96 protein-coding genes (2 of these 96 only partly in view) are annotated in these 115343 nt (G+C 66.5%); 39 read left to right on the top strand and 57 right to left on the bottom strand.

The window, feature by feature from the left end; translation table 11 throughout:
• From LGM56_RS13595 to LGM56_RS13565, 7 genes are all read right to left on the bottom strand, one after another.
• Positions 1–3561, bottom strand: partial view of a non-ribosomal peptide synthetase/type I polyketide synthase gene (locus LGM56_RS13595; protein WP_226205084.1) — the 5' portion only. It extends 9867 nt beyond the left edge of the window; the window shows 3561 of its 13428 coding nt (coding positions 1–3561); its start codon is at positions 3559–3561; the stop codon falls past the left edge of the window.
• Positions 3558–6881, bottom strand: a complete 3324-nt coding sequence (locus tag LGM56_RS13590) for a bifunctional LLM class flavin-dependent oxidoreductase/SDR family oxidoreductase (RefSeq protein WP_226205081.1) — start codon at positions 6879–6881, stop codon at positions 3558–3560. Before LGM56_RS13590 ends, LGM56_RS13595 begins: the two co-directional genes overlap by 4 nt.
• Positions 6878–11293 carry a beta-ketoacyl synthase N-terminal-like domain-containing protein gene (locus LGM56_RS13585; protein ID WP_319000757.1) on the bottom strand — a complete coding sequence of 1472 codons (4416 nt, stop codon included), beginning with the start codon at positions 11291–11293 and terminating at the stop codon, positions 6878–6880. The genes LGM56_RS13590 and LGM56_RS13585 overlap by 4 nt, the downstream gene beginning before the upstream one ends.
• A gap of 192 nt (positions 11294–11485) precedes the next feature.
• The gene (locus tag LGM56_RS13580) at positions 11486–12472 is read right to left on the bottom strand and encodes a TauD/TfdA family dioxygenase (protein WP_226205077.1); all 987 of its coding nucleotides are present in this window, start codon (positions 12470–12472) and stop codon (positions 11486–11488) included.
• Between the two features lie 76 nt (positions 12473–12548).
• Positions 12549–13859: a diaminobutyrate--2-oxoglutarate transaminase family protein gene (locus tag LGM56_RS13575; protein ID WP_226205075.1), complete on the bottom strand. Its 1311-nt coding sequence runs from the start codon at positions 13857–13859 to the stop codon at positions 12549–12551.
• Positions 13860–14066: 207 nt separating this feature from the next.
• Positions 14067–15017, bottom strand: a complete 951-nt coding sequence (locus tag LGM56_RS13570) for a UDP-glucuronic acid decarboxylase family protein (protein WP_089498882.1) — start codon at positions 15015–15017, stop codon at positions 14067–14069.
• Positions 15018–15172: 155 nt separating this feature from the next.
• On the bottom strand, positions 15173–15892 hold the full coding sequence (locus LGM56_RS13565; RefSeq protein ID WP_226205073.1) for a thioesterase II family protein: 720 nt from the start codon (positions 15890–15892) through the stop codon (positions 15173–15175).
• A 504-nt stretch (positions 15893–16396) separates the two neighbouring features.
• On the opposite strand from LGM56_RS13565, the gene LGM56_RS13560 reads away from it, so the two are divergent.
• From LGM56_RS13560 to LGM56_RS13550, 3 genes are all read left to right on the top strand, one after another.
• Complete coding sequence (locus LGM56_RS13560) at positions 16397–16807, top strand: VOC family protein (RefSeq protein ID WP_226205071.1); 411 nt, start codon at positions 16397–16399, stop codon at positions 16805–16807.
• Positions 16808–17086: 279 nt separating this feature from the next.
• Positions 17087–18652 carry a methyl-accepting chemotaxis protein gene (locus tag LGM56_RS13555; RefSeq protein WP_226205070.1) on the top strand — a complete coding sequence of 522 codons (1566 nt, stop codon included), beginning with the start codon at positions 17087–17089 and terminating at the stop codon, positions 18650–18652.
• 476 nt (positions 18653–19128) lie between these two features.
• Positions 19129–19659 carry an OsmC family protein gene (locus LGM56_RS13550; RefSeq protein ID WP_089429879.1) on the top strand — a complete coding sequence of 177 codons (531 nt, stop codon included), beginning with the start codon at positions 19129–19131 and terminating at the stop codon, positions 19657–19659.
• A gap of 196 nt (positions 19660–19855) precedes the next feature.
• On the opposite strand, the gene LGM56_RS13545 is transcribed toward LGM56_RS13550, so the two are convergent.
• Genes LGM56_RS13545 through LGM56_RS13535 form a run of 3 tightly spaced genes read right to left on the bottom strand, consistent with a single transcriptional unit; the run spans position 19856 to position 22531 of the window.
• The gene (locus tag LGM56_RS13545) at positions 19856–20677 is read right to left on the bottom strand and encodes an ABC transporter ATP-binding protein (protein WP_089459573.1); all 822 of its coding nucleotides are present in this window, start codon (positions 20675–20677) and stop codon (positions 19856–19858) included.
• A complete protein-coding gene (locus tag LGM56_RS13540) occupies positions 20674–21528 on the bottom strand; it encodes an ABC transporter permease (RefSeq protein WP_226205068.1) in 855 nt (284 codons plus the stop codon). Before LGM56_RS13540 ends, LGM56_RS13545 begins: the two co-directional genes overlap by 4 nt.
• A gap of 10 nt (positions 21529–21538) precedes the next feature.
• Positions 21539–22531 carry an aliphatic sulfonate ABC transporter substrate-binding protein gene (locus LGM56_RS13535; protein ID WP_226205066.1) on the bottom strand — a complete coding sequence of 331 codons (993 nt, stop codon included), beginning with the start codon at positions 22529–22531 and terminating at the stop codon, positions 21539–21541.
• 347 nt (positions 22532–22878) lie between these two features.
• Here LGM56_RS13535 and LGM56_RS13530 point away from each other — a divergent pair, with 347 nt between their 5' ends.
• Positions 22879–24306 carry an MFS transporter gene (locus LGM56_RS13530; RefSeq protein ID WP_226205296.1) on the top strand — a complete coding sequence of 476 codons (1428 nt, stop codon included), beginning with the start codon at positions 22879–22881 and terminating at the stop codon, positions 24304–24306.
• Positions 24307–24572: 266 nt separating this feature from the next.
• Here the strand turns inward: LGM56_RS13530 and LGM56_RS13525 are convergent, their stop codons facing one another.
• Both LGM56_RS13525 and LGM56_RS13520 read right to left on the bottom strand, forming a co-directional pair.
• The gene (locus tag LGM56_RS13525; RefSeq protein ID WP_226205064.1) at positions 24573–25967 is read right to left on the bottom strand and encodes an LLM class flavin-dependent oxidoreductase; all 1395 of its coding nucleotides are present in this window, start codon (positions 25965–25967) and stop codon (positions 24573–24575) included.
• Positions 25964–27241: an acyl-CoA dehydrogenase family protein gene (locus LGM56_RS13520; protein ID WP_226205062.1), complete on the bottom strand. Its 1278-nt coding sequence runs from the start codon at positions 27239–27241 to the stop codon at positions 25964–25966. Before LGM56_RS13520 ends, LGM56_RS13525 begins: the two co-directional genes overlap by 4 nt.
• Positions 27242–27533: 292 nt before the next feature.
• On the opposite strand from LGM56_RS13520, the gene LGM56_RS13515 reads away from it, so the two are divergent.
• The gene (locus LGM56_RS13515; RefSeq protein WP_226205060.1) at positions 27534–28772 is read left to right on the top strand and encodes an SfnB family sulfur acquisition oxidoreductase; all 1239 of its coding nucleotides are present in this window, start codon (positions 27534–27536) and stop codon (positions 28770–28772) included.
• Between the two features lie 205 nt (positions 28773–28977).
• On the opposite strand, the gene LGM56_RS13510 is transcribed toward LGM56_RS13515, so the two are convergent.
• Positions 28978–29385 carry a DUF3224 domain-containing protein gene (locus LGM56_RS13510; RefSeq protein WP_089498870.1) on the bottom strand — a complete coding sequence of 136 codons (408 nt, stop codon included), beginning with the start codon at positions 29383–29385 and terminating at the stop codon, positions 28978–28980.
• A gap of 168 nt (positions 29386–29553) precedes the next feature.
• Between LGM56_RS13510 and LGM56_RS13505 the strand changes: the two genes are divergently transcribed.
• The gene (locus LGM56_RS13505) at positions 29554–30198 is read left to right on the top strand and encodes an HD domain-containing protein (RefSeq protein WP_226205058.1); all 645 of its coding nucleotides are present in this window, start codon (positions 29554–29556) and stop codon (positions 30196–30198) included.
• 204 nt (positions 30199–30402) lie between these two features.
• Here the strand turns inward: LGM56_RS13505 and LGM56_RS13500 are convergent, their stop codons facing one another.
• The gene (locus LGM56_RS13500) at positions 30403–31383 is read right to left on the bottom strand and encodes a helix-turn-helix transcriptional regulator (RefSeq protein WP_226205056.1); all 981 of its coding nucleotides are present in this window, start codon (positions 31381–31383) and stop codon (positions 30403–30405) included.
• Between the two features lie 123 nt (positions 31384–31506).
• On the opposite strand from LGM56_RS13500, the gene LGM56_RS13495 reads away from it, so the two are divergent.
• A complete protein-coding gene (locus LGM56_RS13495) occupies positions 31507–32169 on the top strand; it encodes a glutathione S-transferase family protein (RefSeq protein WP_226205054.1) in 663 nt (220 codons plus the stop codon).
• Between the two features lie 74 nt (positions 32170–32243).
• On the opposite strand, the gene LGM56_RS13490 is transcribed toward LGM56_RS13495, so the two are convergent.
• Positions 32244–33074 (bottom strand): alpha/beta fold hydrolase, encoded by an 831-nt coding sequence (locus LGM56_RS13490; RefSeq protein ID WP_089464154.1) that lies wholly within the window; start codon positions 33072–33074, stop codon positions 32244–32246.
• Positions 33075–33244: 170 nt separating this feature from the next.
• On the opposite strand from LGM56_RS13490, the gene LGM56_RS13485 reads away from it, so the two are divergent.
• The 4 genes from LGM56_RS13485 (at position 33245) to LGM56_RS13470 (ending at position 36697) form a co-directional block, all read left to right on the top strand.
• On the top strand, positions 33245–33694 hold the full coding sequence (locus tag LGM56_RS13485; protein WP_226205052.1) for a MerR family transcriptional regulator: 450 nt from the start codon (positions 33245–33247) through the stop codon (positions 33692–33694).
• Positions 33695–33870: 176 nt separating this feature from the next.
• A complete protein-coding gene (locus tag LGM56_RS13480; RefSeq protein ID WP_226205051.1) occupies positions 33871–34788 on the top strand; it encodes an acetoacetate decarboxylase in 918 nt (305 codons plus the stop codon).
• Between the two features lie 43 nt (positions 34789–34831).
• A complete protein-coding gene (locus LGM56_RS13475; RefSeq protein WP_226205049.1) occupies positions 34832–36076 on the top strand; it encodes a saccharopine dehydrogenase family protein in 1245 nt (414 codons plus the stop codon).
• A 129-nt stretch (positions 36077–36205) separates the two neighbouring features.
• Entirely contained in the window at positions 36206–36697 is a 492-nt protein-coding gene (locus tag LGM56_RS13470) for a MerR family transcriptional regulator (RefSeq protein ID WP_226205046.1), read from the top strand.
• Positions 36698–36720: 23 nt separating this feature from the next.
• Here LGM56_RS13470 and LGM56_RS13465 read toward each other — a convergent pair whose 3' ends face one another.
• Together LGM56_RS13465 and LGM56_RS13460 are read right to left on the bottom strand one after the other, a co-directional pair.
• Positions 36721–37404 (bottom strand): type 1 glutamine amidotransferase domain-containing protein, encoded by a 684-nt coding sequence (locus LGM56_RS13465; RefSeq protein ID WP_175238977.1) that lies wholly within the window; start codon positions 37402–37404, stop codon positions 36721–36723.
• Positions 37405–37535: 131 nt separating this feature from the next.
• On the bottom strand, positions 37536–38243 hold the full coding sequence (locus LGM56_RS13460) for a TetR/AcrR family transcriptional regulator (protein ID WP_226205044.1): 708 nt from the start codon (positions 38241–38243) through the stop codon (positions 37536–37538).
• Positions 38244–38288: 45 nt separating this feature from the next.
• On the opposite strand from LGM56_RS13460, the gene LGM56_RS13455 reads away from it, so the two are divergent.
• Positions 38289–39764, top strand: a complete 1476-nt coding sequence (locus tag LGM56_RS13455) for a coniferyl aldehyde dehydrogenase (RefSeq protein WP_226205043.1) — start codon at positions 38289–38291, stop codon at positions 39762–39764.
• A gap of 119 nt (positions 39765–39883) precedes the next feature.
• Here LGM56_RS13455 and LGM56_RS13450 read toward each other — a convergent pair whose 3' ends face one another.
• On the bottom strand, positions 39884–40762 hold the full coding sequence (locus LGM56_RS13450; RefSeq protein WP_226205042.1) for a LysR substrate-binding domain-containing protein: 879 nt from the start codon (positions 40760–40762) through the stop codon (positions 39884–39886).
• 132 nt (positions 40763–40894) lie between these two features.
• On the opposite strand from LGM56_RS13450, the gene LGM56_RS13445 reads away from it, so the two are divergent.
• Complete coding sequence (locus tag LGM56_RS13445) at positions 40895–41527, top strand: FMN-dependent NADH-azoreductase (RefSeq protein WP_226205041.1); 633 nt, start codon at positions 40895–40897, stop codon at positions 41525–41527.
• 85 nt (positions 41528–41612) lie between these two features.
• On the opposite strand, the gene LGM56_RS13440 is transcribed toward LGM56_RS13445, so the two are convergent.
• Complete coding sequence (locus LGM56_RS13440; RefSeq protein WP_226205040.1) at positions 41613–42230, bottom strand: LysE family translocator; 618 nt, start codon at positions 42228–42230, stop codon at positions 41613–41615.
• A gap of 67 nt (positions 42231–42297) precedes the next feature.
• Here LGM56_RS13440 and LGM56_RS13435 point away from each other — a divergent pair, with 67 nt between their 5' ends.
• Entirely contained in the window at positions 42298–43221 is a 924-nt protein-coding gene (locus LGM56_RS13435; RefSeq protein WP_226205039.1) for a LysR family transcriptional regulator, read from the top strand.
• Positions 43222–43346: 125 nt separating this feature from the next.
• Here LGM56_RS13435 and LGM56_RS13430 read toward each other — a convergent pair whose 3' ends face one another.
• Positions 43347–44291 (bottom strand): LysR family transcriptional regulator, encoded by a 945-nt coding sequence (locus LGM56_RS13430; protein ID WP_319000756.1) that lies wholly within the window; start codon positions 44289–44291, stop codon positions 43347–43349.
• A gap of 24 nt (positions 44292–44315) precedes the next feature.
• On the opposite strand from LGM56_RS13430, the gene LGM56_RS13425 reads away from it, so the two are divergent.
• On the top strand, positions 44316–45722 hold the full coding sequence (locus tag LGM56_RS13425) for an MFS transporter (protein WP_226205038.1): 1407 nt from the start codon (positions 44316–44318) through the stop codon (positions 45720–45722).
• On the opposite strand, the gene LGM56_RS13420 is transcribed toward LGM56_RS13425, so the two are convergent.
• Positions 45716–46324 (bottom strand): short chain dehydrogenase, encoded by a 609-nt coding sequence (locus LGM56_RS13420; protein WP_226205037.1) that lies wholly within the window; start codon positions 46322–46324, stop codon positions 45716–45718. The genes LGM56_RS13425 and LGM56_RS13420 overlap by 7 nt on opposite strands.
• A gap of 106 nt (positions 46325–46430) precedes the next feature.
• Here LGM56_RS13420 and LGM56_RS13415 point away from each other — a divergent pair, with 106 nt between their 5' ends.
• Positions 46431–47324 (top strand): LysR family transcriptional regulator, encoded by an 894-nt coding sequence (locus tag LGM56_RS13415; RefSeq protein WP_226205035.1) that lies wholly within the window; start codon positions 46431–46433, stop codon positions 47322–47324.
• A gap of 444 nt (positions 47325–47768) precedes the next feature.
• Here the strand turns inward: LGM56_RS13415 and LGM56_RS13410 are convergent, their stop codons facing one another.
• From LGM56_RS13410 to LGM56_RS13400, 3 genes are all read right to left on the bottom strand, one after another.
• Positions 47769–48695 (bottom strand): HNH endonuclease, encoded by a 927-nt coding sequence (locus LGM56_RS13410; protein WP_226205034.1) that lies wholly within the window; start codon positions 48693–48695, stop codon positions 47769–47771.
• Positions 48696–48748: 53 nt separating this feature from the next.
• Positions 48749–49633 carry a DUF4365 domain-containing protein gene (locus LGM56_RS13405; RefSeq protein WP_226205032.1) on the bottom strand — a complete coding sequence of 295 codons (885 nt, stop codon included), beginning with the start codon at positions 49631–49633 and terminating at the stop codon, positions 48749–48751.
• Between the two features lie 699 nt (positions 49634–50332).
• The gene (locus tag LGM56_RS13400; RefSeq protein ID WP_226205030.1) at positions 50333–50869 is read right to left on the bottom strand and encodes a hypothetical protein; all 537 of its coding nucleotides are present in this window, start codon (positions 50867–50869) and stop codon (positions 50333–50335) included.
• Between the two features lie 115 nt (positions 50870–50984).
• Here LGM56_RS13400 and LGM56_RS13395 point away from each other — a divergent pair, with 115 nt between their 5' ends.
• Positions 50985–52151: a porin gene (locus tag LGM56_RS13395; protein WP_089498855.1), complete on the top strand. Its 1167-nt coding sequence runs from the start codon at positions 50985–50987 to the stop codon at positions 52149–52151.
• 269 nt (positions 52152–52420) lie between these two features.
• Here LGM56_RS13395 and LGM56_RS13390 read toward each other — a convergent pair whose 3' ends face one another.
• Both LGM56_RS13390 and LGM56_RS13385 read right to left on the bottom strand, forming a co-directional pair.
• Positions 52421–52960, bottom strand: a complete 540-nt coding sequence (locus LGM56_RS13390) for a cytochrome b (RefSeq protein WP_226205028.1) — start codon at positions 52958–52960, stop codon at positions 52421–52423.
• A gap of 355 nt (positions 52961–53315) precedes the next feature.
• On the bottom strand, positions 53316–54236 hold the full coding sequence (locus LGM56_RS13385; RefSeq protein WP_226205026.1) for a LysR family transcriptional regulator: 921 nt from the start codon (positions 54234–54236) through the stop codon (positions 53316–53318).
• A gap of 104 nt (positions 54237–54340) precedes the next feature.
• On the opposite strand from LGM56_RS13385, the gene LGM56_RS13380 reads away from it, so the two are divergent.
• The 6 genes from LGM56_RS13380 to LGM56_RS13355 all read left to right on the top strand — a co-directional run bounded on the left by LGM56_RS13380 (position 54341) and on the right by LGM56_RS13355 (position 58755).
• A complete protein-coding gene (locus LGM56_RS13380; protein ID WP_226205294.1) occupies positions 54341–55291 on the top strand; it encodes a ketopantoate reductase family protein in 951 nt (316 codons plus the stop codon).
• Positions 55288–55680 carry a VOC family protein gene (locus LGM56_RS13375; RefSeq protein ID WP_226205024.1) on the top strand — a complete coding sequence of 131 codons (393 nt, stop codon included), beginning with the start codon at positions 55288–55290 and terminating at the stop codon, positions 55678–55680. Before LGM56_RS13380 ends, LGM56_RS13375 begins: the two co-directional genes overlap by 4 nt.
• A gap of 1 nt (position 55681) precedes the next feature.
• Positions 55682–56143, top strand: coding sequence for a MaoC family dehydratase (locus LGM56_RS13370; RefSeq protein ID WP_226205022.1), 462 nt, complete (start codon positions 55682–55684; stop codon positions 56141–56143).
• Positions 56140–57354, top strand: coding sequence for a CaiB/BaiF CoA transferase family protein (locus LGM56_RS13365; RefSeq protein WP_226205020.1), 1215 nt, complete (start codon positions 56140–56142; stop codon positions 57352–57354). Before LGM56_RS13370 ends, LGM56_RS13365 begins: the two co-directional genes overlap by 4 nt.
• 7 nt (positions 57355–57361) lie before the next feature.
• The gene (aroE, locus tag LGM56_RS13360; RefSeq protein WP_089498848.1) at positions 57362–58201 is read left to right on the top strand and encodes a shikimate dehydrogenase; all 840 of its coding nucleotides are present in this window, start codon (positions 57362–57364) and stop codon (positions 58199–58201) included.
• A gap of 221 nt (positions 58202–58422) precedes the next feature.
• A complete protein-coding gene (locus LGM56_RS13355) occupies positions 58423–58755 on the top strand; it encodes a cupin domain-containing protein (RefSeq protein ID WP_226205018.1) in 333 nt (110 codons plus the stop codon).
• Positions 58756–58918: 163 nt separating this feature from the next.
• Here the strand turns inward: LGM56_RS13355 and LGM56_RS13350 are convergent, their stop codons facing one another.
• The gene (locus LGM56_RS13350) at positions 58919–59218 is read right to left on the bottom strand and encodes an H-NS family nucleoid-associated regulatory protein (RefSeq protein WP_011350136.1); all 300 of its coding nucleotides are present in this window, start codon (positions 59216–59218) and stop codon (positions 58919–58921) included.
• Positions 59219–59499: 281 nt separating this feature from the next.
• On the opposite strand from LGM56_RS13350, the gene LGM56_RS13345 reads away from it, so the two are divergent.
• Together LGM56_RS13345 and LGM56_RS13340 are read left to right on the top strand one after the other, a co-directional pair.
• Positions 59500–59988: a RidA family protein gene (locus tag LGM56_RS13345; RefSeq protein WP_089498846.1), complete on the top strand. Its 489-nt coding sequence runs from the start codon at positions 59500–59502 to the stop codon at positions 59986–59988.
• 505 nt (positions 59989–60493) lie between these two features.
• Positions 60494–60745 carry a hypothetical protein gene (locus LGM56_RS13340; RefSeq protein WP_226205293.1) on the top strand — a complete coding sequence of 84 codons (252 nt, stop codon included), beginning with the start codon at positions 60494–60496 and terminating at the stop codon, positions 60743–60745.
• 63 nt (positions 60746–60808) lie between these two features.
• Here LGM56_RS13340 and LGM56_RS13335 read toward each other — a convergent pair whose 3' ends face one another.
• On the bottom strand, positions 60809–62350 hold the full coding sequence (locus tag LGM56_RS13335; protein WP_226205016.1) for a histidinol-phosphate transaminase: 1542 nt from the start codon (positions 62348–62350) through the stop codon (positions 60809–60811).
• Between LGM56_RS13335 and LGM56_RS13330 the strand changes: the two genes are divergently transcribed.
• Together LGM56_RS13330 and LGM56_RS13325 are read left to right on the top strand one after the other, a co-directional pair.
• Positions 62332–63417 carry a helix-turn-helix transcriptional regulator gene (locus LGM56_RS13330; protein WP_226205014.1) on the top strand — a complete coding sequence of 362 codons (1086 nt, stop codon included), beginning with the start codon at positions 62332–62334 and terminating at the stop codon, positions 63415–63417. The genes LGM56_RS13335 and LGM56_RS13330 overlap by 19 nt on opposite strands.
• Positions 63418–63695: 278 nt before the next feature.
• Entirely contained in the window at positions 63696–64502 is an 807-nt protein-coding gene (locus LGM56_RS13325; RefSeq protein WP_226205292.1) for an alpha/beta fold hydrolase, read from the top strand.
• A gap of 131 nt (positions 64503–64633) precedes the next feature.
• Here the strand turns inward: LGM56_RS13325 and LGM56_RS13320 are convergent, their stop codons facing one another.
• Positions 64634–65212, bottom strand: a complete 579-nt coding sequence (locus LGM56_RS13320; protein ID WP_226205012.1) for a DUF4337 domain-containing protein — start codon at positions 65210–65212, stop codon at positions 64634–64636.
• Between the two features lie 346 nt (positions 65213–65558).
• Positions 65559–65945 carry a hypothetical protein gene (locus LGM56_RS13315; RefSeq protein WP_226205010.1) on the bottom strand — a complete coding sequence of 129 codons (387 nt, stop codon included), beginning with the start codon at positions 65943–65945 and terminating at the stop codon, positions 65559–65561.
• A gap of 767 nt (positions 65946–66712) precedes the next feature.
• Here LGM56_RS13315 and LGM56_RS13310 point away from each other — a divergent pair.
• Genes LGM56_RS13310 through LGM56_RS13300 form a run of 3 tightly spaced genes read left to right on the top strand, consistent with a single transcriptional unit; the run spans position 66713 to position 69625 of the window.
• Entirely contained in the window at positions 66713–67699 is a 987-nt protein-coding gene (locus tag LGM56_RS13310) for a TRAP transporter substrate-binding protein (protein WP_089429836.1), read from the top strand.
• On the top strand, positions 67696–68268 hold the full coding sequence (locus LGM56_RS13305; protein WP_226205007.1) for a TRAP transporter small permease: 573 nt from the start codon (positions 67696–67698) through the stop codon (positions 68266–68268). The genes LGM56_RS13310 and LGM56_RS13305 overlap by 4 nt, the downstream gene beginning before the upstream one ends.
• Positions 68269–68272: 4 nt before the next feature.
• Positions 68273–69625: a TRAP transporter large permease gene (locus tag LGM56_RS13300; RefSeq protein WP_089429834.1), complete on the top strand. Its 1353-nt coding sequence runs from the start codon at positions 68273–68275 to the stop codon at positions 69623–69625.
• Positions 69626–69733: 108 nt separating this feature from the next.
• On the opposite strand, the gene LGM56_RS13295 is transcribed toward LGM56_RS13300, so the two are convergent.
• From LGM56_RS13295 to LGM56_RS13185, 23 genes are read right to left on the bottom strand one after another with little or no spacing between them, the layout of a single operon-like run.
• Positions 69734–69976, bottom strand: coding sequence for a hypothetical protein (locus LGM56_RS13295; protein WP_226205005.1), 243 nt, complete (start codon positions 69974–69976; stop codon positions 69734–69736).
• A gap of 32 nt (positions 69977–70008) precedes the next feature.
• Entirely contained in the window at positions 70009–71427 is a 1419-nt protein-coding gene (locus LGM56_RS13290) for an FAD-binding oxidoreductase (RefSeq protein ID WP_226205003.1), read from the bottom strand.
• Positions 71428–71429: 2 nt separating this feature from the next.
• Positions 71430–71972, bottom strand: coding sequence for a hypothetical protein (locus tag LGM56_RS13285; protein WP_059590725.1), 543 nt, complete (start codon positions 71970–71972; stop codon positions 71430–71432).
• Positions 71973–72025: 53 nt separating this feature from the next.
• Complete coding sequence (locus LGM56_RS13280) at positions 72026–73105, bottom strand: ABC transporter permease (RefSeq protein WP_175239002.1); 1080 nt, start codon at positions 73103–73105, stop codon at positions 72026–72028.
• Positions 73098–74111, bottom strand: a complete 1014-nt coding sequence (locus LGM56_RS13275; RefSeq protein WP_226205000.1) for an ATP-binding cassette domain-containing protein — start codon at positions 74109–74111, stop codon at positions 73098–73100. Before LGM56_RS13275 ends, LGM56_RS13280 begins: the two co-directional genes overlap by 8 nt.
• Before the next feature lie 13 nt (positions 74112–74124).
• Entirely contained in the window at positions 74125–75198 is a 1074-nt protein-coding gene (locus tag LGM56_RS13270) for a TauD/TfdA family dioxygenase (protein ID WP_226204998.1), read from the bottom strand.
• Between the two features lie 3 nt (positions 75199–75201).
• Positions 75202–75864, bottom strand: a complete 663-nt coding sequence (locus LGM56_RS13265) for a class I SAM-dependent methyltransferase (protein ID WP_039347774.1) — start codon at positions 75862–75864, stop codon at positions 75202–75204.
• Positions 75865–75904: 40 nt separating this feature from the next.
• Positions 75905–77161, bottom strand: a complete 1257-nt coding sequence (locus LGM56_RS13260) for a citrate/2-methylcitrate synthase (RefSeq protein WP_226204996.1) — start codon at positions 77159–77161, stop codon at positions 75905–75907.
• A gap of 1 nt (position 77162) precedes the next feature.
• The gene (locus LGM56_RS13255) at positions 77163–79013 is read right to left on the bottom strand and encodes an acyl-CoA dehydrogenase (protein ID WP_226204994.1); all 1851 of its coding nucleotides are present in this window, start codon (positions 79011–79013) and stop codon (positions 77163–77165) included.
• On the bottom strand, positions 79013–80104 hold the full coding sequence (locus tag LGM56_RS13250) for a hypothetical protein (protein ID WP_089498832.1): 1092 nt from the start codon (positions 80102–80104) through the stop codon (positions 79013–79015). The genes LGM56_RS13255 and LGM56_RS13250 overlap by 1 nt, the downstream gene beginning before the upstream one ends.
• Positions 80101–81675: an acyl-CoA ligase (AMP-forming), exosortase A system-associated gene (locus LGM56_RS13245; protein WP_226204991.1), complete on the bottom strand. Its 1575-nt coding sequence runs from the start codon at positions 81673–81675 to the stop codon at positions 80101–80103. Before LGM56_RS13245 ends, LGM56_RS13250 begins: the two co-directional genes overlap by 4 nt.
• Before the next feature lie 24 nt (positions 81676–81699).
• Positions 81700–82875, bottom strand: a complete 1176-nt coding sequence (locus tag LGM56_RS13240) for a PLP-dependent decarboxylase (protein WP_226204989.1) — start codon at positions 82873–82875, stop codon at positions 81700–81702.
• Positions 82865–83848, bottom strand: a complete 984-nt coding sequence (locus LGM56_RS13235; protein WP_226204988.1) for a ketoacyl-ACP synthase III family protein — start codon at positions 83846–83848, stop codon at positions 82865–82867. Before LGM56_RS13235 ends, LGM56_RS13240 begins: the two co-directional genes overlap by 11 nt.
• Before the next feature lie 3 nt (positions 83849–83851).
• Positions 83852–84835, bottom strand: a complete 984-nt coding sequence (locus LGM56_RS13230) for a ferritin-like domain-containing protein (RefSeq protein WP_046547055.1) — start codon at positions 84833–84835, stop codon at positions 83852–83854.
• Between the two features lies 1 nt (position 84836).
• The gene (locus LGM56_RS13225; protein ID WP_226204986.1) at positions 84837–85460 is read right to left on the bottom strand and encodes a hypothetical protein; all 624 of its coding nucleotides are present in this window, start codon (positions 85458–85460) and stop codon (positions 84837–84839) included.
• 1 nt (position 85461) lies between these two features.
• Positions 85462–86346: a hypothetical protein gene (locus tag LGM56_RS13220; RefSeq protein WP_226204984.1), complete on the bottom strand. Its 885-nt coding sequence runs from the start codon at positions 86344–86346 to the stop codon at positions 85462–85464.
• Between the two features lie 7 nt (positions 86347–86353).
• The gene (locus LGM56_RS13215) at positions 86354–86608 is read right to left on the bottom strand and encodes an acyl carrier protein (RefSeq protein ID WP_011350104.1); all 255 of its coding nucleotides are present in this window, start codon (positions 86606–86608) and stop codon (positions 86354–86356) included.
• A gap of 58 nt (positions 86609–86666) precedes the next feature.
• Positions 86667–87776 carry a hypothetical protein gene (locus tag LGM56_RS13210; protein ID WP_226204982.1) on the bottom strand — a complete coding sequence of 370 codons (1110 nt, stop codon included), beginning with the start codon at positions 87774–87776 and terminating at the stop codon, positions 86667–86669.
• Between the two features lie 15 nt (positions 87777–87791).
• The gene (locus LGM56_RS13205; protein WP_226204980.1) at positions 87792–89111 is read right to left on the bottom strand and encodes a hypothetical protein; all 1320 of its coding nucleotides are present in this window, start codon (positions 89109–89111) and stop codon (positions 87792–87794) included.
• Positions 89101–89841: an outer membrane lipoprotein-sorting protein gene (locus tag LGM56_RS13200; RefSeq protein ID WP_226204977.1), complete on the bottom strand. Its 741-nt coding sequence runs from the start codon at positions 89839–89841 to the stop codon at positions 89101–89103. Before LGM56_RS13200 ends, LGM56_RS13205 begins: the two co-directional genes overlap by 11 nt.
• Positions 89838–91055 carry an ABC transporter permease gene (locus LGM56_RS13195; RefSeq protein WP_226204975.1) on the bottom strand — a complete coding sequence of 406 codons (1218 nt, stop codon included), beginning with the start codon at positions 91053–91055 and terminating at the stop codon, positions 89838–89840. The genes LGM56_RS13200 and LGM56_RS13195 overlap by 4 nt, the downstream gene beginning before the upstream one ends.
• Positions 91027–91737 carry an ABC transporter ATP-binding protein gene (locus LGM56_RS13190; RefSeq protein WP_226121365.1) on the bottom strand — a complete coding sequence of 237 codons (711 nt, stop codon included), beginning with the start codon at positions 91735–91737 and terminating at the stop codon, positions 91027–91029. Before LGM56_RS13190 ends, LGM56_RS13195 begins: the two co-directional genes overlap by 29 nt.
• A complete protein-coding gene (locus LGM56_RS13185) occupies positions 91734–93497 on the bottom strand; it encodes a fatty acyl-AMP ligase (protein ID WP_226204973.1) in 1764 nt (587 codons plus the stop codon). The genes LGM56_RS13190 and LGM56_RS13185 overlap by 4 nt, the downstream gene beginning before the upstream one ends.
• 418 nt (positions 93498–93915) lie before the next feature.
• Here LGM56_RS13185 and LGM56_RS13180 point away from each other — a divergent pair, with 418 nt between their 5' ends.
• The 4 genes from LGM56_RS13180 (at position 93916) to LGM56_RS13165 (ending at position 98400) form a co-directional block, all read left to right on the top strand.
• Positions 93916–94863 carry a fatty acid desaturase family protein gene (locus LGM56_RS13180; RefSeq protein WP_226204971.1) on the top strand — a complete coding sequence of 316 codons (948 nt, stop codon included), beginning with the start codon at positions 93916–93918 and terminating at the stop codon, positions 94861–94863.
• Between the two features lie 37 nt (positions 94864–94900).
• Positions 94901–95773 (top strand): ferritin-like domain-containing protein, encoded by an 873-nt coding sequence (locus LGM56_RS13175; protein ID WP_226204969.1) that lies wholly within the window; start codon positions 94901–94903, stop codon positions 95771–95773.
• Positions 95774–96387: 614 nt separating this feature from the next.
• Complete coding sequence (locus tag LGM56_RS13170) at positions 96388–97380, top strand: LysR substrate-binding domain-containing protein (protein ID WP_089498818.1); 993 nt, start codon at positions 96388–96390, stop codon at positions 97378–97380.
• 195 nt (positions 97381–97575) lie between these two features.
• Positions 97576–98400, top strand: a complete 825-nt coding sequence (locus tag LGM56_RS13165) for an alpha/beta fold hydrolase (protein ID WP_226204965.1) — start codon at positions 97576–97578, stop codon at positions 98398–98400.
• A gap of 75 nt (positions 98401–98475) precedes the next feature.
• Here LGM56_RS13165 and proP read toward each other — a convergent pair whose 3' ends face one another.
• On the bottom strand, positions 98476–99945 hold the full coding sequence (gene proP, locus LGM56_RS13160; protein WP_226204963.1) for a glycine betaine/L-proline transporter ProP: 1470 nt from the start codon (positions 99943–99945) through the stop codon (positions 98476–98478).
• A gap of 274 nt (positions 99946–100219) precedes the next feature.
• Positions 100220–101266, bottom strand: a complete 1047-nt coding sequence (locus tag LGM56_RS13155; RefSeq protein ID WP_226204961.1) for a DNA topoisomerase IB — start codon at positions 101264–101266, stop codon at positions 100220–100222.
• A gap of 654 nt (positions 101267–101920) precedes the next feature.
• On the opposite strand from LGM56_RS13155, the gene LGM56_RS13150 reads away from it, so the two are divergent.
• The 4 genes from LGM56_RS13150 (at position 101921) to yjfF (ending at position 106594) form a co-directional block, all read left to right on the top strand.
• Positions 101921–102883 carry an ABC transporter substrate-binding protein gene (locus LGM56_RS13150; RefSeq protein WP_226204958.1) on the top strand — a complete coding sequence of 321 codons (963 nt, stop codon included), beginning with the start codon at positions 101921–101923 and terminating at the stop codon, positions 102881–102883.
• Positions 102884–102957: 74 nt separating this feature from the next.
• Positions 102958–104472 carry a sugar ABC transporter ATP-binding protein gene (locus LGM56_RS13145; RefSeq protein ID WP_226204957.1) on the top strand — a complete coding sequence of 505 codons (1515 nt, stop codon included), beginning with the start codon at positions 102958–102960 and terminating at the stop codon, positions 104470–104472.
• Positions 104469–105509 (top strand): ABC transporter permease, encoded by a 1041-nt coding sequence (locus LGM56_RS13140; protein ID WP_226204956.1) that lies wholly within the window; start codon positions 104469–104471, stop codon positions 105507–105509. Before LGM56_RS13145 ends, LGM56_RS13140 begins: the two co-directional genes overlap by 4 nt.
• The gene (gene yjfF, locus LGM56_RS13135) at positions 105506–106594 is read left to right on the top strand and encodes a galactofuranose ABC transporter, permease protein YjfF (protein ID WP_089498810.1); all 1089 of its coding nucleotides are present in this window, start codon (positions 105506–105508) and stop codon (positions 106592–106594) included. Before LGM56_RS13140 ends, yjfF begins: the two co-directional genes overlap by 4 nt.
• A gap of 139 nt (positions 106595–106733) precedes the next feature.
• Here yjfF and LGM56_RS13130 read toward each other — a convergent pair whose 3' ends face one another.
• Together LGM56_RS13130 and LGM56_RS13125 are read right to left on the bottom strand one after the other, a co-directional pair.
• Positions 106734–109079, bottom strand: a complete 2346-nt coding sequence (locus LGM56_RS13130) for a sensor histidine kinase (protein WP_226204955.1) — start codon at positions 109077–109079, stop codon at positions 106734–106736.
• Positions 109072–109908 carry a response regulator gene (locus LGM56_RS13125; RefSeq protein ID WP_089476273.1) on the bottom strand — a complete coding sequence of 279 codons (837 nt, stop codon included), beginning with the start codon at positions 109906–109908 and terminating at the stop codon, positions 109072–109074. The genes LGM56_RS13130 and LGM56_RS13125 overlap by 8 nt, the downstream gene beginning before the upstream one ends.
• Positions 109909–111351: 1443 nt before the next feature.
• Between LGM56_RS13125 and LGM56_RS13120 the strand changes: the two genes are divergently transcribed.
• Positions 111352–115343, top strand: the 5' portion of a protein-coding gene (locus tag LGM56_RS13120; RefSeq protein WP_226204954.1) for a YadA-like family protein. The gene runs 736 nt beyond the window's last position; only the first 3992 of its 4728 coding nucleotides appear in the window; it begins with the start codon at positions 111352–111354; its stop codon lies off the right edge, out of view.

Genomic DNA, 115343 nt, shown 5'->3' with positions numbered 1-115343 from the left:
GAGGAAGCGGTTCGCGGCACTGTAGTGCGCCTGCTCGCGCGAACCCCACGCGGACGCGATCGACGAAAACAGGATGAAGAAATCGAGCGGGAAGTGCCCGCTATGCTGATGGAGCAGCCACGCGCCGGCGACCTTCGGTTGCAGCACCGCGTCCAGTTCGTCGCGCCCGACCTGCATGATCGGCTTGTAGCCGACGACGCCGGCCGCGTGCACGATGCCCCGCAGCGGCACGCCGTCGCGCCGGAGCGCGGCGAAGAAAGCAGCGACCGCGGCGGGGTCGGCGATATCGACGCGCTCGCAGCGCAGCGATACGTTGCGCTCACTCAGCTCGGCGATCGCCCGCCGGCTCTCGTCGCTCGCGGCCCCTTGCCGGCCGACCAGGATCAGCGTGCGTGCGCCGCGCGCCGCCAGCCACCGGGCGGTGTGCAGCCCGAGCGCACCGAACCCGCCGGTGATCAGGTAGGCCGCGTCCGGGTCGACCGGCAGCGCGGCGGTTTCGGCTGGCGCGAGCGGGCTCAGGCGCGCGGCATGGCGCGCGCCGTGCCGCAATGCCACCTGTTCCTCGCGGCTCTCGCCGAGCAGCTCGTGGAGCAGCGCCTGCGTCTCGTCTTCCGGCGCGGCCGGGTCGAGATCGATCGCGGTGCCGAACCATTCCGGATGCTCGATCATCGCCCCGCGTGCCAGGCCCGACAGCGCAGCCTGCGCGAGCCCGGATACCTGCGGCGCTGCGCCGGCTTCCACCGCGTCGCGCGTGACCACCGAGATCCTGGGCCGGGTCGATGGCGTCCACTCGCGCTCGCCGCCGACCATTGCATGCACGAGATGCAGCAGCGCCGTGGACATGCGCGTCTCGCCGACGGCTTCGTCCAGCGCCCACAGAAAGACGATGCGCTGGCCGGGGGCGGCGGTCTCGTTCAGCAGGCGGACGAAGTCGTCCGGCCGCTCGGGCGCGACCTGCCAGCCCGCTTCCACGTCGGCGACATAGTCGCGGCCGGGGTGCACCAGCGAGCAGGCTGCGCCGCGCGCGCGCAGGAGCGCCGCAAGCCGCTCGCCTGCACCGCTCGCGTCCGCGAAGATCAGCCACGGGGACGCGTCGGCGGCGACCGGTGCCGCCGGCAACGCGTCCTGCGGCTCCCACACCACGTGATAGAGCGGGCTTTCGTTCGACGCGGTGGTTTCGGCGGAGGCGAATGCCGTCCTGAGCAGGTCAGGAAACGCATTCAGCAGGTCCTCGGGGTACTTGCCGGACGACTTGAGGTGCCGCACCGCGGCGTCGATGCTGCCCGCATCCATGCCGACGACGGGCGACGGGATCTTCTCCAGGCTGAAGCGCTGCCGCTCGAACGGGTAGTTCGGCAGCGTCGTGGCGGGCTGGGCGGGCGCCGGGAACAGCGCGCGCCAGTCGAACTGCGCGCCCTGCACGTACAGCGCCGCGAGTGCGTGTTCCAGTGCATCGCCCGCGCAGGGCGGCGGCAGCCAGTCGTCGGCGAGCCCTTCCGGCGGGTGCGGCGCGTCGGCTTGATCCGATGCGCCGGCCAGTTGCAACCAGTACTGCGGGTGTGTCACCTCGTCGGTCACTTCGGCACCGAGACAGCCGGAAATCAGGCGGACCGACGGCCGTGCGAGCGAGATGTCCTGAAGCACAGTGCGCAACGCTTCGGCATCCGAACGGGCGGCCACGACGCGCAGCGCGTCGGCCACGCTCAAGACGCCCGCCACGCAGGCCGCGACATATTCGCCGATACCGTGGCCCGACACGACGGCCGGGCGGATGCCCCAGCCCTTCCACAGTTCCGCCCACGCGAACTGGATCGCGAAGCGGCCCGCGTCGGTATCGATTGCCTCCAGCGGCAGCGCGCAACGCTCGAACGCATCGCGGAACAGCGGTTCCGACGCGTGGAGCGCGCGTGCGGCGCCGGTGTCCGCCGCACCGAACCCGAAGCCCACGCGCAACGCCTTGCCCGTGCGCGGCGCTGCTGCCGACGCTACCGTCACGCCCGACACATAGGCCGCGCGAAACGGATAGTGACTCCGTCCGGTGGCGGCGGCGCGGCAGATGGCGGCCAGCTCCTGCGGCGTCGCACCGGCGATCGCGCGCTCGTAGCGTTGCGCGAGCGCCGCCAGCGCCGCTTCGGATCGGGCCGACAGCAGCAGCAGCGCGCGCTGCGCGGCGTGCGCCGGCGCGACGGGCGGTTCCTCGACGATCGCGTGGGCATTGGTGCCGCTGAATCCGAACGCGCTCACCCCGGCGATGCGCCGGCGTTCCCCGCGCTGCCACGCGACCGGATCGGCGGCGACGCGAATCGGGATCTCCTGCCACGGCGTATGCGGATTGGGTCGGGTGAAATGCAGGTGCGCCGGAATCCGGTCATGCTCGAACGACAGCAGGACCTTGATCAGGCCGGCGATGCCGGAAGCCGATTCCAGATGCCCGATATTGGTCTTGACCGAACCGATCACGAGCGGCTCGTCCGCCGTGCGTCCGGCGCCGTAGACGCCGGCCAGCGCCTCGACCTCGATCGGGTCGCCGAGGGACGTCCCGGTACCGTGGGCCTCGACATACGAGACGTCGCCGGGCGCGAGGCCAGCCTGGTTCAGTGCGCGGCGGATCACCCGTTCCTGCGAATCGCGGCTCGGCACGGTCAGCCCGCCGCCCGCGCCGCCCTGGTCGACCGCCGTGCCGCGCACGATGCCGAGCACCCGGTCGCCGTCGGCGAGCGCGTCGGCGAGGCGCTTGAGCACCACCATGCCGCACCCTTCGCCGCGCACGTAGCCGTCCGCCGCCGCGTCGAAGGTCTTGCAGCGGCCGTCCGGCGACAGCATGCGCGCCTGCGAGAAACTGACCATGACCTCCGGCGACAGCATCAGGTTGACGCCGCCCGCGAGCGCCATGCCGGTTTCGCGCGAGCGCAGGCTTTCGCAGGCCAGGTGCAGGCACACCAGCGACGACGAGCAGGCGGTATCGATCGCCATGCTCGGGCCGGTGAGGCCCAGCACGAACGACAGCCGGCCCGCGGCCATGTTCAGCGCGCTGCCCGTGCCCGCGTAGCTGCTCGACGGCATCGACGCATTGGACACCTGGATCGCGTGGTCGAAGCAGGTGATGCCGACGTACACGCCCGTGGCCGACTGGCGGAAGCGCTCGGGCGCGAGATGGGCGTTCTCGAGCGCTTCCCACGCCACTTCGAGCAGGAGCCGCTGTTGCGGATCGAGGTAGGTCGCTTCGCGCGGCGCGATCCCGAAGAACGCCGCATCGAATTGATCCACGCGTTCGAGAAAGGCGCCGTGGCGGGTCGCCATCTTGCCGGGCGCGGACGGATCGGGGTCGTAATAGCGATCGATGTCCCAGCGTTCGCCCGGCACTTCGGTGACGGCATCGCGCGCGCCGTCGAGCAGTTGCCAGAACGCGTACGGCGTATCGCTGCGGCCGGGGAAGCGGCAAGCCATGCCGATGACGGCGATCGGCTCGTTGCGGTCCGAACGCAGCGCCGCGATTTCCGCGCGCCGCAGGCGCAATTCGTCGAGCGCGGCTTTCAGTGCATGCGTGGCCTTGGCGTTCATTGGGCGCCGATCTCCTGGGCGATCAGTTCGGAAAGGTCGTCCTCGTCGAGGTCGTCGGATGCTTCGTCGACGACCGGCGCGGGGAGCGACGACGACAGTTCGTTGAGCACGTACTGGGCGAGCGCCCGCAGGTTCGGATAGGAAAAGAACAGCGTCGCGCGAAACGGCCTGCCGAACACCTTGGTGAGGCGATCGGTCAGTTCGAGCGCGACCAGCGAATCCAGGCCGAGATCGAGCAGCGATTGCTCGGGCGCGATGGCGTCGGGGCCGGACAGACGCAAGGTCTCGGCGAGCATCGCCGCGAGCGTGCCGGTGACGCGCTCGACCCGCTCGCGCGGCGCGCATGCATGCAGCTGGCGCAGCAACGCCGTGTCCTGCTGCACGGGCTGCGCGGCCGGTTGCGCCAGCTCGGAAAACAGCGCGGACCCGGCGGCCGGCGCATCGACCCGGAACAGGGTCGGCCAGTCGATTTGCGCGACCCCGGACTGGGCGACGCCGGACGCCATCAGCCGTTCCAGTGTCGCGATGGCCAGCTCGGGCGGCAGCGTGCCGACGCCGAGCGCGCCGAGTTGTTCGTGCGCGCGCCGTCCGTAGTCGGTGGCGGCGTGGCCGATCTCCGCCCACGGCCCCCAATTGACGCTGAGCCCCGGTTGCCCCTGCGCGCGCCGATGCTGTGCGAGGGCGTCGAGGAAGCTGTTCGCCGCCGCGTAGTTGCCTTGGCCCGGCATGGTGATCAGCGCGGCCATCGACGAGAACAGCACGAAATGGTCGAGCTGCAAGCCGGCCGTCAGCTCGTGCAGATACCAGGCGCCGTCGGCCTTGCCGCTGCCGGCGCGATGGAAGAGGTCGTCGTCCTGGCGTATCAGCAGCGCATCGTCGAGCGCGCCGGCGAGGTGAAAGACCCCTTTGAGCGGCGGCATCGACTGCGCGATTTCACCGAGCGCCTGCTCGACGTCCTCGCGACGCGACAGGTCGGCGCGAATGAACCGCGCGTCGAGCGTGCGCAGGATTTTCTCGTGCGCGGCGGATGGTTCGCCGCGCCCCAGCAGCGCGATTTTCCCGGCGCCGTGGTCGGCGAGCCAGGACGCGAGCCGCAGGCCGAGCCCGCCGAGCCCGCCGGTCACGAGATACGTCGCGTCATCGTGGAACCGGATCGGCCGGTGGCTGACGAATTCGCGATTGTCGCGGGCGATGCGCGCGACGTAGCGCTGGTCGCGGCGAAACGCGATCATGTCTTCCCGGCCGCCCGCCTGTACCGCTTGCACGATGTGCGCTGCCGACGGCTGCGCGGGATCGAGGTCGACGAGCCCGCCCCACAGCGCCGCATGCTCGACCGCGATCGCCCGACCCAATCCCCATAGCGGGGCCTGCGCCACCGCGATCGATTCGCCATCCAGAACATTCATCGCGCCCGACGTCACCAGCCACAGACGCGCCTGCCGGGCCGACGGCGCGCGTGACGCAAGCGCCCTGACCAGGTGCAGCACGCTCGCGCTGGCACGCCGCCTCGCCGCGATGTCGGCGGGCGCGAGATCGAGACTCCACAGGTGGATGACGCCCTTCAGCGGGCGGTCGGGCGCGGGCAGGTCCGGCGTCGCGTCGGCGAAGCGCAGCGTGCACGTATCGCCGTTGGCTTCCAGCAGCGCCGACAGCTGTGCGCCCACGCCGCCACGGTCCGCGAGAATCAGCCATTCGCCGTGCGCCGAACCGCCGGTGGCCGCGTCGACGTTCGACGGTCTCCAGACGCGTTGATAAAGCAGTGCGGCGAAGTCGTGCCGCTCGGCGGCGCGCCCGGCACGCACCTGCTGCAACCGCAGCGCATCGATCTCGATCAGCAGTCGCCCGGCGAGGTCATGGACGCGGATGTCGCCCTCCAGCGCGCCGTGCCCGACCGGCTTGCGCAGCGTGGCGTGACTCCATGCGTCGGCCGACGACGGCGGCTGATGAATCCGCACCGCACCGATCGAACTGGGCAGGTACAGGTCGCCGGCCTCCAGCGCGTCCGGGTCGATGGCGGCGGCGAGCACGCGGCTGCACGCGTCGAGAAAGGCGGGGTGGATCTGATAGGGCGACGACGCCAGCGCGTCGGCCGGCAGGCTGATTTTCCCTAGCGCCTCGCCGGTCGTGCGCCAGATCTGCCGGATCGCGTCGAACACGCCGTCGATCTGCACGCCGTGCTGCCGGATTTCGCCGTTGAAGTCCGCGCCCGACGTCGTGTCCGGGCAGCGAGCCTGCACCTGGGCGGCATCGAATCGCATCGGCGCGGCGGCTTGCCTCGGAGCGCACATCTCCCGCAGTCGGCGCAACTGCGGAAGATTGCCGAGGATCCGCTCGACCGGCGGACCGAAATCGAGCAGGCAGGCCACTTCGTCCACGCCGATCGACGCGAGATCCCGCACCAGGTCGACGCAGGTTTCCGGCGTGCCGATGAGCCCGCGCGATTGCGCGAAGCGTTCATAGAGAAACTCGACGAACTCGTCCAGTTCGCGTGCGCCCATCGCGCGCACGTCGACCGACTGGCCGCGACTCTGCGCCAGCCCGTTCAACAGCCCGATATTGCTGCGGATGTAGTTGCAGAACGGCACACGCGCCTGTTCGCGCGCCTGCGCCGCATCGTCGCCGACGAACGTGTGCAGCATCACGGACACGGTGCCGGCCGCCGGATCGAAGCCGTGCTTCGCGCGCGCGTCGCGGTAGAGGGCGATCTTGTGCGCGAGCTGGTCGCGATCCTGGTCGAGCACGTGGGTCAGCAGGTTGGCGCCGGTTTCGCCGGCGCGCACGAACGTCCGCGGATTGCTCGCGGCGGTCACCCACACGGGCAGCTCCGGCTGCACCGGCGTCGGATAGATGCGCAACTGCACCGGCTTGCCGACGCCGTTCGTCGCATCCAGCATGCCGCCGCGCCACAGATGCTGGACCGTGCGCATCGTCGCCAGCATGTCGTCCTGCCGGCTCGCATATTTGTCCGGGGCGAACACGAAGTCGTCAGGATTCCATCCGGACGCGAACGACACGCCCACGCGGCCGTTCGACAGGTTGTCCACCATCGACCATTCTTCCGCGATCCGGATCGGGTTGTGCAGCGCGGCGACCACGCTGCCCGCGACCAGCTTCACGCGTTGGGTGGCCGCCGCGAGCGCGGCGTGCAGGACGGCGGGATTCGGGTACAGCGAGCCGAATTCGGTGAAATGGCGCTCCGGCACCCAGACGCTGGAAAACCCGTTCGCATCGGCGAAACGCGCGCTTTCCATCACGAGCTGGTACTTGTTGCCGGACAACGCCTCTTCACTGCTGGCGAAGAACATCAGGCCGAATTTCATGCGTGGCTCCGATCCGATTCGTGAATTTCGGCACTCGCGCACATCTGCCATGTCGCGGCGGCGCGGGTGTCGTCGATCCGGTGATAGACGGCAAACGAAAACGGTCCCCAGGACCGGCGGCTCAGCACCGTCTGCACGGTGCGCGATGCATGCGGATACAGCGGCAACGGCGCATGCAGCGCGAGATCCTTCAACGTCGTATGGCCGGCAGCACCGATTTCCGACGTGGCCGACAGCGCCATTTCAACGAAGGCCGAATAGGGCAGGACGGGCGAGCCCTTGACGCGATGACCGTCGAGAAAGGTGGTGGCCGGCGCATCGAGACGCGATTGCCAGATCCACGTGGCCGGCGCATGCGCGTGCTGCTCCATGAGGCGCCCGAGCAACGGATGCCGGGGCGCACGTGGCGTGATCCAGAAGCCGCGACGCTCGAACGGGTAGGTCGGCAAGGCGAGCCGGCGGTGCGGTGCGCCCTGCTCCACGGCATCCCAGTTGATCGACGCGCCGCGTATGTACAGCGCGGCGAGCGTGTGCAGGATCGCGTCCCACGCGGCCGTGTGCGCGCCGATGTCGATCACGACGTGGTTTCCCGCCGCACCGCCGTCCGGCGTCTGCGGCACGTCCGCCCACGAGGCTGCGGCGCGATGCCCGTCGCCGGTGCTGCTGACGGCGTCCGGCGTGATGCCGAACGACATCCACAGTTGCGCGAGCGCGCGCTGGAACGCCGCGAACCCGGCTTCGGCGGGGGCGAGCCCGGGCGCCTCGGATTGCCGCTGCATCAGCGCGTCGAAAGCGGGGCTGGCCGAGCGCAATTGCCGAACCGCGTCGGCGCTGCCGCCGTCGTCGGCGCAAAAGTGGAATGTCACCGCAGGCGGTGTTTCCGCAGGCTCGCCGGACGAAACGGCGCCAAGTTGCGAACGCAACGAATCGAGACTCGATGCGACGATGGCCGCGCGCCGCGTGAAGTGAGTGCGCCCGGTATTGACCGTGAATGCGACATCCCGAACACGGGCCTCGGGATGGGCGTCGAGGTAGGCCGCATAGGACGCGGCCAGCGCGTGCAACGCTTCCGGCGTGCGCGCGGAGAGCGTCACGACGCGCGCCTCGGGCGTTGCCGGGTCGGCTTCGATCTCCGCGGGCCGGGGTGCTTCAGACAGGATCAGGTGCGCGTTGGTGCCGCCGAAGCCGAACGAACTGACGCCGGCCACGCGCGGCCCGTGTTCCGAATGCCACGGCGTGACCTGCTGCGGCATGCGGAAGGGCGAGCCGTCGAGCGCGATTTGCGGATTGATCGACCGGAAATGGAGGTTCGGCGGAATGGCGCGATGGTGTAGCGCAAGGGCGGTCTTGATCAGGCTGGCGATGCCCGCCGCCGATTCCAGGTGGCCGATGTTGGTCTTGACCGAGCCGATCCAGCAGTGCTCGTCCGGCTGGCGGGATTCGTTCAGGACGGCCGCCAGCGCGTTCAATTCGATCGGGTCGCCGAGCGGCGTGCCCGTCCCGTGCGCCTCGACGAAGCCGATGTCCTGCGCGCGTACGCCGGCATCGCGCAGCGCACTGTGAATCACGGCCTGCTGGGCCGGGCCGTTGGGTGCGGTCAGGCCATGGCTGCGTCCATCCTGGTTCACCGCCGAGCCGCGAATCACGGCGAACACGGTGTCGCCGTTCTCGAGCGCATCGTCGAGCCGCTTGAGCAGCACCATGCCCACGCCTTCGCCGCGCACATAGCCGTTCGCTGTCGCATCGAACGCCTTGCATCGACCATCCGGCGACAGCATGCCAGCTTGCGTGAAAGAGGCGCTCAATTGCGGCGCCAGAATCAGGTTGACCCCGCCGGCCAGCGCCGCATCGGACTCGCCGCGCTGCAGCGCGCGGCACGCCTGATGCACGGCGACGAGCGACGACGAACACGCGGTATCGACCGCCCAGCTCGGGCCACGCAAATCGAGCGCATAGGAAATGCGGTTGGCGGCGACGCTGAGCGCATTGCCCGTCGCGACATAAGGGCCGACGTCCGCGACTTCGTCCTGCGCCAGCCGGATGTAGTCCGAATTGCTGATGCCGACGATGACCGCGGTGCGCCCGCCGGCGAGACTGCCGGGTGCGATCCCCGCATGCTCGAGCGTCTCCCAGGCCACCTCCAGCAGCAGACGCTGTTGCGGATCCATCGATTCGGCTTCGCGGGCGCTGATGCCGAAGAATGCCGCATCGAACTGATCGACCTGTTCGAGCAGTCCGGCGGGCGGAAGGTCGGCGCCGCGCTGCGTCGACGCGCCGACCGCGTCCCGGCCCTCCAGCAGCAGTTGCCAGAATGCGTCGGGATTGCCGGCGCCGGGGAAACGGCATCCCATGCCGACGATCGCGATATCCGCGCGTGCTGCGGCCGGGCTGGGCGCCTGGTTCGGCATGGCGTTCCCGGTGCCGCTCAAATGGCGCGCCAGCAGTGAAATACTCGGAAAATCGTAGACGACGGTCGGGGAAACCGGCCGCCCGAGCCAGTCCTGCAACTCGCCCGAGAGCTGGATGGCGTCCTTCGAATCGAGCCCGTGGATGCTGAACGGCGCGTCGGGGTCGATCTTGCCGGCATCGATTCCCGACAGACGCGAGACACGCTCGACGCACCATTGCACCAGCGCTTGCGTGTCGCGTGGCGTGGCCGTCTGCGGGGCGGCCGGCGGCGCGGAGAACGCACGCCGCCACTCGCCCGCGATCGCGAGACCCTGTTCATCGAGGAATGCCTGCCTGATCCGGCTTCGCTGGATTTTTCCGCTGGACGTGCGCAGGATCGTGGCGGGCTTCAGCAGGACGGCCGCATACAGATCGACGTCGTGCGCTTCGGCGAGCATGCGCCGGATCTCCGCGGCGACGGCTTCCGCGTCCAGCGTATTGAGCGCTTCCCGGCGCACTTCGCAGGCGACGACGATCCGCTCCACGTTATCGACGTTGATCGAGAAAGCCGCCGATGCATTCGGCGCCAGCGCGGGGTGGCTTCCCTCCGCGGTTTGTTCGAGATCCTGCGGGTAGTGATTGCGGCCGGCGACGATGATCAGGTCTTTCAACCGGCCGGTGACGAACAGGTCCTCGCCATCGACGAAACCGAGATCGCCCGTGCGCAGGTAACGCGCGTCGTCGCCGTCCAGCTTCGCGCGGAAGGTGCGCTCCGTTTCCTCGACGCGGTTCCAGTAGCCGACGCCGACGCTCGGGCCCGTCAGCCAGATCTCGCCGATCCGGCCGGGCGCGCAGCGCTCACCGGTATCCGGATTCACGATCCGCAGGCGGTGCTCCGCCCAGGTCCGACCGCAAGAGACCAGCGCGTGGCGCTTGCCGGAGTCGCTTCTCGTCGCCACACCTCGTGCGAGGCCGTCGGCGTCGTAGTCCGCCACGCGCGGCAGCGAGCGTGCCGGCTGACCGGAGATGAACAACGTCGCCTCGGCCATCCCGTAGACCGGGCGCATGGTGTGCGCGTGGAAGCCGCATGCGGCGAAGGCGCGCGAAAAACGCGCCACCGACTCCGCGCGCACCGGTTCCGCGCCGTTGAATGCTACCCGCCAACTGCTCAGATCGAGCTGCGCGCGCGCGTCATCGGAGACTTTGCGCGCGCACAGGTCATACGCGAAATCCGGCGCGGCGCAATGCGTGCCGCGATACTTCGTGATGGCCTGCAGCCAGCGGAGGGGCTTCTGCACGAACGCCGCGGGCGCCATCAGCACCGACAGCACGCCGAGATAGATCGGCAGCAGCACCTTCCCGAAGAACCCCATGTCGTGAAACACCGGGAGCCAGCTGACGAACACCGTCGACGCATCGGCATCGCTCGCCTCGGCGATGACCGCCATGTTGCTCAGGATGTTCGCATGACTGATCATCACGCCTTTCGGCGTACCGGTGGAGCCTGACGTGTATTGCAGAAGCGCCAGCGTCTGCGGCGCGATGTCCGGTGCGCGCCAGTGTTCGGCCGGCGCGTCGAAGCGCTGGTCCGTCGCGAGGATCTTCAGTTCCAGCGTGTCGGAGTAACCGTCCGCGTGATGCGCGATGCCGTCGAGCGTGGCTGCATCGGTCAGCGCGACGACCGGCCCGGCATCGGCGACGATTGCCTTGAGACGATCGGCGGGGCGATGCCTGCGCGGTGGATACGCCGGTACGCCGATCAGGCCGGCGTACAGGCATCCCACCCATGCGCAGATGAATTCCAGCCCGGGCGGATAGACCAGCAGGACGCGATCGCCCGGTTGCGCGATGTCCTGCAGCCTGGCGGCGATGCCGCGCGCCCGCTTGTCGAGGTCGCCGAACGTGAGCCGGGTCAGTTCCGCTTCGCCGTTCTCGAGAAAAATGAATGCGGTCTTCTCCGGTTCGACCTTGCCGCGAAACAACAGAATTTCTGTAACAGTCCTGAATTTTGTATCGGGAAGCATGCTCAACCTTCGTTGTCTTCTAAACGTTGAATATCTCGGGACCGGTCGTGGCGATCCTGCCAAGCGTGCTTCATCGGACGGTATTGAAATTAGAGCATCGCTCTAATCCGACGTCTGCCCCGTAATCCAAGGACACGGCGTTTCGCGCACCGGATCAATACGGCTTGCTATTGAGGTGCGCGCTCGCGCTCGCTAACGATCGGCGCTTCCTTCGAGGTCGGGCGCGTACGGGTCCAGCAGCGACACGACGACCTTGCGCTCGCCTTCGAACGGGTTGCGGCCATGCGCGAAGCGCATGTTGTCGACCAGCAGGACGTCGCCGCGCTGCCATGGGAACGTGATCGCGCATTCGCGGAACGCGTGGCGGATCTGCTCGAGGTCGGCGAGATCGAGTGGACTCCCGTCGCCATGGCTGGCATTGCGCGGAACGCGATCCTCGCCGAACAGGCTGACGATCGAGCGGGCGAGCGAGGCGTCCAGGTTCGACAGATGGAACAGATGGGCCTGATTGAAGAACACCCGGTCGCCGGTGACCGGATGGTAGGCCACGCCCTGGTTGATCTGGGCGGTGCGCAGCGTGTCGTCGTCGAGCCATTCGTGCTCGATGCCGTTGTCCGCGCAGAAGGCGGCAACCTGGCTGCGGTCGCGGGTCTGGAACACGGTTTCCCACGGAATGTCGACGTGCCGCCGGTAGTGCCTGACATAGCGGACCTGCTTCGCTTCGAAGTGATCCAGGAGGCGCGGTCCGATCCGGCGGCTCACCTCCCGCATGTCGGCAATCGGCGTTTCGCCGCCGGTCGCGGCCGGCGTCAGGCAACAGAATGCGACTCTCAGCGGCCAGCTTCGTTGATATGCGTTTTCGCAATGAAGGGCGATCGTCTCGCTCGGCGGATACTCGGTCGCGGTGAAGATGCCGTTGCCGATCGACGTGCGCGGCGTGGAACGATAGACGTAGTCGGACTGATGGGCCGAAATCGCGTGAGCAAACGCTTCGAAGCCGCCCACGGATGAAACGTCGAAGCCGCGAAACAGCAGTGCGCCATGTTCCAGGAGCCGGGATTCGAGTGCCGCCCGGTTGGCGTTCACCGCCTGCGCGAGATCACGCCCGTTCGACACGGGTTCCAGCAGCCACGGCGAGCTACCGTCGGCAAGCAGCTTGCGTTCCGTCATGCCCAGCATCGTCAATAGTCCTTTCCTGTTCGTGGATCACGGCGCAACCGAACGGGTCGGCCTGCGTGGCCGCGCCGCGGTGCGGCTATGCACGGCAGGCCGTTTCCACGGCATGCTCGAAGCGATTGAGGATTTCGTGGATATCCGCTTCCGAAACGATCAGCGGCGGCAGGAACCGGAGCACCGCGCCGTTGCGGCCGCCGGTTTCGACGATGAGCCCGTTTCGCAGGCAGTTCCGCTTGATGGCTTTTGCCCGTTCCGTGTGGGGCGGGCCGGCTCGGCCATGGATGCCGGGCACGACGATTTCGGCGCCGATCATCAGGCCGCGGCCGCGAATCTGGCCCAGGCACGGAAAGCGTTCGGCAAGCCCCTCGAGGCCGGCAACCAGCAGTTTGCCGACCCGGTCCGCGTGTGCCGACAGATTCTCCCGTTCGACGATGCGCATGGTCGACAAGCCGGCCACCATAGCAATCTGGTTGCCTCGAAAGGTGCCGGCATGCGCGCCGGGCGGCCAGGTGTCCAGGCGCTCGTCATAGACCACCACCGATAACGGATAGCCGCCGCCGAATGCCTTCGACAGCACCAGGACGTCCGGCCGGATGCCGGAATGCTCGATCGCGAACAGCGCGCCGGTTCGGCCGAGTCCGGTCTGCACTTCATCGACGATCAACGGGATTTCATGCCGCAGCGTCAGTTCACGCAACTCTGTCAACCAGGTGTCGGGAGCGGGGATGCAGCCGCCTTCGCCTTGCACGACTTCGACGATGATCGCCGCCGGTTTGGTGATCCCGCTCTCGGGATCGGACAGGACGGTCCGGATGTAGTTGATGCTGAGTTGATCGGTCGCCGAGCCGTCGGTGCCGAACGGGCAGCGAAAGGCATAGGGATAGGGCAGGAAATGAACGTCGCGTCCATTGCCGCCGGCCGATTTCGGCGTGAGGTTTCCCGACACGGCGAGTGCGCCGGCCGTCATGCCGTGGTAGGCGCCGTGGAACGCCATGATCGTCGGGCGGCCCGTATGGTGCCGGGTCAGCTTGATCGCCGCTTCGACGCCGTCCGCACCACTGGGGCTGCAAAACTGGATCTTGCCGGATTCGGCGATCTTCCCGGGCAGGAGCGAGAAAAGCTGCTCGACGAACGCGTGCTTGGCCGGCGTCGCCAGGTCGAGTGCCTGTTGCATCTGATCGGACGACAGAAACCGCATCACGGCTTCATTGACTTCCGGGTGATTGTGTCCGAGCGCGAGCGTGCCCGCATTCGACAGGCAGTCGATGTATTCCTGCCCGTCGGCGTCGCGTACGCGTATGCCCTTCGCATGGGTAAACAGCCGCGGGAAAGAGCTTGCGTAGGTTCGCGCGTTCGATTCGACCTGCTTAAGATACTCGAGTTTTTCCATGCGCGAAGATCCGGCTTGCGAGGCGGATTGATGGACACTGGCGCACGAGAATCGCTTCATCCTGGCCAATGGTGTTAACGGTACGACCGGATTGGAGCATGGTCTCCGTATCACGTCTGTCACGTAAAAATGGGACATCGGCCAGGCGACGTCACCCCGTCATGCCATTGCCTTCCGATCGTCTAAGCGGGGCTTCCGGGCGCGACATCAGGCAGCGAGGGTCGAGCAGAAATAATCGATGGTCCGCCGCAGCCCCGTTTCGAGCCCGATCGTCGGCTCCCAGTCGAGGTGGGCGCGTGCGAGGCTGATGTCGGGGCAACGTTGGGTCGGATCATCCTTCGGCAGCGGACGGAACACGAGCCGCGACTTCGAGCCGGTCAGGCGCAGGATGATCTGCGCCAGTTCGCTGACCGCGATCTCGTGCGGATTGCCGAGGTTGATCGGGCCGGTGAGGTCCGCGGGCGTGGCCATCATCCGGATCAAACCGTCGACCATATCGTCGACATAGCAGAAGGCCCGGGTCTGGCTGCCGTCGCCATACAGCGTGATGTCGTCGCCGCGCAGCGCCTGCACGATGAAGTTGGACACCACGCGGCCGTCGTTGGGATGCATGCGCGGCCCGTACGTGTTGAAGATGCGGACCACCTTGATTCGCACGTTCTGCTGGCGGTGATAGTCGAAGAACAGCGTCTCCGCGCAACGTTTGCCTTCGTCGTAGCAGGCGCGCGGCCCGAGCGGGTTGACGTTGCCGCGGTAACTTTCCGGTTGCGGGTGCACGTCGGGGTCGCCGTACACCTCGCTCGTCGAGGTTTGCAGAACGCGCGCATGCGTGCGCTTGGCGAGCCCCAGCATGTTGATCGCGCCCATCACGCTGGTCTTGGTGGTCTGCACGGGATCGAACTGATAGTGGATCGGCGAAGCCGGGCAGGCGAGGTTGTAGATTTCGTCCACCTCCACGTACAACGGAAAGGTCACGTCGTGGCGCAGCGCCTCGAAGCTCGGGTTGCCGAGCAGCGCCGCCACGTTCTGCTTCGTGCCGGTGAAATAGTTGTCGACGCACAAGACGTCGTGACCGAGTTCGACGAGACGCTCGCAAAGATGCGAACCGAGGAAACCCGCACCACCCGTTACGAGGATTCGCTTTCGATTACGTTGCACAATGGCACTCCAGGTATCGCGCGCAGGGAAGCGACGCGGCTTCCCCGCATGCGTGGCCGGCCCGCGGCGCCGGCAGGGGAGCGGATCAGGCGCGCGGGCGTTTTCATTCGACGATCACGGCACCGGCCGGCACGCCGATCGCGAGGATCGGCCCGTCATGCCTGCAGCGCGCTCGACGCGGCGTGCTCCGCACGCCGCATGCGCGCCGCGATGATGCCGGCCATCGTCCGCATTTCGTTTCTCAGAAAGAAATGATCTCCTTCGAAGACGTGAAAATCGAAGCGCCCGGTCGTCGCGGCGCCCCAACCTTCAACGGCATCGACGGGCACCTCTTTATCGGCTCGGCCCGCGAACGCGGTGATGTCCACTGCCAGCCGGGGCCCGGGCACGGGCCGGTGGTTTTCGATCAGCGTGAAATCCGCACGCAGCGCCGGCATCAGCAGCGCCATCAGTTCGCCGTTGTCCAGCACCGCTCTCGGTGTGCCGCCCATCCCGCGCAGCGCATCGATGAAGGCGCGATCGTCCAGCGCCTGCATGCGCCGATCGTGGCGCTCCTGGCCCGGTGCGGCACGCGCGCTCACGAACAGATGCCGCAGGTTCGGTCGTGCGTGGGCGGGAAGCCGCAGCGCCAGTTCGGCCGCAATGGCCGCGCCCATGCTGTGTCCGAGCAGCGCGAAGGGACGATCGAAGCAGTCGTCCAGGTCGCGCAGCAACGTGTCGACCAGCGTCGCCATGTCGCGGACGGCAGGCTCGGACAGGCGGCCGCCTCGGCCGGCAAGTTCATGACGGCACACTTCGATGCCGGGTAACGACGCTTGCAGCGCGCGATAGACGGCGGCCGAGCCGCCCGCATAGGGAAAACAGATCAGACGCATGCGGGTGGGGACTCGAGCGGCTCGTTGGCTGCCGGCGCACAGGCGATGGCGCTATTCAAATTCACGTGTTCGGCGTTTTTCACCATTCAGGTTCCAGTCGTTGTTGGCATGGCGATGCGTCGGCACGCCTCACTTGGAGAGCAACGGGTGCGGCAGCGACGCACGTGTTGGCTTACACGTCGATAGCCGGTTCGTCGTCGCTGTGCACAAGCCGTGCGTCAAGCACGTCGGAAGTCATCGAAGCACTGATTGGCTTCATGGAAATTCAAGGTGCGCGCGCCGCCGGATTCGGAGTGCGCCCGATCCGGTTGGGCATGAGTTAAACATGAGGCCGCGCGGATGTATGTCGTAGGAAGAGGGGACGCGCGTCGTCGGACATGTCGAATCCGTCCCTATCTGAATGGATGGCGGCGTGAACACCGCGGAGCGCAGCGTCGCCCCCTTTGCCGACAGAAAGAGCGCGGCGCACAATACCCCCGGAAATCTCTTCGGAGGCTGCCCGACATGGCCAGGTTCCAGCCCGATGGATGGCACACCGTCACGCCCCGGGTCGTCGTGCCGGATCCGCAAAACCTGATCGAATTCATCCGGACGGTATTTCACGCGCGGGGCGAGTACCGCCCGGGGTTGCCTGCGGAAATCAGGATCGGCGATTCCGTCGTGATGATCAGCGGGGAAGATGGCCTGCGTGAGCCGATGCCGGCATTCCTGTATGTGTATGTCGAGGATGCCGACCTGACCTATCGGCGGGCGCTTGCAGCGGGTGCGACCGCGCTCGAAGCCCCCGCCGACATGCCGTACGGCGACAGGCGGGCGATGGTGCAGGATCGGTGGGGGAATCGGTGGCAGATCGCAACGCATCAGCGCGACCTGTCGGTGGACGAGATTCGTTCGAGGCTGACGAACGGCGGCTAGATACCCGTCGGGGTGCGTCGAAGTGATCAGGATGCCTTTCTTCACTCCCGGATGATCGTCGGCACGGCTTCGCGCCCCCGTCGCGTACCGCTTCGCCGCCGCCGCTGCCCCTGTCGCAATCGTCAAGATTCACGTCGCGTGCAGATAAAACCTCCCCGTTCCCCCCGCCGTTAACCCGTTCGCAGCCCATGCGCCCCGTGTTGCGACACGGCGCGCGTCTTTCGTGATCCGGAATCCACATCCGCTGCTGGCCGCCCCCGGCCCGCGCAAGGGAACGTCATGCGAAAACAACTCACTATCCGTGGTGGCCTCGTCGCGACCATCGCCGGCTATACCGTGCTGCTCGTGCTGGTGGTCGGCGCGAGCATCGCGGCCCTCTATATGGGCAACGGCTCGCTCGAGGCGATGTACCGCGACGACACCGCGTCGCTGCTGCACCTGAAGACCAGCTCCGAGCGGATGCTCGTGCTGCGCGAACGCATGAGCGACGTCGCGCAGATCATCAGCGCCGGCCGCACGGGCAAGGAAGAGATCGCGAAACTCCGCACGCTGCTCAAGCAGAGCAACGACGAACTGGATGCCTATGCGGGGCTGCACGCGCGCAACGCCGACGAGCAGGCGCTGTTCGACACGCTGCTGAATCGCCGTCGGGCGTTGCTCGACGGCGTGTTCCTGAAGGCGCTCTCGCAACTCGACGGCGACGACGGTTTCGGCTTCCTCGACACGCAGCGCACCGCGCCGCCCGCGCTGTTCGCCGCCTACCAGGAGGCGATCGATGCGCTCGAGGCGTTCCAGGTCGCGCGCGAAAAGGCGCGTTATGACGCGGCCGGCGTGCAGTTCCACCGGATCGTGTGGGGGATGGCGGCGGTCGCGGCCTTCGCACTCGTCGTCGGCTTCCTTGCGCAGCGCGTGCTTGCGAAAGCGATCATCGAGCCGATCAAGCTCGCGGTCGGCCAGTTCGAGAAGATCTCGACAGGCGACCTGACCGGAACGGTCGTCGTGCCCGGCGAGAACGAGATGGCCTATCTGCTGCATGCGCTGAAGCGGATGCAGGACGGCCTCGTCGTCACCGTGAACCAGGTGCGCGCGAGCACGGAGACGATCGTCGGCGACGTCCGCACGATCGCGAGCGGCAACGTCGACCTGTCGGCGCGCACCGAGCAGCAGGCCGTTTCGCTGCAACAGGCGGCGGCGAGCGTCGAGCAGCTGACGGCGGCCGTGCGCCAGAACGCGGACAACGCGCGCGATGCGCGCACCTATGTCGAAGGCGCGGCCGGGATCGCGTCGCGCGGCGGCGAGGCGATGCAGCGCGTGGTCGAGACGATGTCGGCGATTTCGCTCAGTTCCACGCGGATCTCCGGGATCGTCGGCGTGATCGAAAGCATCGCATTCCAGACCAACATCCTTGCATTGAACGCTGCCGTCGAAGCCGCGCGTGCAGGCGAGCAGGGGCGCGGCTTCGCGGTTGTCGCGACCGAGGTGCGCGGGCTCGCGCAGCGCTGCGCGTCGGCGGCGAAGGAGATCCGCGAACTGATCGGCCATTCCGCGCAGCGTGTCGAGGACGGCAGCGGCCTCGTCGCGCTGGCCGGTTCGGCGATGGCCGAGCTCGTCGCGGCGGTCGAGCGCGTCAACATGATCATGAGCGAAACCGGCCAGGCGTTCGAGGAGCAGGCGTCGGGCATCGAGCAGGTGAACGCCGCGGTCATCCAGATGGAGCAGACGATGCAACGCAATGCCGCGCTGGTCGAGGAGGCCGCGGCCGCGGCGCTGTCGCTCGACGAGCAGGGCGCGCGGCTGAGTGCGGCGGTTGCGCAATTCCGTCTGCGTGACGAAGCCCTCGCCTGATGCACCGATACGGGCGACCGGGAGCGGGATCGACGGGCCGGCTTGCCGCCAACGCGGTGCGCCGGCGTCGAAGCGGCACATTTCTGGTGCGGACTTCTTGACTGCCGGTGTCGACGCGATCCCTGCACCGGCGCGGTGAAGCACGACGATCGGCCGATCGCCGAACGCGATGCGACGCGGTCTGCGTTCAGGGGCCGCGAGGCAGCACGGCGTCGCCGCGATCCTTGCCGGTCAAGGCGGACGGGGAATTTCTTCAACGTTCTCCACAGGGTTATGCACGGAAATTGTGGATAACTCGAGGAGATGAACGACAGCCGAAAATTGCCGAGCGCGCATGCCGCAATGTGACATCACATCCGGCGAATTGCTTTGCTGGATTGATCGTTTAGTGGCGGTCGCGGAAGGGAATAGCATGAAGCTCCCTCTCGATTGGCCGCCGTATGCGCGGCCAGTCATTGCGACCGTATCGGCCCGACATGACGACACTGAACGACTATCTCGAACAAAAGCGCGACGCGTGGCTCGCGAAAAAGGAAGCCGCCCGCAGCAATCCCGAACTCAAGGCGACCCCGCTGAAAGCGACCGTGCGCGCGCTGGGCCGCAGCGGCGTGCGGGAGATCCGCATTCGCGACTTCCAGGTGATCAGCGACAGCCCGCCCGATTTCGCGGGCTACAACCTCGGGCCGGCGTCGCCGGAGTTGCAGCTCGGCGTGCTCGGCAGTTGCCTGACGCACATCACGCTGATCCAGGCCGCGGAGCGCGGCCTGAAGATCGACTCGATCGAGGTCGAGGTGACCGGCGACCAGCATCCGCTCGCGCAGCAACCGGGGTTCGAGCATGTGCCGGTGTTCCCGCACAACCTCCGCTACACGCTCGATATCGTGTCGCCCGAACCGCCGGAGACGATTCGGGCGCTGCATCAGGCGGTCGAGGCCATCTGCCCGATCTTCAACCTGCTGAGACTGCCGCAGACGATCGACGGCGAGTTGAGGCATACGCACGGTTGAAGTGCGCCGGTGGGTTGCAGCATGTCACCTCGCTGAGTGGTGAGCAGGCGCGCGATACTTCGCGCACCCTGGCGGCGCTCCGATACGGCTGCAATTCCTGCCGCACCGATATTCGATGTCGGATGCGTCGCCCCGGCGCTGAACGCGTGCCGAATCGGGGCCGGGCGACGCCGGTCGTGAATCGGCCGGCGCGAAGTCAGGCTTCGGACGACTGAAGGTCGCGCGTTCGGCGCGTCGTCTCGTCGGCACGATCCTGAAGCTGTTGGAACGCGTCCAGCAGCCGCGCGCGCAGCACGGCCAGCGTCGGGTCGCGCCGATCGCGCGGCCGGGCGACCCCGACGTGGATCTCGTCGTCGATGCGGCCCGGATTGGGCGCGAGCATCAGCACGCGATCGCCGAGATACAGCGCTTCGTCCAGATCGTGCGTGACGACGATCGCGGCCGTCCGGTGCCGCGCGACGACATCGAGCAGCAGCGTCTGCAGCCGCATCCGGGTGATCGCATCGACCGCGCTGAACGGTTCGTCGAGCAGCAGCAGGTCGGGCTCGCCGAACAGCCCGCGCGCGATCGCCGCGCGCTGCGCCATTCCCCCCGACAACGTGGCCGGCAGTTGCCGGGCGACCCCGGCCAGGCCGACTTCGTCGAGCAGCCGGGCGACGGCCGGCTCGCGCCCGCCGCGCGGGCCGGCCGCAAAGCCGACGTTGTCCGCGATCGATAGCCACGGCAGCAGCCGCGGCTCCTGGAAGATCACGCCGGCGCGCGGGGACGGGCCGTCGAGCGCGACGCCGCCCAGCTTCACGCTGCCGCGGTAATCGGTGTCGAGGCCGGCGACGATCCGCAGCAGCGTGCTCTTGCCGCAACCGCTCGGACCGACCACGCAGACGATCTCGCCGCGCGCGACCTGCAGCGGGACGTCGGCGAGGATCGTGCGATCGCCGTAAAGCTTGCGGGTGATGCGCACGTCGAGCAGCGGAGTCGCGGAGCGCGCCGCCGTGGGTACGGAAGAACGGGTGCTCATAGCGACCCCTTACGTGGCGTGGGGTCGAATGCGTCGCGCCAGCCGAGCCAGCGCGACTCGATGCGCGCCATCGCGCCGTCGGTCAGCTTGCCGAGCAGCGCCAGCAGCAGGATCGCCCCGAACACGAGATCCGGGCGGCCGGTTTCGCGGCCGTCGCTCAACAGGAAGCCGAGCCCGCGCGTGGCCGCGATCAGCTCCGCGGCGACCATGAACATCCACGCGAGGCTGAGGCCGGTGCGCAAGCCGGTGACGATCTGCGGCAGCGCGGCGGGCAGCAGGATGCGGCGGAACAGCGCGAGCGGGCCGAGCCGGTACACCGCGCCGAGTTCGACGAGCTTGCGGTCGACGTCGCGTATGCCGGCGACCACCGCGAGGTGAACCGGGAAGAACGCGCCGATGGCGATCAGCGTGATCTTCGGTGCTTCGTCGATGCCGAGCCACAGCAGCAACACCGGCACCCACGCGAGCGACGGAATCGCGCGCAGCGCCTGGAACGTCGGTTCGAACAGCGCGTCGATCCGGCGGCTCAGGCCCATCGCCGCGCCGACGACGAGGGCGAGTCCGGCGCCCGCCGCGAACCCCGCCGCGACCCGCAGCGTACTCGCGCCGACATGACGCGCCACGCGCGTGACGCCGAGGCGGGCGAGCGTGTCGAGAATCTCGCTCGGTGCGGGGACGAGATGATTCGGCAGCCAGCCCTGCCGCACGACGACCTCCAGCAACGCGAGCGCCGCGAATGGCAGCGCGAGGCCCGCGATCCGCCACCGGCGAAGCGGATCGCGCCGGCCGGCGGCCGGCGAAGCGGGGCGGCGGGGCGCGAGCGTGTCGTCGCGGGCGGCGGTGTCGGTCATGGGCGGCAGCTCAGCGCGATGCGTCGACGAGCGGGCGCGCGAACGACGGATCGATCAGCGTATCGACGATCTTCGCGGGATCGACGCCGGGCTTGGTCAGCTGTTCGGCCGTCAACACGGGGGCGGCCGCCTTCAGCGCCGCGCGCTGGGTGTCACCCGGAACGGGATCGCTGAAGTCGTTGCGCTGCAGCTGCAGTTTCGCCACCGGCAGCGACACCTTCGATTCGTCGGCGACGATCTGGGCGGTATCGGCCGGGTGCGCGACGATCCACTGTCGTGCGCGATCGTAGACTTTCAGCACGCGCGTGACCGCCTGCGGGTACTGGCTGGCGAACGCGTCGCGGACGTTCAGGAACCCATAGGTGTTGAACGTGACATTGCGATAGAGCAGGCGCGCGCCGTCGTCGAGCTGCGCCGCGGCCATGTGCGGATCGAGGCCGGCCCACGCATCGACCTGGCCGTTCGCAAGCGCGGTGCGCCCGTCCGGATGCTGCAGGTTGACGATCTCGACATCGTCGCGGGTCAGGCCGACCGTGTGCAGCGCGCGTAGCGTGAACAGGAACGGATCGGTGCCGCGCGTCGCGGCGATCTTCTTGCCCTTCAGGTCCGCGAGCGAGCGGATCGGCGAATCCTTGCGGACCACCAGCGCGGTCCACTCGGGGCGGGAGAACACGTAGACCGTATGGATCGGGTTGCCGTTCGCGCGCGCGAGCACCGACGCGAGGCCCGCGGCGGATCCGAAATCGACCGCACCGCTGTTCAGGTATTCGAGCGCACGATTGCTGCCCAGGCTCAGCACCCAGCGAATCGACGTGCGGTCGGCCTTGAATTCGTCTTCGAGCCAGCCGAAGTGGCGGATCACCAGGCTCTCCGGCGAGTAGTACGCGTAGTCGACGCGGATCTCCGCGGGCGTCGCGGCGCGTGCATGCACCGAAACGAGGCTGGCGAGCGCGGCAACGACGAGGGCCGCGGATTGCCACGCGCGGGACCAGGACAGCTTCATCGGGGATTCTCCGGAAGGGCGGCAAGGTGCCGCGAACGGGAAGGGTGACCGGACAATGTAACGAAGCAGCGGCGCGCCGTGAACGAAGCAATTCGCGATTGAACATGCACGCGGCTGCTAAGCGTGGACGGCGAGCAACTTTATGACGCGGGCCGATTAATTTATCGATTTATATCGCTTGGGATTACGGAATCGGGAGAACAGAATGCGTGCTGCCGGAACGTGATGGCGTCGCGTGTTGGGAAGCGCTCGGCTGCTTATGTTCTCTGCCGGTCGCGATTGAATCCGCCCGACTTCCGGCTCCATGCGGACATCGCCGATCATTCGGCGAAAAACTAAGGAATGCGATGAGTTCGATCGATCTGAACGCCGTGACACCGGTTTCCTCGCCCATTCGTTCGGCAAGCGACGTCGCGCGGCTGATCAACACGGTGGACAGCTCGGTCAGCCATGCCCGGATGATCGTGCTGCTGGCGCTGGGCGGCGTGTTTCTCGATGCGTACGACCTGACGACGCTGTCCTACGGGATCGACGACGTGGCGCGCGAGTTCGGCCTGACGCCGGCGCTGACCGGGCTGGTCGGGTCGGCGATCATGATCGGCACGATCTTCGGCAGCCTGATCGGCGGATGGCTGACCGACAAGATCGGCCGCTATCAGGTGTTCATGGCCGACATGCTGTTTTTCGTGGTCGCGGCGATCGCGGCCGGGCTGGCGCCGAACGTCTGGGTGCTGATCGGCGCGCGCTTCGTGATGGGGCTCGGCGTCGGCATCGACCTGCCCGTCGCGATGGCGTTTCTCGCGGAATTCTCGAAGTTCAACGGGCGCGGCAACAAGGCGTCGCGGCTCGCGGCGTGGTGCCCGATGTGGTACGTGGCGTCCTCGGCCTGCTTCCTGCTGATCTTCGGGCTGTATTTCCTGCTGCCTGCCGAGCATGCGGGATGGCTGTGGCGCGCGTCGCTGATCTTCGGCGCGGTGCCGGCGCTCGTCATCATCCTGTTCCGGAACCGGTTCATGAACGAGTCGCCGCTGTGGGCCGCGAACCAGGGCGACCTGGCCAACGCCGCGCGGATTCTGCGCGAGTCGTACGGGATTCATGCGCACGAAGCGGAAGATGCCCGACGCGCACCGAGCCAGCCGCCCGTGCGCATTCGCGTGCTGTTCCAGCGCCCGTACCTGGGGCGCACGATCGTCGCCAGCGTGATGAACCTGTGCATCCCGTTCGAATACACGGCGATCGCGTTCTTCCTGCCGTCGATCCTGTCGCAGTTTCTGGGTGCGGGCGTGTTCGAAACGATCGCGGCGTCGCTGGCGCTGAACGTGCTGTTTGCGTTTACCGGCGGCTTGCTGGGCATGCGTCTCGCCCATCGCCATGCGTCGCGCCATGTCGCGATCGCGGGCTTCGCGCTCCAGTTCGTCGCGCTCGTGGCGCTCGCGCTGGCAGGGCATCCGCATGGCGCGCTCGCGATCGGCTTCGTGCTGCTGATGCTCGGCACCTGGCTGTTTGCCGAAGGGTTCGGGCCGGGCGCGCAGATGATGATCTATCCGACGCTGTCGTATCCGACGGCGATCCGCGGCACCGGCGTCGGCTTCGGGCGTTCGCTGTGCGGCATCGGCCAGGCGCTCGCGCTGTTCGTGCTGCCGATCCTGCAGGCGCGGCTCGGCACGGACATGTTCTGGGTCGTCGCGATCAGCGCCGCCACGCCGATCGTGTTCCTGCTGATCGTGCGTTATGAGCCGACGGCGCGGGATATCGATGACGACGGCGCTGTTTGAACGCGGTCGAGGTTAGTCTTCCTCAGGGAAACGCGCGCACGGTGGGTGCGTGCGCGCGTCGTCGTGGGTTGCCGCAGCCGCACGTTTCGCCCGCTCGATGGACGAGCGCGGAAGCACAGCCCGCATCGGGTGTCGAAGGAGGAGAGAGGGGTGATCAGGTGGCGGCGTGCTGGGCTCGAGGTGGCCCGACGCACCGGTTGTTGCTCATCGTGAAGCCGGCCGGCCCGCACACAGCAGGCCGACCAGCCGCCGAATGGTCGTCACGCTCAGGCGGCTACCCGCTCGGCATCGCGCTTGACCTGCTCGATGTCGCGATACTGCGCGGCCGGATGCTCGTCCGGCAGCCGCGCCGACCCGCCGAACAGTTTCTCGCGCAGCGTGCCCGGCGCATAGCCGGTCGGATACACGCCGCGCCGCTGCAATTCGGGCACGAGATAACGCACGACATCCTCGAAGGTTTCGTGCGCCACCGCATACGCGAGGTTGAAGCCGTCCACGTCGGTGGCGGCGACCCATTCCTGCAGAATGTCCGCGACGGTTTCCGCCGACCCGACGAACACCGGCCCCAGGCCGCCGATGCCGCCCCAGGCCGCCAGTTCCTCGATCGTCCACGCGGTGTCACCGCCCGCCAGGTGCTCGACCGCCGACACGATCGCATTCGTTTCGACGCGCCGGACGGGATCGTTCGGCGCGTACTGGCCGAAGTCGATGCCGGTCCAGCCGGACATGAACACCAGCGAGCCGTCATACGACACGTACTTGCGATACTCGTCGAACTTGGCCTGCGCCTTCTCGTCGGTTTCGTCGACGATCACGGTGACGAGGTTGTAGATCAGGACCTTGCTCGCGTCGCGCCCGGCGGCCGTGGCCTGTGCGCGCACGTCGGCCACGTAGCGCGCGAGCTGCGGGCGGGTCGGCGCGGCAACGAACACGCATTCCGCGTGCTGCGCGGCGAACGCCTTGCCGGGGCCGGACGCGCCGGCCTGGAACAGCACCGGCGTGCGCTGCGGCGACGGCTCGCACAGGTGGTAGCCGGGCACGTCGAAGAAACGGCCCTTGTGGCCGATCTCGTGCACCTTCTCCGGATGCGTGAACACGCGGCCGCTGCGATCGCGCACGACCGCGCCGTCTTCCCAGCTGCCCTCGAATAGCTTGTACAGCACCTCGACGTATTCGGCCGCGACCGCATAGCGGTCGTCATGCGTGCGCAGGCCGTTGTCGCCGACGTTCTTCGCACCGCTTTCGAGGTAGGACGTGACGATGTTCCACGCGAGCCGGCCCTTCGTGTGATGGTCGGCGGTCGACAGCCGGCGCGCGAACGTGTACGGGTGCTCGAACGTCGTCGATGCGGTAATGCCGATGCCGAGATGCTCGGTCGCCATCGCGATCGGCGCGGCGAGCTGCAGCGGATCGTTGACCGGGATCTGCGCGGCCTGATGCAGCGCGTGATAATTGCTGCCCTTGTAGACGTCGTAGTAGCCGATCACGTCCGCGATGAAGATCGCGTCGAAAATCCCGCGTTCGAGCACACGGGCGAGGTCGGTCCAGTAGTCGAGATCCTTGTATTGCCACGACCGGTCGCGCGGATGGGCCCACAGCCCGGGCGACTGGTGGCCGACGCAGTTCATCTCGAACGCATTGAAGCGGATGGTCTTGCTCATTGGGCGGCTCCTGTTTCTGCGTGCGTGTTCGCGTTTGAACTCGCCCCCGGGCCGTTGCCGATCTGCCAGACGAACGGCGGCGTGCGCCCGTTGATGACCCAGTCGCCGACGATCCGCGCCTTGTAGACGAGCGGATTGTGCGACGACACGGTGCGCGCGTTGCGCCAGTGACGATCGAGCGCCGTCGTGCTGCGGGTCGCCGACGCGCCGAGCGCGTCGAACAGGCGCGTCGCCGCGCGCAGCACGAGGTCCGACACGACGAGCTGGCTTTGCGCGGATTCGATCTCGGCCGCGACGTTCGCATCGTGCTCGGCCGCCTCGTCGCCATCGAAGTGCGCTTCGTAGGCCCGTTGCAGCGGCTGCGCGGCGCGCAGCGCGAGCGCGTCGGCCGCATAGGCCCACGACGCGATCTCGCCGATCACCTGCTGCAACTGCGCGTCGTCGGCCGCGCGCGGGGCGTTGCCGTGGCTGTACACGCGGGTGCGGCGGCGCACCAGGTCGCCCGCGTCGCGCACGATCGCGTGGCCGATGCCGGCCAGCGTCGCGACGTGGAAGAGCTGGTAGAACGCCGTCTGGTACTTGAAGCGTCGCGCGAAGTCGATCACGTCCCGCGCATCCACCGTCGCATCTTCGAAGCGCGTGGTGCCGCTGCCGGTCGTCGTCTGGCCGAAGCCGTCCCAGTCGTCTTCGCGGATCACGCCGGGCTGCGCGGTCGCGACGGCGACGATCACGTCGCTGCCGTCGTCCGCGCGTTGCGCGAACACGTCGATCCAGTCGGCGAACAGGCTGCCGGTGCTGTAGAACTTCCGGCCGTTCAGTACGAGCCGGCCATTCTTTTCGGATACCTTGGTGATGGTCTGGCCGAGCGCCACGTCGCCGGTTTCCGTCCACGCGTTGCCGACGAGCTGGCCGCTCGCGAAGCGGTCGAACCACGTCTGGCGATCGGCGCCGGGCGGCGCGTTCAGCCAGTCCTCGACGAACGCGAAGTGCCCGCGTAATGCCTGCGGCAGATTGGAATCGGCGGTAGCGAGCTCGGTCAGCAGCCGGAACAGCTGCGGCAGCGACGCGCCGGCGCCGCCATCGCGCACCGGCAGCCGCACGGCGCCGAAGCCTGCGGCCTTCAGCCAGCCGATCGCCTCGTGCGGCAGCTCGCGGCGGCGTTCGCGTTCCGCGGTGCCGGCCGCGATGCGTTCGAAGATCGGCCTGAAGCGGCTGGCAAGCGCGTCATAGTCGGCGCCGGTGGAAAGTTCGGTTGCTGCGGGAGACGAAGTCATGCGGTGATCCTTGAAAGGCAGGGCCGTCGATGCCGGCAGGCCAGTATAGGAAGCCTGCTTCGGACGATCCAATAACGGATTCGTACATCGTTATCGTCACCGGGCATTACGCGGGCGAGGCGGCGTGGCGTCGATGCCAGGACGTCGATATCGTCGCTGACGCGCGGTGCATTGCGGGCCGCGCACTGCATCGTTTGTCATGCGAAGGAATATCGTTGTGCGAATCGCTCGGTTTGCCGGCGTGCGCGGCGCTGCTAGATTGAATGCTTCCGTCAATCAGCAGGAGAGCCCGATGTCAGAGACGAGCGCCACGATCCAGGAACGGCCGGCCGATACGCAACCGCAAGCGGCGCACGTGATCGCCAATGACGCGCAGGCCATCGCGGCCGCGCATGCACTTGCGAAGCGGCTCGCGGAAGGGGCGGCCGAGCGCGACCGGGAGCGCCGGCTGCCGCGTGACGAGATCGAATGGTTCTCGCAGTCGGGGCTGTGGGCCATCACCGTGCCGAAGGCATACGGCGGCGCGGGCGTGTCGCACGTGACGCTGACGGAGGTGGTGAAGATCGTCGCGGCGGCCGATCCGTCGCTCGGTCAGTTGCCGCAGAATCATTTCGGGCTGGTCGACGTGATCGCGCTGACCGGCACCGATGCGCAGAAGCGCCATCTGTTCTCGGAAGTGCTGAGCGGCAAGCGGTTCGGCAACGGCTTTTCGGAGAAGGGCACGAAGCACGTGCTCGACCTGAAGACGCGCGTGCGGCGGGACGGCGACGATTACGTCGTCGACGGCACCAAGTTCTATTCGACCGGCGCGCTGTTCGCGCACTACGTGCCGGTGCTCGGCCTCGACGACACGGGCCACGCGTGGCTCGCGTACATTCGCCAGCCCGCGCCGGGGCTGACCGTGATCGACGACTGGTCGGGGTTCGGGCAACGGACCACCGCGAGCGGCACCGTGGTGCTCGACAACGTGCGCGTGCCGGCGTCGCACGTGCTGCCGGCGCAGCGCGTGTCCGACCTGCCGACGCTGAACGGCCCGCTGTCGCAGATCATCCAGGCCGCGATCGACGCGGGCATCGCGCAGGCCGCGCTCGACGATACGCTGGCGTTCGTGCGCTCGCGCACGCGGCCGTGGGTCGACAGCGGCGTCGAGCGGGCGGCCGACGATCCGCTGACGATTCGCGAGGTCGGCCATCTGCACATCCAGCTGCATGCGGCGGAGGCGCTGCTCGAGCGCGCGGCGCGGACGCTCGACGAGATCGCGGCGCGCGGCGACGTGACCGAGGACGACGTCGCGCGTGCATCGGTGGCAGTGGGCGAGGCGAAGGTGCTGACGACGGAGATCGCGCTGCTCGCGGGCGAGAAGCTGTTCGAGCTGGCGGGCACGCAGTCGACGCTGGCCGAGCACAACCTCGACCGGCACTGGCGCAATGCACGCACGCATACGCTGCACGATCCGGTGCGCTGGAAATATCACCTCGTCGGCAACTACTACCTGAACGGCGTGCGGCCGGCGCGCCATGCATGGAACTGAACGCGTGACGATCGTGGTGTCATGGCCCGGTGACGGGTGAGTGCGTCACCGCGGTCGAACGCATCTGCGTGTTCACGAGCGAAACCGGCCATGCTTGCGTCGAAGTGCGATTGCCGGGTATCGGGCAGATGAATGCGGCATGGCGGGCGTCATTGCCCCGGCGCGGCGACACCACGAAGCAGCCGCATCGGCTGCATCAGCCGGCTTACCGAGGCGATTCCGGCAACGTGTAGTCGAAGCGGTACGAATGCAGGCCGTTGTCGATGATGATGATCATCGAGCCGGCGAGCCCCAGCAATTCTCCGGTGCCGGAATCGGGCACGACGGTGATCGACTGCTGCGGCTGCCCGCGCGTCATGGTGGAGCTGTGCTGCAGGACGAAACTGCCGTGGCGGCCGCCCAGCGCGCCTTGCACGGTTTCCATCGCCACATACCCGGCGGAGCCCTGGACGCTGCTTCGAAACGCGAGCATCTCTCCCTGGCTGACGGCTTCCAGGTCGCCGTGATACTGCTTGTCCAGCGACATGCGGCCGAGGCCGGTCGGTTCCGCGACGGCACTCAGGGATTCCGGATTCAGCTTCACTTCAAACGGACCATTGGCCAGCAGTGTCATTGCAGCGCTCCTCGTCGAATTGGCAACCCGCACTATAAGTCAACCGGGTGCCACCGGAGGTAACGGTTTGCCTGACAGGCCGGAATCGACGGCGGATCGGATTGCGGATCGTATGCCGTGCGGCGCTTGCGGCGATAATCGGCATCCCGACCTCGACCGCTTTCCCCGATGACTTTCCCTGCGTTCGCACCCTTTCAGGATCTGGCCAACGCGTTGCTGGCGCACTGGCGCGATGCCAATGGCGACGGCTCGCACGACACGTCGCATCTGCAACGCGTATGGAAGAACGCGGCCGCGATCCACGCGCAGGAGGGCGGCGACGCGCAGGTGCTGTTTGCGGCGACGCTGCTGCACGACTGTGTGGCGGTGGAGAAGGATTCGCCACTTCGCGCGCAGGCATCGCGGCTGTCGGCGGAAAAGGCCCGGCAGGTGCTGAAGTCGCTGGACTGGCCGGATGCGAAGATCGACGCGGTTGCGCATGCGGTCGAGGCGCACAGTTTTTCGGCCGGTGTCGCGCCGAAGACGATTGAAGCCAAAGTGCTGCAGGATGCCGACCGGCTCGATGCAATCGGCATGGTGGGCGTCGCGCGGTGCTTTTACGTCGCGGGCCGGCTGGGCAGCGCGTTGTATGACCCGGCCGATCCGCATGCATCTGCACGGGAACTCGACGACACGCGATTCGCGATCGATCACTTCCGTACGAAACTGCTGAGGCTTTCAACCGGTTTTCAGACCTTCACCGGCACGCGTATGGCGATCGTGCGCCGAGAGCGATTGCAGCGCTTTCTCGACGAGTTTTCCGACGAAATCTGATTGTGCCGATGCGGCCTTCAGATCCCGACGGTGTCCGACGCGCAGGGCCCGATGCGGATGACGGTCGTGTCGACGCGAGAGGATCATCCTGCTCTGCCCGCGAAACCTACGTTGCATTGAAACGCACGACTTCAAACTTGACGAAGACTCAACGGTTCCATTGTTTCGAATCGTCGTGACCACGTCGGTGCGCAACGCGATGCTTCAATCGTCACCTGGCTGATAAAGCGCCTGCACCTGCGCCAACTCGTCGATGAACTGCTCCTTGAGCGCCTGCGGCCCGAGGATCTTCACGTGCGCGCCGAACCCCAGCAGTTTCCGCGCGCCGTGCTCGATCGATTCGATCGGCATCAGGAACGCCTTCCATCCCGGCGGCACCTCCGTGTCGCCTTGTTCCTGCGCGACAGGCTCGGCCTTGATTCGCGCGTTGGCCAGCCAGGTTTCGCCGCGCGGCGACACGGCGATATGGGCGGTCAGCCGATTGAGGTCGGCTTCGTACCGGCCCATCGCGTCGCGCCAGTGCGTCGCGAGGTTGAATCGCGCGGGCCGCTTGAAGCGGCGGCGCGATGCATCGAGTTCGAGGATATTCGCGAGCCGGAACGTGAGTGCGCCGGGCTTGCCGACCACCCTGGCGACCAGGTACCACGCGCCGCCCTTGAGCACCAGGCCGAGCGGTTCGAGTGCGCGGCGGGACGCGCCGCGCCAGCTCTGGTATTTCACGTCGATACGATACGTACCCCACACCGCATCGGCCACTTGACGCAGGAATACCGGCGTTTCCTGCGCGCGATACCAGTCGACGGTGTCGACGTGCAGCCGGCTGGCGACGCGATCGGCATGCTCGCGCGAGCCGGGCGGCAGGCTCGCGATCATCTTCAGCCGCGCGGAAGTCGCCATGCCGTCGAGGCCCAGTTCTCTCGCCGGCCCGGGCAAGCCCGCCAGAATCAGCGCGTGCGCTTCGTGCTCGGTAAGGCCGGTGAGATCGGTACGCCAGCCATCGCTCAACTGAAAGCCGCCGTTGCGGCCGCGATCGCCCCAGATCGGCACGCCGGCCGTGGAGAGCTGGTCGATGTCGCGCAGGATCGTGCGCTCGGATACTTCCAATGCTTCGGCGAGCGCCGGTGCGGTCATCCGGCCGCGCGCTTGCAGCATCATCATGATCGACAACAGGCGGCTCGCTTTCATGAACGACACGTTACCGCAAATACCTGACATGAGGTGTCATGTTTTCGGGCTTATGCTTTTCCGCATTCCCGATCTGTTGCATCGACGCGGGTTGCGCATCAGGACACCACAGAGGATCAAACGATGAAGATCATTTCCGGGCCGCTGAGCATGTTTGGCGCGAAGGTCGAGATGGCCGCGCACGAGAAGGGCATCGACTTCGAGTTGGTGATGGTGCCGTTCAGCCAGCGTCGCGGCTACGATCCCAAACATCCGGACGTGTTGCGGATCAACCCGAAGCGACAGGTGCCGGTGCTGATCGACGGCGATCTGGAACTCTTCGATTCCACGCAGATTTTCGAGTATCTCGAGGATCTGAAACCCGATCCCGCGCTATGGCCGGCGCATCCGGCGGCGCGCGCGATCGCGCGTCAGCTCGAACACTGCAGCGACGAAATCTATTTTCCGCATGTCGTCCGGCTGATGGGGCTGGAGGAGACACCGGACGATCCGGCCGCACAGGCTGCATGCGCCGCGGCGGCGCAATACTATCGGCGTATGGAGCACGTGCTGGCGGATCGCGCGTTTCTGGCCGGAACGTATTCCTATGCCGACATCGCGTTCTACATGGCGCAGTTGTTCGGCGCGCGCAAGGGCGCACCGATGACGGACGAAACGCCCCGCCTGCTCGCGTGGCGTGAACGGATGACGGCACGCCCTGCCGTGCGCAAGGTCGCCGGTGCGATGGCCGGCTATCTTGCGTCGATCGGTGAAGCCGTTCCCGATTTTCTTCGCGGGCACGACTAGCCGCGTTCGAGCGCGGGCAGGAGACGGCCTTCAGATGCAAGGGCAACTGAAGGCCGCACGGGCACCGTCGGTGTTCAGCCGCGGATGAACGCGAGCAGATCGGCGTTGATCGTCTCGGCGTTGGACGTGGGCATGCCATGCGGGAAGCCGGCATACGTCTTCAGCGTGCTGTTCCTCGCCAGCTTCGCCGACAGGAGCCCGGAATCCGCATACGGGACGATCTGGTCGTCGTCGCCATGCATCACGAGCACGGGGATCGTGGTGCTTTTCAGGTCTTCGGTGAAGTCGGTCTGCGAGAACGCGACGATGCCGTCGTAGTGGGCCTTCGCGCTGCCCATCATGCCCTGCCGCCACCAGTTCCAGATGACGCCTTGCGATGGCTTCGCGCCGTCGCGGTTATAGCCGTAGAACGGGCCGGCGGGCACGTCGTAGTAGAACTGCGCACGGTTCGCCGCGAGTTGCGCCTGGAGATTGTCGAACACGTCTTTCGGCAGGCCGCCCGGATTGCTGTCCGTCTTGACCATCAGCGGCGGAACGGCGCTGATCAGCACGGCCTTGGCGACGCGGTCTTCGCCGTGACGGGCGACGTAGTGGATCACCTCGCCGCCGCCGGTCGAATGGCCGACATGAACGGCGCCTTGCACGCCGAGGTGATTCACGACCGCGGCGACGTCGTCCGCGTAGTGATCCATGTCATGACCGTCCCAGACCTGGCTGGAGCGCCCATGGCCGCGACGGTCGTGCGCGATCACGCGATAGCCCTGTGCCAGGAAGAAGAGCATTTGCGCATCCCAGTCGTCGGCGCTGAGCGGCCAGCCATGATGAAAGAAGATGACCTGCGCGTCGCGCGGCCCCCAGTCCTTGTAGAAGATGTCGACGCCATCCTGCGTTGTGACGTATCCCATGTCTGCTCCTGTTCGGTGGGCGATATCGATCCGTGACGGTCCTGCCGTTCGCGAGGGTCGCCAGGCCGGCGCTGCGCATGCAGCGGGGCATCCGCTGCCCGCCTGCCTTGGCGATGCGCTTACTCTAGGTTTAAAGTTAGGTTTAATGTCAACACGCTGGAGAGGCAGGGATGAGAATCGGGGAGCTCGCGAAGCTCAGTGGCCTGACGGCATCGCGGATCCGTTTCTACGAGGCTGAGGGGCTGCTCACGGCTGTCGAGCGCGGCACGAATGGTTATCGCGAATATGGCGACGACGCGGTGTGGATGCTCGAGATCATCGCCGGCGCACAGAGCGCCGGATTCTCGCTGGAGCAGATCCGCCATCTGCTGCCGTTGAAAGCCGGCAACTGGCAGCATGACGGGCTGGTGGAGGCGCTCGAACGGAAAGTCGCCGAGATCGACGCGATGCAGAAGCGCCTCGAGGAGAACAAGGCGCAACTGCGCGTCGCGATCGACAGCATCAAGAACCGGCCGACCGAACTGACCTGCTCGGAGCGTACGCGCTGGGTGATGGACCGGTTGCGCAATCCGGGCGAGGCGTCGACACCCGGCAAGGGCCGTCGCACGACCGCCAAATGATCCGGCGCCGGCACGGCGAGCGCCGGCCAGTCGCTCAAACGCAATCCGACGTGCCCCTCTACTCGGGGCCTTGACCTTAAAGTTGACTTAAATCTTAGAGTGCTTGCTGACGGCAGTGAGTCAGCGGGCATCGGGCGTTGCCTGCCACGGTCGATCATCGACGAGAGGCAACGAACATGGACAGGCGGTTTACACAGGTCGAATTCGGCCCACACAAGGTCGACGTGCCCGAAGGCGGGTACTACGACCGGTTCCGGATGAATCCTGACCTCGACGAGGTGGCGCGCGATCCCGCGGCGGGGGACATCGACTTTTTCCGTCGGATTCCGAAGCGTCAGGTCGCGTCGCGGGTTGGCCCGACCTGGGCGCCGAATTTCTACTACCGTTCCAGCAGCATTCAGCTGCTGTTCCTTGCCCCGCTCGAACGCCTGCGGACCACGCTGCCGGTGCCGCTCGAGCCGCTGCGCGCGCTCCCCGGGTACGGGCTGGTCGCGCTGACCTTCTTCTCGTATTCGGTGTGCGACAACGATCCGTATGACGAAGTGTCGGTCGCGGTGGTGATCCGCCGGCCCGGCGCGACCGGGTCGCACGCGCTCGAGCTGCTCGATTCGATGCGGCGCCGGAGCTTCTTCGCGCACGTGCTCGCGCTGCCGGTCACCACGGAAATCGCGCGGGTGCGCGGCGTGCACGGCTATCAACTGCCCAAGTGGCTCGCCGCTATCGACGTGAGCCTCGGCGCCACCGCCACCGCCCGCATTGCCGGCCCCGGCGGCCGGCCGGACCTGAGCCTGAGCGTGCCGATGCCCGAGCTGACGAACGTCGCGTCGCAGTCGCACATGGGCACGTCGACGATGATCAACCGCATCGACGGCGAATGGCACCAGACATTCGTGCAGACGAATGCGCTATCGTTCGCCCAGCGCCTGCTGCCGCGCAACGTCGAGCTCGTGCGGCACGGCGGCCCGCTGAGCCAGCTGCTCGACGGGCTGGGCGCGTCCACCATCCTGCGTCTCGACGTGGTGAAGGACGCGCAGCTGGTGCTGAACCTGCCGACCCCGTTGAAGGCCTTCGATGAACCCGGAAAACCACGCTGACGCCACGCCACTTCGCGGCACGCCCGCGCCGAAGGAATCGCCCATGACCCGTCCGACCCACGATCTCGTCGTATTTGGCGCCTCCAGTTTCGTCGGGCAGATCCTCGCCCGCTACCTGTCCGAGTACCTGTCAGGCAGCGGCGAAACGCTGCGCTGGGCCATCGCCGGCCGTTCCGAAGCGAAGCTCAGGCGGGTCAGGGATACGCTGGGCGCGGCGGGGCAGTCGGTGCCGATCATCGTCGCCGACGCGGCCGACGAAGCGCAGCTTCGCGCGCTCTGCGCGCAGACGCGGGTGGTCGTGTCCACCGTCGGCCCCTATGCGCTTTACGGGGAGCCGCTGGTCAGGGTCTGCGCGGAAACCGGCACCGACTACTGCGACCTCACCGGCGAGACGCAATGGATCAAGCGGATGATCGACAGGTACGAGCCCGCGGCCCGGCAATCCGGCGCGCGCATCGTCCATTGCTGCGGTTTCGATTCGGTGCCGTCGGACATGGGCGTGTTCTTCCTGCAGCAGCAGGCGCGGCAGCAGTGGGGCGTGCCGGCCGCGCAGGTGAAGATGCGGGTGAAAACGCTGAAGGGCGGCGCGTCGGGCGGCACGGTGGCGAGCGTGATCAACGTCCTCCGGGAAGCGGCGGCCGATCCCGCGTTGCGCAGGGAACTGCTCGATCCGTATTCGCTGTGCCCGAAGGGGCATGGCTTCACGGCCCGCCAGCATGCGGTGCGATCCGCCGCATTCGATCGCGACTTCGACGCGTGGATCGCCCCGTTCGTGATGGCGGCGATCAACGAGCGTGTCGTGCATCGCTCCAATGCGCTCGCCGGCAACGCGTACGGCAGCCGCTTCACGTATGACGAAGCGGTGATGACGGGTACGGGCCTCAAGGGCCGCCTGACCGCGGTGACGATGGTGGCCGGTCTCGGCGCGTTCATGGTGGGTGTCGTCATCAAGCCGGTGCGCGGCCTGATGGAGCGCTTCCTGCTGCCGAAACCCGGCGAGGGGCCGAGCGCCGCGGCGCAACTGGCCGGCCGCTACGATCTGCGCTTCTTCGGCCGTACCGACGACGGGAAGACCCTGCGCGTGAAAGTCACCGGCGACCGCGATCCGGGCTACGGCTCCACTGGCAAGATGCTCGGCCAGGCCGCGATCAGTCTCGCGCTGGATTGCGTTGGCGACGGCGTCAAGACCGGCCGCGGCGGCGGTTTCTGGACGCCCGCGACGATCTTCGACGCGCGCTATATCGAGCGTCTGGTTCACCACGCGGGCCTGCGTTTCGAAGTGATTTGAGCGCGCGCCGTTCGCTCGCCATTCGACAGGAAGCCGATAAAGATCGGATTGCGAAACAACATCGGGAGACAACGGACAGTCACGACGGGACAGATGGCCGGATGCGATCCGGCCGGGGAGTATCGGAACATGAAGATCGGGGAACTGGCGGAACGCACCGGCCTGACCCCTTCGCGCATCCGCTTTTACGAACGCATCGGTCTGTTGACGCTCGTCGAGCGCGAAGCGAACGGCTATCGCACCTATCCGCAGGAAGCGGTGACGGCGCTCGACCTGATCACGGCCGCGCAGAAGGCGGATTTCAGTCTCGACGAGATTCGCACGCTGATGCCGGCCGACCTCGCGCAGTGGCCCTGCGCTTCGTTACTGGATGCGCTGTGCGGCAAGGTGCGGGACATCGAGGCGCTGGAGGCGCGGCTCGCGCAAAGCAAGGCGCAGATCGTGTCGCTGATCGCCGACATCGCCGCGAAACCGGAGTCGGTCGATTGTGCAACCCATGCGAAGCAATTGCTGTCGCGCGTCCCGCCGGGGCATGCGGCGGAGGGCAGTGACGGCGAGGCTGCGACTGCCGCCGCCGATCGCGATGATGCGGTCGTGCGCCGCCGGTCGCCCCGCGCCTAGCGGCGTCGCACCGGCGCATCCCATCACAGCAACGCGACGACCTGTTCCGCGGTCGCTTTCGCCGATTGCGGATTCTGGCCGGTCACGAGCCGGCCGTCGACGACGACGTACGACGTGAACGGCAGCAGCGCCTTCTCGTAGCGCGCGCCACGCTGCTGCATCTGCTCCTCGACGTTGTAGGGCACCTTCTTCGCGACGCCTGCCAGGATTTCCTCGACCCACGAATAGCCGGTGATCCGGCGGCCGGCCACCAGCAGCGAGCCGTCCGACAGCGTCGTGTTCAGCAATCCGCAGTAGCCGTGACAGACCGACGACACGACACCGCCGCGCTCGTAGATCTCGCGCGTGAGCCGCTGCAGCCCCGCGTCGTCCGGGTAGTCCCACATCACCGCATGGCCGCCGGTGAAGTAGATCGCATCGAAATCGGCCGGATCGATCTCGTCGGGGCGCGCGGTGGTGGCGAGCAGCGCTTCATTGGCCTTGTCGGCGCGCCACGCTTTCGCGGCGGCGTCGGCGTGCGGCCATTTGAGCGAGCGCGGCTCCAGCGGCGACACGCCGCCCTTGGGGCTCACCAGCCGCTGCTCATAGCCTTTCGCCGCGAAGATGTGATGGGCATGGGTCAGCTCGGACAGCCACAGGCCGGTCGGTTGCGACGGATCGGCGTAGTGTGCGACATTGCTGACCACGTGAAGGATGCGCTTGCTCATGATGCGGTTCCCTTTCATCGGCCACGGGCGGACGTCGTCGACGCGCCGCCGGATTGTCGGATGGCAGTACCCATACTCATGGCCTCGATACGCTGCCGACGCAAACCATAACCTTTAAGCGAAGTTGAAGGTCAAGGCCTTTTCGCCTTCGCTGACCGCGCGGGGCGGGCGGGCAGCGCGAGACCGTCCAGCAAGGTGGTCAGCGCATCTTCGATCGCGTGATCGCCGACCTTCTCGCGCACCAGCCGCCCGTCGATCGCCAGCATCGTCAGGCCATGCAGATGCGCCCAGCAGGCGGTCGCCTGGCCGAGCGCCGGGCGCGGGCGGATCGTGCCGGCGCGCTGGCCGTGTTCCAGGATCTCGACGACCAGCAGGAACGGCGCCTGCACGCGCGGATCGAGATGGATGTCCGAGGGCTCGCCGGCATCCGCGGCAAACATCAGTCGATAGAGATCCGGGTTGCGCTGCCCGAACGCGAGATGGGCGTAAGCGAGCGCGCGCAGCACGTCCGGTGCATCCGCCGCGGGATCGACGGACGCGGCGAGCTCTGCGTTCAGCCGATCGAAGCCGATCAGCGCGAGCTCGTGCAGCAACGCGGCCTTGTCCGGGAAATGCCGGTACGGCGCCGAATGGCTGACGTTCGCGCGCCGCGCGATTTCGCGCAGCGTGAACTGCCAGCCCTGTTGCTCCTGCAGCGTGTCGAGCGCCGTGTCGATGATCGCGCGCCGCAGATCCCCGTGGTGATAAGCCTTTTGCCCGGCGTCCGCAGCCTCATCCGACGACATCGCGTTGCTCCTATGTTGACAGGGAACACATTGTGAGCCTATGATCCGCCGCATGCAAGTTGACAGTGTCTACATCGACGCAACCTCGTGAGGTGCACCATGGCCGTTTCGGCAGAATCCAGCTCGAGTTTCGACCCGGCGGCGTTGCTGGCCCGCCAGCGCAACGCGTTCGTCAGCGAGGGGCCGCCGAGCGTGCAGCAGCGCAAGGCGCGGCTCGCGCGGCTGCGTGCGGTGGTGCTCGCGTATCGCAGCGAAGTGGAGGAGGCGGTCAGCGCCGATTTCGGGCATCGCTCGCGACACGAGACCGCGATCATGGAACTGGTCGGCGTGATCCAGGCGATCGACTACCTGACGCGCAACCTGCGTCGCTTCATGAAGCCGCAGCGCCGGCACGTCGGGATCTTTTACCGGGCCGGGCAGGCGCACGTCGAATACCAGCCGCTGGGTGTCATCGGCGTGATGGCGCCGTGGAATTACCCGTTCGCGCTCACGTTCATTCCGCTGGCCACCGCGCTGGCCGCCGGCAACCGCGCGATGCTCAAGCCGTCGGAACTGACGCCGCGCACCAGCGAGGTGATGCGCCGGATGCTCGCGGAAACTTTCCCGAGCGAGGAAGTCGCGGTCGTGCTCGGCGGTCCGGAAGTCGGCGCCGCCTTCAGCGGCTTGCCGTTCGATCATCTGCTGTTCACCGGCAGCACGCAGGTGGGCCGCAAGGTCATGAAGGCGGCCAGCGACAACCTGGTGCCGGTGACGCTCGAGCTCGGCGGCAAGAGCCCGGCGATCGTCGCGAGAGGGCACGTCGACGGCCGGACGATGTCCAGCATCGTGTTCGGCAAGCTGTCGAACGGCGGGCAGACCTGCGTCGCGCCCGACTATGCGCTGGTGCATGAAGACGACCTCGACGCGTTCGTCGCGCAATACGATGCGGCCGTCGCGCGCTTCTATCCGGGCGGGCCGACCAGCCCCGACTACACGTCGATCGTCAGCGACCGGCATTTCGATCGCCTGAAGCGCCTCGTCGACGAAGCGCGCAGCAAGGGCGCGCGCGTGATCGAGGCGGGCGTGAATCCGCAGCAGGCGGCCACCCGCAAGCGCACGCTCGCGCCCACGCTGATCGTCGGCGCCGGCGACGATACGACCGTCATGCAGGAAGAAATCTTCGGGCCGATCCTGCCGGTGCGCACGTATCGCACGATCGACGAAGTCGTCGACTACGTGAATGCGCGTCCGCGGCCGCTTGCGCTGTATTACTTCGGCGCGCGAGACAGCGACTGCGAGTCGTTGCTCAAGCGCACCACGTCGGGCAATGTCGGCATCAACAACACGCTCCTGCATGTCGCGCAGGAAGACTTGCCGTTCGGCGGCGTCGGTCCGAGCGGGATGGGCGCGTATCACGGCATCGAGGGATTCCGCGCGATGAGCCATGCGAAGGGCGTGTTCGTGCTGGGGCGCTGGAACCTGCCGAGCCTGCTGCGTGCGCCGTTCGGCAAGCTCGCGGATCTGTCGCTGGCGGCGCTGCTCGGGCGCAGCCGGGAACCGGCGGGCGCGCGGGCGGGATTGAGCGCGAAGCGCTGAGGCCGGCGACGCACCGCGACCGGCGCGCGGCCGCTTCGCACACAGCGCGCCGTTGTGGTCGAACGTGCATGGGTCGGTAAGTGCCTGTGATCGAACCTCGGCCGTGACCGAGCTGCCCGCTAGGGCCGGTTGCGCGCGCCGGCCCCGTTGCGAATGGCGGTTTCATCGACAAGCGTCGCGGCGAATTCGACGGCGGCCGGCATTCCCGCGTCATGCATCATCACGAATTCCATGTCCGGCAGCGCCGGCAAGCCTTCTGGCACGCCCAGCTCGCGGAGCGTGTCGTCGATCGCGCTGCGCGGCACCGGCGCGATCGCGATGCCGGCGCGCGCGAACGTGCGGATGCCCGTGACGCTCGGGCTTTCGCATGCGATGAAATAGGGCATGCCGGCCAGCGCGAGCGCCTTGATGGCCGCGCCCCGGTACGGGCACGGATCGGGGAAGCACGCGAGCGGCACATCGCCTTCCGGCAGCGGCTCGTGGCGCGCGAACGCCCAGACGAGCGGCTCGCGCCACAACGTCGCGCCCTGGCCCGTGTGCGCGCACCGGCTGCCGATCACGAGATCGAATTCGCGGTTGGCGTGCCGTTGAAACAGGCTGTCGCCGATGTCGACCGTCAGATTCAGCCGCAAGCCGCGCCGCGCGGCGCCATGACGGCGCATCACGTCGGGCAGCCAGCCTCCCGCCACATCCTCCGATGCGCCGATGCGCAGCGTGACATCGACTGCGTTGCCGCTGCCCAGTTTCGTCCGCGCTTCCTCGCTCAGGTTGAGCATCGCGCGCGCGTAGCCGAGCAGCATCCGGCCATGCTCGGTGAGCGTCACGCTGCGCGTATTGCGGGCGAGCAGCGCCCGGCCGACCTGTTCCTCGAGGCGAGCGATCTGCGCGCTGACCGCGGACTGGCTGAGATGCAGCCTGCGACCTGCGCCGGTAAAGCTCCGCACGTCGGCGATGGCGACGAACGTATGAAGCAGTGAGGTGTCGAGCGGCGGGTTCATTGATCACCAATTCGGGTTAATTCGATCAATTCATATCGTTTCCGGATTATAGGTCGATCCGATAGGCTGCGAAGGGCAGTGGGCGATCGCGCATCCCGCGCGTCGCCGTCACTTTCGGCAAGGACCGGTTTCATGACACGCGTGCTCTATATCGAAGGCTCACCCAACAAGGACTATTCGGCGTCCATCGACGTGTGCAATGCCTTTCTCGATGCGTACCGCCACACGCATCCCGATCACGAGATACAGACGCTCGACATCTGGAATCTGGCGATACCCGAATTCGACGAAGCCGCGCTGGCCGCGAAATATGCGGGACTGAGCGGCAACGCGTTGACGCCGGCTCAGGCGGCGGCATGGCAACGGATCGAGCAGCTCGCGGCGCCGTTCCACGAGGCGGACAAGCTCCTGTTCGGCGTGCCGCTGTGGAATTTCAGTATTCCGTACAAACTCAAGCACCTGATCGATGCGATCTCGCAGAAGGATGTGCTGTTCACGTTCGACGGCACAGGTTTCGCCGGCAAGCTGGCCGGGAAAAAGGCGGCGGTGGTCTACGCGCGTGGGCTCGGTTATCAGTCGCCGGGCTCATTTACGCCGGCGGCCGAATTCGATCTTCAGCGCCCGTACATGGAGACCTGGCTCAAGTTCGTGGGCGTGAAGGACGTCACCGGGATCGTCGTCGAGCGCACCTTGTCCGGTCCAGACGGCGCGGTCGATCGCAGTCGTGCGATCGACGAAGCCCGCACGATCGCGCGGACGTTCTAAAGCGACCGAGTGGCGCATCCGGCGCGCAGGCGCGCCCGCGAAGCGCGCCGGTCGGTTGCATCGGCGCGTGGCGCGCCGTGTCGAGTCAGCGCCCGCCGCGCGCGATGGCGAGCGCGACGCCGAAGCCCACGAGCAGGCAGCCGAAGGTGCGGTCGATCCAGTGCCGCAGCGCCAGCAGGCGATCGCGGACGGCCGTCGCGGAGAAGCACAGGGCCACCAGGCTGAACCAGCCGGCATGCGCGACGGCGATGAACGCGCCGTAGCCGATCTGCACGATCAACGGCGTGTCGGGCCGCACGGCCTGCATGAACAGGCTGACGATGAACACCGTGGTCTTGGGGTTCAGCGCATTGGTCAGGAAGCCGGTGCGCAGCGCGGCCAGGTCGGACAACGGTGCGGCCGGTGCATCCGCCTGCCCGTTGCCGGCCTTCGTCTTGAGCATCTTCACGCCGAGGTAGACCAGGTAGATCGCGCCGACCAGCTTGACCGCATTGAAGAGCCACAGCGACTGGCGGATCAGCAGGCCGACGCCCAGCAGCGTGTAGCTCACGTGAACCGTCACGCCGAGCCCGATACCCAGCGCGGTGAGCACGCCCGAGCGGCGCGACAGCATCAGGCTGTTGCGCGTGACCATCGCGAAGTCCGGCCCCGGGCTGATCACGGCCAGCAGCGTGATGGTGACTACAACTATCAGTTCGGTCATCGTCTTGTCCTTGCGATTGATGGCTTGATGGCGCAATCTTATGGGTCATGTTCCATCGGGAAAAGCGATGATTTCTGACCAGAATGGTGAGATTGACTCACAGCCCGTTTGCACGAACCTGCCATCGCTGATGGCGCTGCGTTGCTTCGAGGCGGCGGCGCGTCATGAGAATTTCAGTCGTGCGGCCGACGAGCTGTGCCTGACCCATGGCGCGGTCAGCCGCGCGGTGCGATTGCTCGAGGACGACCTGGGCGTCGCGCTGTTCCAGCGGCGCAGCCGTCGCGTGTTCCTGACCGATGCGGGCCGCAAGCTGGCGCAGGCCGTCCATGACGGGCTGGGGCTGATGCGTCACGCCGCGCAGGAATTGCGTACCGAGGCCGCCCGGGCGCGGCGCTGGGTGCTGTCGTGCGAACCGACGCTCCTGATGCGCTGGCTGATTCCGCGCTGGCCGGATTTTCAGGCGCGGCATGCGGGCGTCGACATTCACCTGGCTGCCGCAGGCGGTCCGTTCTCATTCGACAGCGGCATCGACATGGCGATTCGACGCAATGACTTTGCGTGGCCGGTGGGTTATCACGCGGAGCGGCTGTTCGCGGAGAAGGTGGGGCCGGTCTGCCGGCCGGATAAGGTCGATGCATGGTTTTCCGCGCGTCGTGGCAGTCGATCGTTGAAGGCGGATGTTCCGCGACTGCACACGCGGACACGGCCGGACGCGTGGAAGGAATGGGCGGTGGCGGCGAACCAGCCGGCCGCGGGCGGGCGCGGGCAGACGTTCGACCATTTCTATTTCAGTCTGCAGGCGGCGGTTGCGGGGCTCGGTGTCGCGATCGGCCCGTGGCACCTCGTTCGCGATGACATCGAAAGCGGTGTGCTCGTCGCGCCGATGGGGTTCGTCGAGGATGGTTCGGATTACTGCTTGTTGACGCCGGAACCGGTGGCGGCGGGGAGTGCGCAGGCGGAGGTGCTGGGGTGGTTGAGGGCGGTGGTTTGATGGCGCGTGTGTGTGCAGATAGGGTTGACGCCGCGCGCCCGCAGGAAGGGGCGTGGTGAGGCTCGGCGCAGGCATCGCGATCGATCCCATCGCCCGGTATCGCACGCCACGGCGATACGCAGTCGCTACTGCCTCGAATCCGGCGCGAAGGTCCTGCCCGTCACGTCAGCGATGAAGTCGATCGCCGCGCGAATCGACGGCGAATGCCGGAGATCGGCATGCACGACCAGCCAGATGTCGCGGGCGTACGGTTCCCCGTCGAACGGCAAGCGCTGCAACCCCGGATCGTCATCGCCCATGAACACGGGCAGGCCCGCTACGCCGATGCCCGTGCGGGCCGCGACCTGCTGCGTCGTGATATCGCTGACTTCGCACGCGATGCGGCGACCTCGAGCGATCGACTCGAGCCACTTCTGATGCGGCATTTCCGCGAATTGCGCGTCGTAGCAGATGAACGCCCAATCGTCAGGCGTCGACGCGTGCGCGTAGTCGCGACTCGCATAGAGCCCGAAAGCCATCTCGCCCAGCTTGCGCGTCACGTTTTGCGGCTCCTCGGGGCGGAACAGGCGCACGGCGATATCCGCTTCACGACGGGCGAGCGATACGCTTTGCGCCTGGCTGGCCATCGACAGCCGAATGCCCGGATGCATTTGCGCGAACGCATACAGATGATTCGCGTAGAAATTGTTGGCGAGCACGGGCGGCACGCTGATCGTCACGGTGCCGTGCATCGGCAGGTGTTCCGTGAGCGCGAGGCGCTCGATTGCAAACGCGTGCTCCTCCATTTTCCCGGCGAATTCGAGGATCTGCCGGCCGGCGGCAGTCGGCCGGCACGCGCGCGGCAACCTGTCGATCACGCGCATCTTCAATTCCGATTCGAGTGCGGCCAGGCGACGGCTGACTGTCGCGTGGTCGACGTTCAATCGCCGGGCGGCCGCGGAAAGACTCCCCGCTTGAGCGACGGCAACGAAGTAACGCAGGTTTTCCCAGTCGAACATCGGTGCATTTTCTCCAGGCTGCTGTGCTGTTTTGCGGAATATTCGCACAGAAGGCGATCCTCTACGCTTCAATCCTCCGAATGCGAAGGATTGCCGATGCAGACCTCATCCACCCCTCATCCGCGGCTGGTTCAAACCGCGGCGTGCCTCGGTTATGCGGTCGTCCTGATCGACGTCAGCGTCGTCAACGTTGCGCTCGATGCGTTGCGAACGTCCTTTGGCGCCGCCCTCACCGACCTGCAATGGGTCGTCAACGCGTATGCGCTCGTGTTCGCGGCGACCCTGCTGATGGCGGGCGCGCTCGGCGACCGGCTGGGGGCAAAGCGCGTGTTCATTGCCGGTTACGCGATCTTCGCGCTGTCGTCGATCGGGTGCGGCACCGCGCATGCCATCGGCGCGTTGATCGCCTGGCGTCTCGTTCAGGGGATCGGCGCCGCGCTGCTGGTGCCGAACTCGCTGGCCGTGCTGCGTCTCGCCTTCGACGACGCGGCAGCGCGTAGCCGCGCGATCGGCTGGTGGGGCGCCGGCGGCGGCATCGCGCTGGCTGCGGGGCCGCTGGCCGGCGGGTTGCTCATCGCCGCAGTCGGCTGGCGTAGCATTTTCCTGGTCAACGTGCCGGTCGGCATCGCCGGTATCTGGATGACGTGGCGGTTCGCGCCCGACACGCAAGCGCAGGGCGGCAGGCGTCTCGATCTTCCCGCGCAACTGACCGGTGCGTTTGCGCTGGCGGCGCTCACGTTCGCGTCGACCGAGATCAGTGCGCTGGGATGGCGCAGTCCGGTCATCGTGAGTGCGTTCGCGTTGTGCGTTGCATTGGGCATCGCGTTCGTCCGGCTGGAAGCGCGCAATCCGCACGCGATGCTGCCGGCCGGGTTGTGGCAGGACCGGATCGTCCGCAGCTCGATCGTGATCGGCGCGATCGCGAACCTGGTGTTCTACGGCATCGTCTTTACGTTGAGCCTGCTGTTTCAGTCGGTCTGGCATATGACGCCCGTGCGCGCGGGTGTCGCGTTTCTGCCGATGATGGGAGTGCTGATGGTCATGAGCATCGTCGCCGGACGACTGACCGGCAGGCTGGGCGCGCGCACGCTGGCGACGGCCGGGTTGTCGATTTCAGCGTTCGGTTATCTGGCGATGTGGCCGGCGATCGCCGCGCAATCCAACGGGTTGCTCGCGATACCGATGCTGCTGGCAGGCAGCGGCATCGCGTTGACGATACCGACCATCACGGACGCGGCGCTCGCGGCGGTGAGCGGCGCGCAGTCGGGTGTGGCGTCGGGGTTGTTGAATACGGCGCGACAGGTGGGCGGCGTGATGGGCGTCGCGTTGTTTGGTTTCTTCGTTCGTGAGGCAGGGGGTGTGGCGTTCGTCCATGGGATGGAGCGGGCGTTGATCGTTTCGGTTCTGCTGCTGGGGGTGGGGGCGGTGATGGCTTGGCGGAATCTGGGGCGGGTGGGAGAGCGCGGGATTCGGGCTCGCGGGGCGAGCCCTCAACGTCAGTGACCTACCCGATAAACGCGGCCGCTATGCACGCCTTCCACGCTGCGTCGATAGGCCATTGCCACACGTGACGCCGGCACACTCTCGCAGCCGGGGAAAAACGGACCGAACCGGTCCACGGATTCGGTCAGCATGGTCGGGCTCACGGCGTTGATCCGGATGCCCCGTGGAAAATCGCACGCGGCAGCACGCACGAATCCTTCAATCCCGGCATTCGAGGTTGCGGCGTTGGCGCCTTGCGCGATCGGGTCATCGACCGCGATGCCCGAGGTCAGTGTGATCGACCCGTGATCGGACAGATAGTGCTGACCCACCAGCGCGACACGCACCTGACTCAGTAGCTTGTCCTGCAATCCCTTGTGGAACTCGGCCGCCGTCATTTTTTCGATCGGCGCCAGGATGACATTGCCCGCGGCAACGATGATCGCGTCGATTGGCCCGATCGTCCCGAACAGCGCACTCACGCTCTCGTCGCGGGTGATGTCGACCTGGTGGTCGCCGGAGGTGCGACCTACGCGAATGACGTCGTGTGTTTCGTCACGCGCCAGCTCATCCGCCACGGCACGACCGACGTCCCCGCCGGCGCCGATTACAACGATCTTCATGGAACGATTCCTTTTCGATTTCGGGTTGGAGCAGTCATTGTTCAGCGAACCAATATTGGGATAAATGTGCTCTAATTTCCGACACGCCTAATCACCAGTTCGGAATATGGACAAGCTGCGTTCAATGGAAACCTTCGTTGCCGTCGTGGAAGGCGGCAACTTCACCGAGGCGGCGCAGCGGCTTGGCATTTCGGCGGTCATGGTGGGCAAGTATGTGCGTGAACTTGAAGAGCGCCTCGGGGCGCGCATGCTGGAGCGCACCACGCGACGGCAGAGCCTGACGGATGCGGGGCGCGTGTTCTACGAAGATGCCAAGCGTGCGCTCGAACAAGTGCGGATCGCCGAGACGTCGGTCGAACGGTTGCGCGAGTCGCCGTCAGGCACGTTGCGTATCAGTGCGCCGATTACCTTTGGCGCGTGTGTCGTCGCGCCGTTGGCGGCGACGTTCCAGCAGATGTACCCGCTTGTGCGCATCGAACTGGCGTTGAGCAATCGTGTCGTCGACCTGATTGACGAGGGGTTCGATCTGGCCATTCGTATTGGTGAGCTGGGCGATGTCGATCTCATCGCGAAGCCGCTGGCCCTATACCGGATGGTGATCTGCGCTTCGCCGGGCTATCTCGCGCGGCATGGTCGTCCGGAGACGCCGCAGGACCTGGGCGCGCATCACTGTCTGTCTCATTCGGTGTGGAATGGTCGTAGCGGGTGGAAACTCGGTGGGTGGGATGGGCCGCAGGTTTTGACGGATCCGGTTTTCACGTGCGACGACGGGAACGGACTGCGCATGGCAGCCATCGCGGGCGCGGGGTTGTTGTTGCAGCCCGAAGTGCTGGTCGCGCACGATCTGGCGAGTGGGGCGCTGGTGCCGGTGTTGCAAGCGTACGTGCCCGAGCCGCACACGATTCATATCGTGTATCGGCAGGACCGGCGGCCGCTGCCGAAGCTGACTCGATTTGTCGAGTATTTGCTTGAGCAGGTGGGGGGAAGGGAGGGGGCTTAGGGGACTGTAGATGACCCGGAGCCACCGGTCGCTTTCATACAACTTTGATGTACGTTTGCGACCCTTCTCAGCCGTTCAACGCTCGGTCGTTGATTCGTCTCTTGCTATAAAGCCAGCACTTTCGCAACGCTTCGCGGGTCAGCTATCGCGCACCGATGCATGTCACGGTCCTGCGCGCCAGACAAGCGGGCCGACGACGTTTGTGCGGTCGGGCCGCGCTTTCGAATTTTGTCCAACGTTCCCGCCATTCCATAGAGCTCGCTTGTTCAACGAAAGACTGGCCGAGGTCGCGCGCGTGGCAGCGTCGAGCTCTTGCCGTGTTAACCGTGACCCGATCTTTCAACGATGCAATGCGCAACGTGACTATTGATAGGATCCACAGGCTTTAACGGTCATCCGAGCAAAGATGTCGTTGTCGAGTCCGTGAACGTTTGACAACCGGCGCTATGTCGTCGATCGTTTCACGTATTCAATGCGCTTGCGCTCAAGGGTGTCGAATTTCGTGTTATGCCGACGTAAAAAAGCGGCACGTTCGTCACACGGAGTCTCCAAGAGGTTGTTCAGAGGACCGAGCTTTGCGCAATCATGGTCTGTAAGTAAAATCGACTTGCGAAGGTTGCCGTTTGGTTCAAAGGTGATGAGATGTCGATCAAAAAGCGCGTCTATGTTGGCGGACAAAAGCAGACCATTTTTAGCATTGACCTTTTCGTCATCGTCGGAATCTCGCCACCGCACGATATGCGAGGCGCGTAACGCTGGGGCTAGCGAGAGTTGCGTCACCGCGCAGGCGTTACGAAACTCCCTCAGCAGGTCCGCTCGATACTTACCTTGCCCGAGTCGGGCATCTATCTCGACTCTTTTGTGCTTGTCGGATTTTTTTGTGTCCGTCAGAATCTCATGCAAATCGCTTTCGAGATTAATATCATCTGCGTCATCGACCTGCGGGAGTAGTTCATGGTCGATCGATCGTGCCCAGGCCTGCATAAGCTTTAGCGCCGTGCCGATGTCTCGCACGAGAAGGTAAGACTTGTTTTCTCCCCGATCGACCCTGAGAAAGAGCGTCGCCGGATCGACGCCGTGCTCTTTTGCGAACGTATGGGTATCAAAGTCTTTTGGAGCATGAGCAACGGAAATACGAGACGCGTCGGGGAAACGATAGAGAATTGCGGTTGGTTTCCGAGCCCCCCACCAATTCGACCTCATCTGTCCAACGTAGATGCCGCGGTAAGTGACGCACAGGGTTCTCGATTTCGACTCGACCGGACTCCTTGGCGTGGACGCAATCCAGAAGCCGTTAGCCTCGAGCACGTCGAAGACGCGTCGGGCGAAGTCGTTCGGTGCGGCACCTGTGTAGATGGTCAGATCCGGCATGGGTATATGTGGTTGGGTATCAATGTCGGTGAGTGCACGACGGTAGATTGAAGTTAATAGTAAACGATGCCCGCATTTTTTGTCGTAAAAGCATGAGTTACATCTTCGTTCATAAAAGAAATCTTGATGGTGTCCATTAAGTCAAGGGATTCCATAATTCCGGTCTGTTGAGATGCCGTCACTTCTCCCGACAATAAAATATCGTCGAATATTTCGTACAAGTTTACGAGCTTTTTGGCATCTTCTTTTCCGCTGAATTCAGACCCGATTATGAAGGGGGCGAGAGAGGTCAGCTTCTTCGCGGCTTCAGAGCAAAAAGCAGATAGGGAAATTTTCCCATTTTCGATGACCTGTTTGCCGTATAGGGAAAGTTCAAATTCGATTCTTAGGAATTCTATCGCCATTCTCTGGCGTCGCTGGTCAAGAACAATATTCTTGAATTTTTCACAATTCCCAACAAGATCGTTGTCTGCTGGAATCGTAATCTCGACGCTCTCTTGATAACGCCAATTGGGCGACGTTAGCGGTAAGGCAGTTGTTGAGAATTTTTGCAGCCACGCGAACCTCGTTAATTTATCGGTCAACGAGGTGCGGAATAAGAAAAACGGAGCCGAAAAAAGCTCGGCATAAAGTAGCGTCTTCACCGGTAGAGAAAAGCTTTCTTCATTTTCGAACGACTCTTCGGTACCTTTTATTTGAATGAACGTCACCAGTCCTGTCGGTAGATCGCTGTCAAAATATTCTAGTTGCAGATCAATTCCATAATCTCGCTCGTCAAGGCTTCGAATAAGCCAGTTTTCGTCAAGTTGACTCATCACCAGGCGAACTGCCCGTGTGTCCACTTTGTGCGTCGGTCCCCGGACTGGCAATTGAGTCAAAGTGGGTTGAGTGGGTTTCTTTACGTTATTTGCGCTCTTCGTTGGATTGGGTTTGGTCATCGTCGGTGCGCGGTATCAAAAAAATATCTCTGAGTTGATTTTATGCCTTCAAAGATTTGCAGAAAAACTGGCGGCCGTCAATAAACCACTTGAAATCACACGCGCACCCGCTCCGCGGAACGTTGCTGTGTGATCGCATCGGTCAACGCATGCTCACATTGCGCTCTCGCGCGCGGGAGCCACGACATATGGCGGAGCACTTGCGAACTCGTAAACAATTCGCAAAATCGATCGAGGTCGGACGGCGCGCGCTTGCAGAGCCGAATGGGGCATGAATTCATTGAGGTACTGGAAGCAGCCAAGCGCTTGTCTCGATAGGCCGCCTCCGGCGGGCCCACTCCACTTGTCTCGTTAACGACACGTTCGGAGAAGCCTGCATCCGACCGCTCGACTCCTCATGAGTCAGACGAAGCCTCGGCATTCGCACGCACGTCGAGCGAGCGGGGCGCATCTCGAGTGGTAACGGATGGGGCTCCCCGCGATGCCAACCAGCATACCGGCCTCTCGCGCCACTTTAGATGCGGCTCAACGTCAGGGTTGAAATCGGCTGCAGCTACCACGAGGCGCTCCCGTTCGATACCCGATTTTTTGCCTGATCGTGTATCAATCGGAGTAGCGGCGCGTATCTCGCTAGCGCCTTGACTTGGTGCCGGTTTCTATTAGGGAAATCCCGGTAAAGCTAAGGGTTATCAAACGCGATTAACTTATATCAAACAAATTTTGACGACGATTTATGTTCCTGATATGGTTTTTCGCACCTGCAAAGCGCGTCCCGGTTGCGTTGGCGCTCGGCGAAAAGTTCGCGTGCTTCGCCAGCGGCTGAACCGGACGCTCGATCAGCCTGCGACGGCGGTCGGCATTCCCAACCCGCTTGTTGTCGCGGGTGGAGCGTGGCCCGGTTTCGTCTTCGCCGACCTCGCTCGTGGGGATGGCGCGAGTGTGGCACGTGACGATGCAGCGTTTCTTCGAATTGCCATCGAAGAAACCTTCGGTTCCGCGCGGTGATCCGCTCGAGTTTTTCGGCTTCGCGGATTCGGCACGTCTGTTCGTCCGGATGGCGAATTCGATAGCAGCTGGAGCGGCAACGGAAGCAAGGCAGCGGCTTTCGTCCAGGCGGGACGCCGCGATGGTTCCAATCGAGGGCATGCCGGACAGGTCGAGATGCGAGGCGCCTTCCTGCATGAAATTTTGAGGATAACGAAATGATCGAGTCGAATATGCCGATCTGGAGAACATGAAGCCGGCTGTTGCAACCTGAGACGACGCGCGGGCCGTGCGCCGTCATCTGCATTCGAATACAACAAAACCCGTTTCAAACAATCCCGCAACCACTCCTGACAGTGAAATACAGATGAACAACAAGAAAATCAAGGTCAGCGTTATCGCTGTTGCCGCCTTCGCAGCGTCGTCGGCAGCAATGGCGCAGTCGTCGATCACCCTGTACGGCATGCTCGATGCAGGTATCGGCTACACGTCGAACATCAATGGCCACAAGCGGTTCGGCCTCGATGGTGGTGCCGCAGGTTCGAACAAGTGGGGCCTCAGGGGGACGGAAGATCTCGGTGGCGGCCTCAAGGCGATCTTCAAGATCGAAAACGGCTTCAACATTGGTACGGGCGGCATAGGCGGCCAGGGGCCCATCGGCTCCACGCGTTCGTTGTTCAACCGCCAGGCCTACGTGGGCCTCTCTTCCGATCAGTACGGTACCGTGCGGTTGGGGCGCCAGCTCGACGCCGTGACGGAAATGGTTCAGGTCCTGACGGGCGACGCCATTTCGGCGTCGACGTTCTCGACCCCGGGCGACGTGGACAACAACGACAACACGACGAACCAGAACAGCGCCGTGAAGTACATTTCACCGCTTTACCACGGCTTCCAGGCTGAAGGCGCGTACTCGTTCGGCGGCGTGGCCGGTTCGACGGGTTCGGGTCAGTCGTGGTCGGTGGCCGCGAACTACGCTCAGGGTGGTCTGACGGTCGCCGGCGGCTACTTCCGTGCTGTCAACCAGGGTGCGAACGGGTGGACGAACGCCACGGCGCAACCCAGTTTCGGCGGTGCGCTGGGCTATCCGAGTTCGGGTTACAACGGCGGCAATGCATTCAAGAGCGCGGGCATCGCGCAAGTCGCGACTCAGTACCAGATTGGTCCTTACACGGCGGGCTTGCGCTACTCGAACGCCCAGTACCAGGGCAACGCCGGCCAACCGTCGATCCACTTCAACGTGCTGGGTGCCCTTCTGCAGTACCAGGTCAACCCGGCGCTGTCGCTGGCGACCGGATACACGTATGTGTACGGTTCTGCGGCCACGCCTGCGCTGGCTGCCGAAGGCCGCACGATGGCGTCGATCAACCAGGTGTCGCTGGGTGCGACGTACTCGCTGTCGAAGAGCACCGCGCTGTATGCGATGGGCGGGTACGTTCATGCCAAGGGCGCTCAGGCTTCCGTTGCGGACTTTGGCAACACCGCATCGGGCGGCAACCAGGTTCAAGTCAACATCGGTATGTACCACGGCTTCTGATCGTCGGCGTGGAAGTCCGGAGTAGTGGCTGCACTACTCCGGCAAAGCAGCATTCCTTTGGCAGCGCCCCCCCTCGAGCGGGTGTCGGGAGCTGAAAATTCCCCTTATCGGTCGTTCGTTCTGCAGACAGTGACGAAGTCGCTGCATGGCGGGACGATGATCCCGCATCCGCATCCGCATCCGCATTGCGTTCAGCGGTGAAAGGCGGTTGCTGGCGTTTCCAATGATCGAGGACCCGCTTCCGGCGGACATCAACCGCCAGGTTGCGCTCAGATTCCCATCCGCTCCGCGACACCGTCCCGATCGACGAACTTGTGTTTCAGCCCGGCCGCGACGTGCATGACCAGCAGCAAGCCCAGCGTCAGCACCAGCGCGCGATGCAGCGAATCGGTCAGGAGTCGCAGCGGTTCGTCGCGGCCAACCAGCACCGGCAATTCCGTGATGCCGAAGAAACTGACCGGATGGGCGCCAGCGAGGCGGTGCACGTAGCCGGTCAGCGGCACGAGACACAGCAGCAGGTACAGCACGCCGTGCAGTGCACCGGCGATCCGGGCCTGCCATGCCGGAACACTGGCCGGCAGCGGCGGCGGCGTATGTGTCGCGCGCCACGCGAGGCGCGGCACGGTCAGCATGAAGATCAGGCTGCCGATCGATGCGTGATAGAACAGGATGCCGTTGAACTGAGACGAGTTGTGCGGAAAGGTATCCATGTAGATCCCGATCATCAGGTTCAACAGGATCAAGATGGCGATCGACCAGTGCATGGCGATCGCGAAGCGTGTGTAGGCGGCGTGGTTGGGGTGTGACATTGCGGTCTCTCCGTTTCGGTTGGGCGTCGTGCACCGGCTCGTTCGGCGTGGTGAGCGGCCTGACGCCCCGATATACCGGAGCCGGGATGGTTTTATTCCCGCGGTGCGGATCGATTGCGATGCTTTTCGTGTGGAAGGCAATCGAAATGTCTTGAAAGGTATCGGGTGTCCTTGGCGGCATTGCACCGGCCGCAATACCCGAAACGCATGAGGGGCGGTTTGTTTCGGCGCGACCATCACCGATGTTCGACGGCCATGCCAACGGTCGCTTTCCGTCACGGCGCCCATCCTGCCGCGAGCGTGCGAGCGATCGTTGCGATGGATCCGCCGACATCGATGCCGAAACGGTAAATCGTCAGCCTGTAACGTCCGCTCCAGACATGCCGAACAGCCGCGCGACGACCGAACGCAGCCAGCGATTGCCGGCCTCCTGGTGGTAGCGCGCGTGCCAGTGTTGCCGAACGGCAAAGCCCTCGACGGGAATGGGGCAGGGATGTACCGAAAGATCGCTGGCCTGGGCCAGCGTCTCGCCGATATGGCGCGGCAAGGTCGTGATCAGATCGGTGGTCTGCACAATGGCGCCGAGCCCCAGAAAACCGGGCAATTCAAGCACCACCTGCCGTTCAATGCGTTCCCGCACGAGCGCCTGCTCGAGCAGCGCCGTGCCCGTTCCCCCCGTGATCGCCACATGGCCTTCGGTGCGATAGGCCTTGACGCCGAGCCGCTTGTGAATACGCGGATGATGGCGATTCGCCAGGCACACCCAATCCTGCTCGTATAGCTGTTGCTGATAGATGCCGCCGCTCAGCCACGGCACGTATCCGATCGCAAGATCGGCCTCGCCCGATTCGAGCGCGCGTTCCGTGTGGCCGTCGATCCGCGCGGCTTCCAGGCGCACGCGAGGCGCTTGCGCGCGGACATAGGCGAGCAGACGCGGCAGCAGCGTCACGTGACTCGCATCGGTCATGCAGATGCGAAAACGTCTCTGCGCGGTCGCCGGATCGAAGGCGATTTCCCAGGCCGAGAAGCGCCGCAACGATTCGAGAATCTCCCGACATGGGCCGATCAGCGCATCCGCTTGCGGTGTGGGCGCCATGCCGCCGGGCGTCCGGATAAAAAGGGGATCGTGCAAATGCTCGCGCAACCGCGCGAGCCAGATGCTGACGGTCGGCTGGCTCTGACCGAGTTGCTCGGCCACGCGCGTGACGCTGCGCATGTCGTAGAGCAGGTCGAACAACTGCAGCAGCTTGAGGTCGGGCAGATCGGTCGGGATCATCGCAGGTCAACGATATTGCGTATGGCAATGATGTCATTGTATCCATTGTATTGCGACATGATGCGGCGGCTCCTATCGTGACGTCACACGTTAAGGAGACGCACTTGAAAATTGCCATTCTGGGTGCCGGCGCGCTGGGCTGCGCGATTGGCGCGACGCTCACCGAAGGCGGCCACGAGACCTGGCTGATCGACCGCTCGCCCGAGCATGTCGATGCGATGCGGGCCCACGGCCTGCGCGTCGATGACGCAAGCGGCACGCGCCAGGTGCAAGTCCGCGCGACCACCCGGCCGGACGAAGCAGGGGTGGCCGAGGTCGTGATCGTGCTCGTCAAATCGTTCCACACCGATGCGGCGATTCGCGGCGCGCAAGCGCTGGTGGGACCGGAAACACAGGTGCTGTCACTGCAAAACGGCCTTGGTCACGAAGACATTCTTGCCGACGCCGTGGGCCGCGAACGCGTGCTCGCGGGCAAGACCTATGTGGGGGGCGTACTGCGCGGCATCGGGCATATCGAGTCGGGCGTCGTGGGCAAGCACACCATCATCGGCGAACTGGACGGACGCGTGACGGATCGCGTTCGACGTATTGCCGACGCATTCAGCCACGCGGGCCTCGACACGCAGGTCAGCGACAACATCGTCGGCACCATGTGGGACAAGCTGCTCGTGAACGTCGCGACGGGCGCGCTGACCGGCATCACGTCGCTGACTTACGGCCAGCTTTATGACGAGCCGCTGCTCAAGGCCACTTCGCTGGCGGCCGTCGCGGAAGCAATCGCGGCCGCGAAGGCGGCAGGCGTCACCCTGTCGATGACCGATCCGGAGCAGGCGTGGTCGCTTGCCGCCGAGGGCTTGCCCGCTGCGTTCAAGACGTCGATGCTGCAAAGCCTCGAAAAAGGGTCCACGACCGAAATCGACTTCATCAACGGCTCAGTCGTGCGCTGGGGCGCGCGTTACGGTGTGCCGACGCCGGTCAACGCCACGCTGGTTGCGTGCATCAAGGGCATCGAGCGCGCGATGGTCGACCGCCGGAAAGCGGAGGCGCAAGCATGAGCCAACCGAAAGCCTATCTCGAACACGTCGCCATCTTCGTGCGCGACATCCACTGGCACATCCGTTTTTTCGAGGACGTGTTCGGCATGACGATGCGCGAGGTCGACGGCACGACCGAAGCGCCGCGCCAGTACTGGACGCTCGGCGGCATGCAGTTCATTCACCAGCCGGATTTTTCGGGCCCCGAAGGAAGGCTTGGCCATCTCGGCATCATGTGCGAGGACGTCGAAGCGTCGCTCGCCGCCGCCCGCCGCCACGACGTGCAGCCCATGCCGCAAGGTGCGAACTGGCTGCGTTTGCCCGATGGTCTCGCCATCGAATTCATTCAGGCGAAACCCGCGCGCTGCGTGGAGCAGGCGCTCGCCGTCGATCCGCGCGCGGAGGCATGACATGACCATCGTCGAAAAATACTGGGATGACGCACGCGAAGGCGACGAATGCGTGAGCCCGAACTACACCGTCACGAAGGAACGCATTCTCGCGTATGCCGATCTCACCGGCGATCACACCCCTGTGCACGTCGATGAAGCGTATGCGAACGCGAGCCACTTTGGCTGCCTCGTCGCGCATGGATTGTTTGGTCTTTCGATTGCCGATGGCCTGAAGACCCGGAGCGATTATCGCTTTGTGCCGGGCATGTCGCTGGGCTGGAGCTGGGACTTCGTTCTGCCGATCAAGGTCGATGACGTGTTGCATGTGAAGTTTCGCATCGGCGCGATGCGCCCGAGCAAGAGCCGCCCGGATTGGGGCATCGTGACGCTTCCTTCGGAGCTGATCAATCAGCACGGCGAAGTCGTGCAGCGAGGCGAGCATCGTCTGATGGTGCCGCGCCGGCCGGGAGCTGAACGATGAAACAGGCGCGTCCACTGGAAGGGATTCGTGTCGTCGACTACAGCCACTTTCTCGCGGGTCCGTATGTGGGGCGTTGCCTCGCGGCGCTGGGTGCGGAAGTGATCAAGGTCGAGCGACCCGGCAGCGGCGACGCGGGACGCCAGCACGCGACCGTGCTTGACGATCGCTCGAGCGGCTATTTTCTGCAGCTCAATATGGGCAAGCGCGGTGTCAGCGTGAACATGAAGGACCCGCGCGGAAAGGCCTTCATGGAGCGGCTCTGCGATTCGGCCGACGTATTCGTGGAGAATTATCGGCCCGGCGCGCTCGACAAACTCGGGCTCGGCTACGAAGCGCTTTCCGCGCGCAATCCAGGGCTGGTGTACTGCTCCATTTCCGCGTATGGCCACACGGGGCCGGACGCGCATCGCGCGGGTTTCGGCCTGATCGCCGAGGCCAAGAGCGGCATCATGCAGATGGTCGGCACGCCGGGAGACCGTCCGCCGCTGCTGCGTATTTCGCTCGGGGATATGTACACGGGCATTCATGCGGTCGCGGCCATCAATGCGGCGCTGCTCGGCCGCGTGAAAAGCGGGCGAGGGCAGCACATCGACATGGCGCTTTACGACACGCTCGTCTCGATGCACGAATATGCGGTCCAGTGCTACACGCTCGCCGATGTGCTGCCCGAGCAGACCGGGCACGACATGCCCGGCTCGACGCTGTATGGTGTGTTTCGCGCGATCGATGGCGATCTGGTGATCGCCGCGCAGGTGGACGATGCATGGAGGCGCTTCGCGTCGCTGATCGAAGCGAGCGGCGGGCCGCGCGGCTTCGGCGCTGACGAGCGGTTTCACCATAGCGTGGGTCGTAATACTCATCGGCTGGACATTCTCGGCGTGGTCGAGCCGTGGGTCGCCGCGCGCACGGTGACGCAGATTCTCGAACTGCTCGACGGCATCGATGTGCCGTGCGCGAAGGTGCAACGTATCGACGAAGTGATCGCCGATCCGCAAATCCAGGCACGCGGCATGATCGTCGAGCAGGAGCATCCGCGTTACGGCACGCTGCGCCTGCCGAATCTGCCGTTCCGGTTTTCCGCGTGCGATACCACGATCCGCGAGGTTGCCCCCGATCTGGGGCAGCACAATAGCGAAGTCGCGCAATCGTTGGGTTTCACGCCCGCCGAGATCGATGCGATGCAAACCGACGGCGTGCTGTTCGACAAGTGAGGCGACGATGAGCGATACCTATGCGGTGATCGGCAATCCGATCGGCCATACGAAATCCCCGCTGATTCATGGTCTTTTCGCCGAAGCGACGCAACAGGCGATGCACTACACGGCTATCGAGGGGCCGTGCGAACCGGATGACGCGTTCGCGGCAACGGTGCGGACATTTATCGCGGCCGGCGGCAAGGGCATGAACATCACGGCGCCGTTCAAGCTTGCGGCATTCGACATGGCCGATGAGCGCAGCGAGCGCGCGACGCTTGCAGGCGCGGCGAATGCGTTCAAGTTCGAGGGCGGCCGGATTCTCGCAGACAACTTCGACGGCATCGGTCTGCTGCGTGATATCGAGGTGAATCTTCACACGCCGTTCGCGGGCAAGCGTGTGTTGCTGCTGGGCGCCGGCGGCGCGGCCCGCGGCGCGTTGCTTCCCTTCCTGGGCGCGCGCCCCGCACAACTGGTGGTGGCTAATCGTCATGTCGAGAAAGCGCAAGCGCTGGCATCGCAATTGGCTTCGTATGGGCCGATCACGGCGTGCGCTTACGGGGAACTCGATCGCATGGGGCGCTTCGATCTGGTGGTCAACGCGACGTCCGCGAGTCTTACCGGCGATTTGCCGCCCGTGCCGCCCGGCGTATTCAGCCCGCGTGGTACAGCCTATGAACTGGCCTATGGCAAGCACCTCACACCGTTCTTGCGACTGGCGCGCAATGCCGGGGTCGCCGGTGTAGCCGATGGTGTTGGCATGCTGGTGGAGCAGGCGGCGGAAGCCTTTGCGTGGTGGCGCGGCGTGCGCCCCGAGACGCAAGCGGTGATCGACCTGCTTACCGTTCCGCTGGATCGCGTGTGAACGTCCGCGAGCGATACGGGACTTCGATACATCTGCTGAGCGCGTTCATCAATTCGATGTGTCGACGGGTTGAATCCACGGCCGATTTCAGGCATGTGGAACGCTATGATGCTGTTTCCGATGAAACGAGTCAGCGTCAATGGTGATCGTTAGACGGAGGTGAAAGTCTGCGTCACTCAACGCACGATTCTTTCCCCGACGATCATCGACGAGGCCACCCCATGCAACTTCAAACCGGCAATCTTTTCACCACCGATGGCCAGCGCGGCAACGATGAACAAATCGACCGCCTCGTCACCGGGCAGCGTCTGAACGTAGAGCGAATCGTGTCGATGGGGCACGCGAGCCCCGATGGCTTTTGGTATGACGACTCACGCGCCGAATGGGTCGTATTGCTGTCGGGCGCAGCCGTACTCGAATTCGAAGAAGGCCCGACGCGCCATGAAATGCATCCCGGCGACTACGTGCTGATCGAGCCGCATTGCCGACATCGCGTTGCATGGACGCACGAAGCAACGCAATCCGTCTGGCTTGCGATTTATTACGAACCTTGAATCAGGAAAGTTTGGGCGACACGAAATCCGGCGCGTAGCGTGCAACCACGCGCCGGATGGCGCAAATCTTCACCACACCGGAACGGCTTTTAAATACCGCCGGTATCGATGCCCAAATAGCAGGACGGCGCGCTCGTGCGCGCGCCGGTGCGCGTCGAGAATCTTATTCCTGGATCAGGAATCGATTGCGATTCTTCGCGTCCTTGATCCATGCGGGCGCGCGACCGCGGCCCGACCAGGTTGCCCCGGTCTTCGGGTCGCGATACTTTGCCTGCACGGGGGCGGCCGCTTGCTTGGCCGGTCGACCACGACGCGTACCGAAAATGTCTTTCTCGGTAATGCCGAATTCCGCAACTTTGGTGCGGATGTCGTCGACGATCGCCTGGAATTCCGCGGCACGTGCAGCTTCGGCTTTCTCGGCCAAAGCTTCCATTTGGGCTTTCAGTTCCTTGTACGTTGCCATGTATCACTCTTCAGGTTGAGTACACATATGATAGCGGTTTCAGCGGAAAGTTTTGAGGAAATTCTCTTCGACTACGAGATTTGTCATCGATAAAGCAATGCAGGACTGCTTCGAACACCTGAAAAGTGTGTCATGTATGAGAAAGCGTAGAGGATTACCCGGAAACTTTTAACGGCGGCGGCACGTCGCTTTGATCGGACGCGGCGGGATTTTTTCGTCGAGACAAGCGGACGAGACTTAATTATTCTTTACATTTTTCTGAAGTATCGGGGAATTCACCAATGAACAGAGACGATAAGCTGATGCAGGTCGCGGCCGAATTCGGCTTCAATCCGGACGAGGAAATCAGGATCGGCGGAAAGTACACGCCCATTCTGGTGGACGGGAACACGGCCTACATTGCCGGCCAGATTCCGCGGATCGGCGACGTGGTGCATTTCGTGGGCGTAGTGGGGGAATCCGTTTCGCTCGACGAAGGTCGCCGGGCCGCCGGCGTATCGGTGCTGCGTGCGCTGTCGCTGATCAGGAAGCACCGCGGCACGCTCGACGCGATAGCAACCGTGCCGCGCATCACCGTGTATGTGCGAAGCGCACCCGGCTTCACGATGCAAAGCGAAGTCGCCGACGGCGCATCCGACATGCTGTACGCGGTGCTTGGCGACGCAGGCGTTCATACGCGTACGTCGGTCGGCGTGCTGCAATTGCCCAAAGGGGCGTCGGTGGAAGTCGATTTCGTTTTCGGGCTGAAGCAGGGCGATGTCGGTATCTGACTTCAGCGGACCCTGTCTCGTGAGTGTGTAGTTGCGCGAAACATTCCCATACTCGACGCACGACGCGCCTGCCGGTGAAAGCACGCGCCGGCGATACGGAAAGCAAAGCAAGCAATTGCCGCCAAGGGACTTCGACAGGCTGCTCGTCGAGGAGGATCTCGCGAAGCTTCAGGCGGCAACCGCATGCCTTCCGCGCACCGCCCGACGACCTGACAATTCCGGAAAATACCGCCCCGCCAATATCGCCCCGCATCCCCACTTTGGGAGATGTCATCGCCCAACAGTCAGCCTACGATTGACCACAGGGCATCGGGGCCGGAAGTCGTCGGAACAATCGGACAGGCTCCCCATTCCGTATCGAAATCAGCAAATGCCCATGCGGTTTACTGACACAGCGCCTGCGTACGATGGCGACAGACGTGTGCGGTGAATGCTTTACACCGCAACACGATGGCGCGTTGATGACGGAAGGCCTGCTGTCGTATTTCGGGGAATTTCAATCAATATGCTGGCACGAGACTATGCGGAACGAGAGCTTTCTCACATTCAGAGAATGGTGGCTCTCCTGGACAGCGAGACGAACGCTGACGATGTGTCGATGTCGGGTGCGGGGCGCGTGCGGCATCCAAGCTACTGGCGCGGGCGAATCGAGGAGCTGCTGTCGGCGCCCGATGTGCCGCGCCACGTCAGAAAGCTCAGCGAAGCGGTGCTCGCGAAGATCCACACGATGGAAATGCGGTTCGCGACGATGAAGTAAGCACATCATCGGATACGGCACACGCATGTGCTTCATCGCGTCGTCGACCGGATGGCCGGTAGCTTATTCGAGCGCGATCACGTCGAGCAGCGCCGCACGAAACGCGGCCATCTCCGCGCCGGTGCCGATCGACACGCGAAGATACGCCGGCGGGCCGGACTCCCGAATCAGGACCCCGTGACGCAGGAGGCCGCTCCAGATCCGGTGCCGATCCGCAAACTCGCCGAACATCACGAAGTTGGCATCGGAATCGGCCACCGTGAGGCCCAGGCCACGCAGCCAGTCGACGGTCGAATCGCGCTCGGCCTTGATCGCCTCGACTTGCGACAGCATCTCGTCGCGCGCGACCAGCGCCGCACAGGCCGCCGCCTGGGTGAACGCGGACAGGTGGTAGGGCAATCGAACCCGCTTCAGACCTTCGACGATCGCAGGCGCACACGCGCAATACCCGACGCGGCCGCCCGCGAACTTGAACGCCTTGCTCAGCGTGCGGGTGACGATGAGCCGGGGATGCTCCGGCAGCAGCGTCACCGCGCTGGGGACGCCGTGACGCCGGAATTCCGCATAGGCCTCGTCGACGACCACCACGCCCGGCGCGACGTCGAGTATCGCGCGGATATCGTCGACCGGCAGCGCGGTGCCGGTCGGGTTGTTCGGCGACGTCAGCAGGATGACGCTCGGCTGGTGCTCGCGGATGCTGTCGAGGGCCTGATCCAGATCCAGCGCGAAATTCCGGGTGCGCGGCAAGGTATGCAGGCGCGTGAAAGTCGTGCGGCAGTATTCGTCATACATGGGATACGCGGGCGTAAAGGCCAGCGCCGATCTCCCGGGGCCGCCGAATGCCTGCAGGATCTGCTGGATCACTTCATTCGAGCCGTTGGCCGCCCAGACGCTCGATGCGTCGACCGCCACGCCGGTGTCGTGCATCAGATACGCCGCCAGATGCGCGCGCAGCTCGGCAAAGTCGCGGTCGGGATAGCGGTTCGCCGCGCGCGCGGCGTCGGCCACCGCGGTCGCGATGCGCTCGACGAGCGCGGGCGACGGCGGATAGGGGTTCTCGTTGACGTTCAGGCAGACCGGCACATCGAGCTGCGGCGCCCCGTACGCGTGCCGCAACTTGAGATCCTCGCGAAGCGGTAAATCCGACAAGGCGATGTCTTTCCAGGGCTGTTGCATTGAAAACACTCCATACGGGTTCGATTGATCGGCGCAGTCCGCTTTCAAGGCGGCAAAAAACAAAAAAGGCGCCGGAGGCGCCTTGGTTGTCGTCTTGATCGGGCATTCACCCGATGCAATTGCTAGATGCGAAACGAGCCACGGCGCAACAGCGGGCGTCCGTGGTGATGGTGCAGCGAGAGCGTGGTGTTTCGAATCGTCATGCGCTGCATCATGGCATACCGCGATCCGGATGAAAAGCGGGCGGCACCGTGCGGGCCGGAATAACGGCCAATACGTCTGACGATAAGCGGTAACAAACGTGGTATTTCGATCAAACGCGAACGAGTGATTTAAACGCGGGCGCCGATTGACTAAGATGCGCAGGAGACGTTCGACAAAAACGCACGGCGCGGGGTGGCCAGATGCCAATGAACGGGTTGATTCCATCCGCATGGATCGATGACGTCTACGCTGCGGCGCTGGGCGATCAACGATGGGAAACGGTGCTGGACGGGCTGCGATCGTGGGTCGGCGTGCGCATGGTCACGCTGCTGTCTTTCGACGACGCGGCGCGGGTGCCGGCGATCGAGCAGGCGGCGGGTGACGACGCGTCATGGGTCGCCGCGTGTCATCACACCTACAACACCGAGTTCTATCGGTACGACCCGGTCGTGCCGGTCGCCGCCGACTGGCCGGCGGGCCGCTGGTTCGAGGACGTCAAGCACCTTTCCGCGCACCAGCGCGCGCACAGCGCGTTCTATCAGGAATTCCTTCACCCTTTCGGGCTCGGCAGCATCTCGGGCCTGTACATCCATCGCGGCGAGGGCTCGGGGGCATTCCTCAGCGTCCAGGGCGGCCTCGAATCGCAGGGGCTGTCCGACGATCAGCGCCACGCGATCGAAAACATGGGCATGCACATCAGCCGTGCGCTGCAGATCCAGGCGCGGATCGGCGAGCTCGAGGCGCGCGTGGCCGTCGCCGAATCGGCGCTCGATGCGCTTCCGGTGCCGGTCTTCCTGCTCGGCGCGCAGCGTGAGTTGCGCTACACAAATCGCGCGGCCGATCAACTGATCGCGGCGGAACCGGCGCTGCGGGTCGTGAACGGGCGATTCGCGCCGGAAGGCTGTGTCGACGACGCGCAATGGCGGCACGCGTACGCGCGCGGCGGGCTGCTGTTACGGCGTACAACGGGCGAACCGTTGCCGCTGGCGCTGATGCCGGTGCCCGAGCAGTCGCGCCTGATGCGCGAGCGGCCGGGCGTCGCGACGCTGATGACGGCCGCCGACCTGCGTTCGCCGTCGGCCCGTGCGCAGCGGCTGCGCGTGTTCTACGGGCTGTCGTCGGCCGAGGCTGATCTTGCCGTGCTGCTGTGTTGCGACGGGCTGTCGCCGCAGGAATGCGCCGGGTTGCGCGGCGTGTCGATTGGCACGATCCGCACGCAGATCAAGTCGATCTATGCGAAGACGGCGGTGGGGCGGGCGGCGCAATTGACGTCGCTGGTTATGCAGACGTGAGGGGGCGGGGTGGGCGCAGGGGGCAACGGTATCGGCAACTGCTTGCGCAGAAAATAAGTGACTGACGGCCAGTCGCGCCACCGATTCTGCGGTGGTGTGTCGGAGTTCGTGCGATTGGCTTACTGCGGCGCCAACGTAGCGGTATTTCGTTGTACGCGGTTGACTGCAGCCGACCCCTTGCGATCGCTCGGTTTCTTGCAAAGCGGCCATTCATCGGCGAAAACTCCAAGACAGCGCAGCGTGTACCATGCACGTTCCTGGACATAGGACGGGTCGTGATGGAAAGCCTTATAACGAATTCAGGCTGTGCCACGCTGTCGACGCAAGCCATCGGCAGCGGAGCACCGATTGTGTTTTTGCACGCTCGCGTCGCGGATCGCCGGATGTGGGCCCATCAGATGCGCGAAATTGGCGCTAGCCACCAAGCTATCGCCTATGATCGACGCGGATTTGGAGAAACGGTTGCCGAAGCAGAGGACCACTCTGCCGTTGGAGATTTGATCGCCGTTCTGGAGTCGGTCGCACACGGGTTCCCTGCGATACTTGTTGCCTGTTCTCAAGGCGGAGGCATTGCGCTCGATGCGGCGCTTCGGTATCCGTCGTATGTTCGCGGTCTCGTTCTTATCGCACCGAATGTCACCGGTGCGCCGAAAATCACTCATGCAACGCGGGTTGAAGAGTTGGTCACGCGTCTGGCGGCGGCTGAAGCGAAGCATGATATTAAAGAGGCCATCGCGATTCGCCGGACGCTCTGGCTTGATGGCCCACTTCAACCTGAAGGTCGCGTGACGGGTGAAGCTCGCAACTTGTTTGATGAGATGAACGTTGTTGCGCTCGGTTTGCCACCGACGGGTACGAACACCGATGCACCGATCGCTTACGGGCGGTTGGGCGAAATATCAGTGCCGACGTTGGTTGCGTGTGGGGATTTGGACCTGGTCGGTATTCAGGAAAGAAGTCGTTACGTCGCGGCTAACGTAGCCTGCGGGACGTTCCACCAAATATCGGGGGCCGCGCATTTGCCGTCCCTCGAATGGCCACAGGAAGTCACGAGCATGATCGCGGGTTTCATCGATCAATTGTAGAGTCCAGCAAGAGCGGAGGCAGCGACAACGCCAACGAAGAATTTCCGGTGGCGTATGAAGCGATTTTCAACGAGCTAGATGGTGTTGTCGATTGACCGTTGATGGCCGACAAGCGCCCGCTCGTCGGGCCGCTACACACCAAAGAGCGCCAGCCCTGCCAGTACGACGCCGATCGCGGCAGCACCCATCGACAGGTGTTGCATCCATTTCCGCCGCGTGAGGATCGTGATCGCAGCAAGTGCAATCGAGATCTGGATGATGGTAGTGGCCTGCGCCCAGCGATGATGTCGGTGTAGCCGCTCCTCGCTTGCAGCATTGCTCTTCACGACTTCTTGCTCGAGCGCTTCGGCGCGCTTGCGGATCGGCTCCTTCTCTTCGCGATACCGCGCGGCGTCTGCGTCGAAACGCTTTCTTTGCGGCGACGCTTCCTGGCTCAACGCCCCTCCGAGCTCGGCTAGATTTTGCTTCTCGCCCTTTGCCTGGTAATAGGCCCACAGGTTAGCCGCCTCGGTTTTCTGGATCGCGGCCTCGTTCTTGTGCAGCAACGCGAAATTCTCTTCCGCACCGCTCTGGTATGCGGAAATCGCGCCGACGCAGGCGAGGACAGCAGTCATCACGGCGATGCGCGCCGCTCCGTGGCTTTCTTCATGCGCCGCAGGGTGCTCTACTGCATGATCGTGCGGGCCGTGAACTTCGAAATCTTCTGGCATGACAAGAACGTTCGCATGAGTTGAAGGGCTTGTACGCGGTTCCCGCGCACGTGAGGAGCGTGTAGCAAAAGTGGTGGCACTATCGCTGAGTCGCAGCTCAGTTGGGGCAGTCCGTTCGTGCGAAAGTGTGAACGAACGCACCATGGTGTGCGGACCTCACGCTGTTTGAACGCCGACTCCCGCCAAAAGGGCGACGGTTCGACATTGTGCATGAATTGCCACTTCCCCAGTATGAGTCGACAGCAGTCGACCCGCAGCGGACAATTCCACCGCCCAACTTCGGTCACTCCGACACCAAGAAATTTTGCTGCATCCGGAGAGGCAAGCCATTTGATTGTTGATCTACCTAAAGGCTCAACTCGAGTGCTTCATCATTTTTGGCCGCCAGGAAAAGGAAGTCACGGACTGCTTCCAACTGCGAGATAAGGGTCGCTCGGCGCGTCTCCAGAACATGGACGTCCCCTTGTGGGGTCCATCTGTAGACGAAGCTAATAGTCTCGTCTTCCCGCTCCACAAGTTCGCAAATTTGATGTGCCAGCTCACATGCGATTTGGCCAAGTATCGCGGGCTCGGCCACTTCCTCTTCGAACTGATCGAACATTGTCCCGAGCAAGGTGTTTGCCTTTTGCCAGAATTTTGAAACGAACAACCATTCCGAAGCGACCCCATCCAGGACAAAAACAGGCTCCTCAATACAACCAGCGACAAAGAAGCGGGAACTCCTGGCGTTCATAGCAACGTTTGAGTGGACTATCGACATCCAATTGTCGGTGATCTGGGCTGCAGCGTCGAGCGACTGCTCGTGGCCCGGAGCCGCCGTTGGAGTTCCGAGCCAAGCCGGTTACATCGACTTGGTCGAAAGTCCGACAAGCATGGTGCCAGCCGTGCGCCCTACGCGAACATGCGACTTATGCGGTATGAGTCCGGGCGGCGACATCACGGGGTGTTGTCGGCAATGCGTAGAGCGGTCGCAGTTACTTGGTCACGCTGAGTCGCAACACCGTGGCGCCAGTCGCAAATACTCTGGCGCCCTACGGCGGGGCAGGCGTGGGCGCCTGTCGGTACCCGGATTCCGTGTGTTCCTTCCTGGTCGTGACGTGCACGGCGGTGCGTGGTCGGCATGCGCTCCTCACATCGTGCCGACCGGTCGCAATTGTGATCAGTCATCCTACGACAATTGAAAACGAAGCGAAAGTTTGTTTTCCGGTTCCGATGGAAGTGGCCGGTCGGTCGCCCGGCTTGAACACAAACCCCTTCCCAGAAAACGTTTCGCCCAAACTCGCCTAAACAGAGAAAACGATTCCCTGAAATGCACCCAAACCCCGCCACAGCAGCCGCTCTACGGGTATGCACCAAGTGAGTTAAACGATTAACCGACGTACATTCGCGTCAACACGTCATACGACGTATGACTCAGCGGTCAGCGAGCACGGCGCCAAAGAATGCGCATGCCGACGGATCGCCGCGCCACAAAGAGCACAACCATCAAGGAGACTGACGATGAAGCACCGATTCAACCGCTCCCGTATCGCCCTGGCCGTCGCGCTGATGGCCGGCTTCGCGATGTCCGCCCAGGCGCGCGTGTTCCGGTCGGCGGACGTGCACGGCGACAACTTCCCGACCAACATGGCCGTGAAGTTCATGGGCGACGAGCTGTCGAAGCAGACGGGCGGCAAGGATTCGATCAAGGTGTTCGGCAACAGCGCGCTCGGCTCGGAGAAGGACACGGTCGACCAGGTGCGGATCGGCGCGATCGACATGGCGCGCGTGAACGGCGCGTCGTTCAACGAGATCGTGCCGGAATCGCTGATCCCGTCGTTCCCGTTCCTGTTCCGCGACGTCGATCATTTCCGCAAGGCGATGTACGGCCCGGCCGGCCAGAAGATCCTCGACGCGTTCACCGCGAAGGGGATGATCGCGCTGACGTTCTACGAGAGCGGCGCGCGCTCGATCTACGCGAAGCGCCCGGTGCGCTCGCCGGCCGACATGAAGGGGCTGAAGGTGCGCGTGCAACCGTCGGACCTGATGGTCGACGAGATCAAGGCGATGGGCGGCACGCCGACGCCGATGCCGTTCGCCGAGGTGTACACGGGCCTGAAGACGGGCCTCGTCGACGCAGCCGAAAACAACCTGCCGTCGTACGAGGAAACCAAGCACTACGAAGTGGCGCCCGACTACTCGGAGACGCAGCACGCGATGACGCCGGAAGTGCTGGTGTTCTCGAAGAAGGTCTGGGACACGCTGTCGCCGCAGGAGCAGGCGGCGATCAGGAAGGCGGCGGCCGATTCGGTGCCGTATTACCAGAAGCTTTGGACCGCACGCGAAGCGTCTGCGCAGCAGCTGGTGACGAAGGGCGGCGCGAAGATCCTGCCGGCCGCGCAGATCGACCGCGCGGCATTCGTGAAGGCGATGCAGCCGCTGTGGACGAAGTATGAAAAGACGCCGCAGATGAAGCAGATCGTCGACGAGATCGAGGCCACCAAGTGACACGTCGCACTTCCCTGAACGGCGCAACCGCCTCGGGCGGCGGGGCCGCCGCCCCGGACGGCGCAACAGCGCCACGCCCGCATGCCGCGCCGCTGTTGCGCTGCGTGAACGACGTGCTGTTCCGCGTGCTGGCCGTGATTGCGTCGGCGTGCCTCGCGGTGCTGACGGTGCTGGTGTTCTACGCGGTCGTGATGCGCTACGTGTTCGAGAACGCGCCGGATTTCGTGGAGCCGATCGCGCTGCTGCTCGTGATCGTGATCGCGATGTTCGGGGCGGCGATGAAGGTGCGCGACGGCGGCCATATCGGCCTCGATTCGCTCGTGCGCCGGCTGTCGCCGAAGGCGCGCACGGTCGTCATCGCGATCCAGCACCTGAGCCTGATCGCGTTCGCGATCATGATCATGATCGGCTGCGGCAGCATGGCCGCCGAGACGATGGGCGACCGCATCCCGATCATCGGGCTGCCCGAAGGCGTGCGCTACCTGATCGCGATGCCCGCGGCGATCGCCATCATCCTCTTCTCGCTCGAGCACCTGCTCGCGCTTCGTCGTTCTACGCCGGGACAATAACGCCATGGAACTCGCGATCCTGTCCGTCAGCTTTCTGATTTTCCTCGTGCTGGGCGTGCCCGTGTCGTTCGCGCTCGGCATCGCCTGCGTGCTGACCTATCTGGTCGAAGGCTTGCCGATCGCGACCGCGATGCAGGCCATGATCTCGGGAATGAATGCGTTCTCGTTTCTCGCGGTGCCGTTCTTCATCTTCTCTGGCGAACTGATGCTGCATGGCGGCATCGCGGACCGGATCCTGCGCTTCGCGCAGGCGACGGTCGGCCACTTCCGCGGCGGCCTCGGGATGGCGAACGTCGTCGCCTGTACGCTGTTCGGCGGCGTGTCGGGCTCGCCGACCGCCGATACGTCGGCGATGGGCGGCGTGGTGATTCCGCTGATGAAGCGCGAAGGCTACAGCGCCGCGTACGCGGTCAACGTGACGACGCATGCGTCGCTCGCCGGCGCGCTGATGCCGACGTCGACCAACATGATCATCTACGCGTTCGCCGCGCAGGGCATCACCGGGATGCTGCACGGCCAGCCGGTGAGCGGCGTGTCGATCGGCGACCTGCTGTTCTCGGGGCTGCTGCCGGTGTTGTGGGTGATGGGCTTCGTGCTGGCCGCCGCGTACTGGCAGGCCGTGCGTCACGGCTATCCGCGCCGTGAAGACGGTTCGTCCGCGCTGCCCGCGTTCCCCGGCTGGTATGCGGTGCTGCGCAGCTTCGTCGGCGCGGTGCCCGGCCTGATGGTGATCGCGATCATCCTCGTGTGCGTCGCGAAGGGGATTGCCACCGCGACCGAAGCGGCCGCGATCGCCGTCGTGTACTCGCTCGTGCTGACCGCGGTGGTCTACCGGACGCTGACGGCCGAGAAGCTGCGCCGCGCGCTGTCGCATGCGGCGCGCACGACGGGCGTCGTGCTGCTGCTGATCGCGGTGTCCAACATGCTGCGCTTCCAGATGTCGTACCTGGAGATCCCGGATGCGATCGAAGGGCTGCTGAAGCAGTCGACCGCCGCGCCGTGGCTGATGCTGCTGTACATCAACATCATCCAGGTGTTCCTCGGCACGTTCGTCGACATGGCCGCGCACATCCTGATCACGACGCCGCTGTTCCTGCCGATCGCGATGGCGTGCGGCGTCGGGCCGGTGCAGTTCGGGATCATGCTGCTGCTGAACTGTTCGCTCGGCCTCGTGCATCCGCCGATCGGCTCGGTGCAGTTCGTCGGCTGCGCGATCGGCAACGTGTCGATCGGCGAGACCACGAAGATGGCGTGGCCGTACTACCTCGCGATCTTCAGTGCGATCAACATCGTCACGTACCTGCCGTTCTTCTCGACGTGGCTGCCGAGCCTGATCAGCGGGCACGCGGTGTTCTGATTCTCCGATTGCGTGCTTCGCCCGACGCGGCGCCGGACGACCGAGGTTGTCCGGCGCCGTGGTCGTTTCCGCGGTGGCCTTTCAAGGCACCGGAGCGCACATCAACGCTCAATCCTGCCGCGCCTCCGGCTCGCCGTTGCTGCCCGCCGACCGGTCGTCACGCCAGTCCGCCAACTCGCGCCACAGCGCCGGGCGCGCATGATCGCGCGGCGGCAGCCGGATGACGTACGCCACCCCTCGCACGTTGACCACGACCCCCGAGTCGGGCAGCGTGGCCGGAATCCCGGACAAAGGCGGTTCGTCATCCGGTTCGGAAACGGTACCCAGGCCGGGCGGATGTCGAAGGATCATGCGAATTCTCCGTGGCGCCGCTTGACGGCGCATCAATAGCGGACACGCCCGATCAGACCCAGCGGGTCGACGGCGTGCTGGATGGCGGCAGCGACTTGCCGTTGAGCGGCCGGCACATGCTTGCGGTAGTACGCGACGTTGACCGGCCCGACGCCATGCTCGGCGCTGAAGCAGCCGCCGGCCCGCACGACGCGGTCGTACAGCGCGCCGCGCAGCGCCACCTGCTGCAGCGGCCCGTAGCGCTCCGCGCAGGCGTGCGGGATCGACACGACGAGATGGCAGCCGCCGTCGCCGAAATGCCCGAACGTGTGACAGCGCAGCGACGGGTGCGCGGTCGCGATCCACTGCTCGGCGTCGGCAACGAACGCGGCCAGCGCACCACGCGGAAACGACACGTCGAACGACAGCGGCATGCCGTCCTGCGCCACCGCGGCAGGCAGTGCGTCGCGGATCCGCCAGAACCGTTCGGCCGGCGCGCAGGCCGCGTCGAGCACCACGTGTTCGCCCGCGAGCGCGTCGAGCGTCGCGATCGTGCGTTCCTCGAGCAGCGCATCGAGCCCCGGCATGCCGGTCGCGATCTCGACGAGCGCATAGCACGCGGCAGCGTCGGCTTCGAACGGAATGCGTGCCGCCGGAAACGCGGTAGCGACACAGCCGACGGCGGCAGCCGACATGAATTCGAATGCCGACAGCATCTCGCCGAATGCACGCTCGAACGCGAGCAGGCCGGCGAGCGCCGCGTCGTACGACGCGAACGCGACGAACGCCGCGCACGACGATCGTTCGAGCGGCGCAAGCGCGAACGACACGGCCGTCACGAGCCCGTTGGCGCCGTTCGCGCCGATGAAGCACTGCGTGACGTCGAAGCCCGCGTTGCGCTTGCGTAGCGGCGCGAGCGCGTCGATCACGGTGCCCGCCGCGTCGGCGAGCACGACTTCGACGCCGAGTACGTTGCGGCGCACGTCGCCGTACTTGATCAGGCGGCTGCCGCCCGCGTTCGCGCCGACGAGGCCGCCGGCCGTGGGATCGCTGCCGAGGTCGATCGGCAGGCAGAGGCCGGCTTCGGCTGCCACGCGGTTGATGTCGGACAACCGCACGCCGGCCTCGACCGTGATGCTGCGATTCGCCGCGTCGAACGCGCGCACCGCGCGCATCCGGTCGAACGACACCACGCATTGCGTACCGCTGCGATCGGGCACGGCGGCGCCGACGAGCCCGGTGCGCGCACCCTGCGCGATCAACGCGATGCGGTGCGCGACGGCGACTCGGGCGAGCGCGCTCGTGTCGGCGGTCGAGCCCGGCCGTGCGACGCCGAGCGCGATACCGCCGTGGAGCGTCACATCCGTTACATACGATGAACACTCGTCGGAAGATGCCCCGTCGAGCCAGCCGTCACCGAGCGTCGCGGCGAGCGCGTGCCGCTGCGCGGCGCGGTCGGGCAGCGCGCTCATCGTCAGCCGGCCCGCACGAGCTGCTTGCGCAGCCGGCCGCGCACGACGACCAGCGCGATCAGCGGCACGACGCCGCCCCACAGCGGGCTGTGGCGCATCGCGATCGACACCGCGAGCGCGACGACGGTGACCGCGAGCAGCACGATCGACAGCGAGCGTGCGCGCGCATGGTCGACGAACGTGCCGTCGACGAACCCGCCGTCCGACCACGCGGTATGCACGATGCCGACGACCAGCACGCAGACGAGCATCGCGGCCGGCCCGAGTTCCTCGCCCCACAAACGGCTACCTGTCGGCGACACGAGCGCCAGCACCGCGCCGATCACGAGGAACAGGTCGACGCCGATCGCGATGCTGTTGCGGTCCGCGCGGCGGATCAGCCACGCACCATGCACGAGCGCGAGCACGCCGCCGATCAGGAACGCATGCGTCCAGCGCACGTCCGGCTGCTCGGGGCCGAGCCGGCCGTAGAACAGGAACACGATCGCCGGCAGGAAGTTGCTCGCGTGCAGCAGGTAGTCGGTGATGGGATTGCTCGATTTCATCGGGGGATTCTCCTTCGTCGAAACATCGAAACAGTGAAACAGCGGGCGACGCATCAAGCGTCGTGCCAGCGGAACAGCCGCGCGGCGGCGAACAGGAACAGCGCGGTGCTCGCGGTCATGCCGAGCAGTTGCGGCGCGAGCTGCGCATACGGGGCGCCGTCGACCAGCGCGCCGCGCAGCGCGACCGCGAACTGGTTGGTCGGCAGGAACGCGAGCACCGCCTTCAGCCAGGCCGGCGCGTCGTGCATCGGGATCGTCAGGTCGCTGAAAAACAGCAGCGGGTAGTAGGTGACGTTGCACGCGAGTTCGGCGGCAGCCAGCGATTTGGCGCGGCTCGCGAGCAGTACGCCGATGCTGAGCACCATCGCCGCGCCGAGCAGCACGATCGGCAGCGCGCGCAGCCCGTCCGGCGTCGCGATCGGCAGTGCGATGCCGAACGCGACGCGCGCGACGGTCAGCAGCACGAGCGCCGACAGCGCCATCATGATCATCCGCGCGACGATCAGCGCGGCGAGGAACACGCCACGCGAGACCGGGAAGCACACGTACAGCTTGAACGTATTGCGTTCGCGCAGCGACGCGATCGCGGTCGTCGTCGAGTTGAGGCCGATCGCCATGAACGCCATCACGAGAATGCCGGTCGCGAAGAACGCGCCATAGTCGAACGGGCGGCGCGCGGGTGCCGCGTTCTCGAAGCGCGCCTGCGCGGCGGGCAGCCCGAGCCGCTGCGCGGCGCAGCGCGCGAGCGCGATCTCGACGACGCGCGATGCGGCCTTGACCGCGAGCGAGCCGTTGAAGTCGTAGCGGATCGTCGCCGGCGTGCGCTCGTCGTGGCCGAGCACGACGGTCACGCGGTCGGCCGCCGCGCCGCGGCCGTCGAAGGTCGCCTTCACCGTGTCGCTGTGTGTGAGGCTCTCGACGATCTGCGCTTCGCAGGCGCGGCTGTACGGGGTCGCGCCGCCGGGGACGACGAACGCGATGTCCGCGGTGCCGAGCGAACCCGAGCCGCCGAACGCGAACAGCATCACGCTCAGCAGGAACACCGGGAACACGAGTGTCCAGAACAGCGACGAGCGGCTGCGCAGATAGCCGAGCAGCTCGTTGCGCACGAGAATCAGGAACACCTTAGTCATGGGTGGGGCCCTCGGTACAGAGGCGCAGCAGGTCGCCCGGCGTGCTCGGCGCGAGCGCGAGATGCTGGATGCCCTGTTCGCCGACGATGCGGTGCACGTTCGGATGCAGCGTCGCATCGCCGAATACCTCGACGACGTGCGCGGCCGACACGCGCACGCCGGTCACGCCCGGCAGCGCCGCGAGCCGCTTGCGCAGCGCGCGTGCGTCGGCTTCGTCGCGGCAGTGCAGGACCGCGCGCGCCTCGCCGACGAGCTCGGCGCGCAGCGCGTCCTTGTCGCCCTGGTAGCGCACGCCGCCATCGCGCACCCACACGAGATCGTCGACGACGGCCAGCTCTTCCTCGGCGTGGCAGATCATCGCGACGCTCGTGCCGCGTGCACGGTGGCGCAGCAGGTCGATCACGACGCCCGCGTAACGACGGTCGAGGCCCGTGAACGGCTCGTCGAGCACGGCGAGTTCCGGCCGGTGCGCGAGCGCGACGTAGAGGTCGATGCGCTGGCGCTGCCCCTTCGACAGTGCGCGGCACGGCTTGTCGAGCAGTTCGGCGATGCCGAGTGCATCCGTGACCGCGGCGTCCGCACGCACGTACATCGCGCGGTGTAGCGCGACGATCTCCGACACGCGGAGATGGTCGGGATACTCGACCTTCTGCAATTGCGCGCCGATGCGCCGCAGCGACGGCGTATCCCGCATGAAGCGCGCGGCCGGCACGTCGAGCACGCGCACGTCGGTGCCGCCGCGCCGGAAGCCGAGCAGCGTTTCGAGCAGCGTGGTCTTGCCGGAACCGTTCGGCCCGACGATCGCGGTGACGGCACCGAGCCGGAACCGCACGTGCCGCGCGGAGAAATGAAAATCGCCGGCCGCGACGTCGATCGCGCGCGCGCCGAGCGCCGCACCCGGCGCGTGGGCATCGGGCAGCGGCTGCGTGGCCGTGCGCAGCGGCCGGTCGAACGCGGTGTGCGGGCCGAACAGCGCGCGCACGGAGGCGAGGAACGAGTCGCTCATCGTCGGCTTCCTGTCAGTCGAACAGCATGACCTGCGTGTCGCGCGCGCCCCGGTACGGGTTGCGGCCGTGCGCGACCAGCATGTTGTCGACGACGAGCACGTCGCCGGCCTGCCACGGGAACGCGCGCTCCTCGTCGTCGAACGCGTCGTAGATCGCGACGAGATCGTCGAACGGCATCGGCGACCCGTCGCCATAGCGGATCTCGTACGGGAACGCGGCGCGCCCGGCGTACATGCGTTGCAGGTAGCGGTAGCTGAGCTCGCCCATCGAGCGCGGGTTCGGGTGTTGCGCGCTCGCCTGGTTGAACCACACGGTTTCGCCGGTGCGCGGATGCGTGCGCAGCGCGCTGCCGACGTGCGACACCGTCACGCTGCCGTCGTCGAGCCAGCGGCAGCCGACGCCGCGTTCCGCGCAGAGCCGCTCGACCTCGTCGCGCTCGGTCGTGCCGAACGCGTCGTCCCACGGCCGGTGGTATTCGGCGAACGGCATGCCCGGATGGGCGGCGAGGCTGTCCGCGCGCGCGCCGGGCGCCGCGAAATTGCGCAGGTACATCACGCCGCGTTCGGCGAACCGATCGCGCAGCGCGGCCGGCACGCGCGCCGTCACGCGGCGCATGTCGCAGATCGGCGTCTCGCCGCCCGCGTCGGCCGGCTGCCGGCAATAGAACGCGACGAGGCGCGGGAACGCGGGCATGTAGGCCATCTCCTGGTGCAGCCCGATCTTGAACGGCGGCGGCATGCGGGTCGACTCGTACACCTGGCCGTCGATCTGCTTGCGCGGCGCGGCGCCGGCCGTATAGCCGTTCGCGTGCGGCGGATACAGCGCACCGAGCTGGCCGAACGCGGCGGTGTCGGGCACCGCGAAGCCGCGCCACAGCAGCGCGCCGCACGCGTCGAGCAGCGTGTCGATCGTGTCGAGCCGCGAGCGGTACCACGCGACGAACATCTCCGGCGAGGTCGCGAGTTCGGCGCTGCGCGGCGTCACGCACAGCGGCAGCGTCGCGCCGGGCGCGACCGCCGCGCAGTGCACGTCGTCGGCACCGAGCCGCACGGCGGCGTGCGCGGCGAGGAAGGCGAGGTCGGTCATCACTCAGGCCAGCGCCGGTTTCTTCAGCAGGATCTCGAAGCCGAGCGCGCCGAGCCCGGCGCTCGGGCTGTAGATCGACGCGACTGCCGCGAGACCGGCTTCGGCGACGAGCGCATGCGCTTCGTCGAGCGTGATCTTCTCCTCGACGTGGGTCGGCGGATAGTCGGCGGCGGCGCGCATCTCGGTGAAGCGGTCGAGCAGGTGCTGCGGCGCGTCGCGGCGCATGTCGTGCACGAGCGCGATGCCGCCCGGTTCCAGCACGCGATACATCTCGGTGAGGCTCAATGCCTTGTCCGGCAGGTGGTGCAGCGTCGCGCGGCCGACGGCCATCGTCAGCGTGCCGTCGTCGAACGGCAGTGCCAGCGCATCGCCGACGCGCATCTCGATCGTGTCGTCGAGATCGAGTTCGTGGATGCGCGGGCGGCCTTCGTCGAGCATCGCCGGATCGAGGTCGATGCCGACATAGCGCCAGCCGCGCATCGCCGGGTCGGTCGCGAGGCGCACCGGCACGACGCCGGTGGCCGTGCCGATGTCGGCGATCACGCCGGGCGTCATCCCGCGGGCGAGCTGGCGGATGCGGCTGATGAACAGCAGGTCCCACGGTTCGAGCGTTTCGGTGGCGAAGCGATCGTAGTCGTTCGCCGGGCGCAGGTTCTTGAGCAGCATGACGTTCCTTTTGCAGAAGGGTGCCGAAGGGATAAAGGGTTCACAGCCAGCCGACCGGCACGGCGGCCAGCAGCCGTCGCGCGGTCGCGCTGTTGACACCGAAAGCCGGGCGGCGACGCCGCTCGACCGCATGCGCGGCCATCGCCGCGATGCGCGCGCCGAGCCCGACGCCGACGCCCCATGACGGCGCGGCGACACCGAGTTCGAGCAGCGTCGCGGCCGTCAGGAAATCGATGTTCGGGCGCAACGCGCGGCGGGCGTCGGCTTGCGCGCAGCACGCGTCGAACAGCGTCACGTACGCGCCGTCGAAGCCTTGCGCCGCGAACCGCGCGCGCATGTGCGGTGGACGCGGATCCGCGACGAACAGCGGATGGCCGAAGCCGTACAGCGTGCGTTTCGCGTCGAGCGTGGTATCGATCGCGGCGCGCCCGGTTGCGTCGAGCGCGGCAGACGGTGCGCCGGTGCCGCCCGGCACCGACTGCACGAGCGCGGCGAGCCACTGCATCGCCTCGAGCGCCGCGCCGACGTGCGACGGCCCGCTCGCGAGGAAACCGGACGCGATCGCCTGCGTGAGCGTGACGCCGGTGCCGATCGCGATCCGCGGCGCGAGCACGGTCGGCGTGATGTAGCCGAAGCCGGCGTGCCACGCGACGAGCAGCATGTCCATCGCCGCTTGAGCCGCTGCGTCGTTGCGCGTCGCGCCGGTCAGCACGAGCATGCGTTGAGCTTGTGTCGTCGCACCGTCCAAAGATCCACCGGCTGCTTCATGGCGTGCGGCGAACGGGCGGCCTTCGATCGCCGCGTGCAGCAGGAACGGCGCGGCGGCCGCGCAGAGCAGCATCGTGTCGAGATCGGCGTCGTCCGGCGCGTCGCCGTGCATGCGGGCCGTCACGTCGTCGACGCCGCGCAGCAGGCCGGACGCCGTGGCAAACACCGGCGCGACACCCGCCGCGCCGAGATCCGCGGCGACGGATTGCGCGGCACTCCCGGGTGCCAGTGCATCGGCGAACGCCGCGAGCCGCGCGCCGATTGCCGCTTCGTGTGCGCGATGCGCGGCGCTGCCGGGCGCGACGTCGAACCACAGGTGCGCGAGCGCGCCTTCGAACGTCGTCCCGCCGATCAGCGCGTTCAGGTCGAGATCGCGCACGCGCAGCGCTTCAGGTTCGAGCGTCGCGCCGTCGATGTCGGTGCCGCGATGGCGCGTCGCGGGGCGGCCGAGCAGGTTGCGCGGCGCTTCGCCGGCCGAGGTGGTTGCGGCAGTCGAAGCGGATGTGCCGGAATCGAGCGTCGTCTCCATGTCATTCCACCTGCGCGAGTTCTTCGCTGCTGACGCTGATCGCCGCATGCGCCATCGCAGCGATCACGGCCGCGTGCTGGTCCACCACGGGCAGCACGTTCGCGAAGTAATAGCGCGCGCTTTTCAGCTTGCCGCGATAGAACGCGAGTTCGGCCGGCGTGTCGGCGGTGTCCGGCGCGTCGAGCCGGCGCGCGGCGATCGTCGCCGATTCGAGCAGCACCCATGCCGACGTGACGACGCCGAACATCTCGAGAAAGCGCGTGTAGAACTGGCTGCTGCGGTGCGTGTGACCGTCCTGCACGTCGCGCGCGATGTCGTCGAGCGCGGTGGCGATCCGGTCGGCGCCCGTGCGCAGCGCATCGAACAGCGGACGCAGCTCCGCATGCGTGCCGGTGTGATGCTGGCGCGCGAGGAACACGTCGAGTTCGTCGCGGTAGTACTGGATCAGCCGCGAATGGCGGCCGAAGCCGAGCTTGTCGCGCACGAGGTCCTGTGCCTGGATGTAGTTCGTGCCTTCCCAGATCGACAGGATCTTCACGTCGCGCGCGTTCTGCTCGACGGGGCTCGCATCGGTATAGCCGAGCCCGCCGTGCACCTGGATCGCGGTTTCGCAGATCCGCCATGCCTGGTCGGAGATGAACGCCTTGCAGATCGGCGTCAGCAGCAGCTGCAGCTTGCGGTGGCGCTCGATCTCGGCCGGGTCGGCGTCGGGCGTCGCTTCGAGCATCGCCGCGCGCGTGGCGGTCGCGGCGAGCTTGCCGAGCAGGCCGCGGCAGCCGTCGACGCGGCTCTTCATGTCGACCAGCATGCGCTGCACGTCCGCGTGCTCGACGATCGCCACGCGCGCTGCGTTCGTATTCGACGCGCGCTCGATCGGCCGGCCCTGCAGCCGGCGGCCCGCATATTCGACCGCATGCAGGTACGCGCTCGACGCGACGCCGACGCCGAACATCCCGGTGCTCATCCGCGCCTGGTTCATCAGCGGCATCAGCTGCAGCAGGCCGACGTTGCGCCGGCCGCCGAGCAGCCAGCCTTTGGTCGTGCCGTTCGAACCGAACACGAGATGCGTGTTCGCGCAGCCCTTGAGCCCCATCTTGCGCGGCAGGCCGATGCAGTCGACATGGTTCGACTGCAGCTCGCCGGTTTCCTCGTCCGGCCAGAAGCGCGGCACGACGAGGCACGACAGCGAGAACGAGTCCGGCGACGCGGTGTCGATGCGGCCGAGCACGAAATACAGCGTGTTCTCGGTCAGCTCGTGCATGCCGGCCGAGATGTAGACCTTCTCGCCGTCGATCGCGTAGAGGTCGCGTTCGAGCGGCGTCGCGCGCAGCGCGACCGCGGTGAGGTCGGTGCCGGCCTGCGGTTCGGTCGCGCAGAAGCAGGCATCCCAGCGGTACGCCTCGAGCGGCGCGATCAGCGCCTTCTGGTGCGGCGTGCCGTGCATCTGCAGGAGCTTGATCGCGGGGCGCGTGAAGCCGCCGTACGTCATGAACGACGGGTTCGCGCCCATGAACATCTCGTAGATCATCTGCGTGACGATCGGCGGCAGCCCGTGCGCGGTGCCGAACAGCGTGTTCGACCATTCGTCGCGAAAGCGCGCCCACAGCGCGTGGAAATGCGACGGAATGCGTACCTGGCCGTCGTCGAGCAGCGTGCAGCCCTCGACGTCCGCCTGCTGGTAGCTGCGCCCGAGGTCGAGCGCGAAATCGCGTGCGCGTTCGAGCAGCGCGTCGATCGACGCGCGGTCGTGCGTGCCGTACAGGCCGTGTTCCGCGAGGAACCGCTTGTCGGCCTCGAACAGTTCCCACAGAAAGAAGCGCAGTTCGCGCAGGCTCACCTTGTAGGCGCTCATCACGCGTCTCCTTCGATATCGAGCGCGGCATCGAGGCCGCCGGCGAGGTCGACGACGGCTGCCGCCGCGGCGCCATGCAGTGCCGCGTCCCACACGAGCACCGTGCGGCGTTCGCCTTCGTCGAGCGCGCCGGCGAGCCGGATCAGCGCGGCGGCCGATTCAGCCGACGACAGGTGGCCGGCCGCTTCATGCTGGATGCGGGCGGCGACCGGGATCGACGCGGCGTCGGCCACGCGCGCCGCGAAGCCGGGATCGAAGCCGGGCGGCACGCACCAGTCGATCTCGCCGGCGCGCAACCCGGCCAGGTCGAGCGCGCGGCGGATCGCACGCGCGGCGACCGGCGCGAGCGCGTCGCGCAATGTGCCGGGCGCGTCGGCCCACGGATCGGCGATCGACGGCCCGAATTCCATCGCGACGGACCGCACGCCGCCCCAGTCGGCCGGCTCGGGCGCCGGGCCCGCGCGCGACACGAGCAGCGCGGCGGCCGCGTCGCCGTAGCCGACCAGGTCGCCGAACTGGCGGAAGAACGGGTAGAGCCACTTGTCGCTGAGGATCACGAGCGCCTGGTCGCCTTCGTCGAGCAGCCCGTCGAGCAGCATCAGCGCCGAATACCAGCCGAGCGTGCCGTTCTGGCCGAGCGCGAACGGCGTCACGCGCTGCAGCCCGAGCTCGTACTGCATGCGGCCGACGACCGAATCGCCGATCCCTTCGTTGAGCGCGCAGCTCGCGACGATCACGTGGGTCGTGCGGGCCAGTTGCCCGGAGCCGAGCTGGTCGCGCAGGTCGAGCGCCGCGTCGGCGGCGAGATCGGCGAGGCTGCGCCCGGGCGGCGCGACCCGCAGCGTGGGCCGGCCGCCCGGCGCGAGGCGCGTGCCTTCGTCGGGCGTCAGTGCGCCCATTCCGCGCGGCCGCGCGAAGCGCGCCTGCGGCAGCAGCAGGTGCCGGTAGCCGGGATGGCGTTCCTGCGCCTGGATCGCGCTGAACACGACGGCGGGCGGCAGCACCACGACGCCGCCCGACAGGGCCAGCGTGCCGGGCTCGGCGATGCGGCGCGCGCCGAGGCAGGTTTCATCGAGCGTCGACAGGGTCATGCGGCGGTCTCCTCGTTCGTGGGCGCGAACGCGTCGCGATACTGGTTCTTCAGCGCGGGGCGGTCGATCTTGCCGTTCGGGTTGCGCGGCAACGCCGGCAGCGGCTCGACGACGAGCGGGCTCATGTAGGTCGGCAATGCGTCGCGGCAGGCGCGCGCGATGTCGGCGCGGCAGGCTTCGGCGTCGAGTGTCGAGACGACACACGCGGCGATCGCCTCGCCGAGCGATGCGTGCGGCACGCCGAACACCGCCGCCTCGCGGATATGGGGCAGCGCGAACAGCACGTCCTCGACCTCGGTCGGGCTCACGCGATAGCCGGACGTCTTGATCATGTCGTCGCCGCGCGCGACGAAATACAGGTAGCCGTCCGCGTCGCGACGCACGATGTCGCCGGACCACACGGCGACGTCGGGGCGCGGGATCTCGCCGTGACGGCGCGGCAGCGGGCGAAAACGCTGCGCGGTCAGCTCGGGCCGGTTCCAGTAGCCGAGCGTGACGAATGCACCGCGATGCACGAGTTCGCCGGGTTCGTCGGCCGCGCATTCGCTGCCGTCCGCGCGCAGCACGAGGATCTCGGCGTTCGGCACGGCCTTGCCGATCGACGTCGGCCGCAATGCCGCGTCGGCCGGCGGCAGGTACGTCGAGCGGAAGGCTTCAGTCAAGCCGTACATCAGGTACGGCGCGGCGTTCGTGAACACCGCCTGCAGGCGGTGCAGCAGCGGCGTCGCGAGATGGCCGCCGGTGTTCGCGAAGCGGCGGATCCGCGTGCGCGCCGTGTCGCTCCAGCCGGCGGACGCGAGCTGCATCCACAACGGCGGCACGCCGGTGATCGACGTCACGCCGAACGCGTCGCAATGGCGCGGCACTTCGGCCGGCTGCAGGAAGTCGAGCGGTGCGTAGCACGCGCCGGCGGCCAGCGCGGTCGTGAGCTGGCTCAGGCCCGCGTCGAAGCTGAGCGGCAGCACGCCGAGCACGACGTCGTCGTCGGCCAGCCCCTGGTACGCGGCGACGCTGAATGCACCCGACACGAGGTTGCGATGCGACACGACCACGCCTTTCGGCTTGCCGGTCGAGCCGGACGTGTAGAGCAGCGCGGCGGGATCGTCGTCCACCGGCCGGCCGGCGGGGGCCGGTGCCGGTGAATCCGTGCCGGGCGCGTGGATCGCGTCGGCCAGTTCCTCGATCAGCATCGCGCGTTCGCCGACGAGCGCGGCGAGCGCCGGCAGGCGCTTCAACCGCTGCGCGCCGGTCATGAACAGCGCCGCGCCGCTGTCGGTGACGATGTGTTCGATCTGCGCTTCCTTCAACTGCGGATTGACCGGCACGAAGATCGCGCCGAGCGCGTTGGCCGCGAGCATCGCGACCACGGTTTCGATGCGTTTCGGCGCGTAGATGGCGACGCGCTCGCCGGGCCGCACGCCGCGCGACGCGAGCGCGGCAGCCGCGCGGCGGACCGCGCGGGCGAGCTGTTCGTAGGTCATCGTGCCGCCGCCGTCGGCATACGCGGGATGCTGCGGCCAGCGCGCGGCGCCGTGTTCGAGCAGGTCGGCGACGCTGATCAGGGCGTTCATGATCGGCTTCTCTCTCAGGTGGGTCTAGGCGGGCCGCACGTACACGTGCGCGGCTTCGTGGGACAGGAAATGCGCCATCGAGTACGTGCGGTGATACGCGCCGCAGCGCGCGAACACGGCGATGTCGCCGACCTGCGGCGGCGCGCCCGTGTCGTCGCGGCCGATCACGTCCGCGCGGCTGCAGGTGCTGCCGACGTAGATCGTCGGCACGCCGCGTACCGGCGGCGCCGCAGTGCGGCGCACGAGCGACGGCGCGGCCAGCCGGCGCATCACCGATTCGGTCTGCGCGAGCAGGAACGCATGCGACAGCCCGCCGTCGCAGACGGCGATCGTGCGGTCCTGCCACGTCTTGACCGCGACGACGCGCGTCGCGAACACGCCCGCATCGGCGAAGATCGCGCGGCCCGATTCATGCGCGAGCGAGTACTGGCCGGCCAGCGGCGCGAGCGCAGTCGCATAGCGCTCGAACGCGGCGTCGCCCGGGTGATCGTCGGCAAAGCCGCCGCCGAGGCTCAGCGACGCGAGCGGAGCACCGTTGGCGGGTGCGAGATCGCGGGCGAGCGCGGCGAGCCGCTCGGGCAGCACGAGCGTGTCGGGCTGGGTCGCGTCCTGGCGGATGAACGAATGCGGGCCGGAGAACACGTGCAGCCCGGCCACCGGCAAACCGGCGGCGGCGAGCGTGCGTACCGCGTCGTGCGCCTCGTTCGGCGTCATCCCGAAGTGGTCGTGCCACAGTGCGCGTGCATCGTCGCCGGCCAGCGCGCCGGCATTCACGCGCAGCAGCACGGCGCCCGGCGTGCTGCCGCCGGCCGCCGCCTCGCGCGCCAGCGGCGCGAAGCGCGCGACCGCGTCCGGGTTGTCGAGCACGAAATGGCAGCGCGACGCGAGCCCGGCGCGCATGAACATCTCGTCCATCGACGGGTTGTTCAGGTAGCGCGGCGTCTTGATCCGGCCGATCACCGCGTCGAGTTCGCCGCGGCTCGCGAGTTCGACGCCATCCTCGTACGCATGCGCGCAGCGCGCGAGCATGTCCTGGTTCGGGTTCGCCTTCAGCGACACGATCAGCCGCGTGCCGAGCCGCGCTTTCAGCGACCGGTAGCGCGCGATCGCGACTTCCGGCTCGTACACGTAGCACGGCGTGCGCAGGTCGGCGATCCACGCGTGGTCGCCGGCGGGTGGGAGCGGGCGCTCAGGCGTCATGGCGGCCCACCGGATGGAGCGTGGCGGCCGCGTACGCGCCGCAGTTCGACTGCATCACGCCGAGCACGCGCTGGCCGCGCGCGACCGCGTCGAGCCCGACGTCGGCCAGGTTGATCGGGAAATCCGAACAGCACGCGTGGCCGCGCGCATGGATGTTCTCCGCATAGAGCCGCTCGGCCGGCACGCGCATCGCGCGGCACAGCGCGTTCCAGCCGGGCAGGTCGGCGTTGTGCGGCAGCACGAGGTCGTACGCGTCGAGCGCGTACGGCTCGAGCGCGACCGCCGCGTCGATCGCCTTGCGGGTGTACGGCCACTCCATCATGATCAGGTCGGCCTCGTTCGCGGCGACGGTATCCGAGCCGCGATGCCATTTCGCATGCGTCTCGATCGCGACGCCGCCGAGCCGGTTCTTCGTGCTGTTGCGCGCGATCAGCATCGCGGCCGCGCCGTCGCACTGCACGCCCGTCATCTGGCGCATCCGGTAATCCTCGCCGTACACGCGGTCGGACGACACGACGAGCGCCGCGTCGAGCTGCGGATAGCGGCGCATCAGCGCGCGCACCGTCTCGATGCCGGCCGCGACCGACACGCAGTTCAGCTGCGCGACCGAGCCGAGCCACAGCGGCTCGATGCCGAGCTGCGCGGCCAGCTCGTGCGGCAGGCTGCGCGGCGCGGGCGGCACGCTGAACTGCTGCGTGTGCACGTGCACGATCGCGCCGATGTCGGACGGATGCACGCGCGCGGTGTCGAGCAGGCGGCCGGCCGCCGCGATCGCGAGATCGGTCTCGCTCGTGTCGAGCGCCATGTGGAAATAGCGGCTGCCCGACTGCGCGATCGCCGCGGCCCGTTGCGCCGGGTAGTCGCGCTCGGCGGCCCAGGCCTCGATGTCGACGGGCAGGCCCGGCAGCTCGTAGGCCGCCGCGTCGATGCCGATCCAGAAATCGCGTGACGCTTGGGAGGAGATCGTCGTCATGGTTCAGTTGAGCGGCATCGCCGCGTAGTCGAGGACGTCGAGTTTTTCGAAGGTCGCCTGCACGGTCGGCGTGAGCAGGCCCATCTCGCGGATCGTCGGCACCAGGCGCCGGAAGATCGAGCGGCGGATCGAGCTGGAGACCGGCGATTCGCGCACCATCGCGCTGCATTCGCGCTTCGACAGCCCCATCGGTTCCCAGATGTCGTCCGCGCACAGATGCTCGTACAGCACGGCCGCGCCTTCGCAGACGAACTCCTCGCGCTCGCGCAGCTCGACCGCGCTCATCTCCGCATACACGCGGCACAGCGTGATCCGGCCGACCGCGAAGTGACGCGATTCGTCGCGCTGGATCCGCACGAACAAGTCCTTGATGAACGGATCGGTGCTGTACGCGACCACACTCTGGAAGATCGACAGCGCGATGCCCTCGACGAGCACCTGCATCCCGAGGTTCGTCATGTCGAGCGCGCTGCTCGTGATCGTGTCGTGCAGCAGCCCCTTCAGCGAGCGGCTCATCGGGTAGCTGACGTCGAGCTTCTCGTTCACGAGCTTCGCGTACGCTTCGACGTGGCGCGCTTCGTCCATCATCTGCGCGGCCGCGCACAGCCGCGCGCTCAGGCCGTTCTCGGCCGACGCGAGCTTCGATGCGCAGATCAGCGCGGCCTGCTCGCCGTGCAGGATCTGCGACAGCAGCCAGCCCTGCGCGTGATGGCGCACCTCGCGCTTGTCGGTGTCCGACAGCTTGCCCCACAGCTCGGTGCCGTAGATCAGCAGCGTCGGGTCGGGCATGCCGAGCGGGTTTGCCGGGTCGAGATCGTGGCTCCAGTCGACATCGGTCGCGACGTCCCACTGCGCGGCCTTCGCTTTTTCGTACAACCGGTTCAGCGCCTCTTCGCGCAGGGCGTAGTCGTTCGACATCAGGGCGTCGACGGGCATCGACCAGCGGATGTCGGCCGTGTCCTGCATGACGGTGAGCGTGTCAGTCATTTCAAGGTCTCCCCGGCCGCGCGGCGGCGCCGGAATGATGGGCGGAATCGGTGAGCGTCGTGGCGGCGGCGCGCGGCGCGGCCGGGTGCGGGTCGAGGCGGATCGCATACGCCGGCCATGCGCCGCGCAGCTGCGCGTCGAAGGCGTCGGCGAGCCGCGCGGGCCAGATCGCGCAGCACACGCGGTTGTCGCCGGCGAACTCCGCGTCGCGCAGGATCCGGTCGCCGATCCACACGACGGGTGCGCCGCGCGCGGCGTCGCGCAACGCTTCGTCGTACAGGTGCACGCCGAGCAGCACGTGCGGCGCTAGCAGTTCGGCCGGCAGCGCGCCGAAGTACGGCGCGCAGACTTCGATGAATACGCGTGCGTCCGGATGCACTTCATTGCGGATCCGCGCCGTGATTTCGGAGAGGAATGCGAAGTACTGTACGTGGTCGAGCAACACGCGGCGATCGCCGCCGAATGCATCGCCGGCGTCATACACGTCGCCGGCGCTTTCCGCGAGCGCGGCGCGCGCATAGTCGGCCGGCGTGTCGAGCGGCATCCGGTACGCGCTCGCGGCGACCGCGACCGGCTGCCGCGCGTCGCGCTCGATCCGGTAGGTGAAATGAACGGGTCGCACCATGTCACGCCTCGTCGTCGAGCGAGAACGTCGCGTCCGGCGCGAACGCGACGTCGGCGACCGCGTAATAGCCGTTCAGCGCGAGCGAGCAGACGGCCGCGCGGCGCGGCGTGTCGCCGTCGCGATGCGCGAGCAGCACCGACAGCCACGGATCGCTGCCGAACGCATGACCGAACTGCCCATGGCCGTCCGGCAGCAGCGGCGTCTTGCCGACCGACGCGAGCAGCGCGCGGCGCGACGTCGCCGGAAAGAACGGCAGCGCCGCGTGCAAGCCGGGGCGGGCCGCGCAGAAGGTGCGGATGTCGCGGCCCAGCCGCACGACCGCGCTGGCCGGCGGCGCGGCATCGGCCAGCACCGACGTCATGGACGGCGCCGCTTCGCGGCCGACATCGACGAGCAGCGTGCACACGCCGAAGCCCGAGCGTCCCCAGGCGGGGTTGCCGTGCCAGTACGTGTAGCCGTGCACGTCGATGTCGACGATCTGCAGCAGCAGCGTGCGCGGCCCGGTTTCGGCCGCGGTGGCGAGCGAGCGGCGCAATACGTAGCCCCAGCCCGCGCATTCGTACGAGCAGGTCATCCAGTCGGGCGTGTAGTCGTTCGCGCCGGCCAGTGCCTGCGCGAACACGCGATGCTGCGGCGAATCGTTCATCAGCAGCATCGACAGGATCGTCGAGCTGACCACGTAGTCGTCCGCGCCGACCGCGCCGCACAGCCGCTCGCGTTCGGCGCACGCGAGCGTGCCGATCGCGCGGGCCGTGTCGTCGAGCGGCACGGCCGCGCCGTCGCGCGACGGCGCGACGCGCCGGTACGCGAGCGCCTGCACGGTCAGCGCGGTCGCCGGGGCCGGCTGGGCGGCGGGGGCCGCCACGGTCGCAAGGGGCGCGAGCATCGTCGTGTCAGGCGGCGTGCTGCTGGCGGCGCAGTTGCGCGTCGAGCTGCTGCAGCGTCGTGTACTGCGTGATGTTCAGCGCTTCCGGGTCGATCGAACCGTAGAGCTGTTCGCAGAACACGATCAGCTCGACGATGTTCAGCGAATCGATGCCGAGTTCGCCGATGCCGGCGTCGGTGTCGACGGTCTCGACGTTGAGGATCTTCGCGACTTCGCGGGACAGGATGTCGAGCGCGTCGGCCGGAACGTTCTGGGTCGTCATGAGAGGAGCTCCTGATAATGAAGTGGGTTGATCGGGATCGATCGGCCTGTCGCGTGGGTCAACTGCCGGCTTCGCAGCGCAGGCTCTTGCGAAGCTCGTGATAACAACGGTACGAACTGCCTTCCATCTTCGAAAACGCCAGCAGGTCGCGCTGGTCGTCGAAAGTCGCCACCCTGCCGTCGCGCACGAGCGCGGTCAGGAACTCGTTCGACAGCAGCTTGATCGCGAGCACGCGCTGCACCTTGCCGAAGCTGTAGTGCGCGTCGTCGGTCTGGCTGCGCGCGGCGTCCGCGATGAACTGATGAACGGCGCGCGCGTCGGCGTCGAGTTCGACGCGGCCCGTTTGCGCGAGCCAGCCGACGTGCGCCATCAGCGCGCGGACGAAGTAGGGGCGCACGACGGTCAGGTACTTGTTGAACACGGTCGGGCCGCCGATGCGCAGTCGGTCTTCGGCATGCACGCGCACCTGGCCGCCCACGTTTGCGAGCTGCAGGTTGCCGGCGAGGAACGGCGTGCCGCAGGTCGTGCGCTTCAGCTTGCGGTACTCGTCGGGCCACACGAGGTAGGCGGCCGGGAACATCACGCCCGGCAACCGCGCGGCGACCACCGCCATGCAGTCGCGATGCGCTTCGATGCCCCACACCTTGTCGACGGTGAGCGCGAGGCCGTTGTCGTCGCTGCGCACGACCGTGCGCCATGCGGCGAGCGTCGGGCCGCCGCCGTCGCTCATCAGGAACGCGAAGTTGTGGCCGCTGTCGATGCAGTCGCATGCACGACGGTTCTGGTCGTCGGAGAAGAACAGCCCGAACATGATGCGGATGAACGCGCGCATGAACGGCTTGAACAGGTGATGAAACCCTTCGCTGCCGATCTGTTCGAGCAGCGCTTCGGTGAGCGGCGCTTCCTCGTGCCGCAGCGGCGTCGACGCGGACGAATCGGGCAGCACGTCCGGCGTGGCGGCATGCAGCGCGATCACCATCTCGCTGTCGAGCAGCCGCACGGCAGCCGCTTCGACGAGCCGGGCCGCCGCGCGCGGCGGCGTGCCGAGCGACGCGATCGTGTCGAAGTGGCGCAGCACCGGATACGCGGCCTGGTCGGCCACGCGCAGCAGCAGCGGCGCGGGCGCGAGCGGGGCGGCGGACGAAGCGGGAGCGGAAAGCGTGGACATGGGGCAGGGTTCCTGTCAGAAGCGCACGCGCACGGCGGCGTCGATACGGGTGCCGAGACCGACCATCCGGTACTCGGAGTTGCTGTCGGAGAACGCGCGGGTGACCGCGACATCGACGCTCACGCGCTTGTTCACATCGGCGACGACCTGCGCGATCGCGAGCAGGCCCTTGTCCTGCGGCGAATAGACGCCGCGCAGCGAATACTCGACGCGGCCGATCTTCTTGCCGAGCCGGGCGAACAGGTAGTCGCGCAGGTTGCCGTCGACGCTCACGAAATCGGCCGTGCCGCCGAGTCCGCCCAGTGCGGCGCCGGGTGCGACGGGCAGCAGCGCGTTGTTCATGCGGACCGCATTGACCATCTGGCGCCACTGGTTCGCGTCGTAGCGCGCCTCGTCGTGCGACCACTCGACGATCAGCGAGAAGTTGCCGGGCAGTGCGCTCTGCATGCCGACCGCGCTGCGCCACATGATCTGGCGATCGTTGCGGCGATCGACTGCGTCGTACGCGGCCGGGGAATCGAGCGGCGTGCCGTTCGCAATGAAGGCCGGCAGCGGGCGCGTCGTGCCGCGCTCGAGCCACGCGCTCGCATAGACGGTGTTCGAGCGCGCGACGTCGAACGACAGCGTCGCGCCGGCGCCGCCGTGGCCCGCATGCCGGCCGGCAAGCAACGCGGCCGAGCCGCCCGACCAGTTGTAAGCGCCGCGCACGAGCTGGGTCGCGCCCTGCACGTCGCGGTTGTCGACGTCGCTGCGCAGCGTGCGGTTCTCGCCGGCGATGAACTGCAGCGTGGTCTGTTCGCCGGCCCATTTCGCTTCGACGAGCGGCGTGCCTTCGACATCGCCGTAGCGGTCGTAGATGTCGGCCGTCGCGGCCCGCTTCTGGAAGAAGCCGAGCGGGAAGAACGCCTGCGACGTATCGAGCGGATCGATCCGCTTGCCGGCGGTGAGCGTGATGCCGTTGTCGAATGCATAGCGCACGCCGGCCTCGTTGAAGCGGGTGGACTGTGCGCCGAGCGAGTGGTTGCTGGCCACGGCACGGGCGTTCATGAACAGGTTCTCGCCGTCGATGCGCGCGAGCAGGCCCGCTTCCTGCAGGTTGCGCGGCTGGTCGCCGATCAGGTTGCCTAACAGCGCGTGCCCGTCCATGCTGTCGACGGTGCGTGCGTAAGCGATGCCGTTCAGCGTGCTCAACTGTTCCATCAGCGATTCTCCGTGCGCGAGCGTGCAGCCGAGCGCAAGCGGGACGGCGAGTGCGGCGGCGGGCCAGATGCGGCCGGATGATGGACGGAGGCGGTCACGATGGGCGTCGACATGGGCGGCGTGGTCACTGGCCATCGGCGAGCGTGTCGGGATTGAACCAGCCCGACGGAATCTTGCGCGGCTGGCCGTCGAGGATGTCGACAACGCTCGCGCGCTGCTTTTCGATCTCGTTGCGATACGTGATCTTGCGGATCACCTTGCGTCCGTTCGCATCGACCGGCGCGGAGAAATCGGCGCTGCGGAACAACAGGCCGCTCGCGAGGAAGAACTGCGCGCGCACCGGCACGTCGGTATCGGGCGTGACCCACAGCTTGATCGTCGGGTAGACGTTGTCGGAATCGGTCGCGGTCAGGTCGAGCTCGGTGGCCGGCTTGCCGGCGATCGTCGTCGCGCCTGGCGCGGCCGATGCGCGATAGCTGTCCGCCCAGTGCGTGCGCGTGATGTCGCTGATCACGACCTCGCCCTGCAGCCGCTGCATCCCGTTGATGCGCACCGCGCTGCGCGTGTTAGGCACGTAGAACCAGTGGCCGCGCGTCGTCGCGAGGTATTTCTGGCCGTCGTTCTCGCCGCTGCGCGTCAGCGCGAGCGTGTCGCCGTTGCCGCGCGTATAGACGAGGTAGCGCGTCGCGTCGCCGGACTGCCCGCCCACTTCGTTCGTGATCTGGATGTTCGTCTGCGTATCGGCGGCCGTGCTGCGGTATGCGTCGGCACGGGCAAGCATGGTCTGGGCCGTCGGGGCGTCGGCGGCATGCACGAGCGGCGCGCACGCGACGAGCGCGGCGGCCAGGTGGCGAATGCGAATCATGGGGCGAGTCCTTCGAGGATGTTGCGTTTGGCGAGGCCGAGCGTCGCGAGCAGCGCGGCGGCCACTCCGAGCACGACGAACGCGCCTTCGACGGCGGCCACGGCGGCCGGCGAGACCGTGAATGCGAGCAGGATCGACTTCACGCGGCCCGGCGGCGGCGGCAGGTGGATCTGCGCGTGATTGAGCGCGACCATCGTCAGCAGCGCCACCGCGATGCCGGCGGCCGCGCCCAGCAGGCCGAGGAAGGCGGTCTCCTGGATCAGCACGCCGCGCACCGTCGCGGCCGGCACGCCGAGCGCGCGCAGCGTCGAGATCTCGCGGCGGCGCTCGACGATGCTCATCAGGATCCAGTTGCTCATCGACAGCAGGATCGTCAGGCAGAGAATCGCGCCGAACACCGAGAACTGGTTCTTGTACAGCGCGACGACCTGGTGATAGAGCGATACAAGCTGGTCCCAGGTCTTCACGTCGAGCGTCGGCAGCGCGGCGCGCAGCGTCGCGGCGGCGGCCGGCGTATGCGCGGTGTCCGTCAGGAACACCGCGATGCGCGACGCGCGGTCGGTGCGCAGCAGCGCCTGTGCGGCCGCGAACGTCACGTTGACGATCCGCTCGTCGACGTCCTTGTTGCCGGTGCTCATCACGCCGACGATCTGCGCATCGGTCGCGTTGATGCCGCCGTGCGCGGTCGACGCCATCAACTGCACGACCGAGCCGACGTGCACGCCGAGCTTGCGCGCGAGTTCCGCGCCGACGACGACTTCGGTGCCGGGATTCGTCGGCGACAGGTAGCGGCCCGACAGTACGGTGTGATAGTCGAAGAAGCCGGGCGGTTCGCGGTTCGGCTCGATGCCTTCGCCGACGAAGCCATCGCTGAGATCGCCGTTCGAGATCAATCCGTCGAAGTCGATGCCGCGCGCGGTGGTCGCGACACCGGGCAGCGCCGCGATCGCGCGCGTGGCGGTGGCCTGCTCGTCGGCGGTGAGCCCGTACTGCAGCGGCCGCTCGCCGATCAGGTCGAGATAGCCGTGGTGCAGCACCTGCACGTGGCCGACGCCGCTGTCGATCGACCCTTCGCGCACCGCGTCGAAAGTCGCGATCACGTAGCCGAGCGCGAGGCTCGACGCGAACGCGGCGACGCCGATCATCGCCATCGTCAGCACGGTGCGGCGCTTGTTGCGCCAGAGGTTACGCCACGCAAACGTCGACCAGTTCACGATTCACTCCCGGTACGCCGTCGCGCATCTCGATGCGGCGCGGCAGGTGCGCGCACAGACGATCGTCGTGCGACGCAATCAGAAAGGCGGTGCCCAGCGTGCGGTTGGTGTCGAGGATCAGCTCGGCCACCGCCCGTGCGTTGGTGCTGTCGAGGCTGGCGGTCGGCTCGTCCGCGATCACGATCGCCGGCTCCTTGGCGAGCGCGCGGGCCAGCGCGACCCGCTGCTGCTCGCCGCCGGACAGCTCGCCGGGGCGATGGCGTTCGCGCGCGGCGAGCCCTACCGCGTCGAGCATCGCGCGGGCGCGCTCGCGCCGTGTGCGAGGCGTGCCCCATGCGAAGCAGCCGAGCTCGACGTTCTCGAGCGCGGACATCACCGGAATCAGGTTGAACTGCTGGAACACGAAGCCGATGCGCTCGCGGCGAATCCGTTCGAGCGTGTCCGGCGCATCGTCGATCCGGCGGCCTTCGAGCCAGCGTTCGCCGCTGCTCGGCACGTCGAGAAAGCCGGCGAGGTTGAGCAGCGTGCTCTTGCCGCTGCCCGACGGGCCGACGAGCGCGACGACGTCGCGCTGGCCGATCGAGATCGTCGCGCCGCGTACCGCGACGACGCGGCCCGCGCCCTCGTACACGCGCGAGACGTCGCGCAGTTCGAGCACCGGCGTGAGCGTGGCGGTCGTCATGCGTACGCTCCCTGGCCGGCTTCGGCGGCGGCCGTCGCGTGGATCACGGACAGCGCGCCGCTCGCATAGAGGTCGCGGCACTTCAGGCGCTGCAGCTTGCCGCTCGTCGTGCGCGGCAGCGAGCCCGGTTCGACGAAGCACAGATCCTGCGCGGCGAAGCCGATCCGGGAGGCGAGCAGTTGCTGGCACTCGGCGCGCGTCTGCGGCGTCGCATCGACGGGCCGCGCCTCGATCGCGACGACCAGCCGCTCGGTGCCCGTCTCCGGATCGGGCAGCCCGAACGCGATGCAGGTGCTCTTGCGCAGCGTGCGATGGGCGGCCAACGCCTCCTCGATTTCATGCGGGAAGTAGTTGCTGCCGCGAATGATGATGACTTCCTTCTTGCGCCCGAGGATATGCAGCTGGCCATCCGCGACGTAGCCGATGTCGCCGGTGCGGAACCAGCCGTCGGCCGTCAGCGGCGCAGCGATCGAGCCGTCGTCGGGGTTCAGGTAGCCGAGCATCACCGACGTGCCGCGGATCGCGACTTCGCCGACCGCGCGGTTCGCCAGCGCGTGGTCGCCGTCGTCGAGGATCCGGAACGCCATGCCCTCGATCGGCGTGCCCATCGCGAGCACGGTTTCGGTGTCGGTGTCGGCGCCGTCGTTCGCGGCGGCCGGTTGCGCATCGCGGCGCTCGATCAGCGCGCGACGGTCGAGCGTGTCGGCGATCACGTACGGCGCGCCGTCAACGGCGCCGTCGTGCCACGCACGATGCATCGATACCGCGAGCGTCGATTCGGCCATCCCGTAGCACGGCTGCAGCGCCGATGCCGCGAGACCGTACGGCGCGAACGTCGCGGCGAAGTCGCGCAGCGTCGCGTCGTCCACGCGTTCGCCGCCGATGAAGATGTTGCGGCACGCGGAAAGATCGACGCCTTCCATCGCGGAGGCATTGAAACGGCGCACGCAGTAGCGCAGCGCGAAGGTCGGCACCGATGTCGTCGTCGCGCGCGCCGACGCGATGCGCTTCAACCAGCCGAGCGGATTACGAATGAAGCTGTTCGGCTGCATCATCAGCAGCGGCGCACGGTAATGCAGGTTCGACAGCAGCGTGAGCAGCCCCATGTCGTGATAGAGCGGCAGCCACGACGCGGTGCCGTCGCCGGCCGCAATGTCGAAACGCACCGACCCACCGATGCCGAGCACGTTCGCGATCACGTTCTCGTGGCTGAGCACCGCGGCCTTCGGATGCGATGTCGAGCCGGACGTGAGCTGGACATGATGCGGATCGCGGCCATGCTTCGCGCTGATCAGCGCGCGCGCACCGGCATCCGCGACGAGCGACAGCGTGTCGAGATCGACGACGCGCGTGGACGAAGCGGGAAACGCATCGTCGCGCCATGCGGCGGCCTGCGCATCCGCGGCGATGACGAGGCGCGGCCGATATAGCTCGCATGCCACGTCGATCACCTGTCGCCCGGTGGTGGCGCGGCGCGCGGGAACGGGCACGGTGCAGGGCAGTGCGCCCGTCATCACGCAGGCCATCATCGCGACCGCATGCTCGACCGACGCGGGCAAGGCCAGCATCACCATGTCGTTCTCGCGCACGTCGAGTTCGCGCAGCGCGCCGGCCTGGCGAAACACTTCTTCCGCGAAGCGCCGGTACGTGATGCTCGCCTCGTTGCCGGCGTCGTCGACGAACGTCATGCGATGCATGGCGCCCGCGACGTCCTCGAGCGATTCGATGAGGCGATGAATGGTGGATGCGCACTTCGTCACGAGGATTCTCCCCTTGAGGAACACGGCCGCTCGCGCCACGGTGCCGGCGGCGCCGTTCGTCGAGTGAGGGGGATTCTTGCCGGATCGACATGGCACGACAAACGGAATATTTGCAGGCTATGCATGAGCGGCACGCATCCACTCGGCACTGCCATGTGTGTATACGTGCGAGCCCGTGCGAGGTGAACGGTCGGTACGCATTCGACCGGTCGTCTAGTTCACGATGTGGTGCGCTCATGCGCGGGCGTCATGCAATGCGTTCGGAAAATTCGTTTGTCCGAAGCATCGACACACAGAAGAATTGCAACCCGGCAGCGCGCCAGTGTCGCCGCGTCATCGTGCCGGGCAGGGTCCGGCCAAGGAGAGCATTTTGTCCGTCACCTCATCGCTTCTCGCCCGTCAGAAACCGGTTGCAGACATGAAGAGCCGCCCGAGCGGCGTCGTCTTCTCGCTGAAGCTCGCGGTCTACGTCGCACTCATCGCGCACGGCATGCTGTTCGCGCTGTCGACGGTCGTGGTCCTGAAGATCGTCGGCATCCTGCTGATCGGCGCGATGTACGCGCACGGGGTCGAGCTGCAGCACCAGGCGCTGCATTACCAGGGATTCAGGAGCAAGCGGCTCAACATGGTGTTCGGCGTGCTGCTCGGCATGCCGATGCTCGTGTCGTTTCATGCGTACCAGGACAGCCACCTGCGCCATCACCGGCTGCTCGGCACGCCCGAGAACAAGGAGTTCTTCGACTACGGCGACCAGTACGGCGCGCGCCCCGTCGTGAATCTCGGCCTGTGGGCGTGGCGGCTGTCGATGGCCGCGCACTATATCCAGTTCGCGAAGAACGTCGCGAAGCTCGTCGTGCCGGGCGCACGCTTCGGCGACAACCCGCTCGTGTCGCGCGCGATCCGCCGCGATCACCTGCTGATGGTCGCGGCGATCGCGCTGCTGGCCGGCGTGTCGATCGCGCTGCACACGTGGTTCGCCGTGTGGGTGTGGGTCGTGCCGCTCGTGTTCGTGGCCGCGCCCGTGCATGCGCTGGTCGAGATGCCCGAGCATTACCGCTGCGACCTGACGAGCACCGATCCGTTCCGCAACACGCGGACGATCGAGAGCAATGCATTCATGACGTGGTTCACGAACGGCAACAACTATCACGTCGAGCACCACATGATGCCGAACCTGCCGATCGAGCGGCTGCACGATCTGCATGGCGCGATCGGGCCGCGCATCCGCTATTACCACCGCACCTACCGGCAGTTCTATTACGCGCTGCTGCGCGGCAGGCTGTCGCCGCGCACGGTGGACGACGATGCGGACGACCGCGCACCCGACGCCGAAGCGACGGCGCCGGCGTCCACGCAATCGGCATGACCGGGCCGGTGCCGGGCCCGAATGCCTTTCAACGACGGTGACGACGATGCTCTATCCGGAACTTTTCAGGTCGCTGGAAGCGGTGCGCTGGGACATGGAGAAGGACATTGCGTGGGACCGCTTCGACGCGTCGCTGCTCACCGACGAGCAGGCCGAGACGATCAGGATGAACGCGATCACCGAATGGTCGGCGCTCCCCGCGACGGAAATGTTCCTGCGCGACAACCGGCACGACAGCGACTTTTCCGCGTTCATGAGCGTGTGGTTCTTCGAAGAGCAGAAGCATTCGCTCGTGCTGATGGAATACCTGCGCCGCTTCAAGCCGGCGATGGTGCCGACCGAAGCGGAGCTGCACGCGGTGCGCTTCGAATTCGACCCGGCGCCGCCGCTCGAGACGCTGATGCTGCACTTCTGCGGCGAGATCCGCCTGAACCACTGGTACCGCTGCGCGGCCGACTGGCACACCGAGCCGGTCATCAAGCAGATCTACGAAACGATCTCGCGCGACGAAGCGCGCCATGGCGGCGCGTACTTGCGCTACATGAAGAAGGCGCTGAACGACTGCGGCGACGTCGCGCGTGCCGCGTTCGCGAAGATCGGCGTGCTGATGGCGTCAGCGCGCCGTACCGAGAAGCCGCTGCACCCGACCAACCTGCACGTGAACCAGGCGCTGTTCCCGCGCGACACCGTGCAGTCGCGCTTGCCCGATCCGGCGTGGCTCGAGCGCTGGCTCGACGAGCAGATCCGCTTCGACGGCGAATGGGAAAAGAAGGTGGTCGAGCGGATCCTGCACAACCTGTCGATCCTGTTCGAGCGTCCGTTCGCGACCGCGCAGGAGCTGAACCGCTATCGCCGCGAAGTGACCGCGCGAACGCCCCGTGTGACGGACGGCGTGGTGGACGCGGGATAGCGACACTCATCCCGTCCGGTAAAGGGCGGAACCGATTCCGGACGACGGGGTGGTGTGATGCACGCGGGTTGCCGTTTCCGGTCCGCGGAATATTCATTACCGGACATAATTGGTTCATCAATTTACGGGAATTGCACGGCGCAATTCAATTTCATGCGTTTAGTATGTTTTTATAAACATGAAATCATGGATTTAAATGGTATTCCACGTGTATGTTGAAGTGCGTTTTCTTTTCGCAATACGGTAAATGAATAAAATCGTTTGGTGACTGAAATTGAATTGTAGGTATGCGGATTCACGTCTGCCGAAACGTCCGTATCGCTGTCGTGGCGTCGATTTTTGCCTGTAATGTGCTGTTTTTGCACGACTTTGTCTGTCATCATTCGCGCCATTCTGGTCGCTTATTGTTTTACAAAATCACTACTTGATAATGGTAATGTAAGATTATCTGGTCGATGAAAATCGATAGATAAATACGAGTGTCACGATTGAAAATAAGAATGATCCGCATCCATGCTTCAATATAAAATCGTTTCCGAATCCAAAAAGGAGAAACGAGTCAGGGAGACGAACGGCGACTTGCCTGTCGGTGGGTGCAACTTTGAGGCGGCGGTATGGCTAATGTGAGATTGGCAAAGCGATTGAGAAGTATGCCTTCCCTGGATTTCCTGAGAGGCTTCGAATGCGCGGCGCGTCATTTGAGCTTTACGCGTGCCGGGCAGGAACTGAACGTCACGCAATCCGCCGTGAGCCGGCAGGTCAAGGCGCTCGAGGAGCAGCTCCGGATCGAGCTCTTTCACCGGCACATTCGTTCCCTGACGCTGACCGACAAGGGGCGCGAGCTGTACGACGCGATCTCGTTCGCGTTGTCCGACCTGGAATCGGTGATCGGCAAGCTGTCGTCGAGCGTGGGCCAGCGCGCGATCTCGTTGTCGACCACCGTTTCGTTCGCGGCGCTGTGGCTGATTCCGCGCCTCGGTTCGTTCCGCGCCAGCTATCCCGACATCGACGTACGCGTGTCGGCCACGAGCGAAATTGAAGATCTTAAACGCAAACGTTTGCACCTGGCCGTGCGATATGCAGGGCCGTATACGTCGACGGACGAGACGGACGTGCTGTTTCGCGAGCGCGTCGTGGCGGTCTGCAGCCCGAGCCTGATGCCGGCGGCGGGGGACGTCGCGTCGATGAAGCCGGAGGATCTCGATCGGCACGTGCTGCTGCATCTCGACGATCCGCGCGGCGAGTGGCCGTGGCACGGATGGAGCCATCTGCTGAAGGAGCTGGGCGTGCCGCGCCTGCGGCCCGCCGGCGCGCTGCATTTCAGCCAGTACGACCAGCTGGTGCAGGCCGCGGTCGACGGGCACGGCATCGCGATCGGGCGGCGGCCGCTGGTCGACGGGCTGCTGAAGCAGGGCCGGCTCGTCGAGCTGTTCCCGCACTGCACGGTCGCATCGGGCAGCTACGTGCTGGTGCAGAACCCGGATGCATGCAACGAGTTCGATATCGCGGTGCTGACCAACTGGCTGCTCGAACAGGCGAGTCATCCGCTCGCGTCGGACCCGGAAACGGCCGGCAGCAACGTGGTGCCGATGTATCGCGTCGGATAGTGCGGTCGCGCTACGTCGTCGCGCGTGCGTGTCGAAGGGGCATGCGGCAGGTTCGACGCGCACGCAGGTGCGAACCGTCATGCGCCGCGCCTGCAACCTGTGCGATGATGCGCCGCTTCGCCTTCGTTGCAGCACGCCGCCGAGCGCGGCGCCCGGTTCCGGGCCGCTGCCGATCGCACCGACACCGGAGACGACATGCCCGCAGTGAACATTCATGGCAGCACCCTGCATTACCAGGATCACGGCACCGGGTTCCCGGTGCTGCTCGGGCACAGCTATCTGTGGGATGCGGCGATGTGGGCGCCGCAGATCGACGCGCTGTCGCGCCGGTATCGTGTCATCGTGCCGGACCTGTGGGGGCACGGTGCATCGGGCGTACTGCCGGAAGGCACGCAGACGCTCGACGATCTTGCCGCGCAAGCGAGTGCGCTGCTCGACGCGCTGGCGATCGAACAGTGCGCGCTGGTCGGGCTCAGTGTCGGCGGCATGTGGGGCGCGCGGCTCGCGTTGCGCGAACCGCAGCGCGTGCGCTCGCTCGTGCTGATGGATGCGTCGCTCGAGGCCGAGCCCGAGGCGACGCGGCTGCGCTACTTCGGAATGCTTGACGCCATCGCCGCCGCGGGCCGTATCGCGCCGCCGCTGCTCGATGCGATCGTGCCGCTGTTCTTCCGGCCGGATGTCAATCTGGCGGGCCCGGTGCCGTCCGCGTTTCGCGACGCGCTCGCGAACCTGCCGGCCGACCGGTTGCGGCAATCGATCGTTCCGCTCGGCCGACTGATCTTTGGCCGGCCCGACACGCTGCCGGCGCTCGCCGAACTGGACGCCGAACGCACGCTGCTGATGTGCGGCGCGGGCGACATGGCGCGCCCGCCGTCGGAAACCGTGAAGATGGCGAGCGTGATCGGCTGCACCCACGCGCTGGTGCCGGACGCCGGCCACATCTCGAATCTGGAAAATCCCGCGTTCGTCACGCGCATGCTGTTCGACTGGTTCGACGCGCAGCGGCTGTCGGCAGGCTGACGCGGTGCGCGCGACGCGGCGCATGTCGCGCGGCGTCGCGCCACCTCATGAGCGCCAGCGCCACCCGCGCCCGCATCACGCGCGTTCGCTGACCGGCGTGAGCTTCCTGTCCTGCCCACGCGCTTCGTCGGCCGGGCCGCGAACGAGGCTCAGCGCCTCCGCGCGGCTCGCGACGCACGGCGCGGAGCCGGGCAGCGGCTGGCGTGCCGTTTCGCGCAGCGCGAGCACCGACACGATGCCGATGAACGATGCGCCCATCAGGTAGTACGCGGGCATCATCAGGTCGCCGGTGCGATCGACGAGCCACGCGGTGACGAGCGGCGTCGTGCCGCCGAACAGCGACACCGATACGTTGAAGCCGATCGCGAGCGCGCCGTAGCGGATGCGCGTGGGGAACAGCGCGGGCAGCGCCGACGGCATCACGCCGGTGAAGCACGACAGCAGCACGCCATAGATCAGCATCCCGCCGAACACGGGCAGCATGCCGCCGGTGCGGATCAGCATCAGCGCCGGCACGGCCAGCACGAGCAGGCCCACGCAGCCGGCCATCATCACCGGCTTGCGGCCGACCTTGTCAGACAGGTGCCCGGCGTAGAGCGTCAACGGCATCATCAGCACCATCACGAGCAGCACCAGGAACAGGCCGTGCGATTCGCGGAAGTGCAGCGTCGCCGACAGGTAGCTCGGCAGGTACGACAGCGCCATGTAGTCGGTCACGTTGAAGATCAGCACGAGGCCGACGCATTGCAGCAGCGGCTTCCACTGTTCGACAAGCAGCGTCGCGAAGCGCTGCTTCGGCCGCGTGCGTTCGTCCGCTTCGCGTGCTTCGGCCTCCTTCTTGAACGCGGGCGTTTCCTCGAGTTTCAGCCGGATATAGAGTCCCACGAGGCCGAGCGGGCCGGCGATGAAGAACGGCACGCGCCAGCCCCACGACAGCAGCGCTTCCTGCGACAGCGACGCGGTGAGCAGCGCGACCGTCGCCGCGCCGAGCGTATAGCCGATCAGCGTGCCGAACTCGAGGAAGCTGCCCATGAAGCCGCGGCGCTTGTCGGTGGAGAATTCGGCGATGAAGGTGGCGGCGCCGCCGTACTCGCCGCCGGTCGAGAAGCCCTGCACGAGGCGGGCGACGAGCAGCAGCACGGGCGCCATGATGCCGATCGACGCGTAGCTGGGGATCAGGCCGATCGCGAAGGTGCCGACGGCCATCATGATCATCGTGGCGGCGAGCACGCGCTGGCGGCCGATGCGGTCGCCGAGCGGGCCGAACACCATGCCGCCGAGCGGGCGCACGAGGAACGCGGCCGCGAACGTGCCGAAGGTCGCGAGCAGCTGCGCGGACGGGCTGCTGGACGGGAAGAACACCTTGCCGAGCGTGACGGCGATGTAGCTGTAGACGCCGAAGTCGAACCATTCCATCGCGTTGCCGAACGCCATGGCGCCGACCGCGCGCTTGAGGACGGCGGGGTCGACGATCGTGATGTCATCCAGCTTGACGGACTGGCGCGAAGATCGGGCTTTCGCGGGGCGCGCTTGCGACGGGCTCAATGAACTCTCCTGGAATGGCCTTGGCGGCGCGGCCGGCGGGATGCAGCGGGGGTGTGCGGGCCGACGGACAGCGAAGGCGGATGTCTCGGGGATGCGTCGATGCCGGTGGCGTGCCGCGCGTAGCGGACGACACCGGGCAGGTGTGTTGTGCGAACCAGTTTAGGGAAACGGGCGCGAGCGGCTATCGGTCATGCGCCCGGAACCCGGTGGTAAACGACATCGGGTTCGTGTGGGGCCGGCTGCGTCGAAGCGGGTGTCCGGGCGATGTGCGCAGTCATGTCCCCATGCGCCGGCGTGCGCTGCCGAGCAACGCCACGAACGCCGCTTCATCCGCGCGCAAGCCGCGCGGCGTCCGCCGGACCGCAAGCGCGGCGAGCGTGCCTGCCTCGAACGCGTCGAGCACGGCCGGATGGATGTAGCAGCGCCGGCACACGGCCGGTGTGTTGCGCAGTAGCTCGGCCACCGCGCGCACGGTCTCGACGATCTGCTTGCGCGCGTGCGTGACGCCGCGATGCTCGGTGCGCCGCAACAACCCGAGCGCATGCACGCTGCCGGCCCAGGTCCGGTAATCCTTCGCGGTGAAATCCGCGCCGCCGGCCTCGCGCAGGTAGTCGTTCACGTCGGACGACCCGACCGGATGGCGTACGCCGTCGTCGTCCACATACTGGAACAACTCGTGCCCGGGCAGTTCCGCGCAGCGCCGTACGATGCGCGCGACCCGCGCATCGTCAACCGTCACGTCGTGTTCGATCCCGCTCTTGCCGGCGAAGCGCAGCCGCACCTGGCCGGGCCGAATTTTCAAATGACGCTTGCGCAGCGTCGTCAGCCCGTACGAGCCGTTTTCGCGCGCGTATTCCGCGTTGCCGATCCGCGCGAGCGTCGTGTCGAGCAAGCGGACGATCGTCGCCACGACCTTGTCGCGCGGCATGCCCGGCAGCGCCAGATCGCGCGTGACGCGCGCGCGGATGCGCGGCAGCGCACGCGCGAACGCGGCCATCCGCGCGTACTTGTTCGCATCTCGCGTCTCGCGCCACAGCGGGTGATAGCGATACTGCTTGCGCCCGCGTGCATCGCGGCCGGTTGCCTGAAGATGACCGCGCGGGTCCATGCAGATCCACACGTCGGTGTACGCGGGGGGAATCGCCAGCGCGTTGATACGGGCAATTTCGTCGGCATCGCGCACTCGCACACCGTCCGGCCCGTAATACGCGAAGCCGTTGCGGAGCGGCCGGCGCGTATAGCCGGGGCGGCGGTCGTCGACATGACGCAGCGGCCCGGCGGGCATGCGTGCATTCGGCTGCGACGGGGCGCGCTGCTTCATGCTGCGGCGCGGCGATCGACGTCGGTGCCGATCCGCGTATCGTCGGGCTGCGTTCCGGGTGGACATCCTGCGCGCACGGTTTTCTCCTGTTTATGCGTACGTTCGGGCGTCGCGCAGCAAGAACCGTGCGCCGTTCCAGGCGCGCCCGAGGAGACCCGGCGCAAGTGCGCGCCGGGCGGGCGTTCGGGTGTTTGCTACCGCTGCATCGACGAAATCACGCAACGGCTTCGCCCGGCCAAGATGACTGCGGCCCGGTGCCGGCATCGGGCGGATCGTGTCGATGCCGTGTCGCGTTCAACGAACCTCGACGCTCCCAAGCAGATCGTCGATGTCGGCTGGAACGAGCGTTTGACGATGCCGCGAGGCCACGCGCCAGTGGTGCGCGTGGCGCGTGCAAAGGCCGCGCAAAACGCGGCCAAGGCCGGCTAGAACGGGCCTGCCCACATGCTTAGGTGTTTATACGTATGCCGAATCCGATATCGCCCCAATCCAATATTTCATTAGAAGGTTATCGGACTTGTTTCTAGACTGATGCGGGGCATGCAGACCGGGCCGGCGCGACGCCCCCGGCCGGCGCACAGCCCCGACCCGCGCCTGCGCCACGCAGAAACACAACAGCGCAGCGGCACACAACGACATCATCGGAGACGAACCATGACATTCATCAGGAAGCTGGCGGCCGGCGCGATCGTCGCCGCGGCAGCGGTGCTGGCCGGCGGCGCGCACGCGCAGCAGAAACCCATCACGCTCGGCTTCTCGCAGGTCGGCGCGGAAAGCGCGTGGCGCACCGCGAACACGGTGTCGGTGAAGGGCGCGGCGAAGGACGCCGGCATCAACCTGAAATTCTCCGACGCGCAGCAGAAGCAGGAGAACCAGATTCGCGCGATCCGCTCGTTCATCGCGCAGAAGGTCGACGTGATCGCGTTCTCGCCGGTCGTCGAATCGGGCTGGGAGCCCGTGCTGACCGAAGCGAAGGCCGCGCACATCCCGGTGATCCTGACCGATCGCGGGGTCGACGTGAAGGACCCGTCGCTGTACGTGACGATGATCGGCTCGGACTTCCTCGAGGAAGGGCGGCGCGCCGGCCACTGGATGGAAGAGCGCTACAAGAACGACCCGGGTCCGATCAATATCGTCGAGCTGCAGGGCACGGTCGGCTCGGCGCCGGCCAACGACCGGCGGGCCGGACTGCTCGAAGTGATCAAGAGCAATCCTAAATTCAAGGTGATCGCGTCGCAGAGCGGCGACTTCACGCTGGCGGGCGGCAAGCAGGTGATGGAAGCGTTCGCGAAGACCTACGGCAAGCAGATCAACGTCGTCTACGCGCACAACGACGACATGGCGCTCGGCGCGATCCAGGCGATGGAAGAGGCGGGGATCAAGCCCGGCAAGGACGTGAGCGTCGTGTCGTTCGACGCGACGAAGGGCGGCTTCCAGGCGATGGTCGCGGGCAAGATCAACGTCGACGTCGAATGCAGCCCGCTGCTCGGCCCGCAGTTGATGACCGCGGTGAAGGACGTGGTCGCCGGCAAGCAACTGCCCAAGCGCATCGTGACGAACGAGACCGTGTTCCCGATGAACGTCGCGGCCCAGGTGCTGCCGACCCGCAAGTACTGAGCCACGTACCGACGGCCCGGCGCGGGCGGCGGCATGGCGGCCGCCCGGGCGCCAACCGCTTCGAGGGAGGATGCATGGAGAGATCGCCGGTGGTCGAGATGATCGGCATCGACAAGTCGTTTCCGGGCGTGAACGCGCTGCAGCGCGTGAACTTCCGGCTGTTTCCGGGCGAGATCCACGCGCTGATGGGCCAGAACGGCGCGGGCAAGTCGACGCTGATCAACGTGCTCACCGGCGTGCATGCGCACGACGCGGGCGAGATTCGCGTCGGCGGCCGGGTCGTGCATTTCGCCGCGCCGCGCGAAGCCGAGGCGGCCGGCATCCAGACGCTCTACCAGGAAGTGAACCTGTGCGCGAACCTGTCGGTCGCGGAGAACATCTTCGCGGGCCGGCAGCCGATGCGGCGCGGCGCGATCGACTGGAACACGATTCATGCACGCTCGCGCGCGGCGCTGGCCGAACTCGACCTGGCGCTCGACGTCACGCGTTCGCTCGACGCGTATCCGATCGCCGTGCAGCAGATGGTCGCGATCGCACGGGCCGTGTCGGTCGACGCGCGCGTGCTGATTCTCGACGAGCCGACGTCGAGCCTCGACGACGGCGAGGTCGCGCGGCTGTTCGACGTGCTGCGCCGGCTGAAGGCATCGGGCATCGCGATCCTGTTCGTCACGCACTTTCTCGAGCAGACCTATGCGGTGTCCGACCGGATCACCGTGATGCGCAACGGCGAGCGCGAAGGCGAGTATCTCGCGCGCGACCTGCCGGTCGACGTGCTGGTCGCGAAGATGACCGGCCGCGAACGGATGTCCGACACGCTGCAGGCGGGCGCGGCGGCGGTCGAACGCACCGCGGGCGACGCGGAACCGTTCCTGTCGATGCAGCAGGTCGGCCGGCGCGGAATGATGAGCCCGCTCGATCTCGACGTGCGGCCCGGCGAGATCGTCGGGCTGGCCGGGCTGCTCGGTTCGGGGCGCACCGAAACCGCGCAGCTCGCGTTCGCCGCCGAGCGCGCCGACACCGGCGCAATCGAGGTCGACGGCGCGCGCACGCGGCTCGCGTCGCCGCACGACGCGGTCCGCAACGGCATCGCGTATTGCCCGGAGGATCGCAAGAAGGAGGGGATCGTCGCCGCGCTGTCGATCCGCGAGAACATCATTCTCGCGCTGCAGGCGCGGCGCGGCTGGTGGCGGCTGATCGGGCGCGCGCGGCAGCGCGAGCTCGCCGATACGTACATCGCGCGGCTCGGCATCAAGGCGCGCGACGCGGAGCAGCCGATCGGGCTGCTGTCGGGCGGCAACCAGCAAAAGGTGCTGCTCGCGCGCTGGCTCGCGACGGAACCGAAGCTGCTGATTCTCGACGAGCCGACGCGCGGCATCGACGTCGCCGCGAAGTTCGACATCATGGAGCGCGTGCTCGCGCTGTGCGCGCAAGGGCTCGCGATCCTGTTCATCTCGTCGGAGATCAGCGAGGTCGTGCGCGTGAGCCACCGGATCGCGGTGCTGCGCGACCGGCGCAAGGTCGCCGAACTGACCGGCGCCGACGCATCCGAGGAGCAGGTGTACCGGCTGATCGCGGGAGGCCAGTCATGACGCGGCTGCGCACGTTGTTCCGTCATTCGCTCGTGTGGCCGGTGCTGACGCTCGCGCTGCTGTTCGCGCTCGACGTCGCGTATCGCCCGGGCTTCCTGTCGATCACGCTGCTCGACGCTCACCTGTTCGGCGCGCCGATCGACATCCTGAACCGCGCTGCGCCGCTCGTGATCGTGTCGCTCGGGATGACGCTCGTGATCGCGACCCGCGGGATCGACATCTCGGTCGGCGCGATCGTCGCGATCGCAGGGGCGGCCGCGGCGATCGTGCTCGACGCGGACCCGTCGCGAATCGGCGTGGCGCTGGCCGCCGCGCTCGGCGTCGGGCTGCTGGCCGGCGCATGGAACGGGCTGCTGGTGGCGTTCGTCGGGATGCAGCCGATCATCGCGACGCTGATCCTGATGGTGGCCGGCCGCGGCGTCGCGCAACTGCTGACGGGCGGCCAGATCATCCCGATCGGCGCGCCCGGCTACCTCGCGCTCGGCGGCGGCTATCTCGCGGCCGTGCCGTGCGCGGTGTGGATCGCGCTGGCGACGATCGCCGCGACCGCGCTGCTGGTGAACCGCACCGCGCTCGGGCTGTTCATCCGCGCAATCGGCGTGAACCCGGTCGCGACACGGCTCGTCGGGCTGCGCTCGGGGGCGATCGTGTTCGGCGTGTATCTGTTTTCAGGCGTGATGTCGGCGCTCGCGGGCATCCTGGCCAGCTCGAACGTGCGCAGCGCCGACGGCAACAACGCGGGGCTGCTGCTCGAACTCGACGCGATCCTCGCGGTGACGCTCGGCGGCACGTCGCTGCTCGGCGGCCGCTTCAGCCTCGCCGGCTCGGTGCTCGGTGCGCTGATCATCCAGACGCTCACCTACACGACCTACTCGATCGGCGTGCCGCCGGAGGCGACGCTCGTCGTCAAGGCGGTCGTCGTGATCGTCGTGACGCTGATCCAGTCGGAGGCCGCCCGTGCGTCGGTCGTCCGGCACGCGTCGCGGCTGCTGCCTTCCGCGCGTTCGCGCGCCACTTCCGGAGCCACGCCGCGATGAACCGATTCCTTGGCCGGCTCGCCGACCCGCGCACGCTGCCGATCGTCGTGACGATCGTGCTGTTCGCCGCGCTGTTCGGCTTCGGGTCCGTGACCTACACGGGCTTCTTCTCGATGCAGGTGCTGACCGGGCTGCTCGTCGACAACGCCTTCCTGTTGATCGTCGCGCTCGGGATGACGTTCGTGATCGTGTCGGGCGGCATCGACCTGTCGGTCGGCTCGGTCGTCGCGCTGACGACGATCTTCTGCGCGGTCGGCGCCGAGCGGCTGCACTGGCCCGTGTGGGTGATCGTGCCGCTGGTGCTCGCGTTCGGCGCGCTGTACGGCGCGGCGATGGGGGCGCTGATCCATTATTTCCGGCTGCAGCCGTTCATCGTCACGCTGGCCGGGATGTTTCTCGCGCGCGGCGCGTGTTTCCTGATCACGACGCAGTCGATCACGATCAACGAGCCGGTGTTTCATGCGATCGCGGGCTTCAGCGTGCCGGTGGGCGGCGGCACGCTGAGCGCGGGCGCGTTGATCGCGCTCGCGACGCTGGCCGGCGCGATCTACGTCGCGCATTTCACGCGCTTCGGCCGCAACGTCTACGCGATCGGCGGCAACGAGCGTTCGGCGCTGCTGATGGGGCTGCCGGTCGCGCGCACGAAGGTCGGCGTGTACGCGCTGAGCGGCTTCTGTTCGGCGCTCGGCGGCGTCGTGTTCACGCTGTACGTGCTGTCGGGTTACGGGTTGCAGGCCCAGGGCATGGAACTCGACGCGATCGCCGCGACCGTGATCGGCGGCACGCTGCTCACCGGCGGGGTGGGCTATGTGCTCGGCTCGGTGTTCGGTGTCGGCATCCTCGGCACGATCCAGGTGCTGATCACGTTCGACGGCACGTTGAGTTCGTGGTGGACGCGGATCGTGATCGGCGCGCTGCTGTGCGTGTTCTGCGTGCTGCAACGGGTGATCGAACGGCATGCCGCGCGGCGGCGCACGGGCGGCACGGGGCTTGGGGCGCCGAGGCCGAAACGCAGCCCCGCACAGGCGCGGCCAGCATCGCCCGACGAGGATGCCGCGCTGGTTTCGACGATGCGGCGGCTGTAGCGCACGCATCGGCCGGCGGGGGCGGCCGCGGCATGAAGCAACCTGACCCGACGGTGGCCGGTGCCGATGCGCGGGCGGTCGCATCCGGCGGCCGGCCGGTACCACGATCGGCGCGTGCGCGCCACGGCGGCCCGTGCCGTCAGGCCGGCCCGGCCGCGTCGGTTTCAGCGTCGAACGCCGTCGCGGCGCGGCGCGCCTGTTTCAGCGAGCCGGCCAGTTTCCCGATCGCGTCCAGGTCCAGTGCATCGAGGTGGTCGCGCACGTCCCGCACGAAGGCCGCGTAATCCGGCTCGTCAGCATACGGGCCGAGCCATGCCTCGATATCGGTCAGCTGCCCGTTGTCGGCCAGCAGGATCAACTGGTCGAGCGCATCGTCGGGCGGGCACGGCATCGTGGGCGCGGGGACGTCCGGCTCGGCCTCGCCGTCCGGATGAAACCGCCGGACGAGCTCCGACACCGGCACGAGCGCGTGCCCGACGGCCGGCGCGACGATCGCGAACGAGAATGCCGTGCCGACGCCCGGCTGGCTGGCGACGGCCAGCTCGCCCGCCATCGCGCCGACGATGCGCTGCGCGATGAACAGGCCGAGCCCGGTGCCGCCGTTCACGGCCTGCACCTGCTGGTACGCGCGGAAGATGTCGCGGTTGCCGCTGATGTCGATCCCGATGCCCGTATCGGCCACTTCGAACAGCAGCCGCCAGGTGTCGCCCTCGCGCGCGGCATGAATCGACAGCGTGACCGTGCCGTCGCGCGTGAACTTCGATGCGTTGGACAGCAGGTTGAGCAGCACCTGCTGCAGCCGCATGCCGTCGATCGACACCGTGCGCGGCAGCGCCGTGGCCGGGCGGTAGACGAACCGGTTGTCCTGCTGCGCGCACAGCGCGAGCGCATAGTGGCCGATGTCGTCGAGCAGGCCGGGCAGGTCGGTCGTGTCCGGCGTCACGCCGAGCGGCTGCAGCTCGGCCTTCGTGAACGCGAGCAGCTCATCGATCAGCGTGAGCTGATAGCGGATGCTGCGGTCGATCGACCGGATCAGCCGCGCCTGGCCGCGCGTCGCGCCTTGCAGCAGCAGCTTCGCATAGCCGTTGATCGTGGACAGCGGCGCGCGCAGGTCGTGGCTGACGTAGCCGAGCGTCTCGATCTTCTGCTGCATGTGGGTCGTCACCTGTTGCAGCGCGTCGTTGAGCGCGAGCGTGCGGCGTGCGACTTCGTCGCGCAGGCGATCCTGTTCGGTGAGCTGCCAGTGCTCGAGCCGCTTCCTCGCCTCGGTACGCTGGCGGCCGACGTGATGAATCCACGCGGCCAGCACCAGCAGGTGCGTGGCGAGCCCGACGACCGCGATGACGGGGTTCGGGAAGATGTCGGATTTCAGCCACGCGAGCGCCGGCGGCAGCGTGTTCCTGCCGTCGAGCACGCGGATCAGCATGTTGAAGCTGGCGATCGCAATGGCGATCAGCATCACGCGGCCGGTGGGCGTCCGGCGGATCGCGAGCAGCAGCGCGAGGCTGATGTTGACGATCGCGGTCAACGCGTTCAGCCGCAGGCAGAACCACGTGAACGTCAGCAGGTCGCCGCAGGCGGCGCCGACCATGCCGACGCCTTCGAGCGCGATGAATGCCATGTAGATCGCGCGCATCGGCAGCTTCGCCTGCTCGCGCCGGGCGACCATCAGGATGAAGAGGAAGAAGCAGGAAACCGCCAGGTACGCGAAGATGACTTCGCCACGCGCCGACCATTCACGCAGCGCGGGCGGCAACGCCATCGCCAGGTAGCCGCGGTAAGCCGCTTCGAACAGCGTCGTGCCGAGCGCCACCGCGGCCAGCACGTGAAACACGCCGCTGCGCGAAAAGAACCCGATCAGCAGCGCGCACCACATCAGCGCGAGCAGCCCGCCGAAGAAGCCGAAGTCCCACATCGTCGCGCGCCGCTCCAGCGCATCCCACGCCGCACGCGTGAACGCGGCCGGCGCGAGCCGCATTTCCTTGCGCGACGTGACGCGAATCAGGACGGGGACGCTTTCGCCGGCACGCAACGTGACGTCGAGCGCCGGGTAGCGCGACGACGGCCGGGCGTCACTACCGGCGCCGGCGGCCGGGAAGCGGTTGTCGAGCATCCACCCGCCGTTCCGGCCGAGATAGAAGTCCGCCTGGTCGACGCGGGCGTCGCGAATCACCAGCACCAGCGGGTGCGCGGCGCTGTCGCGGTTGGTGAGCGTGGCGCGGATCCACCACGCCGATCGTGAGAACTCGACGTTGAACGACGACGTGCCGGCCACCGGCGTGCCATGCGCGGGATCGGCGAGCCGTGCGGCGACCTGAGCGGCGGACATCGTCGTGCTCGCGTCCTCGAAGACCGATACGGCGTCCAGTTGCGCGGGGGGCGGCGTCGACGCGGCACGCGCGGTCGCGCAGGTGACGGCCATCGCGAGCAGGAGCAGCAGCACCGCGCGACAGCCGGCTGCCCATGCCGCGTGGCGCCTACCCATCGTGATGGTGCGCCCCGGGTGCGGCGGGCGGGGCATTGACCGCGTGGCGCTGGCGCCGCCAGTCGGACGGCGTGATGCCGAAGCGTTCGCGGAAGGCGGTGGCGAAGTTGCCGGGCGTGGAAAAGCCGATTTCCTCGGCGATGTCGCCGATTCCCATCGACGTCTCCGCGAGAAAGTGCATCGCGGCGCGCAGCCGCGTGTCGCGCAGATATTCGAACACGGTCTGGCCGAGATGATCGCGGAACACGCGGGACAAACGCTTCTCGTGCGTGCCGACCTGCCTGGCGAGATCCTCGAGCGCCGGCGGATGGCGCAGGTCGCGCAGCAGGACCTCGGACGCCGCGCGCACGAGGGCCGCGTCCGGGTTGTCGGGCAGCTCGGGCAGATGCGCGAACGGCTGGCTGCGCCGCGCGCGTTTCAGGTGATTGCGGATCCGGGCCAGCACTTCGGTCGGCTCGAACGGCTTGATGATGTAGTCGATCGCGCCGGTTTCGAGCCCTGCGATGCGATCCTCGAGATCGCCCGCGGCCGTCAGGATGATGACCGGGATCGATTGCGTCGACGGCGTCGACGCCAGCAGCCGGCACGCGGCGAAGCCGTCCATGCGCGGCATGCGGACATCCATCAGGATCAGGTCGGGCGCGATCGCCTGGGCACGGTGATACGCCTGCAGCCCGTCGAACGCGACGCTGATCCGGCACCGTGCGGCCCGCAGGATTTCGGTGAGGAGCCGCAGGTCGTTCGGGCGATCGTCGACGACAAGAATATGTGCGTCAGCAAGATCCGGCGTGGGACGAGGCGACGCCGAACTGGACGAGCGGGATGACATGGTTGCGGAGGCGGTGGAAGGGTGGCCGGTCAGATGACGTGCATCGCGGTCTGCACGATTGTTGCGAAAAATTATATGCCGACAACAGGTCACATAGTGAGGATTCCGTGTGGCATGTGGGGGCTTGTGCGGCGGGGTGCTGCGTGTTGGCCGCCGCGGCGTCCGGCCGGAAGAAAAGGAAGTGGAAAAACATGCCGAATTGGCTTTTAATAATCGGTCTTAATTTCCGGATCAATTCGGAATAATTGGAATGGGATGGGGCGGGTGAATCAGTTTGACATGCGTTCCGAAGTCGATGCCTTCTATGTGAAAAGAATGAAGAAATTGTGGGTTGCATGATTAATTTTTTTCTGATGGCGGGTCGGAATCGTGTTAGTCGTGAAATCGCATTTTGCGTTGGAATGTATGAATGTAAATGCTGTCTGCTCGGGAAAAGGATTTTTCCGCTCTGGAAAAGGTTCGTTCCGACGGATGCCGGCAAACTAGCCCCGGCGCGGCTGGAATCGGTTCTTTCAAACGGTCGGAATCGCGCGGATCGCATGCCGACGTTCTATTTCGAAGCACGCGATACCAATGAGACATTGATCGATGTTCGATCCCATGATATGGGACTGCGTCGGCGAACGAATAACTGGCACGAGGGTAATGCAAATTCCGCCATTCACCGAATACGTCGCTATATAAGAGAAATCGGTGAGTTCTGGAATGCGGTTGGGAATGGCGCACCGGTCGAGACGAAATCGTCAAGGAAATTCGATCGATTAATTCGGTGCAGGGGTCGTCCGGCAAGTCGTCGATGCTGTTCCGGGATTCCGGAAATGCGTTTGAATGCGGGACGAAAAGGGTGAGTGGCTGCGCGTGGGCCGTCCGAGGGTTCGATCCATCGGGGAACGGTCGCGCGCGGCGCGCTCTCGAATCAGGCGGGCACGAAAACGATGAACACAACAGGCATGACAGGCCAACGCACCGGTTCGCACGAACCGGTGGCGCATGCTTCAGTCCCGGGGATTGCACGGCGCCATCCTCCTCCTGAATGAAACACGGCGGGCCGCCCCGGAGTGCGGGCCGGCTTCCGCCCATCCGGCGTCTGAATGACGCTTTCCGATGAGATATGAGGTCGTCGCGGGTTCGGCGCGATGGCGCGCGCGTGCGCGGTTGAACGGCACGCCCCGCGTCGAGCCGCCGGGCTGGCCGTGTCGGCTTCCATGATTCGATAACCGGCGATCGTCGCCTCGCCTCGTGTCGACCGGCACGGGCGGCGCGCGATTGCGTGATCGCGATATCCATCGCGCGTGTCGTGCAGCATTACCCGGCTGTTTAGTTAGTGATCCAAAGTGAGTGGCAGGGCGTCGCGAGACCGACGGGAATGTGTTGAGGACATTCTCGCCGGCTGCCGTGTTCGCCGTTGCGTCATCCAGCACATGAGAACCGAGGGAAGACAAGATGAACAAGTCGTTCAAGTCGATCTGGAACGAAGCATTGGGAGCCTGGGTTGCGGCTTCGGAGCTTGATCGGGCGCGCGGCAAGCGCGTCGCGTCGTCGCGTGGCACGCCGGGGCGTGACGTCGCAGGAGCGGCCGCGGTTCGCGCAGGCGCGACCTCGGCCTCGTCGCTCAGGCGGCTCGCCATGCTGATGGCGTCCGCGTATCTCGCGCTGTGCCATGCCGGTGCGCATGCGCAGTACAACCCGGATGGCGGCACGGCCACCGGCGGCGTCTCGTCGATCGCGATCGGCGTCGGGTCGAGCGCCGCGCAGACGAATTCCACCGCGTTGGGCAACCTGTCGACGGCGCAGGGCGTGTCGGCCACGGCGCTTGGCCCGGGGGCGCATGCGATGGGCGACGCTTCGACGGCCGTCGGCATCAACGCGCAGGCGACCGGCGTCAACAGCACGTCGATGGGCGTGCAGGCGATCGGCTCGGGCGCATTTTCGGTTGCCGTCGGCAACCAGGCGCAAGCGACGCAATCCGGTGGGGTAGCGATGGGCAGTGGCGCGACCGCGACCGGCGTTTCTGCCATCGGGCTCGGCAACAATGCCACGGCCTCCGGACAGGATGCCGCCGCGCTGGGTCTCGGCGCGGTTTCGTCGGGCCTCGCCAGCGTTGCGCTCGGCTTTTCAGCTCAGGCGACCAACCAGGGCGCGATTGCACTTGGCAACCAGTCCACCAGTTCCGGCGCGGCCGGTGTAGCGGTGGGTAGCGGCTCGCTGGCTTCCGGCAATTCTGCGCTCGCGCTGGGTGTCAACAGCGGCGGGAAGGGCACGACGTCGATCGCGATCGGCTGGGGCGGCGTCGCCGGGGTGGCCGGCTCGGGCACGCAGTCGCTTGGCACCAGCTCGATCGCGCTGGGCTCGAATACGACGGCTGGCGCCGATACCTCGATGGCGCTCGGCACGAGCACGAAGGCGACGGGTATCAGTTCGATTGCGATGGGCGTCCAGTCGAGCGCGACGCAGCAGTTCGCGACCGCGCTCGGTAATACCGCGGTGGCGACCGGCGTGTCGGCGAGCGCACTGGGGGCCGGCGCGACGGCGTCGGCCACGAATGCGACGGCCATCGGCATCAACAGCGTCGCGGCGGCGGGGTCGACCGTGGCGATCGGCGATTCGAACTCGGTCGCGGCCGCGGCGGGGGCGGGCTCGATTGCCGGCGGCAACAACTCGAAGGTGCTGGGCGGCATCGGCGCGGTCGCGCTGGGCCTGGGGCAGACGGTCAGCGGCAACGGCGCGGTGGCGATCGGCGACCCGAGCACCGCGATCGGCACCGGCGCGGTCACGGCCGGGTCGAACAACACGGCGAACGGCGACGGCGCGGTCGCGATCGGCAATTCGAACAGCGCGCAGGGCACCGGTTCGCTCGCACTCGGCAACACGTCGACGGCCGCGGCGGCCGGTGCGCTGGCGTTCGGTGCGTCGGCCGTGGCGAACAATGCAGGCGACGTCGCGCTCGGCTCGGGCTCGACGACGGCGGCGCCGAATCCCACCGCAAGCGCGACGATCGGCGGCGTGACGTACACGTTCAAGGGCACGAATCCGACCAGTGTCGTCAGTGTCGGTGCCGCGGGTACCGAGCGCCAGATCACCAATGTCGCGGCCGGGCGCATCAGTTCGGCGAGCACGGATGCCATCAACGGGTCGCAGCTCGATGCGACGAATCAGGCGGTGAATTCGCTGTCGACTTCCACGGCGTCGAGCGTCGGTTCGTTGTCGACGGGGGTGTCGTCGCTATCGACCGGGTTGTCGTCGGCCAACAGCGCGATCACGTCGCTTTCCACGTCGACCTCGACGGGCATCAGCTCGCTGTCAACGGGGTTGAGTTCGACCAACAGCTCGGTGACGTCGTTGTCGACCTCGACGTCGACGGGCATCGGCTCGCTGTCGACGGGGTTGAGTTCGACCAACAGCTCGGTGACGTCGCTGTCGACATCCACGTCGACCGGTCTGTCGTCGGCCAATAGCGCGATCACGTCGCTTTCCACGTCGACGTCGACGGGCATCAGTTCGCTGTCGACGGGCCTGAGTTCGACCAATAGCTCGGTGACGTCGCTGTCGACATCCACGTCGACCGGTTTGTCGTCGGCCAATAGCGCGATCACGTCGTTGTCGACTTCGACCTCGACGGGCATCAGCTCACTGTCGACGGGCCTGAGCTCGACCGACAGCGCAGTGACTTCGCTGTCGACATCCACGTCGACCGGTCTGTCGTCGGCCAATAGCGCGATCACGTCGTTGTCGACTTCGACCTCGACGGGCATCAGCTCACTGTCGACGGGCCTGAGTTCGACCAACAGCGCCGTGACGTCGCTGTCGACATCCACGTCGACCGGCCTGTCGTCGGCCAATAGCGCGATCACGTCGCTGTCCACGTCGACTTCGACCGGCCTGAGTTCGACCAATAGCTCGGTGACGTCGCTGTCGACTTCGACGTCGACGGGCATCAGCTCGCTGTCCACTGGCTTGAGTTCGACGAACAGCTCAGTGACATCGTTGTCCACGTCCACGTCGACGGGCATCAGTTCGCTGTCCACGGGCCTGAGTTCGACGAACAGCTCGGTCACGTCGCTGTCGACGTCCACGTCGACCGGCATCAGCTCGCTGTCCACCGGCTTGAGTTCGACGAACAGCTCGATCACGTCGCTGTCGACGTCCACCTCGACGGTGGTCGGTTCGCTGTCTACCGGCCTGAGCTCGACGAACAGCACCGTCACGTCGCTGTCGACCGCGACCTCGACGAGCATCGGTTCGCTGTCGACCGGGCTCAGTTCGACGACGAGCTCGATCGCGTCGCTGTCGACGTCGACCTCGACGACCGTCGGCTCGCTGTCCACCGGGCTGTCGAGCACGAACAGCAACCTGACGTCGCTGTCCACCGCGACGTCGACGGGCCTCGGTTCGCTGTCCACCGGCCTCAGCTCGATCGCCAACAACAACACCAACCTCGGCAACAGCACGGCGGGCGCGATCGGCGGCGGGGCCACCTACGATCCGACGACCGGCACGATTTCGGCGCCGTCGTACGTGACGTACAACAGCGACGGGTCGACGACGATCAACAACAACGTCGGCTCGGCGATCGACAACATCAACGCGCACGGCATCAAGTATTTCCACGCGAACTCGACCGCGCCGGACAGCCAGGCGATCGGGCTCGACAGCGTCGCGATCGGCCCGAATGCGATCTCGAAGGTGGACGGCAGCATCGCGCTCGGTGCGGGGTCGGTATCCGACCGCGCGACGACGCCGGCGTCGGGCATCCTCCGCAACGGCACCGCATCGATCCCGTTCAACACGACGGACCAGACGCTGCTCGGCGCGGTATCGGTCGGCGACGCGACCAGCAAGACGTATCGCCAGATCACCAACGTCGCGGACGGCACCGGGCAGCAGGATGCGGTGACCGTGCGGCAGCTGGCCGGTGCGTTGCAGTCGTTCGCGGTCACGGGCCAGAAGTATTTCCACGCGAATTCGACGGCGGCCGACTCGCTCGCCGTCGGCGCGGAATCGGTCGCGGTGGGGCCGACGACGGTCGTCAACGGCGACAACGGCGTGGGCATCGGCAACGGCGCGATCGTCGACCAGACCGCGCCTGGCGGCATCGCGATCGGGCAGGCGGCGAGTGCCGCGCAGGCCGACGCGCTCGCGCTCGGCAGCGGCGCGACGGCGCTGGGCGCGCAGTCGGTCGCGCAAGGCGCGAATGCGAAGGCGGTCAGCGTGGGCAGCGTCGCGCTGGGCTCCGGCGCGCTCGGCAACGCAACCGATGCGCTCGCGCTGGGCGCCGGTGCGTCCGCGACGTTCGCGAACAGCGTGGCATTGGGCGCCGGTTCGCTGACGACGGTCGGCGCGCTGACGAACTACGTCGCGTACGGCCTGAGCAGCCCGCAATCGTCGGCCGGCGAAGTGAACATCGGCAACCGGCAGATCACGGGCCTCGCGGCCGG

The organism is Burkholderia sp. AU38729, assembly GCF_020419725.1.
In the GTDB taxonomy this organism is placed as follows: Bacteria; Pseudomonadota; Gammaproteobacteria; order Burkholderiales; family Burkholderiaceae; genus Burkholderia.
Note: the sequence above shows the minus strand (reverse complement) of the source record. Positions and strands in the feature narration are given on the sequence as shown.

Coding starts and splice junctions, on each gene's coding strand:
- LGM56_RS13590 (WP_226205081.1), bottom strand. CDS start 6,881: ATGAAATTCGGCCTGATGTTCTTCGCCAGCAGTGAAGAGGCGTTGTCC.
- LGM56_RS13585 (WP_319000757.1), bottom strand. CDS start 11,293: ATGCTTCCCGATACAAAATTCAGGACTGTTACAGAAATTCTGTTGTTT.
- LGM56_RS13580 (WP_226205077.1), bottom strand. CDS start 12,472: ATGCTGGGCATGACGGAACGCAAGCTGCTTGCCGACGGTAGCTCGCCG.
- LGM56_RS13575 (WP_226205075.1), bottom strand. CDS start 13,859: ATGGAAAAACTCGAGTATCTTAAGCAGGTCGAATCGAACGCGCGAACC.
- LGM56_RS13565 (WP_226205073.1), bottom strand. CDS start 15,892: ATGCGTCTGATCTGTTTTCCCTATGCGGGCGGCTCGGCCGCCGTCTAT.
- LGM56_RS13560 (WP_226205071.1), top strand. CDS start 16,397: ATGGCCAGGTTCCAGCCCGATGGATGGCACACCGTCACGCCCCGGGTC.
- LGM56_RS13555 (WP_226205070.1), top strand. CDS start 17,087: ATGCGAAAACAACTCACTATCCGTGGTGGCCTCGTCGCGACCATCGCC.
- LGM56_RS13550 (WP_089429879.1), top strand. CDS start 19,129: ATGACGACACTGAACGACTATCTCGAACAAAAGCGCGACGCGTGGCTC.
- LGM56_RS13545 (WP_089459573.1), bottom strand. CDS start 20,677: ATGAGCACCCGTTCTTCCGTACCCACGGCGGCGCGCTCCGCGACTCCG.
- LGM56_RS13540 (WP_226205068.1), bottom strand. CDS start 21,528: ATGACCGACACCGCCGCCCGCGACGACACGCTCGCGCCCCGCCGCCCC.
- LGM56_RS13535 (WP_226205066.1), bottom strand. CDS start 22,531: ATGAAGCTGTCCTGGTCCCGCGCGTGGCAATCCGCGGCCCTCGTCGTT.
- LGM56_RS13530 (WP_226205296.1), top strand. CDS start 22,879: ATGAGTTCGATCGATCTGAACGCCGTGACACCGGTTTCCTCGCCCATT.
- LGM56_RS13525 (WP_226205064.1), bottom strand. CDS start 25,967: ATGAGCAAGACCATCCGCTTCAATGCGTTCGAGATGAACTGCGTCGGC.
- LGM56_RS13520 (WP_226205062.1), bottom strand. CDS start 27,241: ATGACTTCGTCTCCCGCAGCAACCGAACTTTCCACCGGCGCCGACTAT.
- LGM56_RS13515 (WP_226205060.1), top strand. CDS start 27,534: ATGTCAGAGACGAGCGCCACGATCCAGGAACGGCCGGCCGATACGCAA.
- LGM56_RS13510 (WP_089498870.1), bottom strand. CDS start 29,385: ATGACACTGCTGGCCAATGGTCCGTTTGAAGTGAAGCTGAATCCGGAA.
- LGM56_RS13505 (WP_226205058.1), top strand. CDS start 29,554: ATGACTTTCCCTGCGTTCGCACCCTTTCAGGATCTGGCCAACGCGTTG.
- LGM56_RS13500 (WP_226205056.1), bottom strand. CDS start 31,383: ATGAAAGCGAGCCGCCTGTTGTCGATCATGATGATGCTGCAAGCGCGC.
- LGM56_RS13495 (WP_226205054.1), top strand. CDS start 31,507: ATGAAGATCATTTCCGGGCCGCTGAGCATGTTTGGCGCGAAGGTCGAG.
- LGM56_RS13490 (WP_089464154.1), bottom strand. CDS start 33,074: ATGGGATACGTCACAACGCAGGATGGCGTCGACATCTTCTACAAGGAC.
- LGM56_RS13485 (WP_226205052.1), top strand. CDS start 33,245: ATGAGAATCGGGGAGCTCGCGAAGCTCAGTGGCCTGACGGCATCGCGG.
- LGM56_RS13480 (WP_226205051.1), top strand. CDS start 33,871: ATGGACAGGCGGTTTACACAGGTCGAATTCGGCCCACACAAGGTCGAC.
- LGM56_RS13475 (WP_226205049.1), top strand. CDS start 34,832: ATGACCCGTCCGACCCACGATCTCGTCGTATTTGGCGCCTCCAGTTTC.
- LGM56_RS13470 (WP_226205046.1), top strand. CDS start 36,206: ATGAAGATCGGGGAACTGGCGGAACGCACCGGCCTGACCCCTTCGCGC.
- LGM56_RS13465 (WP_175238977.1), bottom strand. CDS start 37,404: ATGAGCAAGCGCATCCTTCACGTGGTCAGCAATGTCGCACACTACGCC.
- LGM56_RS13460 (WP_226205044.1), bottom strand. CDS start 38,243: ATGCGGCGGATCATAGGCTCACAATGTGTTCCCTGTCAACATAGGAGC.
- LGM56_RS13455 (WP_226205043.1), top strand. CDS start 38,289: ATGGCCGTTTCGGCAGAATCCAGCTCGAGTTTCGACCCGGCGGCGTTG.
- LGM56_RS13450 (WP_226205042.1), bottom strand. CDS start 40,762: ATGAACCCGCCGCTCGACACCTCACTGCTTCATACGTTCGTCGCCATC.
- LGM56_RS13445 (WP_226205041.1), top strand. CDS start 40,895: ATGACACGCGTGCTCTATATCGAAGGCTCACCCAACAAGGACTATTCG.
- LGM56_RS13440 (WP_226205040.1), bottom strand. CDS start 42,230: ATGACCGAACTGATAGTTGTAGTCACCATCACGCTGCTGGCCGTGATC.
- LGM56_RS13435 (WP_226205039.1), top strand. CDS start 42,298: ATGATTTCTGACCAGAATGGTGAGATTGACTCACAGCCCGTTTGCACG.
- LGM56_RS13425 (WP_226205038.1), top strand. CDS start 44,316: ATGCAGACCTCATCCACCCCTCATCCGCGGCTGGTTCAAACCGCGGCG.
- LGM56_RS13420 (WP_226205037.1), bottom strand. CDS start 46,324: ATGAAGATCGTTGTAATCGGCGCCGGCGGGGACGTCGGTCGTGCCGTG.
- LGM56_RS13415 (WP_226205035.1), top strand. CDS start 46,431: ATGGACAAGCTGCGTTCAATGGAAACCTTCGTTGCCGTCGTGGAAGGC.
- LGM56_RS13410 (WP_226205034.1), bottom strand. CDS start 48,695: ATGCCGGATCTGACCATCTACACAGGTGCCGCACCGAACGACTTCGCC.
- LGM56_RS13405 (WP_226205032.1), bottom strand. CDS start 49,633: ATGACCAAACCCAATCCAACGAAGAGCGCAAATAACGTAAAGAAACCC.
- LGM56_RS13400 (WP_226205030.1), bottom strand. CDS start 50,869: ATGTTCTCCAGATCGGCATATTCGACTCGATCATTTCGTTATCCTCAA.
- LGM56_RS13395 (WP_089498855.1), top strand. CDS start 50,985: ATGAACAACAAGAAAATCAAGGTCAGCGTTATCGCTGTTGCCGCCTTC.
- LGM56_RS13390 (WP_226205028.1), bottom strand. CDS start 52,960: ATGTCACACCCCAACCACGCCGCCTACACACGCTTCGCGATCGCCATG.
- LGM56_RS13385 (WP_226205026.1), bottom strand. CDS start 54,236: ATGATCCCGACCGATCTGCCCGACCTCAAGCTGCTGCAGTTGTTCGAC.
- LGM56_RS13375 (WP_226205024.1), top strand. CDS start 55,288: ATGAGCCAACCGAAAGCCTATCTCGAACACGTCGCCATCTTCGTGCGC.
- LGM56_RS13370 (WP_226205022.1), top strand. CDS start 55,682: ATGACCATCGTCGAAAAATACTGGGATGACGCACGCGAAGGCGACGAA.
- LGM56_RS13365 (WP_226205020.1), top strand. CDS start 56,140: ATGAAACAGGCGCGTCCACTGGAAGGGATTCGTGTCGTCGACTACAGC.
- aroE (WP_089498848.1), top strand. CDS start 57,362: ATGAGCGATACCTATGCGGTGATCGGCAATCCGATCGGCCATACGAAA.
- LGM56_RS13355 (WP_226205018.1), top strand. CDS start 58,423: ATGCAACTTCAAACCGGCAATCTTTTCACCACCGATGGCCAGCGCGGC.
- LGM56_RS13350 (WP_011350136.1), bottom strand. CDS start 59,218: ATGGCAACGTACAAGGAACTGAAAGCCCAAATGGAAGCTTTGGCCGAG.
- LGM56_RS13345 (WP_089498846.1), top strand. CDS start 59,500: ATGAACAGAGACGATAAGCTGATGCAGGTCGCGGCCGAATTCGGCTTC.
- LGM56_RS13340 (WP_226205293.1), top strand. CDS start 60,494: ATGCTGGCACGAGACTATGCGGAACGAGAGCTTTCTCACATTCAGAGA.
- LGM56_RS13330 (WP_226205014.1), top strand. CDS start 62,332: ATGAACGGGTTGATTCCATCCGCATGGATCGATGACGTCTACGCTGCG.
- LGM56_RS13335 (WP_226205016.1), bottom strand. CDS start 62,350: ATGGAATCAACCCGTTCATTGGCATCTGGCCACCCCGCGCCGTGCGTT.
- LGM56_RS13325 (WP_226205292.1), top strand. CDS start 63,696: ATGGAAAGCCTTATAACGAATTCAGGCTGTGCCACGCTGTCGACGCAA.
- LGM56_RS13320 (WP_226205012.1), bottom strand. CDS start 65,212: ATGCCAGAAGATTTCGAAGTTCACGGCCCGCACGATCATGCAGTAGAG.
- LGM56_RS13315 (WP_226205010.1), bottom strand. CDS start 65,945: ATGAACGCCAGGAGTTCCCGCTTCTTTGTCGCTGGTTGTATTGAGGAG.
- LGM56_RS13310 (WP_089429836.1), top strand. CDS start 66,713: ATGAAGCACCGATTCAACCGCTCCCGTATCGCCCTGGCCGTCGCGCTG.
- LGM56_RS13300 (WP_089429834.1), top strand. CDS start 68,273: ATGGAACTCGCGATCCTGTCCGTCAGCTTTCTGATTTTCCTCGTGCTG.
- LGM56_RS13295 (WP_226205005.1), bottom strand. CDS start 69,976: ATGATCCTTCGACATCCGCCCGGCCTGGGTACCGTTTCCGAACCGGAT.
- LGM56_RS13290 (WP_226205003.1), bottom strand. CDS start 71,427: ATGAGCGCGCTGCCCGACCGCGCCGCGCAGCGGCACGCGCTCGCCGCG.
- LGM56_RS13285 (WP_059590725.1), bottom strand. CDS start 71,972: ATGAAATCGAGCAATCCCATCACCGACTACCTGCTGCACGCGAGCAAC.
- LGM56_RS13280 (WP_175239002.1), bottom strand. CDS start 73,105: ATGACTAAGGTGTTCCTGATTCTCGTGCGCAACGAGCTGCTCGGCTAT.
- LGM56_RS13275 (WP_226205000.1), bottom strand. CDS start 74,111: ATGAGCGACTCGTTCCTCGCCTCCGTGCGCGCGCTGTTCGGCCCGCAC.
- LGM56_RS13270 (WP_226204998.1), bottom strand. CDS start 75,198: ATGACCGACCTCGCCTTCCTCGCCGCGCACGCCGCCGTGCGGCTCGGT.
- LGM56_RS13265 (WP_039347774.1), bottom strand. CDS start 75,864: ATGCTGCTCAAGAACCTGCGCCCGGCGAACGACTACGATCGCTTCGCC.
- LGM56_RS13260 (WP_226204996.1), bottom strand. CDS start 77,161: ATGGAGACGACGCTCGATTCCGGCACATCCGCTTCGACTGCCGCAACC.
- LGM56_RS13255 (WP_226204994.1), bottom strand. CDS start 79,013: ATGAGCGCCTACAAGGTGAGCCTGCGCGAACTGCGCTTCTTTCTGTGG.
- LGM56_RS13250 (WP_089498832.1), bottom strand. CDS start 80,104: ATGACCCTGTCGACGCTCGATGAAACCTGCCTCGGCGCGCGCCGCATC.
- LGM56_RS13245 (WP_226204991.1), bottom strand. CDS start 81,675: ATGAACGCCCTGATCAGCGTCGCCGACCTGCTCGAACACGGCGCCGCG.
- LGM56_RS13240 (WP_226204989.1), bottom strand. CDS start 82,875: ATGACGCCTGAGCGCCCGCTCCCACCCGCCGGCGACCACGCGTGGATC.
- LGM56_RS13235 (WP_226204988.1), bottom strand. CDS start 83,848: ATGACGACGATCTCCTCCCAAGCGTCACGCGATTTCTGGATCGGCATC.
- LGM56_RS13230 (WP_046547055.1), bottom strand. CDS start 84,835: ATGACTGACACGCTCACCGTCATGCAGGACACGGCCGACATCCGCTGG.
- LGM56_RS13225 (WP_226204986.1), bottom strand. CDS start 85,460: ATGGTGCGACCCGTTCATTTCACCTACCGGATCGAGCGCGACGCGCGG.
- LGM56_RS13220 (WP_226204984.1), bottom strand. CDS start 86,346: ATGCTCGCGCCCCTTGCGACCGTGGCGGCCCCCGCCGCCCAGCCGGCC.
- LGM56_RS13215 (WP_011350104.1), bottom strand. CDS start 86,608: ATGACGACCCAGAACGTTCCGGCCGACGCGCTCGACATCCTGTCCCGC.
- LGM56_RS13210 (WP_226204982.1), bottom strand. CDS start 87,776: ATGTCCACGCTTTCCGCTCCCGCTTCGTCCGCCGCCCCGCTCGCGCCC.
- LGM56_RS13205 (WP_226204980.1), bottom strand. CDS start 89,111: ATGGCCAGTGACCACGCCGCCCATGTCGACGCCCATCGTGACCGCCTC.
- LGM56_RS13200 (WP_226204977.1), bottom strand. CDS start 89,841: ATGATTCGCATTCGCCACCTGGCCGCCGCGCTCGTCGCGTGCGCGCCG.
- LGM56_RS13190 (WP_226121365.1), bottom strand. CDS start 91,737: ATGACGACCGCCACGCTCACGCCGGTGCTCGAACTGCGCGACGTCTCG.
- LGM56_RS13180 (WP_226204971.1), top strand. CDS start 93,916: ATGAAGAGCCGCCCGAGCGGCGTCGTCTTCTCGCTGAAGCTCGCGGTC.
- LGM56_RS13170 (WP_089498818.1), top strand. CDS start 96,388: ATGGCTAATGTGAGATTGGCAAAGCGATTGAGAAGTATGCCTTCCCTG.
- LGM56_RS13165 (WP_226204965.1), top strand. CDS start 97,576: ATGCCCGCAGTGAACATTCATGGCAGCACCCTGCATTACCAGGATCAC.
- LGM56_RS13155 (WP_226204961.1), bottom strand. CDS start 101,266: ATGAAGCAGCGCGCCCCGTCGCAGCCGAATGCACGCATGCCCGCCGGG.
- LGM56_RS13150 (WP_226204958.1), top strand. CDS start 101,921: ATGACATTCATCAGGAAGCTGGCGGCCGGCGCGATCGTCGCCGCGGCA.
- LGM56_RS13145 (WP_226204957.1), top strand. CDS start 102,958: ATGGAGAGATCGCCGGTGGTCGAGATGATCGGCATCGACAAGTCGTTT.
- LGM56_RS13140 (WP_226204956.1), top strand. CDS start 104,469: ATGACGCGGCTGCGCACGTTGTTCCGTCATTCGCTCGTGTGGCCGGTG.
- yjfF (WP_089498810.1), top strand. CDS start 105,506: ATGAACCGATTCCTTGGCCGGCTCGCCGACCCGCGCACGCTGCCGATC.
- LGM56_RS13130 (WP_226204955.1), bottom strand. CDS start 109,079: ATGGGTAGGCGCCACGCGGCATGGGCAGCCGGCTGTCGCGCGGTGCTG.
- LGM56_RS13125 (WP_089476273.1), bottom strand. CDS start 109,908: ATGTCATCCCGCTCGTCCAGTTCGGCGTCGCCTCGTCCCACGCCGGAT.